At 73.2% G+C, this 113,516-nt stretch carries 99 protein-coding genes, 1 tRNA gene, 5 pseudogenes and 1 riboswitch (1 of these 106 running past the window's edge); of the genes and pseudogenes, 41 read left to right on the forward strand and 64 right to left on the reverse strand.

Going from position 1 to position 113,516, the window contains the following annotated elements; translation table 11 throughout:
* The 5 genes and pseudogenes from ABD385_RS27765 to pgfA all read right to left on the reverse strand — a co-directional run.
* A pseudogene (locus tag ABD385_RS27765) lies at window positions 1-760 on the reverse strand (condensation protein); the annotation flags it as partial.
* On the reverse strand, window positions 757-5,196 hold the full coding sequence (locus ABD385_RS27770) for an alpha-(1->3)-arabinofuranosyltransferase domain-containing protein (protein WP_344581147.1): 4,440 nt from the start codon (window positions 5,194-5,196) through the stop codon (window positions 757-759). The pseudogene ABD385_RS27765 and the gene ABD385_RS27770, both read right to left, overlap by 4 nt.
* Window positions 5,193-5,918, reverse strand: a complete 726-nt coding sequence (locus ABD385_RS27775) for a class I SAM-dependent methyltransferase (protein ID WP_344581149.1) — start codon at window positions 5,916-5,918, stop codon at window positions 5,193-5,195. Before ABD385_RS27775 ends, ABD385_RS27770 begins: the two co-directional genes overlap by 4 nt.
* Window positions 5,919-5,925: 7 nt before the next feature.
* The gene (locus ABD385_RS27780; RefSeq protein ID WP_344581151.1) at window positions 5,926-7,164 is read right to left on the reverse strand and encodes a glycosyltransferase family 4 protein; all 1,239 of its coding nucleotides are present in this window, start codon (window positions 7,162-7,164) and stop codon (window positions 5,926-5,928) included.
* Window positions 7,165-7,497: 333 nt separating this feature from the next.
* Window positions 7,498-8,550: a cell envelope lipid trafficking protein PgfA gene (gene pgfA, locus ABD385_RS27785; protein WP_344581153.1), complete on the reverse strand. Its 1,053-nt coding sequence runs from the start codon at window positions 8,548-8,550 to the stop codon at window positions 7,498-7,500.
* Between the two features lie 331 nt (window positions 8,551-8,881).
* Here pgfA and ABD385_RS27790 point away from each other — a divergent pair, with 331 nt between their 5' ends.
* Window positions 8,882-9,028: a hypothetical protein gene (locus ABD385_RS27790; protein ID WP_344581157.1), complete on the forward strand. Its 147-nt coding sequence runs from the start codon at window positions 8,882-8,884 to the stop codon at window positions 9,026-9,028.
* Window positions 9,029-9,039: 11 nt separating this feature from the next.
* The gene (locus ABD385_RS27795; RefSeq protein ID WP_344581158.1) at window positions 9,040-10,404 is read left to right on the forward strand and encodes a PucR-like N-terminal domain-containing protein; all 1,365 of its coding nucleotides are present in this window, start codon (window positions 9,040-9,042) and stop codon (window positions 10,402-10,404) included.
* Window positions 10,405-10,449: 45 nt separating this feature from the next.
* Here ABD385_RS27795 and ABD385_RS27800 read toward each other — a convergent pair whose 3' ends face one another.
* Window positions 10,450-11,424 (reverse strand): TetR/AcrR family transcriptional regulator, encoded by a 975-nt coding sequence (locus ABD385_RS27800; RefSeq protein ID WP_344581160.1) that lies wholly within the window; start codon window positions 11,422-11,424, stop codon window positions 10,450-10,452.
* A gap of 181 nt (window positions 11,425-11,605) precedes the next feature.
* Between ABD385_RS27800 and ABD385_RS27805 the strand changes: the two genes are divergently transcribed.
* On the forward strand, window positions 11,606-13,219 hold the full coding sequence (locus ABD385_RS27805) for an MFS transporter (RefSeq protein WP_344581162.1): 1,614 nt from the start codon (window positions 11,606-11,608) through the stop codon (window positions 13,217-13,219).
* Here the strand turns inward: ABD385_RS27805 and ABD385_RS27810 are convergent.
* Window positions 13,212-13,835, reverse strand: coding sequence for a mycothiol-dependent nitroreductase Rv2466c family protein (locus ABD385_RS27810; RefSeq protein ID WP_344581164.1), 624 nt, complete (start codon window positions 13,833-13,835; stop codon window positions 13,212-13,214). The two genes, ABD385_RS27805 and ABD385_RS27810, sit on opposite strands and share 8 nt — an antisense overlap.
* Before the next feature lie 96 nt (window positions 13,836-13,931).
* A complete protein-coding gene (locus ABD385_RS27815) occupies window positions 13,932-14,426 on the reverse strand; it encodes a MarR family winged helix-turn-helix transcriptional regulator (protein WP_344581166.1) in 495 nt (164 codons plus the stop codon).
* An 88-nt stretch (window positions 14,427-14,514) separates the two neighbouring features.
* Between ABD385_RS27815 and ABD385_RS27820 the strand changes: the two genes are divergently transcribed.
* The 6 genes and pseudogenes from ABD385_RS27820 to rbsK all read left to right on the forward strand — a co-directional run bounded on the left by ABD385_RS27820 (window position 14,515) and on the right by rbsK (window position 22,238).
* A complete protein-coding gene (locus ABD385_RS27820) occupies window positions 14,515-15,537 on the forward strand; it encodes an NADP-dependent oxidoreductase (RefSeq protein ID WP_344581168.1) in 1,023 nt (340 codons plus the stop codon).
* Window positions 15,538-15,811: 274 nt separating this feature from the next.
* Window positions 15,812-16,240 carry an organic hydroperoxide resistance protein gene (locus ABD385_RS27825; RefSeq protein WP_016574980.1) on the forward strand — a complete coding sequence of 143 codons (429 nt, stop codon included), beginning with the start codon at window positions 15,812-15,814 and terminating at the stop codon, window positions 16,238-16,240.
* A 287-nt stretch (window positions 16,241-16,527) separates the two neighbouring features.
* The gene (locus ABD385_RS27830; RefSeq protein ID WP_344581172.1) at window positions 16,528-17,529 is read left to right on the forward strand and encodes a LacI family DNA-binding transcriptional regulator; all 1,002 of its coding nucleotides are present in this window, start codon (window positions 16,528-16,530) and stop codon (window positions 17,527-17,529) included.
* Window positions 17,530-17,679: 150 nt separating this feature from the next.
* Window positions 17,680-19,311 (forward strand): sugar ABC transporter ATP-binding protein, encoded by a 1,632-nt coding sequence (locus tag ABD385_RS27835; protein ID WP_344581174.1) that lies wholly within the window; start codon window positions 17,680-17,682, stop codon window positions 19,309-19,311.
* Window positions 19,301-21,225, forward strand: a pseudogene (locus ABD385_RS27840) (ABC transporter permease/substrate-binding protein). The gene ABD385_RS27835 and the pseudogene ABD385_RS27840 overlap by 11 nt, the downstream one beginning before the upstream one ends.
* Before the next feature lie 92 nt (window positions 21,226-21,317).
* The gene (rbsK, locus tag ABD385_RS27845; protein WP_344581176.1) at window positions 21,318-22,238 is read left to right on the forward strand and encodes a ribokinase; all 921 of its coding nucleotides are present in this window, start codon (window positions 21,318-21,320) and stop codon (window positions 22,236-22,238) included.
* 87 nt (window positions 22,239-22,325) lie between these two features.
* Here the strand turns inward: rbsK and ABD385_RS27850 are convergent, their stop codons facing one another.
* Both ABD385_RS27850 and ABD385_RS27855 read right to left on the reverse strand, forming a co-directional pair.
* Entirely contained in the window at window positions 22,326-23,801 is a 1,476-nt protein-coding gene (locus ABD385_RS27850) for a nitrilase-related carbon-nitrogen hydrolase (protein WP_344581177.1), read from the reverse strand.
* A gap of 77 nt (window positions 23,802-23,878) precedes the next feature.
* On the reverse strand, window positions 23,879-24,523 hold the full coding sequence (locus ABD385_RS27855; protein ID WP_425585490.1) for a TetR family transcriptional regulator: 645 nt from the start codon (window positions 24,521-24,523) through the stop codon (window positions 23,879-23,881).
* Between the two features lie 146 nt (window positions 24,524-24,669).
* Here ABD385_RS27855 and ABD385_RS27860 point away from each other — a divergent pair, with 146 nt between their 5' ends.
* The gene (locus ABD385_RS27860) at window positions 24,670-27,228 is read left to right on the forward strand and encodes a beta-glucosidase family protein (protein WP_344581180.1); all 2,559 of its coding nucleotides are present in this window, start codon (window positions 24,670-24,672) and stop codon (window positions 27,226-27,228) included.
* Here the strand turns inward: ABD385_RS27860 and ABD385_RS27865 are convergent.
* A complete protein-coding gene (locus tag ABD385_RS27865) occupies window positions 27,215-27,916 on the reverse strand; it encodes a DUF4097 family beta strand repeat-containing protein (RefSeq protein ID WP_344581184.1) in 702 nt (233 codons plus the stop codon). The genes ABD385_RS27860 and ABD385_RS27865 overlap by 14 nt on opposite strands.
* 193 nt (window positions 27,917-28,109) lie before the next feature.
* The gene (locus tag ABD385_RS27870) at window positions 28,110-29,048 is read right to left on the reverse strand and encodes an SGNH/GDSL hydrolase family protein (RefSeq protein WP_344581188.1); all 939 of its coding nucleotides are present in this window, start codon (window positions 29,046-29,048) and stop codon (window positions 28,110-28,112) included.
* 325 nt (window positions 29,049-29,373) lie between these two features.
* Here ABD385_RS27870 and ABD385_RS27875 point away from each other — a divergent pair, with 325 nt between their 5' ends.
* Together ABD385_RS27875 and ABD385_RS27880 are read left to right on the forward strand one after the other, a co-directional pair.
* A complete protein-coding gene (locus ABD385_RS27875) occupies window positions 29,374-29,868 on the forward strand; it encodes a DUF3145 domain-containing protein (protein ID WP_016572339.1) in 495 nt (164 codons plus the stop codon).
* 101 nt (window positions 29,869-29,969) lie between these two features.
* Entirely contained in the window at window positions 29,970-30,860 is an 891-nt protein-coding gene (locus tag ABD385_RS27880; RefSeq protein WP_344581195.1) for an NAD(P)-dependent oxidoreductase, read from the forward strand.
* Window positions 30,861-30,949: 89 nt separating this feature from the next.
* Here ABD385_RS27880 and ABD385_RS27885 read toward each other — a convergent pair whose 3' ends face one another.
* The 5 genes from ABD385_RS27885 to ABD385_RS27905 all read right to left on the reverse strand — a co-directional run bounded on the left by ABD385_RS27885 (window position 30,950) and on the right by ABD385_RS27905 (window position 35,959).
* Window positions 30,950-32,236: a beta-ketoacyl-[acyl-carrier-protein] synthase family protein gene (locus ABD385_RS27885; RefSeq protein WP_344581197.1), complete on the reverse strand. Its 1,287-nt coding sequence runs from the start codon at window positions 32,234-32,236 to the stop codon at window positions 30,950-30,952.
* A gap of 76 nt (window positions 32,237-32,312) precedes the next feature.
* A complete protein-coding gene (locus ABD385_RS27890) occupies window positions 32,313-32,561 on the reverse strand; it encodes an acyl carrier protein (RefSeq protein ID WP_016572342.1) in 249 nt (82 codons plus the stop codon).
* Window positions 32,562-32,668: 107 nt separating this feature from the next.
* Window positions 32,669-33,715, reverse strand: a complete 1,047-nt coding sequence (locus ABD385_RS27895; protein ID WP_344581201.1) for a ketoacyl-ACP synthase III — start codon at window positions 33,713-33,715, stop codon at window positions 32,669-32,671.
* A 13-nt stretch (window positions 33,716-33,728) separates the two neighbouring features.
* Entirely contained in the window at window positions 33,729-34,685 is a 957-nt protein-coding gene (locus tag ABD385_RS27900) for an ACP S-malonyltransferase (protein WP_344581204.1), read from the reverse strand.
* 89 nt (window positions 34,686-34,774) lie between these two features.
* Window positions 34,775-35,959 carry a PucR family transcriptional regulator gene (locus tag ABD385_RS27905; protein WP_344581207.1) on the reverse strand — a complete coding sequence of 395 codons (1,185 nt, stop codon included), beginning with the start codon at window positions 35,957-35,959 and terminating at the stop codon, window positions 34,775-34,777.
* 58 nt (window positions 35,960-36,017) lie between these two features.
* On the opposite strand from ABD385_RS27905, the gene ABD385_RS27910 reads away from it, so the two are divergent.
* Complete coding sequence (locus tag ABD385_RS27910) at window positions 36,018-36,689, forward strand: pirin family protein (RefSeq protein WP_344581210.1); 672 nt, start codon at window positions 36,018-36,020, stop codon at window positions 36,687-36,689.
* A gap of 23 nt (window positions 36,690-36,712) precedes the next feature.
* Here ABD385_RS27910 and ABD385_RS27915 read toward each other — a convergent pair whose 3' ends face one another.
* The gene (locus ABD385_RS27915; RefSeq protein ID WP_344581213.1) at window positions 36,713-37,534 is read right to left on the reverse strand and encodes a serine hydrolase domain-containing protein; all 822 of its coding nucleotides are present in this window, start codon (window positions 37,532-37,534) and stop codon (window positions 36,713-36,715) included.
* A 188-nt stretch (window positions 37,535-37,722) separates the two neighbouring features.
* Here ABD385_RS27915 and ABD385_RS27920 point away from each other — a divergent pair, with 188 nt between their 5' ends.
* A complete protein-coding gene (locus ABD385_RS27920) occupies window positions 37,723-38,238 on the forward strand; it encodes a MerR family transcriptional regulator (protein ID WP_344581215.1) in 516 nt (171 codons plus the stop codon).
* Between the two features lie 7 nt (window positions 38,239-38,245).
* The gene (locus ABD385_RS27925; RefSeq protein WP_344581217.1) at window positions 38,246-39,268 is read left to right on the forward strand and encodes an aldo/keto reductase; all 1,023 of its coding nucleotides are present in this window, start codon (window positions 38,246-38,248) and stop codon (window positions 39,266-39,268) included.
* A 62-nt stretch (window positions 39,269-39,330) separates the two neighbouring features.
* On the opposite strand, the gene ABD385_RS27930 is transcribed toward ABD385_RS27925, so the two are convergent.
* From ABD385_RS27930 to ABD385_RS27960, 7 genes are all read right to left on the reverse strand, one after another.
* Window positions 39,331-40,617 (reverse strand): acyltransferase family protein, encoded by a 1,287-nt coding sequence (locus ABD385_RS27930; protein WP_344581220.1) that lies wholly within the window; start codon window positions 40,615-40,617, stop codon window positions 39,331-39,333.
* Between the two features lie 114 nt (window positions 40,618-40,731).
* The gene (locus ABD385_RS27935; protein WP_344581224.1) at window positions 40,732-41,898 is read right to left on the reverse strand and encodes an alpha/beta hydrolase; all 1,167 of its coding nucleotides are present in this window, start codon (window positions 41,896-41,898) and stop codon (window positions 40,732-40,734) included.
* A gap of 213 nt (window positions 41,899-42,111) precedes the next feature.
* Window positions 42,112-42,795 (reverse strand): response regulator, encoded by a 684-nt coding sequence (locus ABD385_RS27940; RefSeq protein ID WP_344581228.1) that lies wholly within the window; start codon window positions 42,793-42,795, stop codon window positions 42,112-42,114.
* Window positions 42,792-44,207 carry a sensor histidine kinase gene (locus tag ABD385_RS27945; RefSeq protein WP_344581231.1) on the reverse strand — a complete coding sequence of 472 codons (1,416 nt, stop codon included), beginning with the start codon at window positions 44,205-44,207 and terminating at the stop codon, window positions 42,792-42,794. The genes ABD385_RS27940 and ABD385_RS27945 overlap by 4 nt, the downstream gene beginning before the upstream one ends.
* Before the next feature lie 141 nt (window positions 44,208-44,348).
* Complete coding sequence (locus ABD385_RS27950) at window positions 44,349-45,227, reverse strand: DUF4429 domain-containing protein (RefSeq protein ID WP_344581234.1); 879 nt, start codon at window positions 45,225-45,227, stop codon at window positions 44,349-44,351.
* 195 nt (window positions 45,228-45,422) lie between these two features.
* Window positions 45,423-46,637: an alpha/beta hydrolase gene (locus ABD385_RS27955; protein WP_344581237.1), complete on the reverse strand. Its 1,215-nt coding sequence runs from the start codon at window positions 46,635-46,637 to the stop codon at window positions 45,423-45,425.
* A gap of 221 nt (window positions 46,638-46,858) precedes the next feature.
* A complete protein-coding gene (locus ABD385_RS27960) occupies window positions 46,859-47,521 on the reverse strand; it encodes a TetR family transcriptional regulator (protein WP_344581239.1) in 663 nt (220 codons plus the stop codon).
* Between the two features lie 115 nt (window positions 47,522-47,636).
* Here ABD385_RS27960 and ABD385_RS27965 point away from each other — a divergent pair, with 115 nt between their 5' ends.
* A complete protein-coding gene (locus ABD385_RS27965) occupies window positions 47,637-49,238 on the forward strand; it encodes an MFS transporter (RefSeq protein ID WP_344581242.1) in 1,602 nt (533 codons plus the stop codon).
* 563 nt (window positions 49,239-49,801) lie between these two features.
* A pseudogene (locus ABD385_RS27970) lies at window positions 49,802-50,226 on the forward strand (peptidase inhibitor family I36 protein).
* A gap of 98 nt (window positions 50,227-50,324) precedes the next feature.
* On the opposite strand, the gene aceE reads toward ABD385_RS27970, so the two are convergent.
* Window positions 50,325-53,072, reverse strand: a complete 2,748-nt coding sequence (gene aceE, locus ABD385_RS27975; RefSeq protein ID WP_344581245.1) for a pyruvate dehydrogenase (acetyl-transferring), homodimeric type — start codon at window positions 53,070-53,072, stop codon at window positions 50,325-50,327.
* 517 nt (window positions 53,073-53,589) lie between these two features.
* Here aceE and ABD385_RS27980 point away from each other — a divergent pair.
* The 6 genes from ABD385_RS27980 (at window position 53,590) to ABD385_RS28005 (ending at window position 58,264) form a co-directional block, all read left to right on the forward strand.
* A complete protein-coding gene (locus ABD385_RS27980) occupies window positions 53,590-54,012 on the forward strand; it encodes a DUF3052 domain-containing protein (RefSeq protein ID WP_039636896.1) in 423 nt (140 codons plus the stop codon).
* A 150-nt stretch (window positions 54,013-54,162) separates the two neighbouring features.
* The gene (locus ABD385_RS27985) at window positions 54,163-54,621 is read left to right on the forward strand and encodes a peroxiredoxin (protein ID WP_344581249.1); all 459 of its coding nucleotides are present in this window, start codon (window positions 54,163-54,165) and stop codon (window positions 54,619-54,621) included.
* 157 nt (window positions 54,622-54,778) lie between these two features.
* Window positions 54,779-55,354 (forward strand): TerD family protein, encoded by a 576-nt coding sequence (locus ABD385_RS27990; protein WP_016573708.1) that lies wholly within the window; start codon window positions 54,779-54,781, stop codon window positions 55,352-55,354.
* A gap of 117 nt (window positions 55,355-55,471) precedes the next feature.
* Complete coding sequence (locus ABD385_RS27995) at window positions 55,472-56,047, forward strand: TerD family protein (protein ID WP_344581253.1); 576 nt, start codon at window positions 55,472-55,474, stop codon at window positions 56,045-56,047.
* A 244-nt stretch (window positions 56,048-56,291) separates the two neighbouring features.
* Entirely contained in the window at window positions 56,292-57,431 is a 1,140-nt protein-coding gene (locus ABD385_RS28000; RefSeq protein ID WP_344581256.1) for a DUF475 domain-containing protein, read from the forward strand.
* Between the two features lie 98 nt (window positions 57,432-57,529).
* Window positions 57,530-58,264 (forward strand): TerD family protein, encoded by a 735-nt coding sequence (locus ABD385_RS28005; protein ID WP_344581257.1) that lies wholly within the window; start codon window positions 57,530-57,532, stop codon window positions 58,262-58,264.
* Between the two features lie 88 nt (window positions 58,265-58,352).
* Here the strand turns inward: ABD385_RS28005 and ABD385_RS28010 are convergent, their stop codons facing one another.
* Window positions 58,353-59,480 carry a TerD family protein gene (locus tag ABD385_RS28010; RefSeq protein WP_344581260.1) on the reverse strand — a complete coding sequence of 376 codons (1,128 nt, stop codon included), beginning with the start codon at window positions 59,478-59,480 and terminating at the stop codon, window positions 58,353-58,355.
* A 218-nt stretch (window positions 59,481-59,698) separates the two neighbouring features.
* Here ABD385_RS28010 and ABD385_RS28015 point away from each other — a divergent pair, with 218 nt between their 5' ends.
* The 4 genes from ABD385_RS28015 to ABD385_RS28030 all read left to right on the forward strand — a co-directional run bounded on the left by ABD385_RS28015 (window position 59,699) and on the right by ABD385_RS28030 (window position 64,990).
* The gene (locus ABD385_RS28015) at window positions 59,699-60,871 is read left to right on the forward strand and encodes an HpcH/HpaI aldolase/citrate lyase family protein (protein ID WP_344581263.1); all 1,173 of its coding nucleotides are present in this window, start codon (window positions 59,699-59,701) and stop codon (window positions 60,869-60,871) included.
* An 84-nt stretch (window positions 60,872-60,955) separates the two neighbouring features.
* A complete protein-coding gene (locus ABD385_RS28020; protein ID WP_344581267.1) occupies window positions 60,956-63,451 on the forward strand; it encodes a phosphoribosyltransferase in 2,496 nt (831 codons plus the stop codon).
* Entirely contained in the window at window positions 63,451-64,281 is an 831-nt protein-coding gene (locus tag ABD385_RS28025; protein ID WP_344581271.1) for an HAD family hydrolase, read from the forward strand. Before ABD385_RS28020 ends, ABD385_RS28025 begins: the two co-directional genes overlap by 1 nt.
* A gap of 49 nt (window positions 64,282-64,330) precedes the next feature.
* Window positions 64,331-64,990, forward strand: a complete 660-nt coding sequence (locus ABD385_RS28030) for an O-methyltransferase (RefSeq protein WP_344581273.1) — start codon at window positions 64,331-64,333, stop codon at window positions 64,988-64,990.
* Between the two features lie 29 nt (window positions 64,991-65,019).
* Here ABD385_RS28030 and ABD385_RS28035 read toward each other — a convergent pair whose 3' ends face one another.
* From ABD385_RS28035 to ABD385_RS28050, 4 genes are all read right to left on the reverse strand, one after another.
* Window positions 65,020-65,232, reverse strand: a complete 213-nt coding sequence (locus tag ABD385_RS28035) for an FmdB family zinc ribbon protein (protein WP_344581275.1) — start codon at window positions 65,230-65,232, stop codon at window positions 65,020-65,022.
* Window positions 65,233-65,283: 51 nt separating this feature from the next.
* Complete coding sequence (locus ABD385_RS28040; protein ID WP_344581277.1) at window positions 65,284-65,988, reverse strand: FadR/GntR family transcriptional regulator; 705 nt, start codon at window positions 65,986-65,988, stop codon at window positions 65,284-65,286.
* A 186-nt stretch (window positions 65,989-66,174) separates the two neighbouring features.
* Window positions 66,175-66,963, reverse strand: coding sequence for a DUF4383 domain-containing protein (locus tag ABD385_RS28045; protein WP_425585491.1), 789 nt, complete (start codon window positions 66,961-66,963; stop codon window positions 66,175-66,177).
* Window positions 66,964-67,151: 188 nt separating this feature from the next.
* The gene (locus tag ABD385_RS28050; protein ID WP_425585492.1) at window positions 67,152-68,561 is read right to left on the reverse strand and encodes a hypothetical protein; all 1,410 of its coding nucleotides are present in this window, start codon (window positions 68,559-68,561) and stop codon (window positions 67,152-67,154) included.
* A gap of 173 nt (window positions 68,562-68,734) precedes the next feature.
* On the opposite strand from ABD385_RS28050, the gene ABD385_RS28055 reads away from it, so the two are divergent.
* A tRNA-Val gene (locus tag ABD385_RS28055) sits at window positions 68,735-68,806 on the forward strand.
* Window positions 68,807-69,021: 215 nt separating this feature from the next.
* Here ABD385_RS28055 and ABD385_RS28060 read toward each other — a convergent pair.
* The 7 genes and pseudogenes from ABD385_RS28060 to ABD385_RS28085 all read right to left on the reverse strand — a co-directional run bounded on the left by ABD385_RS28060 (window position 69,022) and on the right by ABD385_RS28085 (window position 73,546).
* Window positions 69,022-69,396 carry a hypothetical protein gene (locus ABD385_RS28060; protein WP_344581278.1) on the reverse strand — a complete coding sequence of 125 codons (375 nt, stop codon included), beginning with the start codon at window positions 69,394-69,396 and terminating at the stop codon, window positions 69,022-69,024.
* Window positions 69,397-69,498: 102 nt separating this feature from the next.
* Window positions 69,499-70,482 (reverse strand): radical SAM/SPASM domain-containing protein, encoded by a 984-nt coding sequence (locus ABD385_RS28065; RefSeq protein WP_344581281.1) that lies wholly within the window; start codon window positions 70,480-70,482, stop codon window positions 69,499-69,501.
* Window positions 70,483-70,682: 200 nt separating this feature from the next.
* On the reverse strand, window positions 70,683-70,928 hold the full coding sequence (locus ABD385_RS28070) for an NUDIX hydrolase (RefSeq protein ID WP_344581285.1): 246 nt from the start codon (window positions 70,926-70,928) through the stop codon (window positions 70,683-70,685).
* A 43-nt stretch (window positions 70,929-70,971) separates the two neighbouring features.
* Window positions 70,972-71,181 (reverse strand): annotated as a pseudogene (locus ABD385_RS41380) (NUDIX hydrolase); the annotation flags it as partial.
* 310 nt (window positions 71,182-71,491) lie between these two features.
* Window positions 71,492-71,692 (reverse strand): hypothetical protein, encoded by a 201-nt coding sequence (locus ABD385_RS28075; protein ID WP_344581288.1) that lies wholly within the window; start codon window positions 71,690-71,692, stop codon window positions 71,492-71,494.
* 154 nt (window positions 71,693-71,846) lie between these two features.
* Entirely contained in the window at window positions 71,847-72,269 is a 423-nt protein-coding gene (locus ABD385_RS28080) for a DUF6415 family natural product biosynthesis protein (RefSeq protein ID WP_344581461.1), read from the reverse strand.
* Between the two features lie 104 nt (window positions 72,270-72,373).
* Entirely contained in the window at window positions 72,374-73,546 is a 1,173-nt protein-coding gene (locus tag ABD385_RS28085) for a helix-turn-helix domain-containing protein (RefSeq protein ID WP_344581290.1), read from the reverse strand.
* A gap of 116 nt (window positions 73,547-73,662) precedes the next feature.
* Here ABD385_RS28085 and ABD385_RS28090 point away from each other — a divergent pair, with 116 nt between their 5' ends.
* Window positions 73,663-74,211, forward strand: coding sequence for a flavoprotein (locus tag ABD385_RS28090; RefSeq protein ID WP_344581292.1), 549 nt, complete (start codon window positions 73,663-73,665; stop codon window positions 74,209-74,211).
* A gap of 338 nt (window positions 74,212-74,549) precedes the next feature.
* Complete coding sequence (locus ABD385_RS28095; RefSeq protein ID WP_344581295.1) at window positions 74,550-75,458, forward strand: YDG/SRA domain-containing protein; 909 nt, start codon at window positions 74,550-74,552, stop codon at window positions 75,456-75,458.
* Window positions 75,459-75,704: 246 nt separating this feature from the next.
* On the opposite strand, the pseudogene ABD385_RS28100 reads toward ABD385_RS28095, so the two are convergent.
* The 3 genes and pseudogenes from ABD385_RS28100 to ABD385_RS28110 all read right to left on the reverse strand — a co-directional run.
* Window positions 75,705-75,785 (reverse strand): annotated as a pseudogene (locus ABD385_RS28100) (integrase); the annotation flags it as partial.
* A gap of 231 nt (window positions 75,786-76,016) precedes the next feature.
* Window positions 76,017-76,148: a hypothetical protein gene (locus tag ABD385_RS28105; protein ID WP_344581297.1), complete on the reverse strand. Its 132-nt coding sequence runs from the start codon at window positions 76,146-76,148 to the stop codon at window positions 76,017-76,019.
* 923 nt (window positions 76,149-77,071) lie between these two features.
* Complete coding sequence (locus tag ABD385_RS28110) at window positions 77,072-77,635, reverse strand: hypothetical protein (protein WP_344581300.1); 564 nt, start codon at window positions 77,633-77,635, stop codon at window positions 77,072-77,074.
* 948 nt (window positions 77,636-78,583) lie between these two features.
* Between ABD385_RS28110 and ABD385_RS28115 the strand changes: the two genes are divergently transcribed.
* The 4 genes from ABD385_RS28115 (at window position 78,584) to ABD385_RS28130 (ending at window position 81,268) form a co-directional block, all read left to right on the forward strand.
* A complete protein-coding gene (locus ABD385_RS28115) occupies window positions 78,584-78,751 on the forward strand; it encodes a hypothetical protein (RefSeq protein WP_344581303.1) in 168 nt (55 codons plus the stop codon).
* 228 nt (window positions 78,752-78,979) lie between these two features.
* Window positions 78,980-79,582 (forward strand): GNAT family N-acetyltransferase, encoded by a 603-nt coding sequence (locus tag ABD385_RS28120; protein ID WP_344581306.1) that lies wholly within the window; start codon window positions 78,980-78,982, stop codon window positions 79,580-79,582.
* A 545-nt stretch (window positions 79,583-80,127) separates the two neighbouring features.
* Window positions 80,128-80,661, forward strand: coding sequence for a DoxX family protein (locus tag ABD385_RS28125; protein WP_344581307.1), 534 nt, complete (start codon window positions 80,128-80,130; stop codon window positions 80,659-80,661).
* 106 nt (window positions 80,662-80,767) lie between these two features.
* On the forward strand, window positions 80,768-81,268 hold the full coding sequence (locus tag ABD385_RS28130) for a VOC family protein (RefSeq protein WP_344581309.1): 501 nt from the start codon (window positions 80,768-80,770) through the stop codon (window positions 81,266-81,268).
* A gap of 112 nt (window positions 81,269-81,380) precedes the next feature.
* Here the strand turns inward: ABD385_RS28130 and nicT are convergent, their stop codons facing one another.
* The 5 genes from nicT to ABD385_RS28155 form a co-directional block, all read right to left on the reverse strand.
* Window positions 81,381-82,580 carry a Nickel transporter NicT gene (gene nicT, locus ABD385_RS28135; RefSeq protein WP_425585496.1) on the reverse strand — a complete coding sequence of 400 codons (1,200 nt, stop codon included), beginning with the start codon at window positions 82,578-82,580 and terminating at the stop codon, window positions 81,381-81,383.
* A gap of 31 nt (window positions 82,581-82,611) precedes the next feature.
* A riboswitch (cobalamin riboswitch) is annotated at window positions 82,612-82,825 on the reverse strand.
* A 69-nt stretch (window positions 82,826-82,894) separates the two neighbouring features.
* Window positions 82,895-83,743, reverse strand: a complete 849-nt coding sequence (locus ABD385_RS28140) for an alpha/beta fold hydrolase (RefSeq protein ID WP_344581315.1) — start codon at window positions 83,741-83,743, stop codon at window positions 82,895-82,897.
* Entirely contained in the window at window positions 83,740-84,522 is a 783-nt protein-coding gene (locus tag ABD385_RS28145) for a MarR family winged helix-turn-helix transcriptional regulator (RefSeq protein ID WP_344581316.1), read from the reverse strand. Before ABD385_RS28145 ends, ABD385_RS28140 begins: the two co-directional genes overlap by 4 nt.
* Before the next feature lie 130 nt (window positions 84,523-84,652).
* Window positions 84,653-85,309, reverse strand: coding sequence for a nucleoside/nucleotide kinase family protein (locus tag ABD385_RS28150; protein ID WP_344581319.1), 657 nt, complete (start codon window positions 85,307-85,309; stop codon window positions 84,653-84,655).
* A 311-nt stretch (window positions 85,310-85,620) separates the two neighbouring features.
* Window positions 85,621-86,787, reverse strand: a complete 1,167-nt coding sequence (locus tag ABD385_RS28155; protein WP_344581320.1) for a methyltransferase — start codon at window positions 86,785-86,787, stop codon at window positions 85,621-85,623.
* A gap of 255 nt (window positions 86,788-87,042) precedes the next feature.
* Here ABD385_RS28155 and ABD385_RS28160 point away from each other — a divergent pair, with 255 nt between their 5' ends.
* Window positions 87,043-87,960, forward strand: coding sequence for a universal stress protein (locus ABD385_RS28160; RefSeq protein WP_344581323.1), 918 nt, complete (start codon window positions 87,043-87,045; stop codon window positions 87,958-87,960).
* A gap of 47 nt (window positions 87,961-88,007) precedes the next feature.
* Here ABD385_RS28160 and ABD385_RS28165 read toward each other — a convergent pair whose 3' ends face one another.
* From ABD385_RS28165 to ABD385_RS28180, 4 genes are all read right to left on the reverse strand, one after another.
* On the reverse strand, window positions 88,008-88,646 hold the full coding sequence (locus ABD385_RS28165; protein WP_344581325.1) for a DedA family protein: 639 nt from the start codon (window positions 88,644-88,646) through the stop codon (window positions 88,008-88,010).
* 154 nt (window positions 88,647-88,800) lie between these two features.
* Complete coding sequence (locus ABD385_RS28170; RefSeq protein WP_344581329.1) at window positions 88,801-89,265, reverse strand: DoxX family protein; 465 nt, start codon at window positions 89,263-89,265, stop codon at window positions 88,801-88,803.
* Window positions 89,266-89,388: 123 nt separating this feature from the next.
* Complete coding sequence (locus ABD385_RS28175; protein ID WP_344581332.1) at window positions 89,389-91,308, reverse strand: FAD/NAD(P)-binding protein; 1,920 nt, start codon at window positions 91,306-91,308, stop codon at window positions 89,389-89,391.
* Window positions 91,309-91,571: 263 nt separating this feature from the next.
* Complete coding sequence (locus ABD385_RS28180; protein ID WP_344581334.1) at window positions 91,572-92,216, reverse strand: HNH endonuclease family protein; 645 nt, start codon at window positions 92,214-92,216, stop codon at window positions 91,572-91,574.
* Between the two features lie 149 nt (window positions 92,217-92,365).
* Between ABD385_RS28180 and ABD385_RS28185 the strand changes: the two genes are divergently transcribed.
* A complete protein-coding gene (locus ABD385_RS28185) occupies window positions 92,366-93,112 on the forward strand; it encodes an ABC transporter permease (protein ID WP_344581337.1) in 747 nt (248 codons plus the stop codon).
* Between the two features lie 84 nt (window positions 93,113-93,196).
* On the opposite strand, the gene ABD385_RS28190 is transcribed toward ABD385_RS28185, so the two are convergent.
* A complete protein-coding gene (locus tag ABD385_RS28190) occupies window positions 93,197-93,859 on the reverse strand; it encodes an HAD-IA family hydrolase (RefSeq protein WP_344581339.1) in 663 nt (220 codons plus the stop codon).
* 276 nt (window positions 93,860-94,135) lie between these two features.
* On the reverse strand, window positions 94,136-95,083 hold the full coding sequence (locus tag ABD385_RS28195; protein WP_344581343.1) for a peptidoglycan-binding domain-containing protein: 948 nt from the start codon (window positions 95,081-95,083) through the stop codon (window positions 94,136-94,138).
* A gap of 308 nt (window positions 95,084-95,391) precedes the next feature.
* Between ABD385_RS28195 and ABD385_RS28200 the strand changes: the two genes are divergently transcribed.
* The gene (locus ABD385_RS28200) at window positions 95,392-97,473 is read left to right on the forward strand and encodes an MFS transporter (RefSeq protein WP_344581345.1); all 2,082 of its coding nucleotides are present in this window, start codon (window positions 95,392-95,394) and stop codon (window positions 97,471-97,473) included.
* Between the two features lie 25 nt (window positions 97,474-97,498).
* On the opposite strand, the gene ABD385_RS28205 is transcribed toward ABD385_RS28200, so the two are convergent.
* The 3 genes from ABD385_RS28205 to ABD385_RS28215 form a co-directional block, all read right to left on the reverse strand.
* Window positions 97,499-98,041: a GNAT family N-acetyltransferase gene (locus ABD385_RS28205; RefSeq protein ID WP_344581348.1), complete on the reverse strand. Its 543-nt coding sequence runs from the start codon at window positions 98,039-98,041 to the stop codon at window positions 97,499-97,501.
* A gap of 98 nt (window positions 98,042-98,139) precedes the next feature.
* Window positions 98,140-98,460 carry an antibiotic biosynthesis monooxygenase family protein gene (locus ABD385_RS28210; RefSeq protein WP_344581350.1) on the reverse strand — a complete coding sequence of 107 codons (321 nt, stop codon included), beginning with the start codon at window positions 98,458-98,460 and terminating at the stop codon, window positions 98,140-98,142.
* A gap of 198 nt (window positions 98,461-98,658) precedes the next feature.
* The gene (locus tag ABD385_RS28215; protein ID WP_344581352.1) at window positions 98,659-98,985 is read right to left on the reverse strand and encodes an FKBP-type peptidyl-prolyl cis-trans isomerase; all 327 of its coding nucleotides are present in this window, start codon (window positions 98,983-98,985) and stop codon (window positions 98,659-98,661) included.
* A 235-nt stretch (window positions 98,986-99,220) separates the two neighbouring features.
* Between ABD385_RS28215 and ABD385_RS28220 the strand changes: the two genes are divergently transcribed.
* Window positions 99,221-99,457 (forward strand): hypothetical protein, encoded by a 237-nt coding sequence (locus ABD385_RS28220; RefSeq protein WP_344581355.1) that lies wholly within the window; start codon window positions 99,221-99,223, stop codon window positions 99,455-99,457.
* A 25-nt stretch (window positions 99,458-99,482) separates the two neighbouring features.
* On the opposite strand, the gene ABD385_RS28225 is transcribed toward ABD385_RS28220, so the two are convergent.
* The 4 genes from ABD385_RS28225 to ABD385_RS28240 all read right to left on the reverse strand — a co-directional run bounded on the left by ABD385_RS28225 (window position 99,483) and on the right by ABD385_RS28240 (window position 104,324).
* Complete coding sequence (locus tag ABD385_RS28225; RefSeq protein WP_344581359.1) at window positions 99,483-100,637, reverse strand: DUF2330 domain-containing protein; 1,155 nt, start codon at window positions 100,635-100,637, stop codon at window positions 99,483-99,485.
* Between the two features lie 185 nt (window positions 100,638-100,822).
* A complete protein-coding gene (gene proP / locus ABD385_RS28230; RefSeq protein WP_425585495.1) occupies window positions 100,823-102,304 on the reverse strand; it encodes a glycine betaine/L-proline transporter ProP in 1,482 nt (493 codons plus the stop codon).
* A gap of 465 nt (window positions 102,305-102,769) precedes the next feature.
* Window positions 102,770-103,792 carry a CU044_5270 family protein gene (locus ABD385_RS28235; protein ID WP_344581362.1) on the reverse strand — a complete coding sequence of 341 codons (1,023 nt, stop codon included), beginning with the start codon at window positions 103,790-103,792 and terminating at the stop codon, window positions 102,770-102,772.
* Window positions 103,785-104,324, reverse strand: coding sequence for an RNA polymerase sigma factor (locus ABD385_RS28240; RefSeq protein ID WP_344581364.1), 540 nt, complete (start codon window positions 104,322-104,324; stop codon window positions 103,785-103,787). Before ABD385_RS28240 ends, ABD385_RS28235 begins: the two co-directional genes overlap by 8 nt.
* Window positions 104,325-104,440: 116 nt before the next feature.
* Between ABD385_RS28240 and ctaD the strand changes: the two genes are divergently transcribed.
* On the forward strand, window positions 104,441-106,114 hold the full coding sequence (gene ctaD, locus ABD385_RS28245) for an aa3-type cytochrome oxidase subunit I (protein WP_344581366.1): 1,674 nt from the start codon (window positions 104,441-104,443) through the stop codon (window positions 106,112-106,114).
* Window positions 106,115-106,124: 10 nt separating this feature from the next.
* On the forward strand, window positions 106,125-106,499 hold the full coding sequence (locus tag ABD385_RS28250) for a hypothetical protein (RefSeq protein ID WP_344581367.1): 375 nt from the start codon (window positions 106,125-106,127) through the stop codon (window positions 106,497-106,499).
* Here the strand turns inward: ABD385_RS28250 and ABD385_RS28255 are convergent.
* The gene (locus tag ABD385_RS28255; protein WP_344581370.1) at window positions 106,471-107,703 is read right to left on the reverse strand and encodes a cytochrome P450; all 1,233 of its coding nucleotides are present in this window, start codon (window positions 107,701-107,703) and stop codon (window positions 106,471-106,473) included. The two genes, ABD385_RS28250 and ABD385_RS28255, sit on opposite strands and share 29 nt — an antisense overlap.
* 275 nt (window positions 107,704-107,978) lie before the next feature.
* Between ABD385_RS28255 and ABD385_RS28260 the strand changes: the two genes are divergently transcribed.
* Complete coding sequence (locus ABD385_RS28260; RefSeq protein ID WP_344581372.1) at window positions 107,979-109,148, forward strand: steroid 3-ketoacyl-CoA thiolase; 1,170 nt, start codon at window positions 107,979-107,981, stop codon at window positions 109,146-109,148.
* 72 nt (window positions 109,149-109,220) lie between these two features.
* Here the strand turns inward: ABD385_RS28260 and ABD385_RS28265 are convergent, their stop codons facing one another.
* The 4 genes in view from ABD385_RS28265 to ABD385_RS28280 are tightly spaced (each overlapping or abutting the next) and all read right to left on the reverse strand, a layout consistent with a single transcriptional unit that may run on beyond the window.
* Window positions 109,221-110,060 (reverse strand): ECF transporter S component, encoded by an 840-nt coding sequence (locus tag ABD385_RS28265; protein ID WP_344581375.1) that lies wholly within the window; start codon window positions 110,058-110,060, stop codon window positions 109,221-109,223.
* Entirely contained in the window at window positions 110,057-111,679 is a 1,623-nt protein-coding gene (locus ABD385_RS28270; protein WP_344581377.1) for an ABC transporter ATP-binding protein, read from the reverse strand. Before ABD385_RS28270 ends, ABD385_RS28265 begins: the two co-directional genes overlap by 4 nt.
* On the reverse strand, window positions 111,676-112,914 hold the full coding sequence (locus ABD385_RS28275) for a CbiQ family ECF transporter T component (protein ID WP_344581379.1): 1,239 nt from the start codon (window positions 112,912-112,914) through the stop codon (window positions 111,676-111,678). Before ABD385_RS28275 ends, ABD385_RS28270 begins: the two co-directional genes overlap by 4 nt.
* A protein-coding gene (locus ABD385_RS28280) for an SCO2322 family protein (protein ID WP_344581465.1) crosses the window boundary here: on the reverse strand, window positions 112,911-113,516 show its 3' portion. The gene runs 24 nt beyond the window's last position; 606 of the gene's 630 nt are visible here — the last part of the coding sequence; its start codon lies off the right edge, out of view; the stop codon is at window positions 112,911-112,913. The genes ABD385_RS28275 and ABD385_RS28280 overlap by 4 nt, the downstream gene beginning before the upstream one ends.

Here is a 113,516-nt window from a genome sequence, read left to right on the forward strand (position 1 = left end):
CCCTGGACCTCGAGCGCCGGGCGTCCGGTGTCGGACGGCAAGGGCGGCGTGGGGACGCGGTGGTGGCGGTGTGGTCGGGGGCCAGGCGGGCGGGGCGGGTGAGGAGCCCGGGGCGGTAGGGGGGCGGTGCGGCTAAGGGGGTTGATGGGTGGGGTGATGCGACTGCTGGGGGTGGAGGGACTGGTGGGAGTGGAGGGACTGATGGGGCTGGCGGGGTTGGCTGTGTGGCTCGTGGCGTTGGCGTTGTGGGGGCCGGGCCGGGCCGTGTTGCCTCGCGGTACAGGTCGGCGGTGGTGGCCAGGATGCGGAGGCCGGCGGGGGCGTCCAGGGCGGTGTGGTGGAGGGTGAGCAGGAGCACGGTGCCGGTGGGGGCGGCCGGTTGGTGGTCGTCGGTGGTGTGCGGGGGGTCGACGGCCTCCAGGCGGACGGGGGGTGCGGCGTCCAGGGGAGGGCAGTCGGTGAGCGCACGGGTCCGGGCCCGGGCGAGGGCGTCGGGGCCGGGCGGCGGGAAGGCGACCGGGTCCCCGTCCGGTGCGGGCGCGAGCTGCCAGCTGTAGTGGCGGTGCCACCAGCGGGTCGGTGACTGGCGCACGAGGACCCGCGGATGGCGGGCGAGGGCCTGGTGGAACGCGGTGCGCAGGCCCTCGTGGTCGAGTTGGCCGGGGAGGTGCACCTCTATGTGGACGGTCTCCGGGGTGTCGTCCTGGAGGCAGTGTCGGGAGATCTCGTCCACGAGGGGGAAGGGGAGCCGGGCGGTCATCGGGGGGTGTCCTCCCGACCGGTGGACGGAGCACCGGCATCATCCGTGGGCCGTGGTGGCGTGCTGGTGGCTGACGGCGCCGTAGTGCCCGGCGGCGCGGCGTCGGTTCCCGCTTCGGTCCCGGTTCCTGGTCCGGCGATGGTCCCGGTTCCTGGTCCGGCGACGGCCCCGGGTCCCGTTCCGGCGACGGCTCCGGCCCCTGGGGCGGTGGGCGCGGTGCCGGCCTCTTCGCCGGTGTCGGTGATCCCGGGGGCGGCCGTCGGCAGGGTGATGACGGCCGCGGCGAGGGCGAGGAGGGCCAGGGCCTGGGCGAGGGGGCTGAAGGCGCCCTGGCGCTCGGCGACCGGGTGGCCGGCGCCGAGGGCGGCCGTGATGCCGGCGGCGAGCATCGCCGCGCCGGCCAGTGGCGCCAGCACCCGTGGCCGGAGCCGCGCCAGCAGGGCCAGGGGCAGGACGACCAGTGCGTACGGGCCGGCCGCCAGGGCCAGTACCGCGGTCAGGGCGAGCGCGCCCACGACCCAGGACGGGGCGGGTGGTTGCTGCGGTGCGGGGGGTGGGGTGCGGGGGGTGCGGCGGAGCAGGGCGGCGGCGAGGAGCAGGACGAGGCCCAGGACGCCGCCGACGAGGCCCAGGTGGTAGGCGGTGGCCGGGCCGTAGGTGAGTTCGACGGTGCCGCCGGCGCCGGCGGGGACGAGGAACGCCTGTTGCCAGCCGTCGATGCGGAGCGGGGTGAGTTCCCGGCCGTCGAGGGTGGCGTGCCAGCCGTCGTTGGCGTTCTCGTGGAGTTGGAGGTAGGCGGCCGGGCCGGCGCCCAGGGCGACGGTGCGGTGGTCGCCGGTGAAGTCCTCGGCGGTGGCGGTCCGGGCCGGGGCGGGCGCGGAGCGCACGGGGGTGCCCGCCGACCGGCTGTCGCCCGGGGCGCGGGTGGCGGTGGTCGTCGTTCCTCGGCTGAGCGTGACGTCCGTGAGGGCCAACGGGCCCTGGTCACCGGCCTCCACGCGGTGTTGACCGGCGCGCATCGGCAGCTGCCCGTGGGTGACGGCGGGGCCGCAGGGGCGGACGGTGAGGGGGCGGCGGTCGGTGAGGTCGCGGACGGTGCCGCTGGCCTCGGTCGCGTAGAGGATGCCGTCGACGGCCAGTGCGGGCCCCTGGCCGCAGGGGAGGGAGAACCGTTCGCCGGGCGCCGGTCGGGGGGTGCGGTAGGCGTCGAGGGCGGGGACGTACACCTCGCTGAGGCCGACCGGGAGTTGGAGGGCTTGGCCCGCGACGGGGTTGCTGAGGGTGAGTTCCTTGACCTTGCTGATGGTGATGTCGAGGCGGTCGGTGGTGATCGGGTCGAAGCGGGCCAGGCCGTTGTCGTCGACGCCGGCGGTGGCCGCTCCGTAGGGGGAGTTGAGTTGGATCTGCTCGGGGCGGGTGGAGATGCCGCCGGCCGCGGCGAGCACGATCTGGTCGATCTTCTTCTTGCCGGGCCAGCGCAGGTGGATGGTGGGTTTGGCGCCGGCGATCCAGGCCGTCGTCAGGTCGCCGTCGACGAGGTTGCGGGGGCTGAGGGACTGGCCGAAGCCGAAGCTGGTGGAGTCGGCGGTGGCGGTGATGCGGTCCTTCTGCTCGGGGGCGACCTTGTCGAGGAGCCGGTCGAGGGCGGGTCCGGGGACGGCGAGCGCGGTGCCGGTGACGGCGTACGGGGCGGTGCGGGCGGTGGAGAACTGGCGGTGCAGGCCGACCTCGGCGGAGACCGGGGAGAGGCCCCCGGGGTCGCTGCCCCGGTGGAGGGAGATGACCTGGGAGGGGGCGTCGGAGTGCGTCGCGTCGGTGGGGAGTTGGAGCATCCGGGTCACCTGGACGCCGGGGATGGCGATGTCGGTGAAGCCGGCGCCGGAGAGGCCGGCACGTGGGGACTGCGAGCCGGTGAGGGTGAGTTGGAGCCAGGTCGCCTTGCCGGCCGGGGCCTTGACCTGTTGGCGGGAGCCGTCGGGGCGCAGCGTGCTGTCGGCGCTGCCGCGGTCGGTCTGGATGCGGACGGCCGTGGGGGCGGCGCGCAGCCCGTCGCCGGGCAGGGGGGTGACGAAGAGGTGGTCGGGGAGGGTGGTGGGCGTGGTGAAGGCGATGCGGATCCACTGGCCGACGGGGTTGCCGGCGCTGCCCTCCGCCCAGGCGGTGTCGGGGTTGCCGTCGAAGGCGTTGACGGGGTCGTACTGCGGTAGGTGGAAGAGCCAGTTGCCGCTGGAGGACGCGGTGACCGAGGCGGCGCCGCGCAGGACGGCGGTGGTCTGGTGGTCGGTGCCGGTGGTCGGCAGGATCTGCCGGGGTGGTCGGCCGGGGTCCTGGAGGCTGCCGGGGAGGTTTCGCTCGTCGGCGGTGTAGGTGTACGAGGTGTTGCTGTTGACCAGGCCGAAGCGGGTGTCGGCGCGGCGCAGCCCGTCGGCGGTGAGTTGCAGCGGCGGGGTGCCGACGCCGGGGTGGGGGTCGCCGGCGAGGACGGTGGCGCGGTCGCGCAGCGCGGGGTCGGCGGAGAGTTGCAGGAGGGCTTCGGGGCCGCCGCTGAGCCGGGCGGTGTCCGCGGCGGCGGGGGCGGTGACGGGGCCGGGTTCCGGGACGCCCTGCGGCCGGTAGACCTCGACGGCGCGTTGGCGCGGGTAGAGGCCCTGGACCTGGACGGGGGCTTCGGCGGGTATCCGGCCGCCGGTGGTGAGCGGTCCGAAGGCGGCGACCTTGCGGTAGCCGGACGCCTCCAGGGTGCGCCGCACGGTCTGCGGGGGGACGTAGCCGATCTGGTCGGGGTCGAGGTCGTTGCGGACGACGACGTCGTGGATGCCGGCCCGGTGCAGGTAGTCGCGCAGGCCGGGGACGTCGGCGCCGGTGAGCAGGGCCTGTTCGACGGCGTCCAGGGCGCGGCGCGAGCCGGGTGTCCCGAACGGCACGAAGTCGCGCTGCGCCCACGGGGACCGGGCGAGCACGTCGAGGGGGTCGTCGATGGGGGAGCCCCAGGTGAACAGGCCGTGGGCGGTGGCGGGGACGACCAGGGAGCGGCTGCCGTGGGTGTGGTCCCCCAGCCAGTCGGCGGTCTGCTGCCAGTAGGTGGGGAGTTGGCGGAAGGCGCCGGGCTGGAGGACGGTGCCGCCCAGGTAGGGCAGGGCGAGGGCGGGCAGGACGAGGAGCGCGGTGAGGGCGGCGGGGAGCCGGCGGGTGGGCAGGCGGGTGCCGCGGCGTCCGGTGCCCGCCCAGCGGGCGGTGCCCAGGAGGTGGCTGAGGCCGAGGGCGAGCGCCAGGCCGAGGCCGGGGGTGAACTTGTAGATGTTGCGGAACGGGCGCAGCCAGCCGTTCAGCCAGTCCTGCCAGGGGCCGTGCAGTGGTCCGCCGAGGGCGCCGCCGTAGCCGGCCAGGGTGATCAGTGCGACGGTCAGCACGGTCAGCAGCAGCCAGCGGCGTTCGGGCAGGTCGCGGCGGGCCAGGCCGGCCAGGCCGAGGGCGGCGGCGAGGGCCGAGCCGGCGACCGCGACGGCGTTGCCGGTCATGGTCCAGCCGGCGGGCAGCCAGGGTTCGCCGAAGTTGAGGTAGCCGACCCAGTTGCCGGCGCCGCGCAGCAGTTCGGTGGCGGACATGGTGCCGGTGGTGGTGTCGGCCTGTTCGATGAACGGCATGAAGTTCTCGCCGTGCAGGCCCAGGAGGAGCAGCGGCACCACCCACCAGGCGGTGGCCAGTACGACGCCCGGCAGCCACCGGGCGAGCAGGGCGCGGCGGCGCGGCCCGGCCCGGGAGAGCAGGTACAGCAGCGCGGGCAGCAGGGACGCCAGGGTGGAGGCGGCGTTGACGCCGCCCATGCAGGCCACCAGCAGCGCCGAGCGGGCCGCCGCCGTGCGGGCGCCGAGCCGGTGGTCGGTGAGCGGCAGCAGCACCCAGGGCAGCAGGGCGCCCGGCAGTGCGGCGGCGGACGTGGAGCCGATGACGATGGTGAACGCGGGCCACAGGGCGTAGCAGGCGGCGCCCAGGAGCCGGGTGGGCGGGGTGCCGGCGCACAACCGTTCGGCGAGCCGCAGCGCGCCCCAGAAGGCGGTGGTGACGATCAGCGACATCCACAGGCGTTCGGCGAGCCAGACCGGCAGGTGGACGAGGTGCGCGGCGCCGTAGTACGGGAGGGAGGGGAAGGCGTAGCCGACGTACTGGTCGGCGAGGCCGCCGAACCCGGCCCGGTCGTGCCACAGATGACCGAGGTCGGCGAGGAACCGCCACGGGTCGGTGGCCACGCCCAGCTTCGTCTCGAACGTCATCTTCCCCGGCGAGGGGGCCAGGAACGCGACCAGGACGGTGGCCCAGAACGCCAGCAGCCAGCGCCTGCGGCGGGGGGCGTCGGGCGGTGGGGCGGGGGCGGTGTCCCGGGGGCCGCCGGAGTCGGGCGCTCCGGGGGACGGGGACGTCTTCAGCGTCTGGGTCATGGCAACCGCCGGAGGATGAGGAGGAGGTTCCAGGTGGCGATCTCGCGGACGCCGGGGAGTCGGGGGATGGTCTCGGCGAGGAACGGGGCGTAGCGGGAGCGGGCGGTGACGATCGCGACGTCGTCCCGGGCGCGGACCTGCCGCAGGGTGCGCCCGACGTGCACGGCGAAGAGGTTCTCGCCGAGGGTGTGCTTGGCCGGGTGGCCGGTGCGCCGGTGGTAGCGGCGGCGGGCCCGTGCGGCGCCCGCGTAGTGCCAGGGCGCCGTCTCGTGGCCGCCCCAGGGGGAGAGCCAGTTGGTGAACGCCACGTAGACCAGGCCGCCGGGGCGGGTGACCCGCACCAGTTCGCTGAGGAACGTCTGCGGGTCGGCCACGTGCTCCAGGACGTTGGAGGAGAAGCAGACGTCGGCGGTGCCGTCGGCGAGCGGCAGCAGGTAGCCGTCGGCGCGCACCGCGCCGTCGGGGGCCCGGCCGCGGGCGGTGAGTTCGGCGCTGTCGGGTTCGAAGAGGTAGCCGTGGGCGCCGCGGCGGCGGAACTCCTCGGTGAAGTGGCCGCTGCCGCCGCCGACGTCGGCGACCACCGCGCCGTGCAGCGGGGCGTACCGTTCGACCTGGTCGGCGGCGTCCTCGGCGAGCAGCCGGTAGCAGTGGTCGGGGTCGGTCGGTTCGTTCAGGAAGGCCCGGAAGAGGGCGAGGGACCTGCGCAGCGAGGGGTCGCGCACGGGGCGGTCACCGCCCGGGGGGCGGCTGGAGGTACGCCTCCGTGGCCACCGCCCGGAAGCTGCGGACGGTCCGGCTCCATCTGAAGCGGGCGGCGCGGTCGGCGGCGGCGGCGCCCAGGGCGTGCCGCCGCCGGGCGCTCAGGCCCAGGGTGCACCAGTGTGCGGCGAAGGCGCTCTCGCCGCGGGCCAGCAGCCCGGTGGTGCCGTCCTGGACGGAGTCCCGCAGGCCGGGGATGTCGAAGCCGACGGTGGGGGTGCGGCGCGCGGCGGCCTCCATCGCCACCAGGCCCCAGCCCTCGACGAGCGAGGGGTGCAGCAACAGCCAGGCGGAGCACAGCAGTTGGTGTTTGCGCTGTTCGGAGATCCGGCCGGTGAAGGTGACGTCGGGGCCGGCCAGCGCGGTCAGCCGGGCGCGTTCCGGTCCGTCGCCGACGATCACCAGCCGGCCGCCGGTGACCGGCCGGACCCGCTCCCACAGTCGTAGCAGCAGGTCGATCCGCTTGTACTCGACGAGCCGGCCCATGGCCAGGAACAGCGGTTCGGGGGCTTCGGGGACGAGCGGGCCGGGCTCCTCCACGCCGTTGTGGACGAGCCGGATCCGGTCGGGTGCGACGCCGAGGTCCTCCAGGGCGGCGGCGGTCGAGTCGGAGACCGCGACCATCAGGTTGCCGCGGTGGGTGCCGGCCAGTGCCCAGTGCTCCAGGCGGCGGCCGAGCCGGGCGGCGGGGGCCGGGTAGCGCATCCGCCACAAGTCGGTGTGGACGTGGTTGACCAGGCACAGCGTCGGGCCGCGGTGCCACAGCGGCGCGAGGTAGGGCAGGCCGTTGCAGACTTCGACCAGCAGGTCGCAGCCGCCGGCCGTGCGCGTCAGCTGCCGGGGGACGCGCAGGAAGTGGCCGGCGTCTCCGCCGGCGGAGACGACGCGGTAGTCGCGCGTCGACGCCGGCCCGCCGCACAGCAGGGTCACCTGGTGGCCGTGGTCGGTGAGGCCGCCGGCGATCCGGTCCACCAGCAACTCGGAGCCGCCGGCGGCGGGGTTGCCCAGGTCGCGGCGGGCCAGGAACACGATCCGGTGGGGGAGCGGGGCGGTGCCCGCGGCCGGTTCCGGGGGAGCGGGCGGAACGGTCGGAGCGGCCGGAGCGGCGGCTGGCGGACGGAGCGCCGGCGGCGGGACGGGTGTTGCGGGTGGGGCGGGCGCGGGGAACGCGGTGGGCAGGGGTGGGGAAGGGGGGACGCGCTGCGGCATGAGCGATCCAACTCGTCTCAGGGTGCGGTACCTGTGGTGGGGGACGTACTGCGTGCTGAGTCGTGCGGGTCGTGCGGGGCGTGCTGAGTCGCGTGGGGCGTACGGGTCGTACGGGGCGAGCGGGAGGTGCCGGTCGTACGGGTCCTGCCGGTCGTACGGGGCGAGCGGGTGGTGCGGGGTCAGCGGGCCGTGTGGGGACGGCCCGGTGTGGGGCGTGTTCCGGTTGGGAGGCACAGTGTTCGCGGCCGGGCGGGGCCGCGGCTACTCACCGGGGTGACAAAAACCGCTCCGGTCCCGCCGGACTTCTCGTCACGCCGCTGAGAATCGGCCACGTCACCGGCCGATTCCCCGCCACCTCAAGCGGCCGCCCCGTCGCCCGTCCCGCCGGCCGCCCCGGGCCACCAGTAGACCGCCGGCCACCGCCAGCACCCCACCGGCCGCGCCGGCGGTCACCGGCAGGGTCCGCCCGACCAGGACCAGCCGCGCGCCGTCGGCCCGTGCCAGGTCGACCTGGGCCCGACGGGTGGCGGGGGTGAACGCGAGGCCCCGGGCCCGCAGCAGGACGACCGCGTCGCGCCGTGCGCCGGGGGCCCGCAGCGTCGTGACCGGCGAGATCGACGCGTCGACGATCCGGCCGGTGCGCTCCTCGACGACCAGACTGATCCCGGTGTTGGCGTACCACTGCTCCGCCTGGATCTGGCCCTGCCCGGGCCGGCCGACCAGCCGCCCGGGCACCTGCCGGGTGCCGGTCCGGGTCGCCGGCACGGTCCCGGCGAAGCGGTAGCCGGTGATCCCCGACAACTGCACGGTGCCGGCGAAGCGGAGCGGCACGGCCGCGCCGAGGGTGTCGTCCCACCAGCGGTAGGTCTTCTTCTGCACCGCGAAGGGGAACTTGAGGTACGCGTCCCCGTCGAAGCGGGTGGGGCGCTCCCCGCAGCAGTGCACCGGGGCGTTGCTGCGCCGGTCGGTGACCCAGCGGCCGGTGGTCCACTCGAACGCCCGGCGCGGGTCCGCCAGGGGCAGCGTGCGCGGGGTGTCGACCGTCGTGGACACGTCCCAGACGGCCCGCCCGCTGCGCTCGCTCGCCGCGACGTCGCCCAGCACGTGCCGGGTGACGGTGATCCGCTGGCGGTCCCGGGTGGCCAGCGCCCCGGTGTCGAAGTAGCTGCCGGTGCCGGTGAAGACCGTGGTGACGTCGACGTCGACGGGGGTGACCGCGGCCCGCGGCGTCACGTACCAGGCCAGCAGCGGGGCCAGCACCAGCAGGAACACGCCCGCACCCAGGAGGGCCAGGGCGAGCGGCGGGGCGGTGCGGGCGGTGGGAGCGGTGCGGGCGGCGGCCGTGGGGACCACCGGGGGACGGTCGGGAAGCCTGGATCGACGCATACGAGCACTCCTGGAAGCGGTGAGGGGAACACGCCCTGGTGCACGTGCGGCGCCGCGACGCGGCGTCATGGGCCGGGAACGTAAGGGAACCCTTGACAGCGCGTCAATGCCCTTCCACACTCGGCAGGCACCGTGACCAAAGCGGCGCCGCGCGGTGGGAACGCGGCACCGCCGCCGGTCTCCCGAGCCGCCCGACCGTCGCGGGCCGCCCAGCCGCAGGGCCGTTCGACCCGTGGCCGCGGGCCCGTCGACGCGCTCCTCGTGCCGCTCTTCTGGTACCGGCCCGCGCCGTCCTCCCGGTACCCGCTGCCGACGAAGGGATCGCCGCGCCATGCACCGCACGCTCGCCGCCGCGCTGACCGCGCTGGCCGCCGCCGCCCTGGCCGTCGGCGCCGCGCTGGCCCTCGTCGCCGTCCTGGAAACCACCCCCGAGCAGCCGAACGTGCCCCTGGTGACCTTCGGCCGGCCCGGCGCGTAGGGGCCGCCGCCGTGGTGACCGCGGTCCGTTCGGCGTGGCGGGAGGTGCCGTCCGCCCAGGTGTGCCGGTTCGCCGCCCTGGCGCTCCAGGAGGTCCCCGCGCTGGCGCAGGAGATCTTCCGGGAGATCCGCCGCGCGTACCCGCAACTGCCGCTGGTCCCCGACGAGTCGGGGGAGCCGCGGGCCCTGGTGGGCATCCGCCAGTCCCTGGAGCACTTCGTCGGCCACCTCACCGCCGGCCCGGAGCGCCCGCACGTCCACCCGCGGGTCTTTCAGGAGTTCGGCCGCGGCGAGGGCATCCAGGGCCGCAGCCTCGACGTCCTCCAGGCGATCTACCGGCTGGGGGTGCGCCTGGCCTGGCGCCGGCTGGCGGAGATCGGCCAGCAGGTCGCCATCCCGGCGCCCGCGATGTACGAACTGGCCGAGTCCGGCTTCGAGTACCTCGACGGACTGGTCGCCGAATCCGTCCGAGGCTACGCGGAGGCCGCCGCCCGCCAGGCCGGCGAACGTCTGCGGATGCAGCGCCGGCTGATGGACCAACTCTTCGCCACACCAGTCCCGATGGCCGACGAGGGGCGACCCCGCCACCGGGACGCCACCTTGCACGGCCCCCCGGAACCCGGCGGTCCGCCCCCGCCGGAGCGGACGGTGGCGCCGGACCGGGCGCCTGACCACGACGACGTGCCCGCCCGGGGCGCGGCGCCCGCCGCGGACCGCGGGGATCCGCGTCCGCTGCTCGCCGAACGCGCCCGCCTGATCGGCTGGCCGCTGCCCGAACGGGTCGCGGTGGCCGTGCTGTTGCGCCCGGACCGGGGGGCGGTGGCGCCGGCGGTGGCCGACGGGATCCTGCTGGACATGGAGTGCGAACGGCCCCGGCTGGTGGTGCCGGAGCCGGAGGCCCCGGGCCGCCGCGAACTGCTGGCCCGCGCAGCGGCCGGCTGGTCGGGCGCCATCGGCCCGGCCGTGCCGCTGCTGGACGCCGGCAAGTCGCTGCGGTGGGCGACCTCCGCGGTCGACCTGATGGAGCGCGGACTGCTGCCCGCGGGCGAGCTGTTGCAGTGCACCGAGCACACCGAGGCGCTGGTGTTGTTACCGCCGGGCGAGCTGATCGAGGACCTCACCCGCCGCCGGCTCGCCCCCCTGGACGACTGCGGCCGCACGCACGGCCGGCGGCTCGCCGAGACCCTCCTCGCCTGGCTGGAGACCCGCGGCGGCGCCCCCGAGATCGCCTCCCGGCTCGGCGTCCACCCGCAGACCGTCCGCTACCGCCTCCGTCAGATCCGCGAGTTGTGGGGCGACGACGTCGACGACCCGGACCGCCGCTTCGAACTCGAACTGGTCCTCCGCGCCCAACGCCTGCGCGGGAAACTCGGGTAGCCGCCCGCCGACGCGCCGCATCAGCGCTCACCCCTCACGCCCCGCTCACCCCACCCGCCCCTCCACTAGCAGCCCCATCCCGTCCAGCAGCCGCGCCAGCCCGAAGTCGAAGAGCGTGTCCAGGGTCACCGCGTCCCCCTCGGCGCCCTCGATCCCCGCGTACATGGGATACCTGCCGGACTCCAGGATGTGCTCGTACGCCGGTTCCATGGCGGCCATCCACTGGCCCCGGTCCATCCCGGTGTGCTGCTCGGCCTCCAGGTCGTCCTCGAAGCCGGCGGCGGTGGCGCGCACGTGGTTCAGCAGCGTCACCGCCATGTACAGCAACGTCACCGGGTCCATCCCGGTGACCTCCGCCATGGTCCACTCGATGACCGCCATCGCCCGCGGCATCGGCTGCGGCCGACTGATCGACAGGTACTGGGCGAGCCAGGGGTGGCGCCGGTAGAGCGCCCACTGCAGGCGCGCGCCCGCCTCCATCCGGGCCCGCCAGCCGACCGGCGCCGGCTCCGGCAGCCGGACCTCGGCGAACGCGGCGTCCGCCATCAGCAGCACCAGCGCGTCCTTGCTGGCGACATGGCGGTAGAGCGCCATCGAGGAGACCCCGAACTCGGCCGCCACCCGCCGCATCGACAGCGCCCGCAGCCCCTCCGCGTCGGCGATCACGATCCCGGCCCGGACGATCCGCGCGCGGCTCAGCCCGCCGTCGCCCTCCCCCGCCCGCCGCTCCGCCCGCGCGCCCTTGGGCGGCCCTCCCGCCCCGCGTGCCGGGGCGTCACCCGCGCCGGCCGGCCCGCCCGGTTCGGCGACCACCGTCCCCACGCCCGGCACGACCCGGACCACGCCCTCCTGGCGCAGCGCGGTCAGGGCCTTGGTGGCGGTCGCCATCGCCACGCCCCACTCCCGGGTGATCCGCCGGGTCGACGGCACCCGGTCGCCCGGGAGGAGCTCACCGGCGTCGACGCGCGCCCGGATCGCCTCGACGATCCGTCGGTAGGGCGGTGCTTCGGGCTCCTGCACGCAACGTCCTCCGTACTAGTGCACTCAAGGGGATCTCCCCGCGATCTGCGCGGTGTTGAGCGTAGCAGCGCCCCCGTCGGCGCCACCGTCGCGCGCCAGGTGCACTAGTGTGATGCACTCCCAATCCCCTTTTGCCGCAAGGTGTTTGTGCCGTAAACAGGGTCTGCTTACGCTGTCCGGCATGTCGTTTACTGCGTATACCCGCCGGGCGCCCGGCGCGCCGGCCCCGACCGCGGGCCGGCGCGAGTGGACCGCCCTGGCCGTCCTGCTGCTGCCCTGCCTGCTCGTCTCGATGGACGTCTCGGTGCTCTACTTCGCCGTGCCGTTCCTGACCGCCCAACTGGAGCCCAGCGCCGTCCAACAGCTCTGGATCCTCGACGTCTACGGCTTCGTCCTCGCCGGCCTGCTGATCACGATGGGCGCGCTCGGCGACCGCATCGGCCGCCGCCGACTGCTCCTCGGCGGCGCCGTCCTCTTCGGCCTCGCCTCCTGCCTGGCCGCCTACGCGACCAGCCCCGGCACGCTCATCGCGGCCCGGGCGCTGCTCGGCGTCGGCGGCGCCACCCTGATGCCGTCCACCCTCGCCCTGATCCGCAACCTCTTCCGCGACGACCGGCAGCGCGGCAAGGCGATCGCCATCTGGTCGGCGGCCACGGCCGGCGGGATCGCCGTCGGCCCGGTGCTGAGCGGGCTGCTGCTGGAACACTTCTGGTGGGGCTCGGTCTTCCTGGTCAACGCCCCCGCCATGGTGCTGCTGGTCTGCGGCCCGCTGCTGCTCCCCGAGTTCACGAACCCGGCCCTCGGCCGCTTCGACCTCCTGGGGTCCGCGCTCTCCCTGGCGGCGATGCTGCCCGCGGTCTACGGCATCAAGGAACTCGCCCGCAGCGGCCCGGCGCCGCTGCCCGTCGCCGCCCTCGTCGTCGGCCTGCTGGCGGGCGCCGCCTTCGTCGTGCGCCAGCGCACCGCCCGGCACCCCATGCTCGACCTGGAGCTCTTCCGGCACCGCGGGTTCAGCGGCTCGGTCCTGATGAACCTGCTCGCGATGTTCGCGGTCGTCGGCTGCGCGGTGTTCCTCACCCAGTACCTCCAGACCGTACGGGGGATGAGCCCGCTGCGGGCCGCCCTGTGGAACTTGGTGCCGACGCTGGCCATCGGCGGCGTCGCGCCACTGGCCGCCGCACTCGCCCGACGGCTGGACCGGGCGCACGTCATCGCCGCCGGCTTCGCCCTCGCCGCCGTCGGCTTCCTGGCGCTGGCCTGGTTGGAGCCGTCCTCGCCGCTGTGGTTCCCCCTGGTCGGCGCCGCGGTCTACGCCGCCGGCCTGGTGGTGGTGATGTCGCTCGGCAACGAACTGGCGCTCGGCGCCGCGCCCCCGGAGCGGGCGGGCTCCGCCTCGGCGGTACTGGAGTCGGGCACCGAACTCGGCGGCGCCCTGGGCATGGCCTTCCTCGGCACCATCGGGAGCGCCCTCTACCGCCACGACGTCCGGGGCGCGCTGCCCGCCGGCCTCCCGGCCCGGGCCGCCGACGCGGCACACGAAACCCTGGCCTGGGCCGTCGCGGTCGCCGGCCGGCTCCCCGGCCGGGCCGGCCACGCCCTGCTGACGGCCGCCCGGGATGCCTTCACGCACGGCATGCACGCCGCCGTCCTGTGCGCGGCGGGCGTGATGGTCGCCGCGGCGGTCCTGGCGCCGGTGCTGCTGCGCGGCGTGCGGACCGCGCCGGCCGGGGAAGGGGAGACGGGCGCGGCGACCACGGGGCCGCCGCGCCCGGCACCGTCGACCGAGGTCAGCTGAAGTCGAACTCCCCGGTGCGGGTCCGCTTCAGCTCGAAGAACCGGTCGTAGCCGGCGAGCAGCCGCGCCCCGTCGAAGATCCGGGCCGCGTCCTCGCCCCGGGGGATGGCCATCAGGACCGGCCCGAAGAAGGCCACCCCGTCGATGTGGAGCGTGGGCGTGCCGACGTCCTCGCCGACCGGGTCCATGCCCTCGTGGTGGCTCTTGCGCAGCGCGTCGTCGTAGGTGTCCTGCGCGGCGGCGCGGGCCAGTTCGGCGGGCAGCCCGACCTCGGCAAGCGCCTCCTCGATGACGGTCGCGGTGTCCTGGCGGCCGTCCTTGTGGATGCGGGTGCCGAGCGCCGTGTACAGGTCGCGCAGCACCTCCTCGCCGTGCTCCTGGGCGGCCGCGACGCACACCCGCACGGGTCCCCAGCCGGCGTCCAGCAGCTCGCGGTACTTCTCGGGGAGGTCCGCGCGGCCCTCGTTGAGCACGGACAGGCTCATCACCCTGAACCGCAGGTCGATGTCCCGGAGGCGCTCCACCTCCAGGATCCAGCGCGAGGAGATCCAGGCGAACGGGCAGATGGGGTCGAAGTAGAAGTCGACGGTGTGGCGGGCGGGGCTCTGGTGCGTCATGCGGTCCAGATTAGGCCGCCGGCGGCCCGGTCGGTGGGGACATTCGGGCGCGGTCTTCCTGGGCCACTTCCGCGGCCGGGTCACGCCCCGGCGCGGTCACGCCCCGCCGCGGCCGGGCCCCTCGGCCGGCCCGCCGGCCTCGGGGGAGTCGGAGGCGTCGGGGGCGTCGCCCAGCCCCAGCATCCGCTGGAGCAGCTGCTTGAGCAGGGTGCGCTCGGCGGCCGTCAACCGGCCCAGCGGCTCGCGGGCGAAGTCCAACGACGTGCGCAGGTGCTCGGCCGTCGCCTGGCCCTCGGTGGTCGGCACGGCGAGCTTGACCCGGCGGTCGGCCGGATCGGGGCGCCGCTCCACCAGGCCGCGGGACTCCAGGCGGTCCACGATGCCGGTCACGTTCGACGGCTCGCACTTCAGGCACTGGGCGAGCTTGCGCATCGGCATCGACTCCATCGCCAGCAGCCGCAGCAGTCGCGCCTGGGCGCCCGTGAGGGAGTGCTCGGCCGCGGCCCGCTCGTACTCCTCGTGGAAGCGGGCGACGACGGTGCCGATGAGATCGACCACCTCGACGGTCAGCGGGTCTGGGCGTGCAGTCATACACACCAGGATACCCAATTGCTTGACAAGCTGAAATATTCAGACGCATGATTGTTTCAGCATCTGAAGCATTTGGAGGATCACGCTCATGTCCGCACCGCTGCCGACCACCAGCCGCGAATGGCACCTCGTCGCCCGCCCCCAGGGCTGGCCCACCCCCGACGACTTCGCGCTCCGCGAGGCCACGCTGCCCGAGCTCGGTGACGGCCAGATCCTCGTCAAGAACCTCCACTTCTCCGTCGACCCGTACATGCGCGGCCGGATGAACGACGTGAAGTCCTACGTCCCGCCCTTCCAGCTGGACCAGCCGATGGACGGCGGCGCGGTCGGTGAGGTCCTGGCCTCGCGCGCCGAGGGCTTCGCCGTCGGCGACCACGTCCTGCACGGCCTCGGCTGGCGCGAGCACGCCGTGGTGGACGCCGCCCGCACCGCGCGGGTGGACGCCTCGCTCGCCCCGCTCACCGCCTACCTCGGCGTCCTCGGCATGCCGGGCCTGACCGCGTACGCGGGCCTGCTCGCCGTCGCCGACTTCAAGGAGGGCGACGCCGTCTTCGTCTCCGGCGCGGCCGGCGCGGTGGGCAGCGAGGTCGGCCAGATCGCCCGCCTCAAGGGCGCCTCCCGAGTCATCGGCTCCGCCGGCTCCGACGAGAAGGTCCGCCTGCTCACCGAGGAGTACGGCTTCGACGCCGCCTTCAACTACAAGGACGGCGACGTCACCGAGCAGCTCAAGGCCGCCGCCCCCGACGGCATCGACGTCTACTTCGACAACGTCGGCGGCGACCACCTCGAAGCCGCCATCAGCACGCTCAACGTCCATGGCCGGGTCGCCATTTGCGGCATGATCTCGATGTACAACGCCACCGAGCCCAGCCCCGCCCCGCGCAACATGCCGCTGGTGATCGGCAAGCGCCTCCGCCTGGAGGGCCTGCTGGTCAGCGACCACCAGGCGCTCCAGCCGCAGTTCGTCGAGGAGGTCTCCGCCTGGATCCGCTCCGGCGAGCTGAAGTACGGCGAGACCAAGGTCTCCGGCATCGAGAACGGCGTCGACGCGTTCCTGGGCCTGCTCCGCGGCGCCAACACCGGCAAGATGATCGTGAGCCTGGCCGACTGAGACCCGGTGGGCCGACGGGCCCGGGCGTCGCCCGGGCCCGGCCGGACGCTTCTGCCCCGCCGCCCCCGCCGCCTCGTCGCGGAGGTGGCCCGGGAGCGCGCGGCCCGGGTGGCGGTGCTCCTGGCGGCCGGCGCCCCTCGCCGCGGTGCACCGGCCGGCCCGGCCTCCGCACTGTGAGACTCGCCTCCCCTCCTGGTGCCGCGGCCCGTTAGGCTCATCGACAAGCCGTCGCGATGAGTGGGCGCGAGTCGCGGCGAACCACAGGAGGATCGGTATGTCCATCCAGACCGTCGACGTCGTCTACACCGCCGTCGCCACCGCCGAGAACGGCCGCGACGGCCGCGTCGCCAGCGACGACGGCAAGCTCGACGTCGTCGTCAACCCGCCCAAGGAGCAGGGTGGCAGCGGCGCCGGCACCAACCCGGAGCAGCTCTTCGCGGCCGGCTACAGCGCCTGCTTCCAGGGCGCGCTCAGCGTCGTCGGCCGCCGGGAGAACGCTGACGTCTCCGGCTCCCGGGTGACCGCCAAGGTCGGCATCGGCAAGACCCCCGAGGGCGCGTTCGGCCTCGCCGTCGAGATCGTCGCCTCGATCCCCAACGTCGACGCGGCCACCGCCAAGGACCTCGTGGAGAAGGCGCACCAGGTGTGCCCCTACTCCAGCGCCACCCGTGGCAACATCGAGGTCACGCTGACCGTCGCCTGAGGCACCTCGGGCCGCCGAGGGCGCCTGACCGGCCGCCTTCGACACCGGTGGCAACGAGGGCCGCACCCCGTCACGGGGTGCGGCCCTTCGCCGTTCCCGAGCCCGCTCCGAGGCCCCGCCGACCGCGCGGCGTGACGCAGGCCACAGGGGCGGAGTCTTGACGCACCCGCCGTGTAATCGATTTCGTAGCCCTCACGTGTGACGCGTAATCGATTACACGACACGCCCCGCACCCGGCGGGACGGCAGAGCGGCAGAGCGGCAGAGCGACAGGACGGCGACGGAGCCATGGCGAACATCAAGGACGTGGCGGAACGGGCGGGCGTCTCCGTCGCCACCGTCTCCCGGGTCCTCAACGGCAACAGCCCGGTCGCCGAAACCCGCGAGCGGGTGCTCGCCGCCGTCAAGGAACTGGGCTACCGCCCCAACAACGTCGCCCGCGCCCTGCGCACCGCCCGCACCGGCACGCTCGGCCTGGTGATCAGCGACCTCACCAACCCGTTCTTCACCGAACTGGCCGACGCCGTCGAGGACGCCGCCCGCGGCCTCGGCTACAGCCTCGTCATCGGCAACGCCGGCGAGCGCCCCGCCCAACAGGACGACTACATCCGCACCCTGCTCGACCGCCGGATCGACGGCCTGCTGGTCAGCTCCGCCGGCACCGGTTCGGCGATGCTCGGCGAGGTCGTCGCCTCCGGCACCCCGCTCGTCCTCCTGGACCGGACCGTCCCCGGCATCGACGCCCCCTGCGTCCGCGCCGACGGCCGGGCCGCGCTCACCGACCTCGCCGCCCACCTCGCCGCGCTCGGCCGCCGCCGCCCCGCGATCATCGTCGCCCCGGCCGGCACCCCCACCGGCGACGAGCGCCTGGAACGCTTCCGCACCGCCCTGGCCGACCACGGCATCGCCCTGCCCGACGAGCGCGTCGGCGCCGCCCCCGACCTCCAACCCAGCGGCGGCCGCCGGGTGATGCGCGACTTCCTGGACCTGCCCGAGCCGCCGGACGCGGTCCTGGCCACCGACAACCTCATGGCGCTCGGCGCGATGGACGAACTCCGCGCCCGCGGCCTGCGGGTCCCCGACGACGTGGCGCTGGTGGTCTACGACGACGTGCCGTGGTTCGCGCACACCGACCCGCCGTTGACCGCCATCGCCCAGCCCACCCGCGACCTCGGCCGGGCCGCCGTGCAGACCCTGCTCGCACGCATCGAGGGCCGCCCCGCCCCCTCCGTGCTGCTGCCCGCCCACCTGGTGCCGCGCCGCTCCTGCGGCGAACCGCCGACCCCCTGACCGCACCCGCCCCACCGGCACCGGAACGTGCCGGTCCGACCAGGAAACCCGCCCCGCCCCGTCGGGGCCCACCGCAGCACCACCGCCCGGGCACCGCGCCCGGACACCACCCGCCAACCGAGGAACCCACCGAGGAGAGAGGGGCAGCGCATGACCGGCGTCAACGACGACGAACCGGGCGGCCGCGAACTGCTGCGCGTCGAGGGGGTGACCAAGGCGTTCCCCGGCGTCCGCGCACTGGACGGCGTCGACCTGAGCCTGCGCGCCGGCGAGGTGCACGTCCTGCTCGGCGAGAACGGCGCCGGCAAGAGCACCCTGATCAAGATGCTCTCCGGCGCCCACCGCCCCGACAGTGGCCGCATCCTCGTCGCCGGGGAAGCGGAGTCCGACGGGCTCCGCGAGGTGCAGATCCGCTCCGCGCAGGACGCCGAGCGGCTCGGCATCGCCACCATCTACCAGGAGTTCAACCTCGTCCCCGGGCTGACCGTCGCCGAGAACGTCTTCCTGGGCCGCCAACCGCGCACCGCGCTCGGCCTGATCGACAAGAAGACGATGCGCGCCCGCGCCGCCGACCTGCTGCGCCGGGTGCGGCTCGACGTCTCCCCGAACACCCCGGTCGCCGAACTCGGCATCGCCCGGCTCCAGATGGTCGAGATCGCCAAGGCCCTCAGCCTCGACGCCCGCGTCCTGATCATGGACGAGCCGACCGCGGTGCTCACCTCCGAAGAGGTGGAGACGCTCTTCGGCATCGTCCGCGAACTGCGCGAGGCCGGCGTCGGCATCATCTTCATCACCCACCACCTCGACGAGATCGGTGCTCTCGGCGACCGGGTCACCGTCCTGCGCGACGGCCGCTCGATCGACGAGGTGCCCGCCGCCACCGGCGAGGAGGAACTGATCCGGCTGATGGTCGGCCGGGACATCGCCGAGCAGTACCCCCGCCGCCGCTCCGACGAGCCCGGCCCGCCCCTGCTGCGCGTGCGGGGCCTGACCCGGCACGGTGCCAGGAGGACCGGCCGCGCGCCGGCCCGGCCGGTCTTCGAGGGCATCGACTTCGAGGTCCGGGCCGGCGAAGTGGTGGGGCTGGCCGGACTGGTCGGCGCCGGCCGCACCGAGGTCGCCCGCGCGGTCTTCGGCGTGGACCGCTACGACGCCGGCACCGTCGAGGTGGCCGGTGCACGGCTGGTGCGCGGTGACGTCCGGGCCGCGATGCGGGCCGGATTGGGGCTGGTGCCCGAGGACCGCAAGGGCCAGGGGCTGGTCCTGGACGCCTCGCTCCAGGACAACCTGACGCTGGCCCGGCTCGACCGGGACACCCGCGGCGGACTGGTCGACCGGCGCGGCCAGCGGCGCGAAGCGGCCGCCGTCGCCGAGCAGTTGAAGGTCCGGATGAGCGGCCTGGGGCAGCCCGCCCGCACCCTCTCCGGCGGCAACCAGCAGAAGATCGTCATCGGCAAGTGGCTGCTGGCGAAGACCCGGCTGCTGATCCTGGACGAACCGACCCGCGGCATCGACGTCGGCGCCAAGGTCGAGATCTACCAGCTCGTTAACGAACTGACCGCGGCCGGCTGCGGGGTGCTGATGATCTCCAGCGACCTGCCCGAGGTGCTGGGCATGAGCGACCGGGTGCTGGTGATGGCCCAGGGTCGACTGACCGGCGAACTCGCCGCCGGCGACGCCACCCAGGACGCCGTGATGGAACTGGCGCTCCAGTCCCCGCACGGCGCCGGGGACGGCACGCACACCAACGAGAGCGCGATGGAGGGCTCCGATGTCCGCTGACGTGAAGACCGCAGCCGCCGCCCCGGAGGCGGCGGGCGGGGGACCGGCCCCGGACGGCTTCGGGCCGTGGTTCTCCCGGGCCGTGCTCCGCAACGGCCCGCTCGGTGGCCTGATCGCCCTGGTCGTGGTGATGGCGGTGCTGTCCCGGGACTTCCTCAACGGGCAGAACCTCCTCAACGTCGGCGTGCAGGCGTCGGTCACCGCGATCCTGGCCTTCGGCGTCACCTTCGTGATCGTCTCGGCCGGCATCGACCTGTCGGTCGGCTCGGTCGCCGCGCTCTCCGCCACCGTCGTCGCCTGGGCCGCCACCACCGAGGGACTGCCGGTCTGGCTCGCGGTGCTGCTCGGCCTCGCGGTCGGCGCGGCCGCCGGACTGCTCTCCGGCGCCCTGGTCGCCTACGGCCGACTGCCCGCCTTCATCGCCACCCTGGCGATGCTGTCGGTCGGCCGCGGCCTGGCCCTGGTCCTCTCCGGCGGCACGCCGATCCCCTTCCCCGACGCGGTCAACGCGCTCGGCGACACCCTCGGCGGCTGGCTGCCGGTGCCCGTCCTCGTCATGATCGTGATGGGGCTGATCGCCGCACTGGTCCTGGCCCGGACCTACTCCGGCCGTGCGATGTTCGCGATCGGCGGCAACGAGGAGGCGGCCCGCCTCTCCGGCATCGACGTCAAGCGCCGCAAGCTCGTGATCTACGCGCTGTCCGGGGTGTTCGCCGCCGTCGCCGGCATCGTGCTGGCGGCCCGGCTCACCTCCGCCCAGCCGCAGGCCGCGAGCGGCTACGAACTCGACGCCATCGCCGCCGTCGTGATCGGCGGGGCCAGCCTCTCCGGCGGCTCCGGCAAGGCGTCCGGCACCCTGATCGGCGCGCTGATCCTCGCCGTGCTGCGCAACGGCCTCAACCTGCTGAGCGTCTCGGCCTTCTGGCAGCAGGTCGCCACCGGTCTGGTGATCGCGCTCGCCGTCCTCCTGGACACCCTGCGGCGCAGGAGCGCGCGATGAAGCGGCGCACGGCACTGCTCGGCGCGGCCCTCGCGGTCGGCGCCCTCGCCCTGACCGGGTGCGACCGCGGCGGCAACACCGACCTCGGGCTGGCCCTGTCCACGATGAACAACCCGTTCTTCGTCGGCATCAAGAAGGGCGCGCAGGCCGAGGCGGACGCCCGCGGACTGCACATCAACATCACCGACGCGCAGAACGACCCGATGCAGCAGATCAACCAGATGGAGACCTTCACCAGCCAGCAGGTCAAGGCCGCCATCATCAACCCGGTGGACTCCGACGCCGCGGTCCCCGCCGTCGGCGTCGCCAACCGGGCCAAGGTGCCGGTGATCTCCATCGACCGCGGCGTCAACGGCGGGCAGGTGGGCTCGACCATCGCCTCCGACAACGTCGCCGGCGGCCGGCTCGCCGCCAAGACCCTCGCCGAGGCGCTCGGCGGGAAGGGCAAGGTGGCCTTCCTCGAAGGCCAGCCCGGCACCTCCGCCGCCCGTGAACGCGGCCAGGGCTTCGAGGAGGGCATCAAGCAGTACCCCGGCATCGAGGTCGTCGCCCGACAGCCCGCGGACTTCGACCGGACCAAGGGCATGGACGTGATGTCCAATATGCTCCAGGCACACCGCGACATCGGCGGGGTGTTCGCCGCCAACGACGAGATGGCGCTCGGCGCCTCCAAGGCACTGGGCGCCCGCGCCGGCAAGGACGTCAAGGTGGTGGCGTTCGACGGGACCCCGGACGGGGTCGGCGCCGTCCGCGCCGGCACCCTGACCGCCACCGTCGCCCAGCAGCCCGAACTCCTCGGCAAACAGGCCGTGGACTGGGCACTGAAGGCGGCCCGCGGCGAGCGGTTGCCCCGGACGGTCAAGGTGCCGGTCGTGCTGGTGACGGCGGCCAACGCCGCCCGCTTCGGCGGCTGACCCGGCCGCCGGGCGGCGGCACGCAGGAAGAAACGGAAGAACGGCGTATGGACACGAGAGAACGACGCCCGGACAGAGAAGAGGAACGGCGCATGTACGACGTCCTGGTGGTCGGCTCGGCCAACGCGGACCTGACCGTACGGGTGACCCGGCGCCCCGGAGCGGGCGAGACCGTGCTCGGCACGGACCTGGTGGAGTCGGCCGGCGGCAAGGGCGCCAACCAGGCGGCCGCGGCGGCCCGGATCGGCGGGCGCACCGCCCTGCTGGCCCGGGTTGGTGGCGACGCCTACGGGGAACTGCTGCTCGCCGCCCAGCGCGCCGCGGGCACCGACGTGGCCCCCGTCATCGTGGACGCGGACGCCCGCACCGGCACCGCGATGATCATCGTCAGCCCGGACGGCGACAACAGCATCGTGGTCTCGCCGGGCGCCAACGCCGCGCTCACCCCGGACGACGTGGCCGCCGCCAAGGACGTCATCGCGGCCTCCGCGGTGCTCTCCCTGCAGTTGGAGATCCCGATGGAGACCGTGCGGGCGGCCGCCGCGAGCGCCGAGGAGGCCGGCACCCGCGTCGTCCTCAACCCCTCGCCGGCCCCCGAGGACCTCGACCGCGCACTGCTGTCGGCGGCCGATCCGCTGGTCGTCAACGAGCACGAGGCCCGGCAACTCTCCGGACGCACCGACGGCACCCCCGCCGAATGGGCGGCCGCCCTGCGCGAGCGGGGCGCCCGCTCGGTCGTGGTGACCCTCGGCGGCGACGGCGCGCTGGTGCTGGACGACTCCGGGACGACCATGGTCCCCGGCGTCAGGGTCGAGGCCGTGGACACCACGGGCGCCGGCGACGCCTTCACCGGCGCGCTGGCCACCCGGCTGGCCGGCGGCGCCGCCCTGGCCGAAGCGGCCCGCTTCGCGGTGCGCGTCGGCGCGGCCGCCGTCACCAAGCCCGGCGCGCAGCCCTCCTACCCGACGGCCGAGGAACTGGCCCGACTGCCGGAACCGCCCGAGCAGCCGTAGCCGCCCGCGCGGGACGGGGCCGACAACAGCGGTGCGGCGTGGTGGTCGACCACCGTGCCGCGCCGCGGTGTCGGCCCCGTCCGGGCCTCACCGCTCGGCCCCCGCGCCGTGCGCGACAGCCGCTCCGCCGTCGTGGCCGACCTCGCTGGAGCCCGGGGCCGCCGGCTCGGCGCCCAGCTCCCGGGGCCCGTACGGCGCGTGCTCCGCGCCGGTCGCCAGCGCCCAGTAGCGGTCGCCGTAGGACCAGTGCCACCACTCGGTCGGGTAGTTGACCAGCCCCGCCCCGCGCAGCGCCGCGGACAGGATCCGGCGGTTGGTGCGGGCGGCGGGCGTCAGCTCTCCGGCGGCGGTGTAGCAGGCGCCGCCGCTCTCCTCGGGGGAGGCGTTGAGCGGTGTGCCCATGTCGACCTCGTCGCCGTCCACCGTGACCAGGGTGAGGTCCACGGCGCCGCCCGCGCTGTGCGGGGCGATCTGGGGCGGGGACACGTAGCGGCTGGCGGCGCGGTGGATCCGTGCTGCGTCCCAGTCGGGGTGGGCGGCCCGGAGCTCGTCCGCGTACTGCGCGAAGTACCGACGCTGGAGGGCCGGTGGCCGGTAGCCCTCCACGAACTGCAGTCGCAGCCCGGCCGGCAGCGCTTCCTGGGCGACCAGCAGCCGCCGCAGCACCCCCTCCCGCAGGTGGGCGAACGCCCCCTCCCCGCCCGTGCCGTCGGCTCCGGCCTTGAGCCCGTCCACCGCCAGTCCGGGCGCCGCGGACCGCACGTCCACCAGCGGCTCACCGCACTCCCGGACCGGCACCGCGGCCACCGCCGGGTCGGCCATCAGCGTGATCGCGTCCCGTACGTCGCTCAGCACCAGCTGTGCGCCCGCGCCGTCCGGCCCGACGGACGCCGCAGCCACCCGCTCACCGGACGGCAGCCAGTAACCGCTGAGCCCGGCTCCCGGACCGGGACTCCCGATGCCGATGCCGTTGGCGAGCACCACGTGCAGCCCGTGCGTGCGCGCCAACTCGGCGTACTGTGCGACCCGTTCGCCGTCACCGTGGAACGCGCTGGACAGGTACACCCGGCAGCCGTCCGCCGCGGCCCGCTCCGGCACTTCGGCGAAGGAGTTGTCGAAGCAGGTGGCGAGCGCGAAGCGGATCCCGCCCAGGGTGAACCGGCCGTGCGCGGTGCCTGGCGCGAACACCGCGCTCTCGCCCTCGGCCACGTGCCGCTTGTCGTAACGGGTGAGCAGGGTGCCGTCCGGCCCGTAGACGAAGCTGGCGATGGTGGGCTTCGCACCGTCCCCGGCGCCGCGACCGGGGGCGTTGACCACTGCCGCGACGCCGGCCGCACGGCACGCCGCGCGTACGGGGGCCAGTCGGGGATCGTCCGCAAGCACCGTCAGCGCCGCCGGATCGGCGGCTATCGGCCCGAGGTCGTAGTGGGTCAGGGCCAGTTCGGAGAAGACCACCAGCCCCGCGCCGCGCTCGCCGGCCTCGGTGACGAGCCCGGCCATCCGTGCGGCGTTGGCGGCGATGTCGCCCGGTACGGAGGGGAATTGTGCAGCAGCAACGATCATTCCTCCATGATGCCCGCCGCCCCTCCCACCCGCGGTGGCCTGTGGACAACCGCCGCCGCCCCGGGCTTCGCCCCGCGCTACGGCGCCGCGTCGCCGTCGCCGTCCGGCGTCGCCCCGTCGCCGAGCAGCCCCAGGAAGTCCCGGAACGCCGCCGGCATGTCGACCCGCTCCGGATCCAGCAGCCACTGGAGTTGGAGCCCGTCCATCACCGCGACCAGCAGCGGGGCCGCCCGCTCCGGGGTCAGGCCGCCGGGCAGTACCTCGCCGAACTCGGCCCGCAGCGCCCCGGTCAGCGCCTCGCGCACGCCCCGGAAGCGCGCCTCGAAGAAGGCGCGTGCCGGATGGTCCTCGGTGACGCTGTCGGCGGACAGCACGGTGTACGCCTGGACGATCCCGGGGCGGGTGGCGTTGTAGTCGACGAGCTGGGCGAGGGTGCCGGTGCGCCAGGAGCCGGACGCCGCGGCGGCCGCGTCCCAGCGGTCGCGCGCCTCCAACACGCCGACCAGCAGCAGTTCCTTCGTCGGGAAGTGGTGGAGCAGCCCCTGCTGCGTCAGTCCGGCGCGCTCGGCGACGGCGGCGAGTGACGTCCGGCGGTAGCCGCGCTCGGCGATCAGCTCCATGGCGGCTTCCAGGATCGCCGCCCGCCGCTCCGCGCGCTGCACCTCCCGCCCGCCGCCGGCCCGCCGGGAGCCGCGGCCCGCGTCCTGCCCTCGTGCACTCACCGGCCGAGCCTAACCCTCCCGCCCCGCACCCCCGCGCCGCCCACGACACGCAAATAACAGAAGAGCAACAACGCCTACCTCGCACCCGGTATGAGGGTGAGAATGCGGCCAGGGGGCCCGCACGTCCACGCAAGGGAGCGCCGCACATGACCGACCAGTCGCCCGCCCGCCACACCGAGCCCGGCCCCCGCACCTCCGCCGACCCCGCCGCCCGTCGCGCCGACGGCCCGCCCCACGACTACGCCGCCGTGGTGGAGCGGGCGCTCGGCGCACTCGACCTGGACACCAAGGCCCGGCTGCTCTCGGGCCAGGACATGTGGAGCCTGCCGGCCGTCCCCGCGATCGGGCTGCGGTCGCTGGTGATGTCGGACGGGCCGATCGGCGTCCGCGGTCGGCAGTGGAGTGCGGAGGACCCCTCGGTGGCGCTGCCCAGTCCCACCGCCCTGGCCGCCACCTGGGACCCGGAACTGGCCCGTCGGGCGGGTCGGTTGCTGGCGCAGGAAGCCCGCCGCAAGGGCGTGCACGTCCTGCTCGCGCCGACCGTCAACCTGCACCGCTCGCCACTGGGCGGCCGCCACTTCGAGTGCTATGCGGAGGACCCCCTCCTGACCGGCGCGATCGGGGCGGGCTACGTGCGGGGCGTACAGGACGGCGGCGTCGGCACCACGGTCAAGCACTTCGTCGGCAACGACGCCGAGACCGACCGCTTCACCGTCGACAACCGCATCGCCCCGCGCCCGCTGCACGAGCTCTATCTCGCCCCGTTCGAACACATCGTCACCCACGCCCGTCCCTGGGGCATCATGACCGCCTACAACCAGGTCAACGGCTCGACGATGACCGAACACCACCACCTCGTCTCCGAGGTGCTGCGCGGGGACTGGGGCTTCGACGGCTGCAACGTCTCCGATTGGACGGCGGCCCGGAACACCGTCCGTGCCCTGCGCGCCGGCCTGGACATCGCCATGCCCGGGCCCCGCACGGTCTTCGGTGCCCCGCTCGCGGCGGCCGTCCGCGCGGGCGAGGTCGCCGAGTCCGAGGTGGACGCCGCGGTCCGCCGGGTGTTGCTGCTCGCCGCCCGGACCGGCTGCCTGGACGGGGTGCCGCCCGCGGTGGCCCCGTCCGACGTCCCGCCCGTCATCGACGGCCGTGCCGTCGCCCGCGACCTGGCCCGCCGCGCCGTCGTCCTGCTGCGCAACGAACCCGTGGCGGCGCCCGGCGGCGGAGCCCGCCCGGTCCTGCCGCTCGACGCCGTCGCCCTGCGCCGGGTCGCCGTGATCGGTGCGGCCGCCCGCGACGCCCGGGTGCTCGGCGGTGGTTCGGCCACCGTCTTCCCCGAACAGGTCGTCTCCCCGCTCGCGGGCCTGCGCGCCGCGCTGCCCGACGACGTCGAGGTCGTCTTCGCGACCGGCGCCGACCCGCGCACCCGCGTCCCGCACGCTCGCGAGGGCTTCGCCCTGCACGCCCGCTACCTCACCGCCGAGGGCCGACTGCTCACCGAGACGCCGCAGTTCGACGGCAAGGTCCAGGTGCTCGGCAGCTTCCCCGACGGCGTCACCCGGCAGGAGCTGCACGCCGTCGAACTCACCGGCAGTTTCACCCCGCGGACCACCGGCACCCACACCCTGGCGGTGGCCGGCGCCGGACGGCTCCGGCTGACCCTGGACGACCGGGTCCTCTTCGACGGCGACGGAGCCGGGACGGCGGGCACCGACCCCTTCGAGGCGTTCATGCAGCCCGCCGAGCACCGGATCGCCGTGGAGCTGACCGCCGGTCACGAGGTGGCGCTCACGCTGCGTTTCGTGCCGCACGGCCTCGGGCTGGGCGAAGGGCTGGACGCCCTGAACTTCGTCCTCGGCCACGGCGAACCGCAGCTCGACGGTGACGCCGAGATCGTGGCGGCCGTCCGGGCGGCGACCGAGGCGGACGTCGCGCTCGTGGTCGTGGCGACCACCGAGGAGGTCGAGTCGGAAGGGTTCGACCGCACCGACCTCCGGCTGCCGGGCCGGCAGGACGAGTTGGTCGCCCGGGTCGCCGCCGCCAACCCCCGCACCGTCGTGGTGGTCAACTCCGGCTCCCCGGTCGAGCTGCCCTGGCGCGAGCAGGTCCCGGCGGTGCTGCTGAGCTGGTTCCCCGGTCAGGAGGCCGGGGCCGCGCTGGCGGACGTCCTGCTCGGCGACCACGAACCGGGCGGCCGGCTCCCCACCACCTGGCCGGCCCGTCTCGCCGACGCCCCGGTCTCCACCGTGACCCCCACCGACGGCACCCTTCCCTACGCGGAAGGGGTGTTCATCGGCTACCGCGCCTGGCAGCGCACCACCACCGCCCCCGCGTACCCCTTCGGCCACGGACTCGGCTACACCCGGTGGGAGTACGTGTCCCTGGACGCCACCCCCGACTCCGTGTGGGTGCGGCTGCGCAACACCGGCGACCGCCCCGGCCGCGAGGTCGTCCAGATCTACCTCGCACCGGCCGACGACACACCCGGCGCGCCCGAGCGTCCGACTCGCTGGCTGGCCGGCTTCGCCACCGTCGAGGCGGGGCCCGGCGAGAGCGTGGAGACCGAGATCCCGCTGCCGGGGCGCGCCTTCGAGATCTGGTCGGAACCGGACGACGGCTGGCGCCGGATCCCCGGCCGCTACACCGTCGCGGCAGCCCACAGCAGCGCCGACGTCCGGCTGACCGCGCACGTCACGGCTGGCTGAGCACCGAGACGTCGCCCCCGCTGGTCCGGGCGGATATTTTGTGCGCCGAGCCCTCGTCCGTGCCGACGGACACCTTGCGGCTGCCGCCGCTCGTCTTCGCGTCGACGGCGTAGGTGCCCTTCGGGACGCGGAGCGTGACGTCGCCGCCGCTGGTCCGCCCCGAGACGTCGTCGGGCACCGCGCCCAGCGTCATCTCCACGTCCCCGCCGCTGGTCTTCACCTTCGCCGTGCGGGCCGTGGAGTCCGTGACGGTGATGTTGCCGCCGCTGGTGTCCGCGGTGATCCCGCCGGAGGCGCCCCGGATCGTGACGTCCCCGCCGCTGGTGTGCAGGTCGACCGAGGCGGCGCGCGGCAGCAGCACGCGGTACGCCACCTCGCAGTGCTGGCCCATCGAGCAGTCCTCGGCGGTCAGCGTCAGTCGGCCGTCCTTGACGGAGTGCGTGGTCTTCGGCTTGGACCCGTCGTACGTCACCTTCTCCGTGACCTTGACGGTGCCGCCGGCGTCCACCGGCACGATCTCGATGTTGCCGCCGTAGGTCGTCGCCGACAGCGAGCTGACCGCGCCGTCGACCCCGTACGTCCGCTCGGCGGTGGTGCGCGGGCCGCCGCCGACCAGGGAGCAGCCGGTCGTCAGCACGGTCAGGGCCGCACAGGACAGGACGAGATGGGTGGCGCGGAGTCGGGCCATGGTGATTCCCCCGAGGCAGTGGTGACGGTGCGGTACCGAACGGCATCCGCTCGACCTTCATCGTCCCGCGCCCCCACCCCGTGCACGTCGCCGCACGGTATGACCTTCGCCGTCCCCGCACGGTATGACCCCCGCCCCGTCGCCCTTAGGGGTTTCCCCGAGACCGTGGGAGGGGGGGCCTACCGGAGCCGACTCATCCGGCGGAGGCCGCTTCACCCTTCGGGGGGTCTTCCTTGCGGGTGATGGTCCGGAAGGCCAGCTCCGCCAGCTCCTGCTGGCCCTGAAGTCCCGGATGGAACCAGTCCCAGGTGCTCAACTGCTGCCCGGTGAAGCGGTAGTCGAAGACCGACCGGTCGAACCGGCACAGCCGGTCCTCGGCGCAGACCGCCGCCAGCGCCTCGTTGTACGCCATCACCCGCTCCCGGACCAGCGTCCGCCGGTCCTGTGCCGGCTTCGTCACGTCGTCCGGGTCGCGCAGCATCGACCCGCAGATGCCCAGCTTCCACACCTGCTTGCCGAGCGGGTTCTTGCGCCCCTCGGACCACAGCCGCAACAGGTCCGGCACGGCCGCGACGTACACCTGGGCGCGCGGCAGGGCGCGCCGCAGGGTCTTCATGGACCGTTCGAACCCGGCGCGGAAGGCGGCGGGGGAGGTCATCGCCCGGACGTCGCTGCGGCAGGCGTCGTTGGCGCCGATCAGCACGGTGACCAACTCGGGCCGGCGGGCCGCCGCCGCGGTGATCTGCTGCGGCAGGTCGCTCATCAGGGCGCCGGTCCGGGCGTAGTTCCAGCTGTGTGCGGCCGGGTCCTTCGGCAGCAGCCGCCGGGCCAGGCTCTTGACCTTGGGGCTGGTGCCGGTGGACCAGGAGACCTCGGGGCAGTCGGAGAGCACCGTGCAGGCGTCGAAGCCGACGGTGATGGAGTCGCCGAGGGCGGCGAGGGAGGCGGGGTCGGTCCGCCAGGCGGGCGCCGGCTTCGCGCTCGGTTTGACCGCGGCGCGGCCGTGCGGGGCGGCGCCGTCGCCGCAGGCGGCGAGGGTGGTCAGCAGCGCGGAGACCGTCACCGAGGCGAGGACGGCCCGGGCCGACCGGCGGGGACGCCGGGGGCGGGCGGGCCGATCGGTCGTCGTCATCCCCTGTCCCCTCCGGCGTGCGAGTGATATCTCTTCGGGTACCGACGGTACGTCACCTGCGGTCCTGCACCGCGCGGTAGCTTTGCCCCGTGCCTGCCGGGTGGTGACCCGAAGTGGCATGTGCAGTCGGCACAGACAAATTACAACACGTCATTTCCTGTCCCTTTTGCGGCAATTTCCGCCTAATGGTGTTTACTGTAGGTCACCTCGCATGCTGGTGCCGAAGTGATCACTGGGGCAGAATGTCGGCAGCTGTCCCGGCCGCGACCGGAACGGGCACGAGGCCGCTGGGGAAGGCGAACCTCGATCCGCACGGGAGGTCCCGGTGACGACACGTGGAGTCCTGTACGTCCACTCCGCTCCACGAGCGCTGTGCCCGCACGTCGAATGGGCGGTGGCGGGCGTCCTCGGGGTGCGCGTCAACCTCGACTGGATCCGCCAGCCGGCGTCGCCCGGCACCTGGAGAGCCGAGTTCTCCTGGCAGGGCGAGGCCGGCACCGCCTCCAAGCTCGCCTCCGCGCTGCGCGGCTGGCACCTGCTGCGCTTCGAGGTGACCGCCGAGCCGTGCACCAGTGCGGAGGGCGAGCGCTACAGCTCCACCCCGGACCTCGGCATCTTCCACGCCGTCACCGGCATCCACGGCGACATCCTCATCCCCGAGGACCGGTTGCGGGCCGCCGTCGCCCGCTCCGCCCGCGGCGAGACCGAACTCGCCGCCGAGGTCGCCAAGCTGCTCGGCAAGCCCTGGGACGACGAACTGGAGCCCTTCCGCTACGCCGGTGAGGGCGCCCCGGTCCGCTGGCTCCACCAGGTCGTCTGAGGCGCCCGGCACGCGGCCGTACGGAGCCTCGTGCCGGTGGCGTTCCGCGACACACGGCGCACCGTTGACCTGGAGTGCACTCCAGGTCCTAGCGTGCGGCCATGGCCGACAACACCACTTCTGACACCCTCGCGGTCGCCGTCCTCGGCACCGGGATCATGGGCGCGGCGATGACCCGCAACCTCGCCCGCGCCGGGCTGGACGTCCGCGCCTGGAACCGCACCCGCGCCAAGGCCGAGCCGCTGGCCGCCGACGGGGTCCGGGTCACCGACACCCCGGGCGAGGCGGTGGACGGCGCCGACGTCGTCCTCACCATGCTGCTCGACGGCCCCGCCGCCCTCGACGCCGTGCGCCAGGCCGCCCCGCGACTGGCCCCCGGCACCCTCTGGCTCCAGATGAGCACCGTCGGGCCCGCCGCCCTCGAACCCCTGGTGCGCTTCGCCGCCGAACAGGACCTCCGCTTCGTGGACGCCCCCGTACTGGGCACCAAGGCGCCCGCGGAGAAGGGCCAGTTGATCGTCCTCGCCGCCGGCGCACCCGAGCTGCGCGAACGCGCCGACCGGGTCTTCGACATCGTCGGCGGCCGCACCCAGTGGGTCGGCGACGACGCCGCGGGCGCCGCCGCCAGCCGGCTCAAGCTGGTCGTCAACAGCTGGGTGCTCACCATCATCGGCGGTACCGGTGAAACCCTGGCGCTCGCCAAGGGACTGGGCGTCGACCCGCGGGAGTTCCTGGACGCGATCGCCGGCGGCTCGCTCGACATGCCCTACCTGCGGATGAAGTCGGACCTGTTGCTCTCCGGAGACCTCGCGCCGAGCTTCACGGTCTCCGCGGCCCGCAAGGACGCCCGGCTGATCGGCGAGGCCGGGCGGTCCTCCGGCGTCCGGATGGACCTGGCGGCCGCGACCGCGGAGCGCTTCCGCCGGGCCGAGGCCCAGGGACACGGCGACGAGGACGGCGTCGCCGCGTACTTCGCCAGCTTCGACGACTGACCGCCCGTCCCGACGCGCGCGGGCCCGCCCGGTCGTGGTGACCGGGCGGGCCCGCGTACTGCCTGCGTCGGGGCGGCCTGGTGGGGCCGTCAGGCCGTGCGGAAGGCGAGGACCACGTTGTGGCCGCCGAAGCCGAACGAGTCGTTCAGCGCCGCGATCCGGCCGTCGGCCGGCAGCGCCCGGGACTCGCCGCGGACGATGTCCGCGTCGACCTCGGGGTCGAGGTTCTCCAGGTTGATGGTCGGCGGGGCCGTCCGGTGGTACAGCGCCAGGATGGTGGCGACCGTCTCCACGCCGCCCGCGCCGCCCAGGAGGTGACCGGTCATCGACTTGGTGGCGGAGACCGCCATGTGGTCCACGTCGTCGCCGAAGACCTTGCGCAGCGCCTTCAGCTCCGCCAGGTCGCCCTGCGGGGTCGAGGTGGCGTGCGCGTTGACGTGCACGATCTCGGACACGGCGAGGTCGCTGTTGTCGAGCAGGTTCTGCAGCGCGTGCGCGATGCCGTTGCCGGACGGCTCCGGCTGCACGATGTCGTGGCTGTCGGCGGAGATGCCCTGGCCGACCGCCTCGGCGTAGACCCGGGCGCCGCGCCGGGCGGCGTGCTCGGCGGACTCCAGGACGATCACGCCGGCGCCCTCGCCGAGGACGAAGCCGTTGCGGCCGCTGTCGAACGGGCGGGAGGCGCCCTGCGGGTCGTCGTTGTTCTTCGACATCGCCATCATGTTGCCGAACGCGGCGATCGGCAGCGGGTGGATGGCCGCCTCCGTACCGCCCGCGACGACGATGTCGGCACGACCGGTGCGAATCATCTCGATGGCGTAGCCGATGGCCTCGGAGCCGGAGGCGCAGGCGCTCACCGGGGTGTGCACACCGGCGCGCGCGTTGACGTCCAGGCCGACGTTGGCCGACGGCCCGTTGGGCATCAGCATCGGCACCGTGTGCGGGGAGACCCGACGGACGCCCTTCTCGCGGAGGACGTCGTACTGGCCGAGCAGCGTGGTCACGCCACCGATGCCGGAGGCGATGACGGTGCCCAGCCGGTCGGGGTTGACCGAACCGGCCGGCCCGGCGGCCGCGTCCGACTCGCCGGCCTTGGCCGTGAAGCCGGCGTCCGCCCATGCCTCACGGGCCGCGATCAGCGCGAACTGCGCCGAGCGGTCCAGTCGGCGGGCCTGCGGGCGGGGCAGGATCTCGGTCGGATCCACCGCTGCCTGCGCGGCGATCTTGACCGGGAGGTCGGCCGCCCAGTCCTGCTCCAGGGGGCTGACGCCGGACCGGCCGGCGAGGAGACCCTCCCAGGTCGAAGCGCTGTCGCCACCCAGCGGTGTGGTTGCGCCGATACCGGTGACGACCACGGTGCGATTGGTCGCGTTCACGGGAATTCTTACTCCACGGGTAGAGGTGTCTGAATCGACGGCGCCACCGCGGGGTGGCGACATGCGCTGCGCCAGATCAGGACTGGTGCTTGAGGATGTAGTCGGTCGCGTCACCGACGGTCTTGAGGTTCTTGACGTCGTCGTCCGGGATCTTCACGTCGAAGCGCTCTTCGGCGGCGACGACGACCTCGACCATGGACAGCGAGTCGACGTCCAGGTCATCGGTGAAGGACTTGTCCACCTGGACGTCCTCGGTGGGGATGCCGGCGATCTCGTTGACGATCTCGGCGAGACCCTTGACGATCTCTTCCTGAGTGGCGGCCATGATGGCGCTCCTTCGATTAGCGGGAAACTGCTTGTTTTACGGTGAAGCGGTGAAGGTCCCGCAGCGGCCGGCCCCTCGTGCTCGGTGCCGGGCTGCGCAGATCTTGCCTAGGGGAGAGTAACGACCGTCGCGGCGTACACGAGACCCGCCCCGAAGCCGATGACCAGCGCGGTGTCCCCGCTCTTGGCCTGACCGGTCGCCAGCAGCCGCTCCATGGCGAGCGGAATCGAGGCGGCCGAGGTGTTGCCGGTGGTCTCCACATCACGGGCGACCGTGACGCTCTCCGGCAGCTTCAGAGTCTTCACCATCGAGTCGATGATCCGCATGTTGGCCTGGTGCGGAATGAAGACGTCCAGGTCGTCCGGGCTGACTCCGGCCGCGTCCAGCGCCTGCTGGGCGACCTTCGCCATCTCGAACACCGCCCACCGGAAGACCGCTTGGCCCTCCTGGGTGATGGCGGGGTAGCGGACCGCCTCGGGTGCGGGACGCTGCTCCGGACCGTCGCCACCGGGGGTCGGGGTGGTGCGGTACACGTCCCAGGAGAGGGTCTGCTTGATCGTCTCGGACTTGTCGCCCTCCGAGCCCCACACCGTCGGGCCGATCGCCGGCTCCTTGGCCGGGCCCACGATGACCGCACCGGCGCCGTCGCCGAACAGGAAGGCCGTCGCCCGGTCCTCCAGGTCCGTCAGGTCCGAGAGCCGCTCGACGCCGATCACCAGGACGTACTCGGCGGAGCCCTCGGTGATCATGCCCTTGGCCAGGGTCAGTCCGTAGCCGAAGCCGGCGCAGCCCGCGGAGATGTCGAACGCGGCCGGCTTGCCCGCACCGACGAGGTGCGCGATCTCGGTGGCGATGGCCGGGGTCTGCTTGAAGTGCGAGACGGTGGAGACGACCACCGCGCCGATCTGCTCGGGCGTGATGCCGGCGTCCGCGATGGCCTTGCCGGACGCCTCGACCGCCATGGTCGCGACGGTCTCGTCGGGGCCCGCCCAGTGGCGGGTGGAGATGCCCGAGCGCGAACGGATCCACTCGTCGGACGAGTCGATGTGCTTGAGGATCTCCTCGTTGGGCACGACGCGGGTCGGGCGGTAGCCGCCGACACCCATGATCCGTGCGTACGGGGCGCCCTTGGAAGGCTTGATCTTCGAGGTCATGCGCTGCGGACTCCTATTCGGCCGATGCTGCGGGCGCGGCGTCCGCTGCGTTGGTGATCAGCTCACGGGCCGCGTCCAGGTCGTCGGGCGTCTTCAGGGCGAGCGTCTTCACCCCGGGCAGGGCGCGCTTGGCCAGGCCCGTGAGGGTGCCGCCGGGAGCGGCCTCGATGAGCGCGGTGGCACCGAGCTGCTGGAAGGTCTCCATGCAGCGGTCCCAGCGGACCGGGTTGGCCACCTGGCCGACCAGTCGGCGCACCACTTCCTGGCCGGAAGTGACCGCCTGGCCGTCCTTGTTGGAGACGTAGCGGGTGCGCGGGTCGGCCGGCGACAACGCGGTGACGGCGGCTTCCAGGGCCGAGACGGCGGGTGCCATGTGGTGAGTATGGAACGCGCCGGCCACCTTCAGCGGCACGACCCGGCGGGTGCCCTCGGGCTTGTTCTCGACCAGGGTGGCGATCTGCTCGGCGGTGCCGGCGGCGACGATCTGTCCGGCGCCGTTCACGTTCGCCGGGGTCAGGCCGAGCTTCTCCAGGTGCGGCAGGACGACGTCCTCGTCGCCGCCCAGCAGCGCGGCCATGCCGGTCTCGGTGACCGCGGCGGCCTCGGCCATCGCCAGCCCGCGGCGGCGCACCAGCGTCATCGCCTCGGCGTCGGAGACGGTGCCGGCCAGGGCCGCGGCGGCGAGCTCACCGACGCTGTGGCCGGCCGTCGCACCGACCCGCGCGACGACCTCGGCGGTGCCCGGGAAGAGCTGGCGCGCCGAGATCAGGGCGGCGGCCACCAGCAGCGGCTGGGCCACCGCGGTGTCGCGGATCTCGTCGGCGTCGGCCTTGGTGCCGTAGTGGACGAGGTCCAGGTCGATGGCCGCGGACCATTCGCGAAGCTGGTCCTCGACCCCGGGGAGGTCGAGCCAGGGGATCAGGAAGCCGGGCGTCTGAGCGCCTTGGCCGGGAGCGACGAGTACGAGCACCCTCACACTCTCTCTTGTGGGAGGTCCCGCCCGCCCGTGGGGACAGGGACGAAGAACCATCGGGGGAATTGTTGGTGTTCGACAAAAGTCTAGGGTTGAGCCTCACTGTCGGCGAGACGCCCCAGGATCAGAGCGATACGCAGCGTAAATGCGGACCGCACGTCGGACGGTGACCAGCCGGTGACGTCAGTCACACGTCGCAGCCGATAGCGCACGGTGTTGGGGTGGACGAACAGCATCCGCGCCGCGCCCTCCAGGCTGCTCGCCTGCTCCAGATAGACGCTCAGTGTTTCCAGGAGCGCCGAACCGGCCTCCTCCAGCGGTCTGTAGATCTCCTCCACCAGCTGCTCGCGCGCGACCGGGTCCGAGGCCATCGCGCGCTCCGGCAGCAGATCGTCCGCGAGCACCGGCCGGGGGGCGTCCGGCCAGGCCGCGCAGGCCCGCAGCCCGGCGGCGGCGGCCTGCGCGGACCGGGTCGCGGCGAGCAGGTCGGCGACCACCGGACCGGCCACCACGGGCCCCGCCGCGAACGGCCCGATCAGCGCCTTGGCGGCCTTGAGCGGATTGTCCGAGCCGCCCGCGATCACCACCAGCCGGCTGCCCAGCACCCCGGTCAGCACCTGGAGCTTGGCGTGCCGGGCGGCCCGCCGGATCGCCTCGACGGTCAGCTCGCTGTCGCCGTCCGGGGCGGTGCCCAGCACCACGCACACGTGCTCCGGCGCGTTCCAGCCGAGGGCCGCGGCCCGGGAGACGGCGCCCTCGTCGGCCTCGCCGGAGAGCACCGCGTTGACCACCAGGGACTCCAGGCGGGCGTCCCACGCGCCGCGCGCCTCGGCGGCCTGGGCGTAGACCTGGGCGGTGGCGAAGGCGATCTCGCGGGCGTAGACCAGCAGCGCCTCGCGCAGCACCGACTCGTCGCCCGGTGCCGCGACCTCGTCGATCGCGGACTCCATGACCTCGATCGTGGTGCGGACCATCTCCACCGTCTGCCGCAGGGTGATCGCCCGGGTCAGCTCGCGCGGCGCCGTCCCGAACACGTCGGTGCTGATCGCCTGGGGCGTCTCCGGGTGGCGGAACCACTCGGTGAACGCGGCGATGCCGGCCTGTGCCACCAGGCCGATCCAGGAACGGTTCTCCGGGGGCATCGCGCGGTACCACGGCAACGTGGCGTCCATGCGGGAGATCGCTGCGGCCGCCAGCTTGCCGGAGGAGTTCTCCAGCCGCCGGAGGGTCGCGGAGTGCGGGTGCGCGTCGCGCGATGCGGGTTCAGACACGAGACCAAGCCTGCCCTATCGGGATGAGGGGGTGGAGCGGTGGGGCTACGGTGGCCCGATGATTCAGGTGCGCAGGGGCGCGAAGCGCTATCGGGGCGGTGACGAGGCCGCCGGCATCGCCTCGCGGCACGCGTTCTCCTTCGGCCCCCACTACGACCCGGACAACCTGCGCTTCGGCGCGCTGGTCGCCTGCAACGAGGAGCGCCTGGCACCCGGCGCCGGGTTCGACGAGCACCCGCACCGGGACACCGAGATCGTCACCTGGGTCGTCGAGGGCGAGCTGACCCACCGCGATGCGACGGGCCGTGCCACGACCGTACGCCCCGGCGACCTCCAGCGGCTCAGCTCCGCCGGCGGCGTCCGGCACGTGGAGCGCAACGACGGCCCGGCACCGCTGCGCTTCGTCCAGATGTGGCTGACGCCCCTCGCGCCCGGTGGCGAGCCGGAGTACGCGGTGGTGCGGGGCGTCGCCGAGGGCACGCCGCTGCCGGTGCCCCGGGCCGGCGCCACGCTGCGGGTGTGCCGCCTCGGGGCGGGCGGGCGCACCGCCGTCCCGGATGCCGCGCGGGTCTACGTCCACGTCGTACGGGGCGAGGTGCGGCTCGGCGCCGAGGATCTGGCGGCCGGGGACGCGGCGCGGATCAGCGAGGCGCAGGGCCTGGAACTGGTGGCGCCGGCGGGGGCGGAGTGCCTGGTGTGGGAGATGGGGCCGGAGCCGGTCTACGGGTGAGCTACTGGGACCGGGGGCCGGCCTCAGCCGTTGCCGGCCAGCTCGGCCAGGACCGCGTCGGTCAGGACCGGCCACGCCTGGACCGCCCACGGCCCGAAGGCCCGGTCGGTCAGCGCCACGCAGGCCGCCCCGGCCACCGGATCCACCCACAGGAACGTGCCGGACTGCCCGAAGTGCCCGAAGGTGCGCGGCGAGGAGGCGGCGCCCGTCCAGTGCGGGGCCTTCCCGTCGCGGATCTCGAAGCCCAGTCCCCAGTCGTTGGGCTTCTGGTGGCCGTAGCCCGGCAGCACCCCGGTCAGGCCCGGGAAGACCACCTGCGTCGCCGCCGCGAGGGTCTGTGGCGCCAGCAGCCGCGGTGCCTGGAGCTCGGCCGCGAAGCGGAGCAGGTCCGCGACGGTGGAGACGCCGTCCTTGGCCGGGGAGCCGGCGAGTTCGGTCGCGGCCATGCCCAGCGGGGCCAGCACCGCCTCGTGCAGGTACTGCGGGAACGGGATGTCGGTGGCCTTGGCGAGGTGGTCGCCGAGCGCCTCGAAGCCGGCGTTGGAGTAGATCCGGCGGGTGCCGGGGGCGGCCACCTGGCGCGCTTCGTCGAACGCCAGCCCCGAGGTGTGGGCGAGCAGGTGACGGACCGTGGAGCCCTCGGGGCCGGCCGGCTCGTCCAGCTCGACGGCGCCCTCCTCGACGGCCAGCAGCGCCGCGTAGGCGGCCAGCGGCTTGGTGACCGACGCCAGCGGGAAGCGGTGCTCCAACGGGCCGTACGATCCGACCACCGAGCCGTCGGCCCGTACGACGGCGGCCGCCGCGGTGGGCACCGGCCAGTTCTCGATCATCCCCAGGCTCTGCATGGGGCCGAGCCTACGGGGCGCCCGAACGCCTTCAAATTCCGGTCAAGACTGCCCGCCGCCGGTGCTTGCTTGGAGTGCACTCCAACTCTTTAGCGTTGAGGACGTCGAGAGGCGCCCGGCACGACATCCGGTGCGCCACGGCATCGGGGGCGGTGGCGCACCCGGGAACGACGAGGGGAAGACGCGGCATGACGGTGACGCAGAGCGAACCGGTGACCAGCGACACGGTGGTGGCGGGCCTGCCGGAAACGGTGTGCCCCAGGCCGCGGCCGGCGACGCTCCGGGGCTGCGGGACCACCCGCGCGGACTATCCGCGGCCGGCCGGTCGCGACCGGTACACCATCAGCGAGGTGGCCCAGCACACCGGACTCAGCGCCCACACCCTGCGCTGGTACGAGCGGATCGGCCTGATGCCGCACGTGGACCGGACGCACACCGGGCAGCGCCGCTTCACCAACCGCGACCTGGACTGGCTCGACCTGGTCGGCAAGCTCCGGCTGACCGGCATGCCGGTCGCGGACATGGTCCGGTACGCGGAGCTGGTGCGCGAGGGCGAGGGGACCTTCGCCGAGCGCGAGGAGCTGCTCACCCGGCACCGCGCGGACGTCCGACAGCGGATCGCGGAGCTGGAGAGCACCGCCGACGTCCTCGACTACAAGATCGGTATCTACGCCGACGCCCGACGGGCGTCCGAGAGGGTCTGAAGTTCTCATGGCGAACGACACGAAGATCGACACCGTCCGGCTGGGCGCCAACGGCCCGCAGGTGGGTGTCCAGGGCCTGGGCTGCATGGGCATGAGCTGGGCCTACGGCCCCACGGAGGACGCCGACGAGGCGCGAGCCACCCTGGAGCGCGCGCTGGAGCTGGGCGTCACGCTCTACGACACCGCCGACGTCTACGGCGACGGCGAGAACGAGCAGTTCATCGCCCCCTTCATCCGGGCGCACCGCGACGAGGTCGTCCTGGCCACCAAGTTCGCGCTGGCCAACGACCCGCAGGACCCCACCAAGCGCACCATCCGCAACGACCGGCCCTACGTCCGCCAGGCCGTCGAGGACAGCCTGCGGCGCCTGGGCGTCGAGCAGATCGACCTCTACTACATGCACCGCCGCGACCTGCGCGTCCCCCTGGAGGAGACGGTCGCCACCATGGCCGAGCTGGTCGCCGAGGGCAAGGTCAAGCACCTGGGCCTGAGCGAGGTGACCGCCGCCGAGCTGCGCGCCGCGCAGGCCGTGCACCCGATCGCCGCGGTCCAGTCCGAGTGGTCGCTGTTCAGCCGCGACATCGAGGCGGGCGTGGTGCCGGCCGCCGCCGAGCTCGGCGTGGCCCTCGTCCCCTACTCGCCGCTCGGCCGCGGCTTCCTCACCGGCGCGTTCGTCCACGCCGACCAGGAGCTGGCCGCCGACGACTTCCGCCGTCAGCAGCCCCGCTTCACCGGCGACAACGCGGCCGCCAACGCCGCGCTGCTGGAGCCGGTCCGCACGGTCGCCGACGCGCACGGCGCCACCCTCGGCCAGATCGCGCTGGCCTGGGTGCAGCAGCAGGCAGCCCGGTACGGGCTGACGGTCGTCCCGATCCCCGGCACCCGCAAGCGCAGCCGGGTCGAGGAGAACACCGGCGCGACCCGGATCGAGCTGACCGCCAAGCAGCTGGCCCTGTTGGAGCCGATCGCGGACAAGGTGGCGGGCGACCGCTACGCCGACATGCAGTTCACCTCGGCCGGGCGCGAGTAGCACCGGCCGGCCCGGGGCGCCGCGGCGGGCGCCGTCCGGTCCGCCGCGGCGCCCCGCGCCCGTCACGCGTAGCCCAGGGCGAACACCGCGAAGGCCGCCGCCAGCACCGCCGCGAGCGCCCGCCGGGCCCCGCCGACCCCCGTCCACGGCGCCTCGAAGCGACGGGTCACCGCGCCGATCAGGACGAGCAGGACGGCGAAGACCGGCAGCCACGCCAGCCGCACCGCGAGCCAGCCGAGCGTGTCCGGCACGGCGGTCAGGCCCGGTACGGCGCCCGCCAGCGCCGCCGGCACCGCCGCCGCGAACATTGCCGTCTGGTGCCAGCACAGGATCGTCATCGCCGACAGGTTGATCATGACCACCGGCGCCCACAGGGCGGGCCGGCGCAGCAGTCGCGCCAACGCGTCCCGCAGCAGCACCGCCGCGCCGGACTGGGCCGCGGCCAGCGCCAGCACCAGCAGCGACGGCGGGTGGGAGTTGACCCGGTCCTGACCGGGGACGCCCACCATGCTCGCCGGGTAGTGGAAGAACAGCAGCAGCGCGGCGAACAGCGCGGCGCCGCCCAGCAGCAGGACCCGGGCGGCGGGCCGGCCCAGCCGCCCCTCGGCCCAGCAGACGCCGAGCTGGTAGCCGAACAGCCAGCCGGGCAGCAGGTTCAACAGGCCCCACCAGGACGGCACCGCCGCGGCGAACGGCCCGTAGCGCAGGGCGTCCACCGCGGCGACCCACACCAGCAGCACCGCCGCGCTCCAGACGCCCGTCCGGCGGGCGGCCGCGACGCAGAGCGGCGTGAGCGCGGTGACCACGGCGTAGATCCCGACGAACCACAGCGGCTGGATGACCAGCGTGGCCCCCGTGCGCAGCGTCGCGGTGGACACCCCCAGGCCGTGCAGGAGCGGGACCAGCACGGCCCAGACGGCGGTCACGCCCAGCACCGGGCGGCCCAACCGGGCGAGCCGGCCGCCCAACCACCGGGCGGTGGAGCCTCCTTGGGCGGCGCTCCGCCGCAGGGACAGCACCGAGGCGTGCCCGCCGACCAGGAAGAAGACGCCGAGCATCTGGAGCAGCCAGCTCGCCGGGGCGAGGAAGCCGAGGGCGGTCAGCGGGCTGGCGTTGTGCAGCGTGCCGTCGGCGTCCCGGGTGAAGCCGCCGAGCAGCCAGTGCCCCGTGGGGACCGAGAGCAGGGCCAGTGCCCGCAGCCCGTCGATGGCCCGGTCGCGGTGGGCCGGGGTGCGGGCGTCGAGGGCGCGGACGGCTGCGCCGGCCCGGGCGCGGAGCGCGGGCAGGGCGGCGCGGGGGCGGCTGGTACCGGTGGGTCTCGTGACGGGAACGGGGCTCTCGGTGGTCATGGGGCGTCCTTGGTCGAAGGAGGTGCGGGGCGGGGCGGGGCGGCCCCGGGGCCTAGCGGGGCGGCACCTGCGGGGGGCGGTGACGTCGGTCGGCGCCGCGGCGGACGAAACGCCCTAGTGCACGTCGCCGTAGCGCCCCAGGGCGATCGCGGCGAAGTTGCGGAGCGAGTCGGTGCCGGGGGCGAGGTAGCCGGTGTGGCCCTGGGCCCGCTCGGCGGGGACCCGGCGGGCGCCGAACGCCGGATCGGTGGGGTCGGCACCGTGCCCGAGCCCCAGCAGTTCGACGTGCGGGACGTTGCCGATCCAGTCGGAGGCGTCCCGCGCCGCCCAGACCCGGGCCGTGGTGCGCAGTTGCCCGGCGTCGTCCCGGCGCATCCCGGGCGAACCGAAGACCACCAGGTCGGCGAGCCGGCCGCGGCCGGCGTGCGGGACGGCCAGGCCGCACACCACCGACCCGTAGCTGTGGCACAGCACGGCCGGGGCGGGGGCGCCGGTGGCGGCCAGGCCGCTCAGGAAGCGGCTCAGCCGGGGCGCGCCGGCCTCGGCGAGCCGGCCGGTCGCGGCGTCCGGGCCGAGGCCGACCGGGGTGGTGTACCCGACCCAGGCGATCACCGCGGTCCGCACCTGGGGCGCCTCGACGGCCATCTGCCGGCGCAGCGACGCGGCCATGCCGGTCGGGGTGCCGTACGGGTCGGTGGTGCGGTCGAAGGTGGTCAGGTCGATGTCCGAGCCCGGCACGATCACCGCGACGTGCTGCGCGGTCGCCAAGTCGCCGTGCACTTCGGCCACTTGGCCGCGCCCGCGCGGATCGAAGGCGAGGATCCGGCGGCCGGGCGCGAGCAGCGCGGCGTACCGGGCGGCCGTCCGCTCGGCCTGCTGGTGGTCCTGGCGGGTGCCGGCCGGGTCGGTGGCGCGGGCCAGCTCGCGGTCCCGTTCCGCGCGCAGCGCACGGGCGTTGGCCGCGTACCGCAGGGCGATCGGTGCCCCGTCGAGGTTGCCGACGGTGAGCGGGTGCCGGGCGACGAGGGCCCGTTGCCGGGCGTCGGACAGTCCGGCGAAGAACCGGGCGACCGCGGCGGGGGAGGCGCTCGCCGGGTCCGGCAGCCGGACCCCGAGCGCGTGGTCGGCGCGCCAGGCGGCGGCGCCGGGGGCCGGGCCGGTGACCGCGGTCTGTGCGGAGCCGGCCGCCCAGCCGCCGGTCCCCGCGACGACGGTCAGCGCGAGGACGGCGGCGGCGAGCGTCCGCTTGCTGCGCCGGGCGGCGCTCCGCAGCACGGTCATGGTGGTCTCTCCCTCATCCAGCGGTGTGGCGGAGGGAAAGATAGGAAGCCGGTGGGTGACGCGGCGTCACACCGCGGAGCCAACTCCCGGGTGATACCGGGGTAGGGGGTCCCGGCCGGCGGTCGTACCCGGGGAGGAGGAGTCGGGGGCTGTCCCGTCGGGGACGGTGGGGCTACCCCGAAGGACGGGTGGGGACAACCCGAAACGGCGGTATCAGAGCTCGCCGGGCGAGACCAGTCCCGACTCGTAGGCGAAGATCACGGCCTGGGCGCGGTCGCGCAGCCCCAACTTGGCCAGCACCCGGCCGATGTGGGTCTTGACGGTCTGCTCGGCGAGGATCAGCCGGTCGGCGATCTCCTGGTTGGACAGCCCGCGGGCGATCAGCTCCAGGACCTCCGTCTCGCGCGGGGTGAGGCCGTTGAGCCGCAGTGCGGCGCGGTCCGCGGGGCGGGCCGCCGGCCGCTGCCGGGCGAAGTCGGCGATCAGCCGGCGGGTCACCGACGGCGCGAGCAGCGCCTCGCCGGCCGCCACCACCCGGACCGCGGAGATCAGGTCGGCCGGCGGCGCGTCCTTGAGCAGGAAGCCGGAGGCGCCGGCGCGCAACGCCTCGTAGACGTAGTCGTCGACGTCGAAGGTGGTCAGCATCAGCACCTTCGGTCGGTGGACGACCCCGACCGGCGGATCGAGCAGCCGACGCGCCGCCTCCAGCCCGTCCATCTCCGGCATCCGGACGTCCATCAGCACCACGTCGGGGTGGAGCCGCCGGCTCAACTCCACGCCCTGCACGCCGTCCGCCGCGTCGCCCACCACGTCGATGTCGGCTTGCGCCGCGAGCAGCGCGGCGAATCCCGCCCGCACCATGGCCTGGTCGTCGACGATGATCACGCGGGTCGTCATGGGGCGTCGGAGTCCTTCGCTGGGTGGGGGCCGGAGGGCGGGAACGGTGCGGAGAGCGGGAGTTGGGCGGCGACCCGGAAGCCCCCGCCGGGCAGCGGCCCGGTGTCCAGCGTGCCATCCACCAGGCGCACCCGCTCCCGCATCCCCACCAGACCGTGCCCGGTGCCGCTGGTCTCCAGCGGCGCGGACAGTGGCGGGGCGGGGCGTTCGTTGACCACCAGCACCGTCAGTCGCGAGCCGCCGCCGGTCGTCGTCACCGACACCCGGGTCGGCGCGCCCGGGGCGTGCCGCACCACATTGGCCAGCGCCTCCTGGACGATGCGGTACGCCGACAGGTCCACCGCGGGTTCGGGCGTCACCGGCTCCCCGGGCAGCACCAACTCCACCGGCACGCCGGCCCGTACGGTCGCCTCGACGAGCTTCGGCAGCTGGCCGATCCCCGGCTGCGGGGCCCTCTCCGGGCCGTCCTGCCGCTCGGTCTCCTCACTGCGCAGCACCCCGAGGAGCCGGCGCATCTCGGCCAGCGACTCGCGGGCGCTCGCCGCGATCGCCCCGAACTCCTCCTGGGCCTCGCGAGGTATCCCGCTGATGCGGTACGGCGCACTGTCCGCCTGGACCGTGATCACCGACATGTGGTGGGCGACCACGTCGTGCAGTTCGCGGGCGATCCGGGTGCGCTCCTCCAACAAGGTGCGCCGCGCCCGCTCCGCCTCGCTGATGGTCTCCTGCTCCTGCAACTTCCGCTGGGCGTCGCCCCGTTCCCGCAGGGCGGCGCCCAGCAGCAGCACCACACCGGACAGCACGAACATCAACACCGAGGCGCTCTGGCTGCGCTCGGGCGCGACCGCGTCGAAGAGCATCCCGGTCACCCCGGTCGTGAGCCAGACCGCGATCAGGGTGCGCCGGCGCTCGCGCACCGACAGCGCCAGCATCAGCGCGAGATAGCCGACGATCACCGTGGGCGGCCACGGCCACGGGCGGCCCGCGACCCCGTCGACGCCGGTCAGCACCACCGCACAGACGACGTTCGCCGCGAACATCACCCACCACGCCTGCAGCGGCCGGGTCACCGCGAGCAGCAGCGGCACGCTCTGCGCGGTGGCCAGCGCACCGGCCAGACCACCGGCCACGCCGTAGTCGTTGCCGAGGACGTTGACCCCCGACGGCAGCAGGGACACCGCGAACCCGAACGCCACCACGTACGGCAGCCGGCGCGCCCACCGTCTGCGTGCGCTGTCGAACAGCGGGATGCCGGGGCTGGTCGGCGTGCCGAGCTCGGTGGTGAGCACCCGCAGTGCCGACCGCGCGGCCCGCAGCACGTGGCGGGCGGCGCGCAGCGCGGCGGCGCGGACCGGCCGGCGCCCGTCGTCGCCGGTCGGTTCGTCTTCGGGGGGAAGGGATCGTGTGGACATCGCGGGATCAATGTAAGCGGACCGCGCACGCCCCGGCGTCATACCGTGGTGCGGGCTTGTGCCCCGTACCACGGTATGACGCCGGGGCGCGCGGGCCGGAACGCCGTCGGGCGCCGGCCGGGGAGCCGCTGGCGCGCCGCGCTACAGCTCCGCCAGCAACTCCGCCTTCTTCGTGCTGAATTCGTCGTCCGTCAGCAGCCCCGCCCCGTGCAGTGCGCCGAGGTGCCGGATCCGGTCCGCGATGTCGGCGGGGTCCCGGCCGGCGCTCCCGGCCCGCCGCACCGGTGCCCGCTCCACCGCGTCCGGCGCCTGCTCCGCGCGGCGCACGGCCTGGAGGACGGCGGCCGCGAACGGCAGGGACTCGTGGACCGGGCCGTAGCCGAGCCCGAAGACCACCGAGGCCGGGTCCTGGTCGGCCTCGCCCGGCCGGGCCTCGGGGGCGGCGCGCTCCAACAGCCGCAGATGGCCGTTGAGGACCTCCGGCGAGCGCCACTCCACACCGGCCAGCGCGTCGATGGCGAAGGTCTGGTCGCCGCTCTTCCACTTGGCCGACGACGCGCCCGTCCAGAACCACCGGAAGGCCACCGCCTGGCCGTCGAACGTCGCCTTGCCGTCGTACGCCTTGAAGTGCAGCGGGGGTTCCGGCGCGGTCACCAGGTGCCGGTCCGCGGGCTCTTCGGCGGCGGGGTGCAGCGCGGTGCGCAGCTCGTCGGCGTAGTACGAGGCCAGCAGCTCGCGCTCGGCCGGCAGCACCAGCCGGTAGGGGTCGGCGTCCTCCTTCAACTGTCCGTCGGCCACCTCCATCAGGGGGTCGGCGCCCCGTCGTGGCACGGCGTGCAGCACCACCGTGCCGCGCCTGCCCGCGGAAACCGTGACGGATCTCAGCGCCTCGTACGGAATGCGTCGCTCGCCGAGCGCCTGGAACAGCTTCGGCCTGCGGATCCCCCGTTCGAAGCGGATGAGTACGGAGTCCGAGTCGAACTCCCAGACGGCGTGAAAACCGGCCAGCACATCACCCATGTGGCTCATCGTAAGCGGGTGGTTGCCCGCCCGTCCCCCTTCCGGACGCCAGCGCTGCGCGTGTCGCGGGACCCCCGTCGACCGGCGCTCTTCCTGCCCTGTTCACGTCACTTCGTGCGGGCGCGGTTCCCGCGGGTACGGCCCGTCCCCGGGCGCCGGGCCGTACCCGCGGCAACCGCCGGTGCGGACCGGCCGTCAGGCCAGGTCCGCGCTGCAGCGGGGGTCGGTGGCGGCGCAGTCCACCGACCCGAGGTCACCCACGCCGACCAGCGCGAAGTTGTGCAGGCTCTGGGTGCCGGCCGCGAAGTACCCGGCATGGCCGGCCGCGCCCTGCGCCGACAGCACCCGGGCCCCGAAGGACGGATCGACCGGGTCGGCGCCGTGGCCGAGCCCACCGACCTCCAGGTACGGCACGTCCTGGATCCAGTCGTCGGCGTCCCGCATCGCCCAGACCCGGGCGTGCGTGCCGAGCCCCGCCACGCTCCCGGCCCGCATGCCGGGGCTGCCGGCCACTGCGATGTCGGTGACGTTGTCGGGCAGGTTCCGGGCGGCGAGGCCGCACACCACGGACCCGTAGCTGTGGCAGAACAGGGAGACGGAGTCGGCGGACGGCAGCGCGTTGACCAGGGCGCGCAGCCGGATCGCGCCGGCCTGGGCGAGCTGCCCGGTGGCCGCCTCGACGCCCAGCCCGGACGGCGTGGTGTAGTCGGCCCACGCGATCACCGCGGTACGGGCGCCGGGACGGGCGGTCCGCTCGGCGGAGTACAGGGACTCGGCCATGCCCACGGGGGCGGCCGTCGCCTTGGCGGTGCGCTCGAAGGTGGACAGGTTGGTGTCGACGCCGGGCACCACGACGGAGACCCGGTCGGCGGTGCGCAGATCGCCGAAGACCTCCGCGGCCCGGCCGTCGCCCGCCGGGTCGAACGCCAGGATCTGGCGCTCGGGGCTCATCAGCGAGGCCAGGCGGTGCATCAGCCGGCTCGCCTCCTGGCGGCCGACCGGGGTGAGCCGGTGGTCGCCCATGCGTCGCTCCTCGACCTTGCGGGCGGCGTCGATCGCCATCCGGTTGGCGTCGTAGCGGAGGGTGACGGGGGCGCCACCCATGTTGCCGACGGCGAGGGGGTAGCGGGCCGCGAGCTGCCGTCCCTCGGCCGGGCTGAGGGAGGCGAAGAAGGCGCGCAGGGTGGCCGGGGCGGCGTCGGGGTGGGGCAGCGGCCGTCCGTGGAACGTGGCGTGCCGCCAGGCGGCGCGCGCGGTGGCCAGCGGGTTGGCGTCCTCCTTGGTGTCTCTGATGGCCGTCCACCCCGTCAGGGCGAGCATCACGAACACCACCAGCAGAGCGAGCGAACCTCGCCACACGGTGGACTGCAGGAAACCGGAGGAGGGGCCGAGGCCCGAGAAAGAAGTCACCGCGGGCCACCCTAGGAGACGCGACGGGCACCCGTGGACACCCGTGAGCCATCTCACGTTTCGGGCAGGGTATTTGTGAGGAATCGGACAGATCGCAAAGCAGTCCGAAACTCAGTCGTGCGGACCCCGACGCGTTCGGAAAAGCGCGGAAGGAACCGGTCACGGACCGGACGGGGAGCGTCACCCCTGGTCATGGGCGCGCGCGAAGGGCGGCGAACGCCTCAGCGGCTGCGGCCCGTCCGCCAGTCCGTCTCGATCGCCGGCCCCATGTGGTCCAGATAGGACCGCGTCAACTCCCGGATGCCCGCGACGCTGCAGTCGTGCCCCTCGCCCCACACCTTCCCGGCGACCCGCATCACCCCGCTGAACGCGGCGACCAGCACCCGCGGCCGCGGATCGGCGTCCACGTCCAACCCCTCGCGCCGGGCGATCAGCTGGGCGATCTGCTCCTCCAGCTCGGTGGAGCGCCGCAGGTGCGCCGCGATCAGCGCCGGCGTCGACTCGATCATGCGGAACGCCCGCATGTGCAGGTCCACCGGGATCACCGACGCGATGGCGTCGCCGATGTCGTCCCAGGCGGTCAGCACGGCGCCGCGCAGCGCGGACAGCGGCGGCTCGTCCGCCGGGCGGGCGTGCAACTCCTCGATGAAGCGGGCCTCGACCATGTCCTGGACGGCGAAGACGACGTCCTGCTTGTTGGCGAAGTACCGGAAGAAGGTGCGCTGGGAGACGTCCACGGCCTCGGCGATCTCGTCGATCGTCGTCGCCTCGTAGCCGCGCTCCGTGAACAGCTCCAGCGCGGCGCGGATCAGCGCGTCGCGGGTGCGTTGCTTCTTGCGTTCGCGCAGCCCGGTGGGGGGTGTCTGCGGCGTCGGGTCCGCCATCTCGCGCCGCCTTTCCGTGGAGTTCTCGCTGCTCACGATACCTGTGAGCTAAATGACAGTTACCGACTCATGAATTATTTTGTCAACTGTCAGTTGCTGACATTAGCCTCGAAACATGAGCTCTCAGACCCCGGTCGCCGACGTCGCACCGGAACTTCCCGTACCGGAGCCTCGCAAGGGGTTGCGGGGCCATCCCTGGCTGACCCTCTTCTCCGTCGCCATCGGCGTGATGATGGTGGCGCTCGACGGCACGATCGTCGCCATCGCCAACCCGGCCATCAAGGCGGACCTCAACGCCTCGCTCGCCGACGTGCAGTGGATCACCAACGGCTACATGCTCGCCCTGGCCGTCGCGTTGATCACGGCCGGCAAGCTCGGCGACCGCTTCGGGCACCGCCAGACGTTCCTCATCGGCATCGTCGGCTTCGCCGCCGCCTCCGCCGCCATCGGATTCTCCAGCGAGGTCACGCTGGTCATCGTCTTCCGCGTGCTCCAGGGCGTGTTCGGCGCGCTGTTGATGCCCGCCGCGCTGGGCCTGCTGCGCGCCACCTTCCCCGCCGAGAAGCTGAACATGGCCCTCGGCATCTGGGGCATGGTCATCGGCGCCTCGACCGCCGGTGGCCCGATAGTCGGCGGACTGCTGGTCGAGCACGTCAACTGGCAGTCCGTCTTCTTCATCAACGTGCCGGTCGGCGTGGTGGCCCTCGTCCTCGGCCTGGTGATCCTCAAGGACCACCGCGCGGAGAACGCTCCCCGCTCCTTCGACATCCCCGGCATCGTGCTGCTGTCCGGCGCGATGTTCTGCCTCATCTGGCCGCTGATCAAGGCCACGGAATGGGGCTGGGGCTCCATGACCACCTGGGGCTTCCTGATCGGCGCGGTCGTCCTCTTCGCGCTCTTCGCCGTCCTGGAGAGCAAGGTCCGCGAGCCGCTGATCCCGCTGCGGATGTTCCGTTCGGTGCCGCTGACCGCCGGCACGGTCCTGATGGTGCTGATGGCCTTCGCCTTCATGGGCGGCCTGTTCTTCGTGACGTTCTACCTCCAGAACGTGCACGGCATGAGCCCCGTGGACAGCGGACTGCACCTGCTCCCGCTGACCGGCATGATGATCGTCGGCTCGCCGCTCGCGGGCGCGCTGATCACCAAGTTCGGCCCGCGCATCCCGCTGGTCGGCGGCATGGTCATCACCGCCGTCGCGATGTACGGCATGTCCGGGCTGGACGCCGGCACCACCACCGGCCCGATGTCCGTCTGGTTCGCCCTGCTCGGCCTGGGCCTCGCGCCCGTCATGGTCGGCGCCACCGAGGTCATCGTGGGCAACGCCCCGCTGGAGCTCTCCGGTGTCGCCGGCGGTCTGCAGCAGGCCGCGATGCAGGTCGGCGGCAGCCTGGGCACCGCCGTGCTCGGCGCCGTGATGGCCTCCCGCGTCGACAGCGACCTCCCGGGCAAGTGGCAGCAGGCCGGCCTCCCGCCGCTGTCGCCCGAGAAGCAGTCCCTGGTCTCCGACGCCGTCTCGGCCGGCCTCGCCCCGGTGCCGAAGGGCACCCCGAAGCCGTTCGCCGAGAAGATCGTCGCGGTCGCCCACGACACCTTCGTCTCCGGCATGGGCCTCGCCTTCTCCGTCGCCTGCGGCGTGGCGGTCCTCGCCGCCGTCGTCGCGCTCTTCACCAAGCGCGGGGCGAACGCTTCGGCGGGCGCCGGCGTCGGCCACATCTGACCCCCGGCGCCGCGGAGTTCCGCGGCGTCACCCGGTCCGCCCAGCGGCGCGCGACCGGCCGAACCACCCCCTCGGCCGGTCGCGCGCCGTTGCGCGTTCCGGGCCGTCGACCGGACCCGCGACGATCCCGTCGCCGTCAACCCCCGCCCCGTCGCCGCCCCTCGCCGACAACCGCCGCCGCCCAGGCCGCAGTTGGCCCCCTGCCCGGAGCCACATCCCTCATCCGGATGACGCGAACCGGGAACCGACCCGCCCGGTCGCCGCCTCCTGGACGACGGGTCGGCCCGCGCCCCTTGCCGCGCCCGCGAGGAACGGTTTCCGCGCCCCGCCCCCACCCGCCACGGCACGTCAACTCCGCGCATCGGCCGACGCGTTCACGCTCTGCGGGGCGTCCACCTCCCTGATCCGGGTGGAGCACCCGTCCCGGGCTTGGCCCAGCCGCCCGCTTCGCCGCACGATCGAACCCGAAGCCGCGACGGGCACCGGCCCGCCGCGGACACCACCGCCGTGGCCCGCGCCGAGACCCGCGCGCCCCGCCACGGCCGACACGGGGAGCGATTCTCATGCGCAACCACACGTCCGGCACGTCCCGCACCGTCCGCCGCGCCGCGCTGGTCACCGGCCTCGCCGCGCTGGCCGCGGCCCTCGCCACGCCCTCGTCCACGGGTGCTCCCCTCGCCCACGCGGCCGGCGGTGGCCGCAGCACCGCCGCGTCCGGCGACTGCTCGGCCGGCCAGTTGTGCCTGTGGCCGAAGCCGGAGTTCGGCGGCCGGCCCACGAACTGTCCGGCACCGACATCGAGAGCTGCGTGACCCTCCCCGAGGGGACGACCGCCGCCTCGCTCGCCAACCGCACCGGCCGCCCGGTCACCACCTACCAGAGCGCCGTCTGCGCCGAGACCGGCGAGTTCGACACCTATCCGGGCGGCGGCAGCTGGGTGCCCCGTTCGCCGTACCAGGTGAGGGCGTTCAAGCTGTGGGAGCACTGAGCGGTCCGTCCCGGGCGGACGCACCGCGCCCCCCGACCGGCGGGCTTCGCCGGTCGGGGGGCGCGGGGGAGACGGTGCGGCGGATGGCCGCCAAGCGGTCAGGCGTCGCCGCCGGCCTCACCCGCGTCGGCGGCCGTCACGTCCAGCAGCTGGTAGCGGTCGATGGCCTGCTTGAGCAGCGAGCGGTCGACCTTGCCCTCCCTGGCCAGCTCGGTCAGCACGCCCAGCACGATCGACTGGGTGTCGATGTGGAAGAAGCGGCGGGCGGCACCGCGGGTGTCCGCGAAGCCGAAGCCGTCGGCGCCCAGCGACTGGTAGGTGCCGGGCACCCAGCGCGCGATCTGGTCCGGGACGGAACGCATCCAGTCCGACACCGCGACCTTCGGGCCCTCGGCGCCCTGGAGCTTCTGCGTCACGTAGGGGACGCGCTGCTCCTCCTCCGGGTGGAGCAGGTTGTGCTCCTCGACCGCCACGGCCTCGCGGCGCAGTTCGTTCCAGGAGGTCGCCGACCACACGTCGGCCTTGACGTTCCACTCGTCGGCGAGGACCTGCTGGGCCTCCACGGCCCACGGCACGGCGACGCCCGAGGCGAGGATCTGGGCCCGGTGCTCGCCCTTCTCGCCCGCCTTGATCCGGTGCAGACCCTTGAGGATGCCGTCGACGTCGACGTCCGCCGGCTCGGCCGGGTGCAGGATCGGCTCGTTGTAGACGGTCAGGTAGTAGAAGACGTCCTCGCCCGGCTTGCCGTCGGCGGTCTCGCCGTACATCCGGCGCAGACCGTCCCGGACGATGTGCGCGATCTCGTAGCCGAAGGCCGGGTCGTAGGCGACGCAGGCCGGGTTGGTCGAGGCCAGCAGCTGGGAGTGGCCGTCGGCGTGCTGCAGGCCCTCACCGGTCAGCGTGGTGCGGCCGGCGGTCGCGCCGAGCACGAAGCCGCGGGAGAGCTGGTCGGCCATCTGCCAGAACTGGTCGCCGGTCCGCTGGAAGCCGAACATCGAGTAGAAGACGTAGACCGGGATCAGCGGCTCGCCGTGGGTGGCGTAGGCGGAGCCCGCGGCGATCAACGACGCGGTGCAGCCGGCCTCGGTGATGCCGTCGTGCAGCATCTGACCGGTCGGCGACTCCTTGTAGGCCAGCAGCAGTTCGCGGTCCACCGACTCGTAGGCCTGGCCCAGCGGGTTGTAGATCTTGGCCGACGGGAAGAAGGCGTCCATGCCGAAGGTGCGGTACTCGTCCGGCGCGATCGGCACGAAGCGCTTGCCGATCTCCTTGTCCCGCATCAGGTCCTTCAGGATGCGGACGAACGCCATGGTGGTGGCGATCTTCTGCTGTCCGGAACCCTTCTTGGCGGTGGCGTACGCCTTGTCGCCGGGCAGCGCCAGCGGCTTGGCGCGCACGACCCGGGTCGGCACGTAGCCGCCCAGCCCGTGCCGCCGGTCGTGCATGTACTGGATCTCCTCGGACTTCGGGCCCGGGTGGTAGTACGGCGGCAGGCCGTCTTCCAGGTCCTTGTCCGGGATCGGCAGGTGCAGCCGGTCGCGGAAGCGCTTGAGGTCCTCGACCGTCAGCTTCTTCATCTGGTGCGTGGCGTTGCGGCCCTCGAAGTTCGGGCCGAGGGTCCAGCCCTTGACGGTCTGGGCCAGGATCACGGTCGGCTGGCCCTTGTGGGCCTTGGCCGCCGCGTACGCCGCGAAGATCTTCCGGTGGTCGTGACCGCCACGACCCAGGTGCAGGATCTGGTCGTCGGTCATGTTCTCGACCATCGCGCGCAGTCGGTGGTCGTCACCGAAGAAGTGCTCGCGGATGTACGCACCGGTCTCGGTGGCGTAGGTCTGGAACTGGCCGTCGGGGGTGGTGTTGAGCTTGTTGACCAGGATCCCGTCGCGGTCCTGGGCCAGCAGCGGGTCCCAGCTCCGGTCCCAGACCAGCTTGATCACGTTCCAGCCGGCGCCGCGGAACTGCGACTCCAGCTCCTGCATGATCTTGCCGTTGCCGCGGACCGGGCCGTCCAGGCGCTGGAGGTTGCAGTTGACGACGAAGGTCAGGTTGTCCAGGCCCTCGCGGGCGGCGATGGACAGCTGGCCGAGCGATTCCGGCTCGTCCATCTCGCCGTCGCCGAGGAACGCCCACACGTGCGACTTGGAGGTGTCGGCGATGCCGCGGGCCTCCATGTAGCGGTTCATCCGGGCCTGGAAGATCGCGCCGAGCGGGCCCAGGCCCATCGAGACGGTCGGGAACTCCCAGAAGTCCGGCATCAGCCGCGGGTGCGGGTAGCTGGAGAGGCCGTCGGGGGCCTTGGACTTCTCCTGGCGGAAGGCGTCCAGCTGGCCCTCGCTGAGCCGGTCCAGCAGGTAGGCGCGGGCGTAGATGCCGGGGGAGGCGTGGCCCTGGAAGAAGACCTGGTCGCCGCCGTCGCCCTCGTCCTTGCCGCGGAAGAAGTGGTTGAAGCCCACGTCGTACAGCGAGGCGGAGGAGGCGAAGGTGGCGATGTGGCCGCCGACGCCGATGCCCGGGCGCTGGGCGCGCGAGACCATCACGGCGGCGTTCCACCGGGTCGCGTTGAGGACCTTGCGCTCGATCTCCTCGTTGCCGGGGAAGAACGGCTCGTCCCTGGTCGCGATGGTGTTGACGTAGTCCGTGCTGCGCATCTCGGGCACGGCCACCCGCCGCTCGCGGGCGCGCTCGATCAGGCGGAGCATGAGGTAGCGGGCACGTTCCCGGCCTCGCTCGTCGACGGCCGCGTCGAGCGAGTCGAGCCATTCCCGGGTCTCTTCGGGATCGAAGTCCGGGACCTGGCTGGGAAGGCCGCCAATGATGATCGGGTTTCGATCGGATCCGGAAGCCACGCTGTTCCTTCGCGTTCGGTTCGTATCGTGCTCTGCCTGTTACTGCCGCTGCGCACGGGGACGAAAGCTGTCTGTGCCTTGTGTCGCGCCGTCTTCCATCGTGTACCGAGCCACTGGGGTACGTCACCTCTACCGATGGGTAACCACCCGCGGAGAGAGGGCGCGGAAAGGGCCGAGTCCTGGGGCCGGCCAAATCGCAACCATACGCCCATCTCGAACGGCCACGGCGGGCGGACGGGCGGCTCCGGCCGGGGGAGGCGCGCCGCTCCGATACCCTGCGCGGAGGCCATTCCTTCCCGCCTACCCCATATACCCGGCACAATGCTGTGGTGCGTATCACTTCATGGTGTCCTGGTGGGGGCCGGGCCACGGCGCCGGGCCCGTCGATCGTCACCGTTTCGGCGGTCTCGATCGCCGGGTACTTGCGCGATCCGCCCGGCACGTGTGGACTACGGCCAATGCTCCGCGCACGCGCGGAGTTCCCGAGTACTTTCCGAAACATGACAGGAGGCAATCCGTGAGCGCGACCGCGGACCACGCGGAGGAGCGGACCAACCCTGCGACCAAGCTGGGGTTCGAGCCCGGACAGGTGGTCCAGGAGATCGGCTACGACGACGACGTCGAGCAGGAGCTCCGCGAAGGCATTGAGGCCATCATCGGCCAGGAACTCGAGGACGAGGACTACGACGACGTCGCTGATGTCGTCGTCCTGTGGTTCCGAGACGACGACGGTGATCTCACGGACGCGCTGGTGGACGCCATCGGTCTGATCGACGAAGGCGGCCAGATCTGGCTGCTGACGCCCAAGACGGGGCGCGACGGCTACATCGAGCCGAGCGACATCAACGAGGCCGCACAGACCTCGGGTCTGTCGCAGACCCGGAGCATCAACGCCGGCAAGGACTGGACCGGCAGCCGGCTGATCTCGCCCAAGCGCTGATCGGCCGCATCACCTCACGTCCGCACCGAGCCCCTTCCGGAGCCTTCCGGAAGGGGCTCGGTGCAGTTCAGGCGCGGTGCGCCGGCGCTGCGGGCCGCCGCGTAGGGTGGTTGTGTCCAGGACAGAGTGAGGCGGGAAGGAAGCAGTCCCATGGCGATCGAGGTCGGCACCGTAGCCCCGGATTTCGCGCTGCGGAACCAGCACGGCGAGCTGGTGAGGCTCTCCGACTTCCGCGGTGCGAAGAACGTCGTCCTGCTCTTCTACCCGTTCGCCTTCACCGGCGTGTGCACCGGCGAGCTCTGCGCGCTCCGCGACGAGCTGCCGAAGTTCGTCAACGACGACGTGCAACTGCTGGCCGTCTCCAACGACTCGCCGTTCTCGCTGCGGGTCTTCTCCGACCAGGAGCGCCTGGGGTACCCGCTGCTGTCGGACTTCTGGCCGCACGGCGAGGTCTCCACCGCGTACGGCGTCTTCGACGACGAGAAGGGCTGCGCGGTCCGCGGCACCTTCGTCATCGACAAGGAGGGCGTGGTGCGCTGGACGATCGTCAACGGCCTGCCCGACGCCCGCGACCTGAACGACTACGTCAAGGCCCTCGAAGCGCTCTAGGCCCGGCGTGCCGGACGTTCGACGGGACATCCGTCAAGATCGATGTGCGTTATCTGCATTCGGCGGGAACCGGTCACTAGGATCAAATCGTTGATCCGATGCCATGCACGATGGGGGCGCACATCATGACGTACCCCTCGAATCTACGGGAGGACTCGTGGGAGTCAGCCTCAGCAAGGGCGGCAACGTCTCGCTGACGAAGGAAGCCCCCAATCTGACCGCCGTTCTCGTCGGTCTGGGCTGGGACGCGCGTACCACCACCGGTACGGACTTCGACCTGGACGCCAGCGCCCTGCTGACGAATGACCAGGGCAAGGTCGCCAACGACCAGAACTTCGTGTTCTTCAACAACCTCAAGAGCCCGTGCGGTTCGGTCGAGCACACCGGTGACAACACCACCGGTGAGGGCGAGGGCGACGACGAGGCCATCAAGGTGAACCTCGCCGGCGTTCCCGCCGACGTCCACAAGATCGTGTTCCCGGTGTCGATCTACGACGCCGAGACCCGCCAGCAGAGCTTCGGCCAGGTGCGCAACGCCTACATCCGGGTGGTCAACCAGGCCGACGGCAACGAGCTGGCGCGCTACGACCTGAGCGAGGACGCCTCGACCGAGACCGCCATGGTCTTCGGCGAGCTGTACCGCAACGGCGCGGAGTGGAAGTTCCGCGCCATCGGCCAGGGCTACGCCTCGGGCCTGCGCGGCATCGCGCAGGACTTCGGCGTCAACGTCTGAGCGCACGGCGCGACCGCGTCCGGCGCCGTACGTCCCCGTCCGGGGAGTGCGGCGCCGGGTGCGTTGTGCGGGGCGTGTGCCGCGCCCCGCACCGATACCGGGGAGGAAGCGAACACCATGGGCGTCACGCTCGCCAAGGGGGGCAACGTCTCCCTTTCCAAGGCGGCTCCGAACCTCGCGCAGATCACGGTCGGTCTCGGCTGGGACGCGCGGTCCACGACCGGAGCCGCATTCGACCTCGACGCCAGCGCGCTGCTGTGCGCGTCGGGCCGGGTGCTGGGGGACGAGTACTTCGTCTTCTACAACAACCTCAAGAGTCCCGAGGGCTCCGTCGAGCACACCGGCGACAACCTCACCGGTGAGGGGGACGGGGACGACGAGACGGTCCTGGTCGACCTCACCCAGGTCCCCGAGACGGTCGAGACGATCGTCTTCCCGGTCTCGATCCACGAGGCCGATCTGCGGGGCCAGAGCTTCGGGCAGGTCAGCAACGCCTTCATCCGGATCGTCAATCAGGCCGACGGCAGCGAACTCGCCCGCTACGACCTCAGCGAGGACGCCGCCGGCGAAACCGCGATGATCTTCGGGGAGGTCTACCGCCGCAACGGCGAGTGGAAGTTCCGGGCGGTGGGCCAGGGATACGCGTCCGGCCTGCGCGGCATCGCCCTGGACTTCGGGGTCAACGTCTCGTAGGCGGTCGAGTCCACCGCCCGGTCGACGGTGCGGGGAGAAGGGCCACCTGCCGGCGGTCGGCCGCGGCAAAGGGCCCTTCCGCCGCCCTCGAAGGCGTCGCGCGGGCCGGACCTGCGGCTCCGTGAACGGGCGGGGGCCGACCGCGCCGGCGGAGAAGTCGTCGCTCTACACTTCGGGGTCAACGTTTCGTAAAGCGCCGCGCACTGCGCGCGGGGGACCCACACAGCGAAGGATTGGGTAGGCAGTGCTCCTGAAAACCTTTGGCTGGTCGTTCGCCATCACGGTGCTCGGCCTCGGCCTGGCCGGCGTCCTCTGGGGGTGGCAGGGGCTCGCGATCGTGGGGATCCTGTCCATTCTGGAGATCTCGCTGTCCTTCGACAACGCGGTCATCAACGCGGGCATCCTGCGCAAGATGAACGCCTTCTGGCAGAAGATCTTCCTCACCGTCGGCATCCTCGTCGCGGTCTTCGGCATGCGGCTGGTCTTCCCGGTGGTCATCGTCGCGATCACCGCGAAGATGGGGCCGATCGAGGCGGTCCAGCTCGCCGTCAACAACAAGGCGCACTACGAGGAACTGGTCACCAGCGCCCACCCGGCCATCGCGGCCTTCGGCGGCGTCTTCCTGCTGATGATCTTCCTCGACTTCATCTTCGAGGACCGCGACTACACGTGGCTGTCCTGGATCGAGAAGCCGCTCGCCCGGATCGGCAAGCTCGACACCCTCTCCGTCATCGTCGCGCTGGTGGTCCTGCTGGTCACCGCCATGACGGTGGCGCCGCACGCGTCGCACGGCGGCGGGGACAAGACCACCACGGTCCTGCTCTCCGGCATCGCGGGCCTGATCACCTACCTCGTCGTCGGCGGCATCTCCGGCTACTTCGAGGGCCGGTTGGAGGACGAGGACGGGGAGGCCGCGGACGGCGCCGAGCCGGCCGCGGCACAGAAGAAGGGCGGCGGGACCGGCGCCGCGGTGGGCCTGGCCGGCAAGGCCGCGTTCTTCATGTTCCTCTACCTGGAGGTCATCGACGCCTCGTTCTCCTTCGACGGCGTCATCGGCGCGTTCGCCATCACCAACGACATCTTCGCGATGGCCCTGGGTCTGGGCATCGGCGCGATGTACATCCGCTCGCTGACCGTCTTCCTGGTCCGCAAGGGGACCCTGGACGACTACGTCTACCTGGAGCACGGCGCGCACTACGCCATCGGCGCGCTGGGCGTCATCCTGCTCGTCTCGATCCGGTACGAGATCAACGAGGTCATCACCGGCCTGATCGGCGTGATCCTGATCGCGCTGTCCTTCGGTTCGTCGGTGCTGCGCAACCGGCGCGAGGGCAAGCCGGGGGCCGAGTCCTCGGCGCAGTCGGAAGTGACGTCCGGAGTGTGACGGACCTCTGATTGAGGAACGCTTTTCTGCGGGGCGGCCACGGGACACACCCACCGGCCGCCCCGCACCGGTAGGAGCCACAACGAGGGGTGGGCACCGTGTCGTTCCTGGGGAACGTGTGGCGCGGCAACGCGCCGAAGTTCGACGGCGGCGGCGCGTCGTACGTCGTCGAGCTGACGAAGCGCAATCCGGTCGTCTCGCTGACGAAGCAGGGCGCGGCCAACGGCCATCTGCGGGTCAATCTGAGTTGGCAGATGCGGACCTCGGACTTCGGCGAGCGGGGGCAGCGCCCGGGCAGTCTGCTGCGCAACCCGAGCAGGCTCTTCCGGCCCGAGATCGTGCAGGCCCAGGGCCCGGCCGTGGTCAACGTGGACCTCGACCTGGCCTGCATGTACGAGCTCACGGACGGCAGCAAGGGCGTGGTGCAGCCGCTGGGCGACTTCCTCGGCGACCTCAACGCCGCGCCGTTCGTCAAGCTCAGCGGCGACGACCGGTTCGGTTCCGGCTCCGGCGAGACGCTGTACATCAACCTGGACCACCGCGACGAGATCAAGCGACTGCTGATCTTCGTCTACATCTACGACGGGACCCCGGCGTTCGACCGCACGCACGCGGTGGTGACGCTCTACCCGAGCACCGGGCCGCGGGTCGAGGTCAAGTTGGACGAGCGGGCGCCGCAGGCCCGGTCCTGCGCCATCTTCATGTTGGAGAACGGCAAGGACGGCCTGACCGTGCGCCGCGAGGTGAAGTACGTCTACGGCTTCCAGGCCGAACTGGACCGGCTGTACGGCTGGGGGCTCCAGTGGGGCCGCGGCTACAAGTCGAAGGTCTGAGGCGGACCGGAGGGCTTCGGGACCTGACGGTGCGGTCGGGGCGTCGGGACGCGCGTGCGGGCCCGGCGCCCCGGCCGTTTCCGGTGCGTCAGCGGCGCTGGAACTGCGGCCCCTGGGGCGGCAGGACGAACGCCGGGTCGGGCACGAACGGCTGCGGCTGCGGCGGCTGTGCCGGGTAGCCGTACGCCGGGACGGGCTGCTGCGGATAGCCGTAGCCGGGCGGCTGCTGCGGCGGGTACGGCGGCTGGTGCGGCGGCGGGCCCGGGTAGCCGTAACCGTAGGCGCCGGTCTGGGCCGGGGGCCGGGCCGGCGGGGGCGGGACGTTGGCCGGGTAGCCGTAGCCGCCGGTCGGGGCCGGCGGCAGCGGGGCGGCGGAGAACGGCTCCGGCATCCCGTCCGGCACGTGCTGGGTGACCGCCTCCGGATCCGACCGGGGGCCGCCGGCCGGCGGCGCGGTGGCCTCCTCGGGCCAGGCGCCGGGCGGCGGCGAGACCGGGCCGGACGGGGCGGGGCCCGGCGCGGTGGCGGGGCGTTCGACGGCCGCGGTGGGGTCCTCGCCCTGCGGGTGGGCGGTGGACGCCTCGGGGGAGGGCGCGTCGGCGCCCTGCGGAGGGGCGGCGCCCTCCTCCTGCGCCACACGGGCCCGGCGGGCTGTCCGACTGGTGGGCGGGTCGTTCTCGTCCACCGAGATGCCGAATTCCGTGGCCAGGCCGATCAGCCCGCTCTCGTAGCCCTGGCCCAGCGCCCGGAACTTCCAGCGCTCGCCGCGGCGGTACAGCTCCCCGCAGATCAGCGCGGTCTCCTCGCCCGTCTCGGGCACCACGTCGAAGACCGCCAGGGGATCGGTGCCGTCCGTCGTCGCGTCGTACAGCAGCACCCGCAGGTCGGTCACGCCGGCGAACGGGCCGCCGTCCGAGGAGGCGGCCAGCACCACCCGGGCCACCGAGGCGTCGAGCGGCGTCAGCTCCGCCTCGATGGTGTCGGTCAGGGACTCGGACAGCCGGGACTTGGGCAGGTGCCGGACCAGGCCGCTGGGGTGCCGCGGCTGGTTGTAGAAGACGAAGTCCTCGTCGGAGCGCACGCGCCCGTCCGCTCCCACCAGGAGGGCCGAGGCGTCGACGTCGGGGACGCCGGCGCCCGGCGTCCAGCGCAACACGGCCCTCACGGCCGTGGCGTCGAGGGGTACGTTCGACCCTTTCAGCATCGCGTGCGTCATGCCGCAATCCTGCCTTCCCTCTGGTGGCGGCCACAACGCGGGGGCCGGGCGCGGTGCTTCCCGGACACCCGGCGGTCACCCCGCGGTGGCGGGACGGTGGCGAGAATTTCGCGTCCGCGGGAACTTTCCGGACCCCCACGCACGTACGATTACCGGCTGGATCCAGACAGCGAGATGCGGCGGGGGCGCCCGGGTCCCGCTTCTAGACGGGGAGTTGCATGCGTCACTTTGGGCATCTTGCGCCCGACATCCGCAAGACGCTGTTCCACAGGGAGCCGGTGGAGTTCACCGCCGACTCCCCGGCCCGCACGCTCGCGGTCGCCCTCGGTGCCACGCTCTACAGCCCCGCCACCCGCCCCCACCTGGCCGCCGACGTCCGCAAGCAGGTCGCCCGCGGCGTCACGTCCATGGTGCTGTGCCTGGAGGACTCCATAGGCGACGGCGACGTGGCGGCCGGCGAGCAGAACCTCGTCCGGCAGTTCGCCCTGCTCGACGTGGCGGCCGACGGCGGCGAGGACCTCCCGCTGCTCTTCATCCGGGTCCGCGAACCACACCAGATACCGGACCTGGTGGGCCGGCTGGGCCCGGCCGTGCGCAGACTGTCCGGATTCGTACTTCCCAAGTTCACCGCGGAGCGCGGCGCGCCCTTCCTGGAGGCGCTGGCCGACGCCGAAACCGCCTGTGGGCGGCGGCTGTTCGCGATGCCGGTGCTGGAGTCCCCGCAACTGCTCCACCTGGAGAGCCGCGCCGCGACCCTGGCCGGCATCGCCGGCACCGTCGACGACCACCGCGACCGGGTCCTCGCCCTGCGGCTCGGCGTCACCGACTTCTGCTCCGCCTACGGGCTGCGCCGGGCCCCCGACATGACCGCCTACGACGTGCAGATCGTCGCCTCCGTCATCGCCGACGTGGTCAACGTCCTCGGCCGCGCGGACGGCACCGGCTTCACCGTCACCGGGCCGGTGTGGGAGTACTTCCGGCTGCACGAGCGGATGTTCAAGCCGCAACTGCGCCGCAGCCCGTTCCTGGGGCAGGCCGAGGAGCTGCGCACCACCCTGATCGAGCACGACATGGACGGCCTGCTGCGCGAGATCGAGCTGGACCGCGCCAACGGCCTGACCGGCAAGACCTGCATCCACCCCTCGCACGTCGCCCCGGTGCACGCCCTGTCCGTCGTCAGCCACGAGGAGTACTGCGACGCCACCGACATCCTGCGGCCGGAGCGCGGCGACGGCGGGGTGCTGCGCTCCTCGTACACCAACAAGATGAACGAGGTGAAGCCGCACCGGGCCTGGGCCGAGCGGACGCTGCTGCGCGCCGAGGCGTTCGGCGTGGCCCGCGAGGACATCGGCTTCGTGGAGCTGCTGACCGCGAGCGTGCCCGCCGCCTGACCGCGGCGGCCCCGACCGCACCGCGCAGCGCGCCCGGCCCCGGCGACCCCCGACCACCACCCGACCGACGGCAAGAGCAACGGCATGAACGACGGCATGAACGACGACACGGACGCGACGACGCAGGAGACACGGCACGTGGTGTGGACGGGAGAGTGGGTCGCCGAACGGCTCGGCGTCGCGCTGCACGGCGCGGACGAGCTGCCGGACCTGCTCGGGCTGGCGCTGCGGCGCAACCCCAAGCGGGCCCACCTGCTGGTCTCCCACGTGCTCGGCAAGCACGTGCCGCAGCGGCCGGACGTGGTGCACGGCGCCGGCGTCGGGCTGGGCCGGCGGGTCCGCGCCCTGCTCGGCGACGAGGACGCCGCCCGCGCCGTCGTCCTGGGCTACGCCGAGACCGCCACCGGGCTCGGCCACTCGGTCGCCGACGGGCTGGCGCTCGCGCCGTACCTGCACTCCACCCGCCGCCCGGTCCCGGGCGTGCCGCACGCCGCCGGCTTCGAGGAGGAGCACAGCCACGCCACCGCGCACCTGCTGCTCCCCGAGGACCGCGCCCTGCTCGCCGGCGACGGCCCCCTGGTCCTCGTCGACGACGAGTTCTCCACCGGGCGCACGGTCCTCAACACCCTCCGCGCGCTGCACGCCCACCACCCGCGGCGGCGCTACGTCGTCGTCGCCCTGGTGGACATGCGCTCCGCCGCGGACCGCGCGCGGCTGGCGCGGTGCGCCGCCGAACTCGGCGCCCGCGTCGACCTCGTCGCCCTGGCCAGCGGCGGCGTCCACCTGCCCGACGACGTCCTGGACCGCGGCCGGGAACTGGTCGCCGCCCACGAGGAACCGCCCGCGCCCCCCGGTGCCGGCCGGTCCGCGCCCGCGGTGCGCGTCGACCTCGGCTGGCCCGCCGGACTGCCCGACGGCGGCCGCCACGGCTTCACCCCGGCCCACCGCGCGCTCCTGGAGGACAGCCTCCCCGCCATGGCCGCCCGGATCGCGGCGCGGCTCGGCGACGCCCGCCGCGTCCTCGTCCTCGGCAACGAGGAGCTGATGTACGCCCCGCTGCGGCTGGCCGGCGCCCTGGACGCGCTGCTCGCCGAGCACGGCGCGACGGTCCGCTTCTCCACCACCACCCGCTCCCCGGTGCTCGCCGTGGACGACCCCGGCTACGCCATCCGCACCCGGCTCGCGTTCCCCGCCCACGACGCCCCGGCCGACGGCCCCGGGGAGCGCTACGCGTACAACGTCGCCCCCGGCAGCGACCCGGCGCGCCGCTTCGACGCCGTCGTCGCGGTCGTCGACTCGGCCGGCGACCGCCCCGAACTCCACGCCCCCGGCGGCCTGCTGGACCGGCTCGCCGGCCACACCGACCGGCTGCTGCTGGCCGTCGTCCCCGCCCACCGCCCGCGCGGCGCGTTGCCCGGCCCGCTGCGCGACTCGCTCCCAGGCCCGCTGCGCGGCCCGGCGTTCTCCTCCTACGCCCCCGACGAGGTGGGCTGGCTGCTCCAGGACCTGTCCGACGTCACGCTGGAGGCGCCGACCGAGGAGCGCGAGGAGGCGATCCAGCGCGGCGGCGCCCACTACGCGGAGTCGCTGCCGGTGGAGTACCAGCCCAGCGCCCAGTACCAGGAGCTGTTCCACGCCGCGCTGCGCACCTCCGCCGGCCGGATCGCCCGCGCCGTCGGGACGGTCACCGAGACCGTCCTCGCCGAGCGCGGCCCGCGCCCGGTCCTGGTCTCGCTGGCCCGGGCCGGCACCCCCGTCGGCGTCCTGATGCGCCGCTGGGCCGCGCACGCGCACGGCCTGGACCTGCCGCACTACGCCGTCTCCATCGTCCGCGGCCGGGGCATCGACACCACCGCCCTGCGCTGGCTCGCGGCCCACCACGACCCGGCGGACGTGGTCTTCGTGGACGGCTGGACGGGCAAGGGCGCCATCACCCGGGAACTCGCCGGGACGCTGGCCAACCTCCCCGACCTGCCCGGCTTCGACCCGCGGATCGCGGTCCTCGCCGACCCCGGCGGCTGCGTGACGACCTACGGCACCCGCGACGACTTCCTCATCCCGTCGGCCTGCCTCAACTCCACGGTCTCCGGGCTGATCTCGCGCACCGTGCTCCGCACCGACCTGGTCGGACCGGACGACTTCCACGGCGCCAAGTTCTACCGCGAACTCGCCGACGGCGACCTGTCGGTGACGTTCCTGGACACCGTCGCCGCCCGCTTCGACGCGGTCGCCGACGCGGTCGCGGCCGACGTCCGGGCGCTGACGACCACCGACCGCACCCCGACCTGGGAGGGTTGGGCGGCCGTCGAACGCATCAGTGAGGAGTACGGCATCCACGACGTCAACCTCGTCAAACCCGGCGTCGGCGAGACCACCCGGGTCCTGCTCCGCCGGGTCCCCTGGCGGATCCTCGCCCGGCGCGGCGCCGGCAGCGACCTCGACCACGTCCGCCTGCTCGCCGCGCAACGCGGCGTGCCCGTCGAAGAGGTCGACGAACTCCCCTACACCTGCGTCGGGTTGATCCACCCGCGCTTCACCCGCGGCGCCACCGGCGCGGACGGCAAGGCGGTGGGCTGCTGATGACCGTCCCCGCACCGCTGGTCGCCAGCGACCTCGACCGCACCCTGATCTACTCGGCCGCCGCGCTGTACCTCACCGGCGCGGACGCGGCGGCCCCCCGGCTGCTCTGCGTCGAGGTCTACGAGGGCCGGCCGCTCTCCTACCTGACCGAGACGGCCGCCGCGCTGCTCACCGAACTCGCCGGGCGCACCACGTTCGTGCCGGCCACCACCCGCACCCGCGAGCAGTACCAGCGCATCCACCTCCCGGGCCCGCCCCCGGAGTTCGCGGTCTGCGCCAACGGCGGGCACCTGCTCGTGCGGGGCGAGTCCGACCCGGACTGGCAGCGCACCGTCGCCGCCCGGCTGGCCGCCCAGTGCGCGCCGCTGGACGTGGTCCGCGCGCACCTGGTCCGCACCGCCGACCCGGCCTGGCTGCGCAGGGAACGCACCGCCGAGGACCTCTTCGCCTACCTCGTGGTGGAGCGGTCGCTGCTCCCGGAGAGCTGGGTGAAGGACCTGGCCGCGTGGGCCCAGCCGCGCGGCTGGACGATCTCCCTCCAGGGCCGCAAGGTCTACGCCGTCCCCAAGCCGCTCACCAAGAGCGCCGCGGTGGCCGAGGTGGCCCGCCGCACCGGCGCCCCCGGGTTCCTCGCGGCCGGCGACTCGCTGCTCGACACCGACCTGCTGCTGGCCGCGGACCGCGGCTGGCGACCGGGCCACGGCGAACTGGCCGACACCGGCTGGCGGGCCCCGCACGTCACGGCGCTCCGCGAGCGGGGGGTGGCCGCCGGCGAGCTGATCGCCCGCGCCTTCCTGGCCGGCGTCACGGACCCGGGGCGTACCTGGTGACGCCGCCCAGTCGCCGGCAATAGGCTGCCGGCGACTGGAAGGGGAGATCGTGACCGAGCCCAAGAGCCCCCCGCTCACCGCGGAGCTGTACGACTACGTGTTGGCGCACAATCCGCCGCTGGACCCCGTGCTTCAGGACCTGGCGGACGTCACCCGGGAGCGGTTCCCGGACGCGGCCGGGATGCTGTCGGCGCCGGAGCAGGCGTCGCTGCTGGCCTTCCTGGTGCGCCTGATCGGGGCCCGGCAGGTGGTCGAGGTGGGGACGTTCACCGGTTTCGCCACCCTCGCCATGGCCCGGGCGCTGCCCGCCGACGGCACGCTGACCGCCTGCGACGTCTCCGAGGAGTGGACCTCCTACGGCCGGGAGGCTTGGGCGAAGGCCGGCGTCGCGGACCGGATCCGGCTGCGGATCGCGCCCGCCCTGGAGACCCTCCGGGCGATGCCCACCGAACCGCACCTGGACCTGGTCTACCTCGACGCCGACAAGGGCGGCTACGTCGCCTACTGGGAGGAGCTGGTGCCGCGCCTGCGGCCCGGCGGCCTGCTCGTCGCGGACAACGTCCTCTTCCACGGCGAGGTCACCGACCCGGCGGCGACCGGACCGGCCCTGGCCATCCGGGAGTTCAACGACCACGTCCTGGAGGACACGCGCACCGACGCGGTGCTGCTCCCCGTCGCGGACGGCGTGACGCTGGCCCGCAAGCGCTAGCGGTACGGGCCCGCGGGCCGGCGCCGCGGTCAGCCGCAGCAGCCGCCCCCGCAGCAGCCGCCGCCCCCGCCGCCCGACGGGCCGGGGGCGGCCGCGGTCCCCCCGACGGCGACGGCGGAGAGCAGCTTCACGGTGTCCTGGTGGCCGTCCGGGCAGGCGGCCGGCGCGGACGACTCGGCCATCGGCCGGTCCAGCTCGAAGGTGGTCCCGCAGGGACGGCAGCGGTATTCGTAACGGGGCATGGCCACAGGTTAGCCGCCCGGCCCGGCCCACCGGACGGGACCGGCAGCGGCCTACGGGTGCTCGCGCGCCGACTTGTCGAGCAGCTCCAGCATCGCCATGTACGCCCCGTCCACGTCCCGGTCCCGCACGGCCTCGGCCACCGCCGCGTGCACGGCGTGCGGATGCTCGAAGGAGCCGCCGGAGGCGTACACGTCCCGGCCGCGCCGGATGATCACCGGCACGATCACCCGGTGCATCTGCGCGTAGAAGCGGTTGTTGGAGGCGAGCAGCATCGCGGTGTGGAAGGAGGCGTCGGCGCGGATGAGCAGCACCGGGTCGTCCTCGGTCGCGGACATCGCGCTCAGCGCGGCGCCGAGGGCCTCCAGGTCGTCGTCGGTGCGGCGCTCCGCGGCCAGCGCCGAGGCGGCCGGCTCGATGGACCGGCGGAGTTCGAGCACGTCGGCGAAGAAGTCGGACGAGGCGCCGGCCGCCAGCTTCCAGCGCAGCACGTCGGAGTCGAGGAGGTTCCACTCCTCCCGGGGGCGGACGTAGGTGCCGTGGTTCTGCCGGGTGGCGAGCAGCCCCTTGCCGGTCAGCACCTTGACCGCCTCGCGCAGCACGGTCTGGCTGACGTCCAGTTCCGCCATCAGCTCCGGCACGGTGAGGATGTCGCCCTCGCCGTAGTTCCCCTCGCAGATCCGTTGGGCGAGCGCCTCGACGACCGAGCCGTGCCGCCCGTGATCCGCGGGCGAAGCGGAATTCCCCAACTGCTCCATGGTCACTCCCCGGTGCCCCGTACGCCCTTGCTCCCCGCCCTCTTCCTCCTTCCTCCTACCCGCTCCGCGCTCCCCGCGTCGGCCGCCCGCCGGGGGCAACCGGCGGGGCGCACCGAGCGCGTGTCCGCCCCTCGGTGCGCCCCGGACCGCTCGGCCGGCCGCCGGTCCGTCGGCGACCGGCCCGCCTCACAACTCCTCGGAGCTGCCGGCCGGGGGCGCGCCGCCGGGTTTCCCGGCGCCCGCCGCGCCGACGTTCGCCGCCGGGCCCGCTTCGGAGTGCGCACCGGTGTGCCGGGGGTGCGGGCCGGTGAGGCTGGTGCCGGGACCGAGCGAGCCCTGCCCGCCGTGCCAGGCGCCCTGCATCCGCACCCGCGCCGACTGCCGCCCGGCCGTCATCCCGGACACCGGGTGCAGCTCCCCGCGCTCGAAGCGTTCGGCCTCCTCCGGGTGTCGGGCGCGCCAGTAGGGGTTGTCGTGCGACAGTCCGCCGCTGACCCGTCCGTACATCCCGAACACCAGCAGCAACAGCCCCACCACGAAGCTGAAGAGCACGTTCTGGATCTTGAAGGCGAGGAAGTTCGCGTCGGTCTGCAACAGCCCGAGGTTCACGAACCCGCTCAGCAGGAACAGCCCGCCGAGCACGATGTTGAGGGTGGAGGCGAAGTTCCCGCCGATCACCATGCCGGCGATGAGCAGCGCACCGACGACGATCGAGAGCACGCTGAGCGAACCGTTGGTGTTCAACCCGGCCGCGGTCGCGCCGCCGGTGTCGAAGAACCCGATGTTGTGGGTCAGCCCGAGGATGCCGAACGCGACGAGCACCAGCCCCATCACGCCCGCGCCGATGCGGTAGACCCGGCTCAGCCGGTGGTCGACGGGCAGGTGCTCGTTGATCTGGGCACGCCGCCGCTTGAACCGGCGGCGGGGGTTCGCGGGCTTGTGCAGCACGTGGCCAGGTGCACCGGTAGCAGCCATGTCCGGACTCCTTCGCGCAGATGAGCCGCCTGGGCCGTACTCACTCAGGACTCCAGCATCCGACACGCGGGCCTTTCATGCCATTGCGGGGACCGGCCGACCACCCGCGGTGACCGCGGGCCTCTCCGGGCGCGGCGCGGCCCCTACGACCCCGCCCGCCCCAGCCGCCCCGACGGCCGTCCGCTCCCTCAGCGACCGCCCGTCGTCCCGCCCCGCTCGTCCCGGATCTCCTGCACCACCCGGGCCGCCGTCTCCCGTACCGCCTCGGTCTCGGTCAGGAAGTGCCACCAGTCGGGATGCCGGCCCTCCAGCCCTTGGACCGCGCGGTCCAACCGGGCCACCGCCTCGTCCAGCGGCCCGGCGTGCCGGGGGTCGGGCGTGCTGCGCCCGGACATCGCCAGCCGCTGCGCGTCCCGGAGGGCGAAACGGGTCCGCTCGACCTCCTGCTGCCGGTCGGCCGCCACCGCGTCCAGCCGCCGCAGCCGGTCCCCGGCCGCCGACACCGCCTCGTCGGTGGTGTTGAGCAGCGCCCGCACCGTCGCCAACCGACTGGTGGCGTCCGCCCAGCGCTGTTCCGAACGGGCCTGCCCGGCCTCCTGGAGTGCGGCCCGGGCCCGTCCGACCGATTCCACCGCCTGCTCCGGCACCTTCTGGAGGTCCTGCCAGCAGGCCGCGCTGTACCGCCGCCGCAGCTCACTGAGGACCGGGGCGACCTGCTGGGCACGGGTGGTGATGGCCTCCGCGCGGGTGCGCAGCGACACCAGCCGCTTGTCGATCTCCGCGGCGGTCGCCGGCAGCCGCTCCGCCTCCGACCGGATCGCCCCGGCCTGCCGCTGCACCTCCTCCGCCCGTTGGATGGTGGCCGGAACGCCGTGCTGTCCGGCCCCCTGGTTCAGCTTGGTCAGCTCCGGCCCGAGCGCCGCCAGCCGGGCCGCGAGGTCGTCCGCCCGCAGGCCCTGCTCCCGCACCGCGTCCAGCGCGTTGCTCGCCGCCAGCAGCGCCTGCCGGGCCTGCTCCACGGCCGGGGCCACCCGCGCCAGCTGCGTCTCGGCGTTCTGCAACAACGGCGTGAGGCTCTGCGCGAACCAGTCCAGCTCCCCGCGGACCCGCTCCAGCTCCTCCCGGGCCCGGGTCAGATCGGCCCGGGCCCGCGCCAGCGCGGCACCGTCGACGTCGTCGCGGTCCAGGTCGTGGGAGTCGACCGCGGTGATGTACCCCTGGCTGACCTGGTCGATCCGCTGCCCGAAGCTCTCGTACTCCGCCGCGGCCTGCCGGGCCCGCTGGGAGTCGTCGACCGCGGTGATCGTCTCCACCGAGATCCGCAGGTCCCGGTGGGTGGAGTCGAGCTCGTAGAACGCCGCCGCCGCGGCGTCCTTGGCGGCCTGCGCATCGGCCCGCTGGTTCTCCCCGCGCCCGAACCAGCGCCGCGTCCCACCCCCGGCGAACGCCATCGGCGCCACCGCCACCAGCAGCGGCAACGGCAGCAGGACCAGCCCCACCACGTCCCGGGCCGCCCGGCGCACCTGGCTCCCGCGGATGCGACGGCGGATCCCCCGCCCGTACGGCCGCGGCTGCGGCTGCATGTGTGTCGCCGTCACATCCCTCTCCCGATCGGATCGCCCCAGGACCGGCTGTCATTCTCCCACCCACCCCAACGAACATCCCGACCGGTGAGTTCACGCGCACCCCACCACCCCGGGAACCGCTTCCACCCCCCGAACCAGGGTTTGCGGTCCCGACCCCACGGCAAGGTAGTCTGTCGGCTCGACCGGGGCGCATAGCTCAGCGGTAGAGCGCTGCTCTTACAAAGCAGATGTCGGCGGTTCAAATCCGTCTGTGCCCACCCAGGTAAACCGTGAGGTCAATGGCCCCCCACTCCACTGAGTGAGGGGCCATTTCCATGATCAGAATCCACAAAGAGTCCACATGCCCACGGGCGGATTCCCGGACAGGGCTCTCAAGGACACCGCGGTACCGCCAACGACGACACCCCCGTCATCGCCCCTCAAGGGCCAGGGACGGGGGCGTCGCGCACCGGGGAGTGCTCTCGGGTAGGTGTCAGCCCTGCTCGGCTTGCGGTGTGCCGCCGAGGGTCTCTGTGAGGCAGGCGCGGGCGGCGTCGACGAACACCTCCCGGGCCTTCTTGAACGCCACCCAGTCCTGCTCTTCCGTGCCGGCCCGGCCGAGGAGTCGGATCTGCTCGACGACGGCGTGGGCTTCCTTGTACGGCCCGACCGGCTCGACCACGATCCGGTTGAACGCGTCCCGGGTGGCCGCGTACGCCGCGTCCTGTGCCTGCCGTGCTGCGTCCGCGCTGGGGTACTGGCCGTCGGCCTTGCGCCAGCAGACCGCCGACTCGTCGTCGGCGGCGCTGAGGAACGCGGCGTACGCATCGCGGCGGGAGAGGTAGAGGTCGGTCGAGGTGGCGCTCATGGGCATCTCCGTAGGGCGGGGGCGAGAGCGATGTCACGCTACTCGCGCGTGTTGCCGTGCTCACCCCCGCGCCCGGAGGTTCCCTCCAAGGTGGGGCCGGAGTCAGCAGTCCGTACCGGCGATGCGCGGGTTGTCGTAGCGCACCGACCGGTGCGGGGACATGATCGGCGCGCGGTCGTCGGAGTCTTCCTCCGTCGGCCCGCAGGCGGCGTCGGGAGCGCAGGCGAGCTGCGGCGAGCACGAGTCGAACGACGGGCTACAGTCCGGCAGGCAACTCGGGTCGTTCGCGGTGGGGCGTTTGTCGGGGAAGACCCGGCCGAGTTCGGCGCGGGCGGCCTGTATCGCCGCGCCGTTGTAGATGGCGGCGAGGCTCTGCTCGTGGACGTTGCCGGCGGTCATCCAGCGGGCGAACACGCACGGCCAGACGCTTCCGTCCGGGCCGATGGCGAACTTGTTGCGCCCGCAGCGTCCGCACAGCTTGGTGATGTCCGGGCCCGCTCCGTTGGCGCCGCGTCCGAACGGCCTGATCTTGTCCGTGCGGACATCGCGGAGTCCGATGTCGAGCAGGTCGCGGCGGGCCTCGGTCGCACGCTGGCCCTGGAGCACGTTGATCACGCTGCCCCGCATCGGGATGCCGAGGGCCTTGGCCTTCTCGACGTTGGCGCGGGTGCGGGCGTGGGAGCCGCGGCTCTCGGTCACGTCGTCGTGGTCGTCGCCGTCGTCGGAGTAGTAGCTGAAGGCCAGCCGGACGCCCGGGAGCTGGAGCGCGGACCATACCTCGTCGGTGATGTGGGTGAGGTTGCTGAACACCTCGATCCGCATCCGGTGCTTGCGGGCGTGGGCGATGTAGGCGGGCAGGGACGGGTGGAGGGTGGGTTCCCCGCCGATGAACTGCACGTCGCGGACGTGCAGCGCGTCGAGTTCGTCGAGGACGCGGAACCAGTCGTCGTCCGTCATCGTGCCGTGCGTCCCCTCAGGGGAGGAATCGGCGTAGCACTGGCGGCACTTGAGGTTGCAGAATCCGGTGATCTCCAGCCAGGCGAATTGCGGGCCCAGCGGGGCGAGCGAGCGCGGCAGTAAGGGCATGGACTCTCCTTGTGGGAGTGCTGGTGACCCGCCCCGGCGACCGTCCTCTCCAATGGGCGCCGGGGCGGGGTGGGGCCGCCCGAACCTGCGGGCAGGTCCGGGCGGCCGGTGCTCCGCACGTCCCGCACATCACGGGGAGGGGCGTGCGGAGCGAGACCCGTTCGGCCAGGCTCGGCCGCTCAGCCGAACGGGAGCAGGGGTTAGGACGCCACCGGCCGGGCGGCGCCTTCCAGGTACACCGCGCCGCCGCCGATCTTGTGCACGTACAGAGCGGCCTGCACCCGGGCGGCGGTATGGGGCTGTGCTGCGTCCGCGAGCTGGTCCGGGGCGATGAACGCGTGCTCGCTGAACTCGACTTCCCTCAGCCGGACTTCCGCCTCGGGGGAGAGTTCGCCGCAGTCGAAGATCAGGTTGCTGCCCTCCGCCCGCCCGGCCGTGGCCGGCATGTAGTGCTCGACGAGCAGCAGGCCGGGGGGGGGCGTGCAGTCCGGTCTCCTCCAGCACCTTGCGGCGCAGCGCCGCGAGGGCGGATTCGCCGCCGACGGCGCACCCTCCGGGCAGGCACCACGGGAGTTCGTCGCGGTTGCGCTTGCGGAGCATCAGGGGGTGGCCGGCGGTGTTGCGGAAGAGGGCGAGGGCGCCGATCCTGCGGCCGTCCGGGTTGGTGAACTGGTCCCTTGTGACCGTCACTTGGTTCACCTACCGGTGCCGTGGTTGCGGGCGACGTTCGCGGCCTGCTCGGCGGCGAGGTCGTCCAACACCTCGCGGACCGCGGGCGGCAGGCCCTCGTCCCGGGCGGCGTTGGCCGTCTCGCCGAGGGCAGCGACGTCGTTGAAGAGCTGCTCATCGTCGGGGGTGGATTGGGGTATGGCTGTGTCCTCGTCGTGGGGTGCTGGAGAGAGGTGCGCCCGCCCGCTGCTGATGCTGCAACCTGGGGCCGGCGCTGCGCTCCCCGTCTGCCACCGCCGGCGAGCGCGCCCGGCGATCCGTGCGCCGGGAGTCTGTGAGATCAGGTGGAGGGGGCCTGCTCGTCGTTGAGGCAGTAGGGGCAGTTGACCCGGCGGAACCACTCCTCGACCCGGTCATCCGGGGCGCCGTCGCCGCACTTCGGCCGCTGCTGGCCGGCGACCCAGATGAGTTTGTGGACGGTCATCACGTCGTCGCCGATGGTCCCCGACATCACGCCGTACGGTTCGCTGCTCGTCGTCATCGCCGCGCCCACCACATGACCATCCCGAGCGTGGGCACCCGCTTTCGGTGAGCGCCCGCGTGCTTTCGGCGCCCGTCGCACCGGGCCCACCTCGGGTGGCCGAGGGGGCGGTGTGGGGCGGGCCACGGGTGACGCGCGCTGCACTGCCGGAATCTCACGCTCGTCTCCCCGCGGTAGGCGCCTCGGGAACCGCAGCGCTGGCCGGCGTGCGGCGGGGCCTGTATTCACCGCGGCTGGCGGTGTAGTAGGCCAGGAGCCATTGGCAGTCTCGGGCGCGCTGGGGCACCTCGGCGTACGCGGACAACATGCCCTTGCCCAAGGGGAAGGCCATGTGTTTCGAGATCCGGTCGAGGCGGTAGCGGTCCGGCGGGTGAGGGCTGGTGTTCCTGCGGGCCTCGGCGAGGAGCAGCGCGACGTGACCGCGCAGTACCTCGTCCGTGGCCGCGAGTTCCTCCCGGCTCGGCCGGATCGATCCGAAGTAGAGCGCCTTGCGGATCGTCTCGGCGATCGTGTCGGTGTCGATCGGTGGTGGCTCCAGGGGCCCAGCCCCAGCTACATGTCCGAGGTCGGCTTGCATCACCGTGCCCCATTCGGTAGGCCATCAGGTTCAGGGCCAACCGTGGCAGAGCACAGTACGCACAACGCTCACAGTTTTGTGAGCGTGGCAACCGCAGCGAGAGGCTACACGCCCACCCACGCCGCCATGCTCCCAAGCGTGTCCGGGGTCCGTCGGGCCATGTGCACCAGCCCCGTAATCGCCGATCGTGTTCCGGGGTGGTAGCGAGTCTGTTCCGGCGCCGCGCGACGAGCTTCCACCAGGTGCTTCAGTGCCGCATCGGCACGCCCCGTTTCCATCTCCGCTACGGCACGGTCCACCAGGAAGCGAGCGCGACGAGAAGTCAGCGTGGACGGGGGAAGCCGAATCTTCCGCGCCTGCCTTAGTGCCGTGTCGTAGTGACGCATCGCGAGGGAAGCGCCCATCTCATGCAGAGCGACATTCCGCAGGCCGAAAGACAGCCAATGCACCTCTCCGGCCTCACCGCCAATGCGCTTGGCGATATCGCGGGCCGCTGCAATGTGTGTGGTGACGGCGTGCTGGCCTTCGGCCCTGGCGGCGACCGCGGACAGGCCGAGGTGGAGTTGCCCTCGGACCGCCAGCGCCTCGCGCGTCGTCTGCCCGTCCAGCATCGTGTGCCCCGACTCGATCAACCGTCGGCCCAAGGTCGATTCGCCGATCTGCTTGTAGACCAGCGCCCGCTTGTACTGTCGGATCGCACCCAGGCAAGGATCAGAGGCACGCTCGGCCGCCCACCCCATACGGTCCAGAGCGACGGTGGCCAGGTCGTGATTGCCGCCGAGCTTCAGCGCGATGTCGGACGCGGTGCGGTAGCTCGACGCCAGCGCCCGCCAGGTCTGCGTTGTCGGCGCCGAGACGGCGAGAGCAGTGAGATCGCCGATGATGCCCGGCAGGGCGACAGCTGCCTTGCGAAGGTTCGTAGCACGTACCTGCTGGCACACGTCGTCTGCCGCTACGGCGAGCTGTTCAGCCGTCCGTGTGACGGCACCCACGGGCTCCAGGTCATAGAGGCTCAGCGCGGCTTGGATCGGTCGTACTAAGCCGACCAGGATGTCACTGCTCACTTCGCCTCCCAGCAGTACCGTGACGTCAATGCCTAGCGCGCCAGCCACAGCAACTAGGAACTCGTCGCTCGCTGACCGTGCCCCGCATTCCACCTGATTCAGCAGGCTGTACGAATACGGGATCCGCGAGGCCAAGCCACGCTGTGTGAGGTGAGCGAGTTTCCGCTCGCGTTGAATGCGGGCACCTGCGTGCTCGTCGCCGAAAGAAGGCATACTCGTCTCCGTTCCTTGCAGCCACTTGGAACATACCCACCACAAAGAGGGTGGGTGAACGCTCCGCCCCCGACTCCAACCGGACCGGGGGCGGTTGCCTGTGGTGGGATGAGCGCATGACGCGCCCTGTGATGTATCTGTTCGGGTCCGCTGCTCCACCTGTGCACGATGTCCCGGACGTAGTGCACCGCCTCCAGGAGCAGGGATACGACGTATGCGTCGGGCTGACGCCGACGGCCTACCGGTGGCTTGCTGACGACATACCTGCGATCGAGGACTCGACCGGGTATCCCGTGCGCTCCGAGTACAAGGCCCCGGGGGCCGGTGATGCTTGGCCGCAGGCCGATGCCATCTTGTTTGCCCCCGCCACCTTCAACTCGATCAACTCATGGGCACTCGGGATCACAAACCAGTTCGTAGTTGGTGTCGTTGCCGAGGGCATCGGCAAGCGGATCCCGATGGTGACGATGCCGTGCGTGAACGCGGCCTACGTGCAACACCCTCAATTCGCCCAGTCGATCGCGACACTGCGCGGGGCGGGAGTGAACGTGCTGTACGGGCCCGGAGGGTTCGAGCCCAACCAACCGGGAGAACGACGAGCCGAGGGCTACCCCTGGCACCTCGCATTCGCCGCAATTGAGGCGGTTGTCACTGGCCAGCCGTAAAGTTGGCCCATGGCGGCCACTCGTGTCCCCGACGCCACCGCCGAGGCCAACGCACGGATCCGCGCGTTCATGGCCGCCCGTGCGGGGCGTGCGCCAGCGTAAGGGCCCCCTTCACTCACCCCAAGTGCCAGGCCTCAGACTCTCTCCACACCACCAGCGAACGCAGTTGCGGCATACATCCCGTGCCCGATCTCACGGGGAACAGCGAGGAACGCTGAGGAAGGGGGCAGTGCCTAGCACTACCCCGTGTGGGTGTTGGCGCCGTGTGCTTCCCGTGCTGCACAGGTGGTCTCCCGGTCCGCTCCTTCGGTGTCGGCGCCTCGTGGCAGGCTGCATGCATGATTGGTGAACTGCCCAACGTTCAGGCTGGCATGGAGTTCAGCACCCGTCGTCTTGCCCATGAGGCAGGTGTGCACCGCCCCCTCCAGGCCGGCATCTGCGGGACCAAGAAGAAGGGCGCGGAGTCCATCGTCGTGTCCGGCGGCTACAAGGACGATGAAGACTTCGGTGACGTCATCGTCTACACCGGGCACGGCGGCCAGGACGGGCGCGGCAATCAGGTCAGCAACCAGACCTTGGACGACACTGGCAACGCGGCACTGGTGACCAGTTGCCTTGAAGGGCTGCCCGTGAGGGTTTTGCGCGGCGCCCACGACGGCTCGGCCTACGCGCCCAGCGACGGCTACCGGTACGACGGCCTGTACCGCGTGACGAGTTACGGTAGCAAGCAGGGGCTCGACGGCTTCTTGATCTGGCAGTTCCGGATGGAAGCGTACGAGGGCACGCCGACCCCGCAGGTGCAGCCGGAGGAAGTAATCCCTGCCCCGGGGATGCTCCCGGTGGACCACGAAGCCGACCAGCAGCCGGCCGGTAACGAGCAGCCCGGACGCGTGACCAGCACGGTACAGCGCATCGTCCGCAGCAATGCCGTGAAGCGCAAGGTCAAGGAATGGCATGACAACCGGTGTCAGGTCTGCGACCTCCGGATCGAGCTGCTTGGCGGCAGTTACAGCGAAGGCGCCCATATCCAGGCCCTCGGCAGCCCACACAACGGGCCGGACACGACCAGCAACGTGCTCTGCCTGTGCCCGAACTGCCACGTCATGTTCGACGCCGGTGCCATTGTCCTCAAGGACGACCTCACCGTAGTCCGTGCCGGCAAGGCGAAGGGCCCCCTGCGAACTCACTCGAAGCACACCATTGACCTGGACTGCGTGAAGGCACACCGTGAACGTTGGCGGGGCTGATAGGGCGCACAGCTGACATCTGTTGCTGACATCAACAGCGGCGGACGGCGGTAGACGCGAGCGGGCCAGCGCGGCCCCGAAGCGGTACGGCACACAGGCCCCGGCAGACGGCCGGGTGAACTTACAAAGCAGATGTCGGCGGTTCAAATCTGTCTGTGCCCACCAGCCGAAAGGCCCCTCGCCGATCATGGCGGGGGGCCTTTCGCCGTCCGGAACCGCCGTGAACGGTGGCGGTCGGTCGGACGTGGGCCGCCGCTTCAGCAGCCTGTCCAGGTGGCTCACGGCCTCAGGCTGCGTGTCCTGGACGACGTGGGTGTATGTGTTCATCGGCTCGGTCAGCACCCGCAGCCACACCTCACTCCTGCCCGGCTCGTTTCGTCGGGATCGACAAGGGGAGTACGCCATCGTCTGGCTCAAGGGCTTACGAGCGGCATGTGTGGGGGCGTGATGAGCTGGGGGACGTTGGTCGGCACGATAATTGGTGCGGTCCTGGGGATCGGATCGACGCTGACGGCGGATCGTGTCCGATGGCGACGAGAGCGCGCCTTGAACGGTGCCCTAGCGCGTCGAGAACTCTATGGTCAGTTTCTCGGCGCCCTGATTGCGACCCGCATGAAGCTGAGCGAGCTTCTGCGAGATGACGAGTGTGGCGCAGGTGAACGACGCCGGCAGGCTAGCAACCTGCTCCATGGCGGCGGAGCTTACGAACTGCGCTATCAGATCAGGATCACGGCGCCGTCCGATGTAGTCGACAAGGTCGAAGTTGCGTTTCAGACTCTCAGGTCTATGCGTGACTGTGTAGCCGAGGGACTAGAGACGGACTCGCCTGAGTACACGCACGCTAGGGAGCTTCACCGTGCAGCGGCCAGCGACCTCACTGCCGCTATGAGGCACGAGCTGGCCTCGCACTTAGGAGCTGACTGGCTCTAGCTCTCCTGGCCCACGACTCTTGGCTCTCGTCCTGACGTCCACGGTTGACATCAATAGTGGCGGATGCCGGCCGTTTCCGAGAGGTGTCCACAGTATGAGGGCCAGCGCATAGGGCCGACGCTCCGGAAGCCGGGCCGAAATTGTAATGCCGTGGTCAGTCGGCGCAGGACGGTCGGGCATCGCGATCCCGATTCCTCATTTTGTGACGATCTTGCCAGATCGCTGACTAACCTGACGGCATGGGCAAGCGAGGAAAGCACGGCCCCAAGAGCTCGGTGAGGTCCGTCTGAATGACAGAGCGGGGCGAAGTTTTTCATCGTTTTCCGACCTGCAAAGCTTTGAAGGAAAGGCATTGAGCGCGCCGCGAGTTTGGGCATGCGCACTTACCGTCCGGGCGAAGTATCGCAGGCCTATGCCGTGGTGAAAGGGCGTGCTGCGTGTTCCTACTGCTTCCGGGTCTATCAGCCCGGATAAGAAGTAAGAGTTGAGACTACGGATCGCTCGGGTCGGCTCTGCTCGGGATCTCGCGGTACAGCAGCGGAGCACAGCACCCATAGTTTGCAACGAGGGGTCCCTGTCCCAAGCAACAGAGCGTCCCTGAATGGTCCGGAGACGGCCTGAGAAGGGGCGCTCTGTTGTAGCCAGCGAGGGCAACCGATGGCGGACCCAACTGGTCGACGTGCCTAAGCAGGATGAGGGCCAGAGGGTGGAAGAAGCGGCTCGTGGCGGTGCCAGATGAGATAGCGGTCCTCGCGGCGTAGCTCTGCGGTGCCCCATTCGACGCGCATGACCCCTTGTTCCATCGAGCAGGCATAAGCGACGGTGATCAACCGGTACTCCGGTGGGAGAAGCGCGATGTCGGGGTGCACGTTCGGTTCGACGATGTCATCGAGGCCCAAGTCAAACGCCTGTTGCATCGGTTCAGGCCCGTGGCGCCTGATCAGTTCCGCGCGGAAGCCGACGGCCCGACGCAGTCGCGCCGAGGTCACAGGGACGTCCTTCTTTGCATACCTGATCGGATAGATGACGTTGTTACCGATGACCATGACCGTGCGGCCTTGTAGTCGTATGGCCGTTGCACCTTCGAACGGCTCCAGACCAGCCGCCAGCGCCTCGTACTGCACCGCATGCAACCCGTGACCGTAGGCTTCCAGAGTCTGAGTATTGACGCCTTCATGGCCGTGGCGGGCTCTGTCATGGGCCTGTAAGAGGCATGCTGGGATGGTTATGGCCAACTGTCCGGCCATGCTTCCAAAAGTCTCCTTCGCCCACGGAGTTACTGAGCCCACACCGCACCGCCCCCCCCTGAGGCGTCAAAACGCCGAGCAGCATCCACCCAAACCATGCGTTGGGTCCGCGAGTTGCACAAGGGGGCACGGGCGTACGGGCCGCGCACATTCCTCATCTCTGACATCCGTGAGTGACATCAACGGCCGCGGATCGCGGTAGCGCCAAGCGAACACCCACTGCGGACGGGCCGACGGGAGCAAGACCAGCCCGGGGCCTGGATCGGACTTACAAAGCAGATGTCGGCGGTTCAAATCCATCTGTGCCCACCAGTCGAAAGACCCCTCGCCGATCACGGCGGGGGGTCTTTCGCCGTTCGGAATCGACGTGAACGGCGGCGCTCGGTCGGACGTGGGCCGCCGCTTCAGCATCCGGTCCATGTAGCTCACTGCCTCGCGCTGCGTGTCCTGGACGACGTGGCGTATGTGTTCATCGGGATGGCGCGCTGGCTGTGCGCCAGGATCTCCATGGTGGTCCGGGGGCCGGCCGCGGTGAGCAGGGTGGTGGGGCTGTGCCGGGTATCGGCGGCCGAGTCGTTGTGGGGGGCGGGACCCGCGACCGACGCTGCCAACCAAGTGTGGGCTCCGGCAACGGCGTGCTGAACGCGTGCAACGACGAACTCACCGTGGACGTGTGGGAGGTCGCGCGGAGGCGGGCCATGGTGGCTGACCGAGACGGTCAGGTCCTGGGGTTCACGACTCTTGAGGGAGGGCCGCCCACAGGCGTGCTGGGCATGATGTTCGTCGAGCCCGAGGCCATCACGGCTGGTCATCACCATCCAGCGCTGAGTCAGTCGTGGGGCGAAGGAGAGGGGTGCGCCCGTCCGTCGCGGTGGGCAGGCTACGGGCGGGCGCTGAGCCGGCGCATTGTGGGTGCGGTTGTCGGCGGTCAGTCGTACCATTCGCCCCATGGCGACCACTTGCGTCCCCGACGCCACCGCCGAGGCCAACGCGCGGATCCGTGCGTTCATGGCCGCCCGTGCCGGGCGCGCGCTCCGGCCCGAGGAGCAGGCCGAGTACGAGCAACTGCTCACCGCCTGGGCCGACTCCCGCCACCCGCGGTCGACTCCGAGCTGAACGACGAAGGGCGAAGCCGACCTCCGAAGGAACGTCGGTACGGCCGTTGGCGTCGAGGGTGATTGCGGGCTCCCGTTCGGCGGTGCGGGGGAAGTTGGCGCCCGTGTACGGCAGTTCGGGGGTGGCCGGTGGTGTTCAGTGCGCCGTGGTCCGGGGTGGGAGTGGGAGTGCCGCGGCCTGCGAGTATGCGAGCGGATCGGTGAGAACGTCGGAGGGGGCAGGCATCACATGGCGCAGCAAGGGGCGGCCGTCGCGGTGGAGTGCATGGACGGATCGGCCGCCGTGCGGGCCGAGTTCGGGTTCAGGCTGATCTATGCCGAGGCGTTCGCCGCGCCTCCGTACGGCGAGACCGCGGACGACGTCGCCGCCGCCTTCCGTCGTTTCCCCGCCCAGGCCCGCAAGCCCGGATTCCGCGCTGCCTTGGCGCGTGGTGAGGACGGCGAGCCGGTCGGCATGGCGTACGGGCACCGGCTCGCCGCCGACACGGGCTGGTGGGACGAACTGACCGGGCCGGTGCCCGAGGACGTGCGGCGGGAGGACGGACACCGCACCTTCGGGCTGATGGAACTCGCCGTGCGCGGACCGTGGCGCGGGCAGGGCGTCGCGCGGCGTCTGCACGCGACGCTGCTCGACGGCGTGCAGGCCGAGCGGGTGCTGCTGAACGTCCACCCGGGCAGCGAAGCGGCGTCGGCTGCCTACCGGGCGTGGGGATACCGCAAGGTCGGCGAGGCGCGGCCGTGGGGCACGGGCGCCGACCTCCACGACGTGATGCTGCTCGACCTGGGCGGGCCCCGGGGCGGGTCGGCGAACCGCAGGGGTGGCGTGGGGTAGTGGGGGAGCCGGCCGTGATCGGTCTCGGTGTCGGCGGGCGTACCGGTGTTCTTTGAGGGTGGCGAGTCCCGTGGGTTTTGGGAACTGAAGCCTGTTCAGGGGGAGTTCGCGGGTTCGGAGGGTGGCGCGGCTTCGGTGGGGCGATCGCGCTCGACGGTGAGATCGGTGCGCGCGCGCCCGGTCTCACGGGTCTGCTGAAGGCCCGGGGCCGGCACCTCGTCCGCGTCCCCCCGGGCCGGGGCCGGCGGCGGTTTCGCCGGTTTCTCGCTGGTCCGCTGGCCGGTTGATCAGTGCGGCGGGGCGCTGTGGTGTGCAGCGGCCGCTTTCCTCGGCCTCCGATCCGTACCGATCGGGGGCCTTTGGTGTTTCTGGGGGGATGTGTAGGGTGGGAATGACTTGAACTTTCAAGTAAATTGTTGAGGAGTGCTCGACCAACGGCTCGATCGGCCGGTTCGTCGCGCGGTGCAGTGGATGCGTCGCGCGGTGCGGTCGCTCCGGCGCGCGATGCAGAGGAATGAGTTTTTGTCATGACAATCCCCCACAGCATGTCCGGTCCCGATCGGCTCGGCGGCGCGGTGCGGAACGCCCCCTCCCCGCACGGCTACGCCGTCGGCCTGCTCCTGCTGCGGCTGGTCCTCGGGCTGACCATGGCGGCCCACGGCACCCAGAAGCTGTTCGGCTGGTTCGGCGGTCCGGGGCTCGACGGGACCGGCAAGTTCTTCGAGGCGAGCGGCTACCCGTCGGGCAAGGTCATGGCGGTGTGCGCCGGGCTCACCGAGACGCTGGGCGGGCTCGGGCTGGTGATCGGCCTGCTGACGCCGCTCGCCGGCGCGGCGGTGGTCGGCACGATGATCAACGCGTTGGCGGTGAAGTGGGGCGGCGGCTTCTTCGCGCCCGAGGGCGTGGAGTACGAGCTGCTGCTCGCCACCGGCGCGGCCGCGCTGGCGCTGACCGGGCCCGGCCGCTACGCCGTCGACCGCTTCCTGCCGGGCCTGCGCGCACACCGGCTGGCCTACGGGGCGGGGGCGCTGGTGCTGAGCGTGGTGCTCGCGGCGATCACGCTGCTGATCCGGAAGTGACGCGGGGTGCTGCCGGGGCGCGGGCGCGGTCTGGGCCGCGGCGGCGGGCAACGGCGGGGGAACGGCGGGGGAGTGACGTGCGGCGTGACGGAAGAGTGGAGGCGTGATGGCGGTTCGGCGGCTCAACCATGCGGTGTTGTACATCCGTGAGGTGGCACGGTCGGTGGCGTTCTACACCGAGGTGCTGGGGTTCACGGTGGACGTGGAGATTCCGGGGCGGGCGGCCTTCCTGAGCGCGCCCGGTTCGGACAACGACCACGATCTGGGCCTGTTCGCGGTGGGGCCCGATGCGCCCGGCCCGGAGAGCGGCCGGATCGGGCTCTACCACCTGGCCTGGGAGGTCGGGACGCTCGGTGACCTCGCGGCGATCGCGGCGCGGCTGCGGGAGCGGGGCGCGCTGGTCGGCGCCAGCGATCACCTGGTCTCGAAGTCGCTCTACGCCCGGGACCCGGACGGCAACGAGTTCGAGGTGATGTGGCGGGTGCCCCGGGCGGACTGGCCGGGGGCGGACGAGGCGGACCGGCTGCGGCCCCTCGACCTGGCGGCGGCGCTTCAGCGCTGGGGCCCGGACCTGCTGACCGGCGCGGCGGCCGGCTCGGCCACCTGAGGCGCGGCCCGCACGGACACCGACCGCGTGGTGCGACCGTCCCCTACGGGCAGTGGGGACGGCCGCACCACGCGGTCGTGGTGTTCGGTGTTCTTCCGGTGCGGGGCCGGGACTAGGGGGCGTCGGACCCCTGCGTGCCGGGCGCCGGCAGGGCGTCCGCGGTGGCCGGTGCGTCCTGGGAGCGGGCGGTCCAGCGCTTCTCGACGCCGCCCAGTCGCCAGTACACCAGCGCCGCCGCCCACACCACGACGAACAGGCCGACGATGAGGAAGCCCACGTTGTTCAGGTCGAGCGAGGCGATGCCGCCCGTCAGCGGGTCGTCGAGGCCGAGCTTGTCGTGCAGGACGGTCACCAGCTCGATGGTGCCGATGAGGAACGCGACCGCGATCGACAGCCCGGTGATGGTGAGGTTGTAGTAGACCTTGCGCACCGGGTTGGCGAACGCCCACTGGTACGCGAAGTTCATGAAGGTGCCGTCGAGGGTGTCGAACAGGCTCATCCCGGCGGCGAACAGCAGCGGCAGGCAGAGGATCGCGTACCAGGGCAGGCCCGCCGCGGCGCCGCTGCCCGCCATCACCATCAGCGTCACCTCGGTCGCGGTGTCGAAGCCGAGCCCGAAGAGGAAGCCCAGCGGGTACATCTGGCCGGGGCGGCTGATGGACTTGGTGAGCCGGCCCAGGACGCGGTTCATGAACCCGCGGGAATCCAGCTGCGCTTCCAGCTCCTGCTCGTCGTACGTGCCCGTGCGCATCGCCCGGAACACCTTCAGGATGCCGAGCAGGGCGACCAGGTTGAGGGCGGCGATCAGGTAGAGGAAGGTACCGGACACGGTCGTGCCCAGGAGGCCGAGCGTCTGGTGCGCCCGGGAGCCGTCGTTCATCAGCGTGCCGGCGAGTTGGGCGCCGCCCGCCACCAGCGCGGCCATCGCGACCACCACGCTGGAGTGGCCGAGGGCGAACCAGAAGCCCACCGAGACGGGCCGTTTGCCGTCGGCCATCAGCTTGCGGGTGGTGTTGTCGATCGCCGCGATGTGGTCGGCGTCGAAGGCGTGCCGCATGCCCAGGGTGTAGGCGGTGATGCCGAGCCCGGCACCGAACACCTGGCTGCCGACGGTGTAGTGGCCCGGCACGACCAGGAGGAAGAGCACACCGAAGGCGACGACGTGCAGGGCGGCGATCACGGCCATCAGTCCCGCGGTGCGGACCGTGTCGCGACGTTGCCAGCGGAACGACCCGGGGGATCCGGGTATGCCGAGGACGGGGGAGTTGCGGGACGAAGGGAAGTCGTCCGGGGTATCAGTGGACAGGGCCATCCGGCCATCACGCTCCAGCACCTCGTGGATGATTTCGTGAGATGCCGTGGCCGGTCTCCTGGCTTACGGGTGCCCGCGTCCGCCCCGCCTTCCCGGCCGCAGGCTGCGGTCAGTGGCGCCGTGCGCGCACTGGGCGCGCACGCAGAGGGGCGGAAACTCCCCGATCACAGTGGCGAGGGCCGCGCCGGCTTCGGACACGAGGTCCAGCACCGGTCTTCCCGAACACCACGGCCCGGTCACTGTAGCGGGCACCCGTGAGAACCGGCCACGCGCGGTGGCCGGTGCGGGCCGTCACCGGGTGCCGGCGGCTCGGATCACAGGGCCAGGGCGGAGAGGAACGCGTGCAGTTCGTGGTCGAAGAGCGGGGTGTTCTCCAAGTTGACCATGTGACCTGCGGCCGGTACCCGTATCCGGCGGGCGCCGGGGACCGCCAGCGCTATGGCGTGGGCGTTCGCCGAGATGTCGGAGGAGTCGAGGTCGCCGTCGAGGACGGTGGTCGGCACCCGGATCTCGCCCAGGCGGTCGAAGGCGCCGACCTCCAGGGGCATGCCCGCGCCCGCGCCGTCGGCGTGCACCTCGACATTGGCGGACGCGGAGGCGCGCATCCGCTCCCGGAAGCCCGAGTGCACGCCGGACGGGGCGCGGTGCGGCCCGTCCACCCACATCCGCAGGAAGTGCTCCACGAACCGCTCGACGCCGTCCTGTTCGTCGAGCGCGGCGACCTGCTCCCGGATGTGCTCCAGCAGGAAGGGGTCGGTGAAGGCGCGACCGCTGATGCCGGGGGAGGCGAGGAAGAGGGCCGTGACCCGGTCGGGGTGGGCGAGCGCGGTGTCCAGCGCCACCCGGGCGCCGTGCGAGAGGCCGACGAGGACGGCGCGCGGTATGTCGAGCGCGTCCAGCAGGGCCACCAGGTCGTCGTGGTTGGCCCAGTCTCCGGTCACCGTGGAGGACAGGCCGTGGCCGCGGAAGTCGTAGCGGACCACCCGCAGCCCGGAGTTGACCAGCCAGGCGAACTGCTCGTCCCACATGCGCTGGTCGAGCATCCCGTCGTGCAGGAGCACCACCGCGGGCCCGGAGCCGGCCGTCTCGTAGAACAGCTCGCCGTCGTCGACCGGCACGGTGTCGTTGTCGATCTCGGACCAGGCCTGGAAGTCGTGCGTCATTCTGCGGGCCGTTCTGTGCGCGTCGGGCGGTCGGTCGGACGGGTGGGCGCCGCTGGTCCGTGGCCGGTTCGAGGCGGTATGGGGACGTGTGCGGTGACCGGTGCGGCGGTGTCCCGCTCATCGGGATCGCCGCTTTCCTCCGGTGGAACGCGCGAGCCGTCCGCCAAGTGCCGGAATTCCTCACCGATCCGGTCCAGCACCCGCAGCGCCGTGCGGACCTCCCCGGCCGACAGGTCGGCGAGCCCGCGGCGGAGTTCCCCCGCCTCGGCCTCCTGGACCCCGCGCATCATCGCCGTGCCCTCGTCGGTGAGCCGGATCAGCGACGAGCGGCGGTGCGCGGGGTTGGCGGTCGTCACGACCAGGCCCAGCTCCGCCGCGTGGTTCACCCAGCGCTGTACCGGCTGGCGGTCCAGGTCGAGGGAGCGCGCCAACTGCGGCACGGTGCGCGGGCCGTGGGTGCGCAGCGCGTCGAGGAGGGTGCGCTCGCCGGCGGTCAGACCGGTGCCGTCCAGCGTGCGCTCCGCCGCGCGCACGATCGTCCGCTGGAGCGGCCGCAGCCGCCGGATGACGTCGTACAGCAGCTCCTCGGCGATCCCCGCGTCCCCCTGCGCGACCCCGATTTCCTGAGCTGCTTCGGCGGCTTTGGAGACTTCGACTGCTTCGACTTCTTCGGATTCCTCGGCGGCGCCTGCTACGGCCGCCGGGGAATCCGCTGCGTCGTCCGCTGCGTCGTCCCGCCCGAGGTCCCGCCCCGCGTCCCGCCCCATGGTCCCCTCCATGTGCCGTTCCCCCACCCCGTGATGACATCCATGCTGTCATGATGGCATCCGTGATGTCATTTCGGAAGGGGTGTTGAGGGGCCGTCGCGGGCGGGTGAAGTGCCGTGCGGCGGGGCGGAGTCGGGCGGGGTCAGTCGTCCAGTGGGGGCGGCGCCTCGTCGGTGGTGAAGGAGACGACGAGGTCGGCGCGGGGGCGGGTGGCCGCCACCAGGCGGGCGTTGGCCTCGTCGGAGGTGCGGACGAAGTCCTCGGCGTCGACCCGCAGGCGGCCGTACCGCTCGTGCCGGTCGATCAGCCGGCTCACCCGCTCCTGGGCGTCCAGTTCGACGTACCACGCCTCGTCGAGCAGTTCGCGGATGCCCGCCCAGGGGTCGGAGTGCAGCAGGAGGTAGTTGCCCTCGGTGATGACGAGCGGGATGTGCGGCGCCACCGGGATGCTGCCGGCGACCGGCTCCTCGATGCGGCGGTCGAAGGCCGGCGCGTAGACGGGCGTGCCTGGTTCCGGGGAGCGCAGCCGGGCCAGCAGGGCCGCGTAGCCGGCCGGGTCGAAGGTGTCCGGCGCGCCCTTGCGGTCCGTGCGGTCCAGGCGGCGCAACTCCGCCTCGGCGAGGTGGAAGCCGTCCATCGGCACGAGCACGGCCTGGCCGGTCAGCTCCGCCGCCAGTCGGACGGCGAGGGTGGACTTTCCGGCGCCCGGCGGCCCGGCTATGCCGAGCAGCCGGCGTCGGCCGGGCGTCGCCGAAGCGGCGAGCCGGCGGGCCCGGGCCACGAGGTCGTCGAGGTTCATGATGGGTCCATCGTGCCTGATGGGCGGGGGTGCTCGCCGGGTGGTCGGGAAGGCCGGGCGGCCGGCGTCCGATTCCGCCCGGTGTGCGGCCGGCGGCATCTTCGGCGTGTCCCCCTTCGTCTCCCGGCCCGCCCCACGGAGTCGGCCGCACACCGACACCGAACGCGGTCGCGGCCGCGCGCCGGACGCCGCGGGGGAGGGATGCCGGGTGCGGGCCGCCGGGGAACAACGGCGGGCGGAAGTGGCGGAGTTCGGGCGGGGCCGGGCCCGGTTGCGCGGGAGGGGGCTGGGCCACTGTGGGCCCCGCCCCGTCAGTCCGCCGCGCCCAGCCGCCACAAGGAGGTGACCTCCGCGGCCCGGGCCACGTGGAGCGGGTCGGCGGCGTCCTGGGCGCGCGGGTGGCGGGGGGCGATGTCGAGCCGGTCCAGGACGGTCAGACCGCCCTCGGCGAACGCGTCGAGGAGTTCGGCGTGCGCCCGCAGGCCGAGGTGTTCGGCGAGGTCGGAGAGGATCAGCCAGCCCTCGCCGCCCGGGGTCAGGTGGTCGGCGAGCCCGCCCAGGAAGCCGTGCAGCATCCGGTTGCCGGGGTCGTAGACCGCGTGCTCCACGGGAGAGGTCGGCTTGGCGGGCACCCACGGGGGGTTGCACACGACCAGCGGGGCGCGACCGGCCGGGAAGAGGTCGGCCTCGACGACCTCCACCTGGTCCGCGACGCCCAGCCGGGCGGTGTTCTCCCGGGCGCAGGCCAGGGCGCGCGGGTCCTGGTCGGTGGCCACCACCCGCCGCACCCCGCGGCGCGCCAGCACCGAGGCCAGTACGCCGGTGCCGGTGCCGATGTCGAAGGCCAGTTCCCGGCCGGGCAGCGGGGCCTCGGCGACCAGGTCGACGTACTCGCCGCGGGCCGGCGAGAAGACGCCGTAGTGGGGGTGGATCCGGTCGCCGCCGAGGGCCGGGACCTCCACGCCCTTGCGGCGCCATTCGTTGGCGCCGATCACGCCGAGCAGTTCCCGCAGGGACACCAGGACGGCGGTGTCGGCGGCGGCGCCGGCGGGCAGTCCGGTCACCTCCTGCGGCGCCCCGAAGGCCCGGGCGCACGCCTCGCGGACGTCGGGGGCGCGGTGCAGCGGCACGGCCAGCTCCGCGTCCAGGGGGACCAGCAGCATGCCCAGGACGCGGGCGCGCTGGTTCTGGGCGGCGCGGTGCAGGTGGAACGCCTGGGTGACGTCGGCGGGCGGCGCCTTGCGCGGCCGGCGGTCGACCCGGCGGGCCAGCGCGGTCAGGAGCTGGCGGGCGTTGTGGAAGTCGCCGCGCCACAGCAGCGCGGTGCCCTCGCAGGCGAGCCGGTACGCCTCGTCGGCCCGGGTGCGGTCGTCCGCGAGGGCGATCCGGCGGGGTGGCCGGGCGCCGTTCTCGGAACGCCAACGGGCGGTACGGACGTGGTCGTCCTCGGTCCATTCGACGACCGGGGGGTGGTTCACCGCGGGTGCCTCGTGTCAGTGGTTCGGATCCGCGCCGGAGCGGGGGAGGGGCGGGGTGGGGACGTTCGACTCTACTCGGTGCCGGCGGCGGGACCTTCGTCCCTGTGCGCTCCGGCGGCGCCGGGGCAGGATGGGTCGTACGGCGGCGTAAGCGGACGCACTCGGGTGTACTCGTACGTACCGATGCTTAGCCAGGCGCACCGAGACATAACAAGACGTACGCGGTCCTCAACGGGTTCATGGGTGGAGGCATGTATGGGCACCTCGCCGGTCATCGTCGGTGTGGACGGATCCCCGGACAGCGAGCGGGCGTTGCGCTGGGCGGCCGAGGCGGCCCGGGTGCGGTCGGCGCCGCTGCGCATCGTGCACGTGTGGCCGTACGCCACCGCCGAGCGGGCCGCGGCCGGCGAACGGGGCGGCGACGCGGTACTGGCCGACCTGCGGGACCGGCCGTTCCTGGCCGCGCTGCCGGAGGTGGAGTTCCGGGCGCTCAGCGGGCTGGCCGACACCCTGCTGCCCGCGCTGGGCGCCGAGGGCCAGCTGCTCGTCCTGGGTTCGCGCGGGCGCGGCGGGTTCGCCAGCCTGCTGCTCGGCTCCAACGGCCTGGCCTGCGCCGCCCGGTCCGCCTGCCCGGTCGTGGTGGTGCCGCGGCCGGACCGCGCCGGCACCGAACGGGGGCCGGACGGCGAGGCGGTGCCGCCGGCCGTCCGCCAGGTGACCCTGGGCGTGGACGCCGCCTCCGACGAGCCCGCGGCGATCGGCTTCGCGTTCGCCGAGGCCGCCCGCCGGGGCGCCCGCCTGCGGGTCGTCTCCGGCTACACCTGGCCGATGTTGCTGCCGCCCGCCTTCGAGTACGCGGCGGTCTACGAGTCCACGCAGCCGGATTACGAGGACGCGCTCGCCCTCCAACTGGCGGACGCGCTCGCCCCGCACCGGGCGCGCCACCCCGGGGTGGAGGTGGCGGTGCAGTTGCGGGCCGAGGACGCGGCGGGGCAGCTGGTGGCCGCGTCGGTGGGGAGCGACCTGCTGGTGGTGGCCCGGCACCGGCGGCGGTTGCCGGTCGGCCCGCGGCTGGGGTCGGTGGCGCACGCGGTGCTGCTGCACGCGGTCTGTCCGGTCGCGGTGGTGCCCGAGACCGCGGACGACGACGGTGGAGCGGGGAGCGGCGGGTAGGTCGGCCCCCGGGCGCGGGGTGCGCTGACGCCCTCGCCGGCCGGCGGTCAGTGCGCGGCGGGCTGCCGCTCCGGGCGCCGCATGAGGTACACGGCGACCGAGCCCGCTATGAAGAGCGCCAGGACGGAGAGGGCGGTGCTCATCCAGGAGGCGCCGAGCCAGTGGCCGCCGAAGTAGCCCAGGCTGACGCTGTACGCGGCCCAGGCCAGGCCGGCCAGCGCCGACCAGGGGAGGAACTCGCGGATCGTCCGGTGCGCCACCCCGGCGCCCAGGCTGACCACGGAGCGTCCGGCGGGCGCGAAGCGGGCCAGCACCACGATGCCGCCGCCGCCCCGGGTGAGCGCCACGCCCAGTCGCTGCTGGGCGGCGGCCAAGCGGCGGGAGCGCCCGATGGCGCGGTCGAAGCGGTCGCCGCCGCGCCAGGCCAGCCGGTAGGCGACCAGGTCGCCGAGGACCGAGGCGGACGCCGCGCAGAGCACCAGGGAGGCCATTTCGGCCAGGTGGTTGCCGTGCGGGACGGAGGCGGCGACGTCGGCGGCGGGGCCGTAGCCGGCGGCCGTGGTGGCCGCGGTGACCACCAGGACCCCGCTCGGCAGGATCGGCACGAAGACGTCGAGGACGACCGAGAGGCCGATGATCACGTACACCCAGGGGGTGCCGCTCAGCGACCCCAGGCTCTCCACCAACGTCTTGCTCCCGGTCCGGACCCCGCCGCGACGTCGCTCGGCGCGGCAGGGGCGGCACTACAGCCATACAGCGTACGCCTGGCCGAAAAGTGCGCCCGGGCCGGGGCGGGAAAGCGGTCCCGCCCCGACCCGGGCCCGGTCGTCGGTGCGGACGTCAGACGCTGCTCGTGGCGCGCTCGGCGACCGGCGCCGGCTCCTGCGCCGAGCCGTTGAACAGGCGCCGGTCCAGCGCCCAGGAGCCGGGGCCGACGAAGACGATCAGCAGGAAGGCCCAGCAGAACATCACGGCCGCCTCGCCGCCGTTCTGGAGCGGCCACAGCGCGTGCGGCTGGTGCATCGTGAAGTAGGCGTAGGCCATCGAGCCGGAGCTGACGAACGCCGCCGCCCGGGTGCCCAGGCCCAGCAGCACCAGGAGGCCGCCGGCCAGCTGGATGACCGCGGCGTACCAGCCGGGCCAGCTGCCGGTCGGGAGGGCGTGGCCGGTGCCCATCGCGCCGCCGAGGACGCCGAAGAGCGACGCCGCGCCGTGGCAGGCGAAGAGCAGCCCGACGACGATCCGGAAGAGCGCCAGGGCGTGCGGCGTCGATTTCTCGGTGAAGGAGTGCAGGGGAGCGGACATGAGGTGACTCCTAGGACTTCGGGGACGAGCGCGGGCGCGGGGGACGTCGCGACCGCGGAGTCCTGTAGATTAGGCGCACCTAACTAATGCTTGCAAGTTCAACATTCCGCGTGAAAGCGGGAGCTATTGGTCCGAACCAATGAGATTTGAGGCGGTCTTTGCGGCACGCAGTGCCGCCCGCGCCACCGCGTCGGTGTCGGCCAGCGTGACCGAACCCACCCCCGGGCGCGCGCCCGCCGCCGTCACCCAGTGCACGCCCTCCGTCGGCACCCCGACCGCGAACCGCCGCGGATGCGGCCGGCCGTCCGCCCCGATGAGGTGGTACGGGCTCGGCGACACGTCCAGGCCGCCGGTCTCGTAGCCGTCCGCGGCGTGCGGCCGGCAGCCGCCGTCCGCCAACAGCCCGGCCAGCAGCGCGTCCCCGGTCCGCCGTAGGTCCGGCTCCGGCAGCCGGGCCTCTATCAGGGCCCCGGCAGTGATCCGCGAGCCGGGGACGGCCGGGGAGTCGGCCGTGAAACCGGGCGCCGTCCCGTCCGCGCCGGTCGCCCGGACCGCCATGCCGGGGCCGACCACCTGAAGCACCCCCGCCTCGACGAGGGCCGCCATCTCCGCTATCCGGCGGCGCGGCGGGCCGATCGACAGGAAGGCGTTCAGCGGGGTGTACCAGCGGTCCAGGTGGTCACGGCGGGAGGCGCCGGCCAGGCCGCCGTGGTCGACGATCAGCCGCAGCTCGTTGCGCAGGTCCCGCAGCACGTCCAGGGCCGCCTTCACCGGGCCGGTGACGTTGCCCTGCCGGGCGTGCGCGACGTCGGCCCGCAGGCGGTCCAGCAGCCAGGCGCGGAACGCGGCCCGGTCGGCGAACGGCCCCGCGGGGCACGGCCGGGTGATCCGGTCCCAGTCCCAGCGGTCGGCGGGCGCCAGGCCGAAGGCGTCGAGCACCGCGGCCTCCCCCGGGCTGCGGTGCGCGCTGCCCAGGAAGCGTTCCCGGAAGCGGTCCCGTTCGGCGTCGGGCAGACCGCCGCGACCGGCGCCGCGGCGCGCCAGCAGCGCCTCGTAGTAGACCGTCTCCACCTCCTTGGCCACCAGCGGCCAGACCTCCGTCAGGAAGTCGGGTGGGTCGCCGGCGTCCGCCCGCTTGCGGAACGCCGCGATCACGTCCGCGGTGAGCAGCAGCGGCAGGTGCCGGCCGTGCGCGCCCTTCGCGTTGTCGCCGCGCGCGTGGTACGGCACGCCGCGCCGGGAGCCGGCGTAGAGGCGGGGCTCGCGCCCCGACGGGCGGTAGCGCAGGGCGCCGTCGGGGCCGGTGGCGAACCGGCCGCCGCGGCCCGCGGTCAGCAGCGCCAGGTGGTCGAAGAAGTTCAGCCCGAGGCCGCGCAGCAGCACCGGGCGGCCCGCGGGCAGCGCCGCCAACTCGGCGGTGAGGTCGGCGGGGTTGGCGGGCGGCAGGTAGTGCAGGCCGTGGGCGGCGGCGTGGTCGGCCAGGCTCCGCTGGCCGGCGTCCGGGCGGGCCGGCAGGTGGCCCTGGGCCAGCACCACGGCGCCCAGCCCGGACAGTGTCCGACCGTCGTCGAGGGTGAGCGCCTGGGTGCCGTCGGCGGCCTCGGCCAGGCGCATCGCGCGGGCCCGGTGCGCGACGATCCGCACCCCGTCCGGGGCGGTGCGCACCGTGTGCCGGAAGACCCACTCCAGATAGCGGCCGTACAGCGCGCGCCCCGGGTAGTCGTCCGGTCCGACGTCGCAGCCCTGCCAGTCGTGCAGGCTCGGCCCGGTGCGGATCGGCCCCGCGCACTGAACGCTGGCGTCGGTGAAGAGGGTGACCTGTGAGGCCACGGTGTTCATGAGGAGGTCGGCGGGTTGGTCGGAGCGCCACACCTGGCCGGCGCCGGGCGGGGCCGGGTCGACGACGTGGACGGTCAGCCGGGTGCCCGGTGCCAGCTCGGCGGCCGAGGCGCAGATCCGCTCCAGGACACTCGTCCCGCGCGGACCCGCCCCGACGACGGCGAGGCGGGCGGTGGGACGGTCGGCGGGGTGGGCGGCGGCCACGAGCGGCTCTCCCTGGGGCGGCGGACGGCCGGCGCGCGGGACAGCGCTCCGGCCGTCAAGGGGCGGACGACGGCAAATGTGCGCCCCATCATCACCGTCCGGTGCGCCGCCACGGCACCCGGGTGGGCAAAAGATTCGGCCGGAATCCCAGGTGGGCGGGGCGCCGGTGGCGGCGAACCGCACCGCATCGGCGCTTCACCGGCAACGGAGGCATCGGGCCCACAACCAGCCCAAACCCCTACCCGGCGCCCCGCCCCGCCGGCTCAGCAGCCGTCCAGGATCTTCTTCAGTGCGGCCTTCTCCGCCTGGTCCGCGGTCAGCCCGTAGGTGTGCTTCACCCACACCCACATCCGGGCGTACTCGCAGTGGTACGACGCCTTCGGCGGCAGCCACTCGGCCGGGTCCTTGTCGCCCTTGGCCTGGTTGACGTTGTCGGTGACGGCGATCAGTTGGGAGTGCGTCAGGTCGTTGGCGAACTCCTGGCGGCGTGCGGTGGTCCACTGGGCGGCGCCGGACTTCCACGCCTCCGACAGCGGGACGACGTGGTCGATGTCCAGATCGGACGCCTTGGTCCAGGTCGCGCCGTCGTAGGCGGAGACCCAGGTGCCGCTCACCGCGGCGCAGCTGCCGTCCTGCTGGACGTTCTTGCCGTCGCGCTTGAGCACCACCTCGCGGGTGTTGCAGCTGTTGCCCTGGTCGATCCAGTGCGGGAACTTGTCGCGGCTGTAGCCGTCTTGGGGCCCCTCGGCCTGCTCCTTGATCTGCCCGAGGTAGGTCCGCGCGGTGGCGGCGCTCGGCGGAGCGGGCGGGGCGGCCTGGGCGGGCGGTCCGCTCAGGACGAGGGTGCAGGTCAGGGCGGCGGTCGTGGCCGCGATGAAGGACACGCGACGCGCGTAGCCCAGTGGCATCGGAACTCCCTTGGGATGGGGGGAAGTTGACGTGCGCTCGGGCCCATGCTGGGCGCGTGGGGTTGCCGGCGCATGGGCTCCGGGTGACAGCGTGGCGACATGTGCACGTCACTTCAAGGGCTCGGCGTTCCCCCGCCTACAGTGGGCGGGTGCTGCTGCCGGTCAATCCCACCCTCGGCGTCGTCCTCGCCGTCCTCCTGCTCGCCGCGGTGGCCGTCGCCGCGCTGGCCCGCCTCGGCCACGCCCGGGCGATCGCCCTCGCCGGCCTGCGCGCGGCGGTCCAACTCGCCGCCGTCTCCGCCCTCATCGGCTGGGTCGTGCGCGTCCTGCCCGCGTTGCTGTGCTTCCTGCTCCTGATGTTCGCGGTGGCGGTCCGCACGGCGGGCCGGCGGATCACCGCCAACCGCACCTGGTGGTGGGCCGCGGCGCCGATCGCCGCCGGCGTCGTCCCCGTCGTCGGGGTGCTGCTGCTCACCGGCCTGCTGCCGCCGCGCGGCCTCGCCGTGATCCCGGTCGTGGGCATCCTGATCGGCGGCGCGCTGACCGCGACCGTCCTCGCCGGGCGTCGGGCACTGGACCAACTGGAGCTGCGGCGCGGGGAGTTCGAGGCCGGACTGGCCCTCGGGCTACTGGACCGGGAGGCGCGGATGGAGGTGGCCCGCCCCGCCGCGTCGGACGCCCTGCTGCCGGGCCTCGACCAGACCCGGACGGTCGGGCTGGTCACCCTCCCCGGGGCGTTCGTCGGCATGCTGCTGGGCGGCGCCTCGCCCGTGCAGGCCGGCGCGGTCCAGCTCTTCGTCCTGGTCGCGCTCCTGGCCGTGCAGGCGGTCGCGTGCGCGGTGGTGCTGGAGCTGATCGCCCGCGGAACGATCCACCGCGCGCCGACGGGGCGCTGACGCCGTCGCCTCCCGGCCCGGGGTACGCCGACGGCCCGGCGGCGTACGGCCGTCAGGGCCTGACCGAGGGGCCGGTCGCGGGTCTCAGGCGCTGATGCGGACCGCGATCCCGCCGTCCACCAGCGCCTCGACGCGGATCTGGGTGAGGTCGCGGACGTGCGCGGTGGGGGCGAACCGGGCGGCCCGCTCGCCGACCCCGACGACCCGCATCCCGGCGGCCCGGCCGGCCTCGATGCCCGCCTCGGAGTCCTCGAAGACCAGGCAGTCCTCGGGCGCGAAGCCCAGCTCGGCGGCGCCCTTGAGGAAGCCCTCCGGGTCCGGCTTGCTGGCGCTCACGGACTCCGCGGTGATCCGCACCTGGGGCATGGGCAGCGCGGCCGCGCCCATGCGGGCCTCGGCCAGCGCGACGTCGGCGGAGGTCACCAGGGCGTGCGGCAGCCGGGCGAGGGCGGCCATGAAGGCGGGGGCGCCGGGCACCGGCACCACGCCCTCGACGTCGGCGGTCTCCTGCGCCAGCATCAGCCGGTTGTCGGCCAGGTTCTGCTCCATCGGGCGGTCCGGCAGCAGTGCCGCCATGGTGGCCCAGCCCTGGCGCCCGTGGACGACCTGGAGCACGTCCTCGGCCGGCAGTCCCTGCTCGGCCGCCCAGCGCTGCCAACAGCGCTCCACGACGGCCTCGGAGTTCACGATGGTCGAGTCCATGTCCAGCAGCAGGGCGCGGGTGATGAGCGTGGTGGTGGCCGGCATCGGCGGGCTCCTGGGCGCGGTGGGGCTGGCAGCTGCGCTGTCAGGGCGGGCGGGAGGACACAAGCGGTCCCGCCCGCCGGTCAGGGGGTGCGGGCGGAACCACTTTGTTTTTTCACGATACAAAAAGCTGAGGGCCACCGACAACCGCTCACGCCTGTGAACGACATGGCATACGTCACGGTCCGGGGGACATGTCGCCCTCCGAGGGCGCGCGCCGCACGGACCGCGGGCGCGGAACGGGGCGCGCCCACCGGGTCCGCCGGGCCGACCGCTCGGTCACGGCTGTGCGGTGCGCGCCTCCAAGGACGTACGGGTCGCGGACCCGTAGACGCCGTCCGGATCCCCGTGCACCCCGTAGGTCCGCTGGTAGCGCGCCACCGCGTCCCGCACCGCCGCGCCGTACTGGCCGTCGGCCGCCCCCGCGTAGAGCGCCACCTGCCGCAGCCGCCCCTGGAGCTCGACCACCTCCGGGCCGCTGGAGCCCTCGCGCAGCACGATCGGCCCGCTGGGCGGCGCGCTCGGAGCGACGCTGCCGGTCGGCACCGCGACGCTGCCGGACGCCCGCACCGGGGACGGCGGCGGGGCCGGCGGGCGGGGCGGGGCAACGGTCGCCCCGGGGCGCCGGGAGCGCGAGGTGGCGGGGGCCGGACGCTCGGGGGCCGGCGCGGAACGGGTGGGCCCGGCGGTGGTCGCGGTGGTCGCGAGGGCCGTGGTGGGGGCGATCGCACCGCCGTCCGGGGGCGCCGCCCGGTCGCGGTCGCCGCCCTGGAGCACCCCGGTGCCGAGCGCGATCGCCGTGGCGGCCACCGCGGCACCGGTGACGGCCAGCAGGGCCGGCCGGCCGCGGCGCCGCTCCGTGGGGGCGGGCGGCCCGGGGGCGCCCACCGGGGCGAGAGGCGCGGCCGGCGGCTCGGACGGGCCCGGCCCGGCCGCCCGGAACGTCCTGGACGCCGGGCCGGCGGGGCGGGACGCCCGGTGGACCGCGGCGTCCACGCCGGGGAGGTCCTCCAAGGCGTCCAACCGCCCCCAGTCACCGACGCCACCGGCTCCGGCGTCGCCCGCCGCCCCGTCCGGCCCGCCGCCGTCCCGGTCCGGCAACGAGACGTACGGCCGTAAGCGCAGCGGATCGAAGTCCTCCGCCTCGGCCGCCGCGCACAGGCAGGTCGGCCGGCCGTCGGCGCGTACCGGGGCGAAGCAGTGCGGGCAGGTGGCTGCTGCCGTCACGAAGGGTCCCCTCTCTGGAGGCGCGAACCGGCAGCCGATTATGCAGAGCGCCCGCCCCCGCCCGCAGGCGCTCCACGACATCCGCGCGACCTCTTCCGGCGCCGTCCGCCCGGCATCGCCCCTTCCGCCCGTCCCGTCCCCCGCTCCGGGCCCCGTCTGCCGGCCCGCGGTCCTCGCGCCGTCCCCGGGGCGGCCATCGGTCGACGGCCGCTCAGCGGGCCGTTTCGCGCGCAAACGCCCACGATGGAGTGAAGGAAAACGAAGGAAGTGCAGAAAGCGAAGGACGCCAGACGAGGGAGACGACGCTCATGGCGCAGGACACCGGTGCTCCTGCCGTTCCCGGCGAGGACCGCTCGCGACGCACGGTCCTGGTCGCGATCGGCGCGCTGCTGCTCGGTCTGCTCATCGCGGCACTCGACCAGACCATCGTCGCCACCGCGCTGCCCACCATCGTCAGCGACCTCGGCGGCCTGGACCACCTGTCCTGGGTGGTCACCGCCTACCTGCTGGCGTCCACCGCCGCGACGCCGCTGTGGGGCAAGCTCGGCGACCAGTACGGCCGCAAGAAGCTGTTCCAGGCCGCCATCGTGATCTTCCTGATCGGCTCGGTGCTCTGCGGCCTGGCCCGGAACATGGGGGAGCTGATCGGCTTCCGGGCCCTCCAGGGCCTGGGCGGCGGCGGCCTGATCGTGCTGTCGATGGCGATCGTCGGGGACATCGTGCCGCCGCGCGAACGCGGCAAGTACCAGGGGCTGTTCGGCGCCGTGTTCGGCGGCACCAGCGTCCTGGGACCGCTGCTCGGCGGGCTGTTCGTGGACCACCTCAGCTGGCGCTGGGTCTTCTACGTCAACGTCCCCATCGGCATCGTCGCGCTCGCCGTCATCGCCGCCGTGCTGCACATTCCGGCCCGCCGGACCCCGCACCGGATCGACTACCTGGGCACCGCCCTGATCGCCGCGGTCGCCGCCTGCCTCGTCCTGATGACCTCGCTCGGCGGCGTCAGCTACCCGTGGGGCTCCTGGCAGACCGCCCTGCTCGCCGGGCTCGGCGTGGTGCTGCTCGCCGCGTTCGTCGTCGTCGAACGCCGGGCCGCGGAACCGGTCATCCCGCTGCGCCTGTTCACCTCGCGCACCTTCACCCTCTGCGCGGTCATCGGCTTCGTGATCGGCTTCGCGATGTTCGGCTCGATGACGTACCTGCCGACGTTCCTCCAGGTCGTGCAGCGGGTCTCGCCGACCATGTCCGGCGTGCACATGCTGCCGATGGTGTTCGGCATGCTGCTGTCCTCGACCGCCTCCGGGCAGATCGTCTCCCGCACCGGCCACTACAAGGTCTTCCCCGTCGCCGGTACCGCGGTGGTCGCGCTCGGCCTGCTGCTCCTGCATCAGCTCGACCCGACCAGCGGCGTCGCGCTGATGAGCACCTACTTCTTCGTCTTCGGCTTCGGGCTGGGCCTGGTCATGCAGGTCCTCGTCCTCATCGTGCAGAACGCGGTGGCCTACGAGGACCTCGGGGTGGCCACTTCGGGCGCCACCTTCTTCCGCTCCATCGGTGCCTCGTTCGGCGTCTCGATCTTCGGCACGCTCTTCGCCAACCGGCTCGGCCCGCGGATCGCCGACGTCCTCGCCGGGCAGCGCCTGCCGGCCGGCGTCTCCCCGTCGGCGATCGCCCAGGACCCGCGGACGATCACCAAACTGCCGCCCGCACAGGCCGCCGGCGTCCTCGGCGCCTACTCCTCCTCCATCACCGACGTCTTCCTCTACGCCGTCCCCGTCGTCCTGGTCGCCTTCGTCCTGGCCTGGTTCCTCAAGGAGGAGCCGCTGCGCGGCAGCGTCATGGCCCCCGACACCAGCGAGGTCCTGTGTTCCAACCCCGTCGAGCGGTCCTCCCGCGAGGAGGTCGCCCGGGCACTGTCCAAACTGGGCAGCATGGCGGGCCGCAAGGACATCTACGAGAAGATCACCGCCCGCGCCGGCCTCGACCTGAAACCGGCCGCCAGCTGGTTGGTGCTGCGCATCCACCGCTGCGGCTCGGTGGAACCGGCGCTGCTGGCGGAGCGCACCCGGGTGCCGCTGGGCGTGATCACCGAGGGCGTCCGGCAGATCGAGGAACGCGGCCTGGCCCGGCGCGAGGGGCTGATGCTGCTGCTCACCGACGACGGCCGGGCCGCCGCCGGACGGCTCTCCGAGGCCCGTCAGGCGTCGCTGGCGGAGCTGCTCGGTGACTGGTGGACCACGGACCGGCCCACCGACCTCACCGACCTCGTCCGGGAGTTGACGACGGAGCTGTGCGGCTCGGACGACGAGGAGCCGCACGACGGCGACGCCCGCCGACCGCTGCCCCGCACCCCGGCCGCCACCCCGCCGCGCCCGCCGGACCTCACCAAGTGACCGGCCGCCACCACGCGGGCGGGCCTCACCCGTCGGCGCGCGCCCCCGCCCCCACCAGCCGCTTCTGGAAGAAGATCTCCGCGTAGCGGTCGTCGTGGTACGGGGCGATCTCGACGTAGCCGCGGCGCCGGTAGAGGGCGACGGCCTCCGTCAGGTCCAGCCGGGTGTCCAGCCGGATCCGCTCCGCGCCCAGCCGGACCGCGGTGCTCTCCGCGGCCGCCAGCAGCCGCCCCGCCACGCCCCGCCCCCGTCGGGCGGGCCGGACGAACACCTGCTTCAACTCCGCGGTCCGGGCGTCCAACAGCCGCACCCCGGCGCACCCGGCGGGCTCGTCCCCGTGCCGCGCCACCAGCAACACCCCGTGCGGCGGCAGCAGCGCGTCGCTCGGGTACTCCGCCACGCCCTCGTCGATCTCGCGCGGCGTCGAGCGGCGCCCCTCGTGCAACACGTAGTACCGGTCGGCGACATCGGTGTAGTACTCGCGCAACAGGGCCAGCGCCACCGGCGACGCGGGCGGTTCGGCGGTGACGGTCCAGGACGGGGCGGCGGCATCGCTCATGGCGGCCATGTCACGCCGCGGCGACGCCCGGCGCAACCGGTTTTGCCGGCCCGGGTGCGACCGCCCGCCGCACGGGCGGTGCGCCGCCGGGGCCGTTCGGCGCGGTGCTACGCGCCCTTCGGCGCGGCCTGCTGGACGACCTCGAACGACCAGACCGTGGACCCGCTGGCGGCCGGCTTCGGCCGGTCGCCGCCGCCCTGGTGAGCGGCCTTCATCGGCCCCTCCATCCACGCCTGGAACGACTCCTCGTCACGCCACCGCGTGTACACCAGGTAGTCGTCGGTGCCTTCGACCGGGCGGAGGAGTTCGAACCACTCGAAGCCGTCCGAGCTCTCCACCGCGTGCGCACGGGAGGCGAAGCGCTGCTCCAGCGTCTCGCGCTGCTCGGCCGGGACGGTCAGGACGTTGATCTTTACCACGCTGGGCACAAGGCACCTCTCACGAAACGGATGGTGACCGGCCGCACGACCTCGACCAGTTGCGTGCAGTCTCCTACATCGGCCGGTCAAGGCGCCGTGAGGATCGCGGCCGGTCGGCGCGGGTCGGCCGCGCGGAGGTGGCCGGCGGGGCCGCGACCGGGGAGCGGTGACGCCCCGGCCCGGCGAACCCCACCGGCCGCCGGTCGATCAATTGATCGCGAGCAGCTCCACGTCGAAGACGAGGGTGGCGTTCGGCGGAATGACGCCGGGGACGCCCCGCGGGCCGTAGCCGTAGTCCGCGGTGATGACGAGCTTCGCGTGCTCGCCCAGCGACATCTGCGGAACGCCCTCGTCCCAGCCCTTGATCAGCTGGCCGACGCCTATGTCACAGACGAACGGCTCGTTCCGGTCGCGGCTGGAGTCGAACTTCTGCCCGTTCTCCAGCGTGCCGGTGTAGTGCATGGTGATCGAGTCACCGGCCTTCGGAAAGTTCTTGCCGTCCCCGGCCGTGATGACTTCCCTGGTCACACCCATGTCAGATCCTTTCAACAGTGGTCAGTAAGAGCGGTCAGAAGACCCTACCGAAGCGTGTTCGCGGATCCGCACGGGCGCCGGCCGGGCGGTGGTCCGCCGGCGGGCGCCGCCGACGAGTCGGCTGATTTGTGACGCTTACCGGGCGGCCCGGCCGGACAGGTACCGCCCGCCCCTCGAACGAGGTCCGGGGCCCGCACAGGCACGCGACAGGCACGCGACAGGTGAGGAGCGGAACGTGGCCGAGGCACGCGCGGGGAACACGCAAGGCGCTGACGGGGCGGCGGACGCCGCACGGGCGCGGCTGGCGGCGGCGCGGGACTACGCGCGGCAGATGGCGGCGGAACTGGTGGCGGGGCGCGTCTGGCACGACGAGGACGGACGGGAGCTGGAGTTCCCGCCCCTCGGGGACCCGACCCGGGCGCACATCGTGTCGTACACGGTCATCGCGGACGTCCTCGACCGGGCCCTGTAGCCGCTTCGCCGCCCACGGCGGGTCGTCAGCCCGGCGGCAGCGGGGGCCGCACGGTGGGGACCGCCGGGCCGCGGCGACGGCGGCCGGCGGTCAGCGCGGCGGTGGCCGCCATCAGCACGAACAGGGCGGCGCCCGCCGTGGGGATCCAGAGGGGGATGCCGCCGACGGTCAGCAGGGTGTCGACGTGGCGCACCCGCCGGTACGGGGTGTCCGCGGCGGCGCGGCGGAATTCGTGGTCGCCGCTGATGCGCTGCGGCTGCGGGAAGTCCTGGTCGAGGGCGGTCAGGAAGACGGGGGCGGGGCCGGCGAAGTCCCGGACGACGTCCTGCGGTCGGATCCGGCCCGCGTAGACGACGCGGGGCGGTGCGCCGCCGATGGCGCCGCGCGGTGCCATCCGGTGCGGGGCCAGGAGGTACAGGCTCAGCGCCTGCGGGGTGGTGGCGAGGCGGGACAGCCGCATCGGGTAGACGAGGCGGTCGGCGGCGAAGGACACCACGAGCGGGTCCAGGGTGCCGGTGAGGCGGGTGCCGTGGTCGGCGGGGGCGAGCCGGACCGCCACGTACTCCCAGCGCTGCGCCACGTACGGGCGGAGCGCCTCGGTCAGCGCGGGGGGCAGCCGGAAGCCGTGGGCGGCGAGCCAACCGCGCAGCGCGTCGGGGTCGGTGGCGGTCAGGCGGGCGACGTCGAACGGGCCCAGCCGTTCGCGGCCGACGACGCCGACCGACGGGTCCGCGGGCGGCGGGGCGGCGGAGACCGAGCCGTCGAAGTCCGACGCGAACGGCCAGTCGGCTTCGTGCGGCCAGAAGTAGTGCCGGTGCTCGACGGCCGGGGCGGTGATCTCGTCGAGTTCGTCGGGGAGTTCGGGGTCGCCCAGCCGTACGGTGGCGCGGTGCGGGACCGGCAGGATCCAGGCGGCGTCCGGGGCGGTGCCGTCGACCGTGAGGCTCATGGCGATCCGTTCGGTGCCGCCGTCCCACCGCACCACCGACGTCTCGTGGTGCACCGCCACCGTGGTGTCCGGGCCGTGCACCATCGCCCCGCAGCCACAGGCGTACGCGGGCCGGGCGAGCCACCCCATCTGCACGGCCAGCAGCACCAGGACCAGGCACAGCGCCCGCCGGCGCCCCACCGCGCCCGCCGTCCCCGTCGTTCCCGTCGTCTTGTCCGTCGCCACGGCCATGGTGGTCCCCCGTTCCGCGCCCGTCGATCCGCACGATCGCCAGGGTCACAGACGGGTGGGGCGGTGTCACCGGTTCCCCTTTTCCGTCCGGTGTCACCCGGATGCGGTGGCGCCCCAGGGCGAACGGCCGGTCGCCGGACCCTCGGTGGGGTTCGGCGACCGGCCGTCGTGCGGTGCGGGCGGGCTCAGCGGGCCGCGGCCGCCGCGGTCAGCTCGCGGGCCTCGGCCTCGGTCTCCACCGCCGGCGGGGAGCCGGGCAGCGGCTTGCGTGCGGTCTCCGACATCAGCAGGACCGCGATGCCGCCGATCACGGCCGCCGCCATCATGTAGTAGGCCGGCACCATCTTGTTGCCGGTCGCGCCGATCAGGGCGGTGACCACCAGCGGCGTGGTGCCGCCGAAGAGCGACACCGAGATGTTGAAGCCGATGGACAGCGAGCCGTAGCGCACCTTGGTCGGGAAGAGCGCGGGCAGCGCGGAAGGCATCGCGGCGGTGAAGCAGACCAGCAGCAGGCCGAGGATGCCGGTGCCCACCGCGACGGCGACCAGCGAACCCTGACGGATCAGCAGCAGCGCCGGCACCGACAGCACCAGGAAGCCCACGCAGCCGGTGGCGATGATCGGGCGGCGGCCGAACCGGTCGGACAGCTTGCCCACGAACGGCTGGACGCACATCATCGCGACCATGACGACGAGGATGACCATCAGGCCGTGCGTCTCGTCGTACTTCAGCTCCGAGGTGAGGTAGCTCGGCAGGTACGACAGCAGCATGTAGTCGGTGACGTTGAAGACCAGGACCAGGCCGACGCAGAGCAGCATCGCGCGCCACTGGCCGAAGATCATCTCGCGCAGCCCGATCCGCTTCTCGACCTCGCGGCGCGCCTTCTCCTTGGCGTGCGCCTCCTTCTCCAACCGGGCGAAGGCCGGGGTCTCTTCGAGCCGCATCCGCAGGTAGAGGCCGATGATGCCCATCGGGCCGGCGATCAGGAACGGGATCCGCCAGCCCCACGAGTGGAGGTCCTCGGTGGACAGCAGCGCGGTCATCAGCGTGACCAGGCCGGCGCCGCCGACGTAGCCGGCGAGGGTGCCGAACTCCAGCCAGCTGCCGAGGAATCCGCGCTTCTTGTCGGGCGCGTACTCGGCGATGAAGGTGGAGGCGCCGCCGTACTCGCCGCCGGTGGAGAAGCCCTGGACCAGGCGGGCGAGGAGCAGCAGGATCGGTGCGCCGACGCCGATCATGGCGTAGGACGGGATCAGGCCGATGGCGAAGGTGCCCGCGGCCATCATGATCATGGTGATGGCGAGGACCTTCTGGCGGCCGATGCGGTCGCCGAGCGGGCCGAAGAACATGCCGCCGAGCGGGCGCACCAGGAAGGCCGCGGCGAAGGTGCCGAAGGTCGACAGCAGCTGCGCGGTCGGGTTCCCGGACGGGAAGAAGACGTGGCCGAGGGTGACCGCGATGTAGCTGTAGACGCCGAAGTCGAACCACTCCATCGCATTGCCGAGGGCGGCCGCCGACACCGCGCGCTTGACCATCGCGGGGTCGACGACGGTCACCTCGCCCGGTGTGTACTGCTGGGAGGCCATCTGCCGCGGCTCGGGGGCGGCGTCGGCGCTCTCGCCGACGTCCTTACGGGACCCGGGTGCGAGGGGGGACTGCGTCGGCACGTGTTCGCTCGCCTGCGCTCTCTGGGACGACTACAAGGGCATGCTTCCGCCATGGCGCGGAGGGGCAAAGGACGACCATACGGGCAGACCAGGTCATCACGGACGGTGTGCGGGTGGCTGCACAGTCGCTCGTCTACCCCTTCCTCGCTGGGCAAACGTGCACCCGCGAACTTTTTCGCCGGGGTGCCGTTTGTGATCCATCTCGCGGGGATCGGCCGCAACCGCAGGTGGATTGTGGTCCGCGTCACGCGCAGAGGTGGGTGAGGGAGGGGCTGCGTTCGCATACGGAAACGGCACGGGGGGATGCGGAGCGCAACGATCCGCCCGCGGGGCGGCCCCGTGGTGGACAGGGAAACGGCGCGGCGGTGCGTTCCGCACCACCGCGCCGAAGGATCGTCGCGTTACTCCAGGATCGGCCAGGGTCGGGCGCCCCGCCACTCGGGCCGCCGCCGCGGGGCGCCCGCCTCACGGCATCCACGCCTCGTACGACATCACCGCACCCGCGGTGATCCGGAAGTCGGGCAGGTCCTTGGTGAAGGTGATCTCCGTGCCCAGCAGTTGGCCGGTGCGCGGATCGAGGATCACCATCTGGCGGGTGGCGTCCATCGCGCCGTCGGGCCCGTCGTGCACGAACGCCTGCCCGCGCCGGCCCAGTCGGTCGGTGACCGCACCGGCCGGCCGCAGCCCCCCGGTGTCCGCCAGCAGTTCCACGATCGCCGCGGTCTCCCGCGGGCCCGGCGTCCACTCCTGACGGAACGACGAGAGCGCCATCAGGAGTTGCGGGACGCTCGCCGTGTCGTCGCCGTCCGCCGCCCCGTACAGGGAGGTGAGCAATGCGCGCAGCGCCGCGGGGTCGGTGGGCGGCTTCGTCCGGGCGGCGAGGCCCTCGTGCGGGGCGCCGGACCCCGGCGGATAGGTCGCGCGGTGCAGCACCTTGCCGTCGCTGACGGTCCGCCAGTGGCCGCCGGCGTCGTGGATGACCGGGCGGCCCGGGTGCTGCGGGTCGGTGGCGACGACCAGTTCGGAGCCGCTGCCGTCGGCGTTCCACCGGGTGATGCGCTCCTCGGGGACGGTCACCGGGGACGCGGTGTCCGGGCCGGTCCCCATGGACAGGTTCCAGCTCTGCAGGTGGCTGCCGCGCCGCGGCCCGTCCTGCGGGCCGGCCGCCCGGGCCCGTTCGGCGGCGATGCGGGCCAGCCCGGCCAGGGAGGGCTCGGCGGCGGCGGCGTGCGGGACGAGGGCGGCGGGGGCCGCGACGGCCGGGCTGCTGCCGGCGTCGGTGAGGGTGAAGGCGAGCACCGCGACCAGCGCCAGCACCGCCGCCTCGGCACGCAGCACCAGGCGGCGGCGGGCCCGTCGGGTGCGGCTCTGGTGCAGCAGGCGGTTCAGGCCGCGCTCGGCGGTGGCGTCCAACGGGCGCTCCCGCCAGCGGCCCTCGTCGGCCGGCACCGGGTTGGCCGCGCGCAGCAGCTCCAGTTCGTCATGCATGGCCGTCGCCTCCTGCTCGTGCGGACACCGTGGTCCGGGTGCGGTCGATCTCCGTGCGCAGGCGGCGCCGGGCCCGGTGCAGCCGCATGGCCGCCGCGCTCCGGCCGCAGCCGAGGGCCACCGCCAGTTCCTCGACGGTCAGTTCCTCCCAGGTGGTCAGCCGCAGCACCTCCCGGTCGCCGGCGGGCAGCCGGTCCAGCACCTCGTGCACCCAGGAGCCGGGCCGCTCGGCGTCCGGGCTCTGGACGGTCTGCCGGCCGTGCGCCGCCTCGTGGTTGCCGATCCGGTGCAGCAGTCGCCGGTAGCGCCCGATCCCGCGGACCGTATTGGCCAGGCAGTTCCGGGCCACCCCGTACAGCCAGGGCAGCGGCGGGTCGGGGAGTTCGGCCCGGCGCCGCCACGCTATGGAGAAGACGTCCGCCACCACCTCCTCGACCTCGTGTGCCGGGGCGTCCAGCCGCCGCGCCACGAAGCGGCTGACCGCCCAGTAGTGCGCGCGATAGGCCTCGGCGAAGGCGTCGTCCGTGCTCATGGAACCCCTGTGTCCGGCAACGACTGGATCTTCACACCCGACCGGGGTGACCCTTCACACCCCGGCGGCGGGCCGCCCGGAGTGACGCTCCACGGCGAGCCGGACACCAACGGGGCATGAAGCTCCCCGCACTGTCGTCACCGGCGGCCGGGTCCGCGGCGCGCCCGCACGGCGCGGCGCCATCCGCCGCGCCGCGGAACCCGGTGAAGTGGCTGACGACCACCGACCACAAGACCATCGGCACGCTCTATCTGGTGACCGCCTTCGCCTTCTTCTGCGTCGGCGGTCTGCTGGCACTGTTGATGCGCGCCGAACTGGCCCGCCCTGGGCACCAGTTGATGTCGAACGAGCAGTTCAACCAGGCGTTCACGATGCACGGCACGATCATGCTGCTGATGTTCGCGACACCGTTGTTCGCCGGGTTCGCGAACTGGATCATGCCGCTGCAGATCGGTGCGCCGGACGTGGCGTTCCCGCGGCTGAACATGTTCGCCTACTGGCTGTACCTCTTCGGCTCGCTGATCGCGGTCGGCGGGTTCCTCACCCCCCAAGGGGCGGCGGACTTCGGCTGGTTCGGGTACGTGCCGCTCTCCGACGCCGTCCACTCGCCGGGCGTCGGCGCCGACATGTGGATCATGGGTCTGGCCTTCTCCGGCTTCGGCACGATCCTCGGTTCGGTCAACTTCATCACCACCATCATCTGCATGCGCGCCCCGGGCATGACGATGTTCCGGATGCCGATCTTCACGTGGAACGTGCTGCTGACCGGTGTGCTGGTCCTGCTCGCCTTCCCGGTGCTGGCCGCCGCGCTGTTCGCCCTGGAGGCGGACCGTAAATTCGGTGCCCATGTCTTCGACGCGGCCAATGGCGGCGCCTTGCTCTGGCAACACCTCTTCTGGTTCTTCGGCCATCCGGAGGTGTACATCATTGCCCTACCGTTCTTCGGCATCATTTCCGAGGTCATTCCGGTCTTCTCCCGGAAGCCGATGTTCGGTTACGTCGGCCTGATTGCCGCGACGATTTCCATCGCCGGTCTTTCGGTGACGGTGTGGGCGCACCACATGTACGTGACCGGCGGTGTGCTGCTGCCGTTCTTCTCCTTCATGACATTCCTGATCGCGGTGCCGACCGGTGTGAAGTTCTTCAACTGGATCGGCACGATGTGGAAGGGCTCGCTGTCCTTCGAGACGCCGATGCTCTGGGCGATCGGCTTCCTGATCACCTTCGTCTTCGGTGGTCTGACCGGCGTCATCCTGGCGTCGCCGCCGATGGACTTCCACATCTCCGACTCGTATTTCGTGGTGGCCCACTTCCATTACGTGGTCTTCGGCACGGTCGTCTTCGCGATGTTCGCCGGCTTCCACTTCTGGTGGCCGAAGTTCACCGGCAAGATGCTCGACGAGCGGCTCGGGAAGATCACCTTCTGGACGCTGTTCATCGGTTTCCACGGCACGTTCCTGGTCCAGCACTGGCTGGGCGCCGAGGGAATGTTGCGCCGGATTCCCGATTACCTCGCGGCGGACGGCTTCACCACCTTGAACACCGTCTCGTCCCTCTTCTCGTTCCTGCTGGGCATGTCGATCCTGCCGTTCCTCTACAACGTCTGGAAGACCGCCAAGTACGGCGAGAAGATCGAGGTGGACGACCCGTGGGGCTGGGGCCGCTCGCTGGAGTGGGTGACGTCCTGCCCGCCGCCGCGGCACAACTTCCTCACCCTGCCGCGCATTCGCTCCGAATCCCCGGCGTTCGACCTGCACCACCCGGACGTCGCGGCCGCGATCGAGGCGTGAGGGGTGCGGCATGGGTGAGGAGATCGGCGCGGGGGAGGACCTCCGCATGGCGGCGGCGATCAACGAGATCGAGGGCTATCTGCTGTGGGAGGCGGAGCAACGGCGGGCCCGCGGCCGGGCGGAGGAGTTCTGCGCCCGACTGCCCTGGCTCACCGACTCCCAACGGGCGGACGTGGTCCGCCACTACTGCCGGGAGCAGCACGAGCAGTCCCGTTCCTACCTGGAGCGCGTCGCGGTCCGCAGCGCCGCACTGCGGACCGAGTACGAGGACGCCTACCGCGCGCTGCGGCGCCGCCTGGTGGCGGCGCTGCTCGGCGCCGGCGCCCTCGGGACGCTCGCCCTGACGGTGCTCTCCCTCAGCGGTAGTGCACCTGGAGTTCCTTGACCCCGTTGAGCCAGGCCGAGCGCAGCCGTCGCGGGTCGCCGGCCAGGGAGATCCCGGGCACGGCGTCCGCGAGGGCGTTGAAGATCAGGTTGATCTCCAGCACGGCCAGCGACTTGCCCAGGCAGAAGTGCGGGCCGCCGCCGCCGAAGCCCAGGTGCGGATTGGGGTCGCGGGTGATGTCGAAGACCTCGGGGCGGTCGAAGACCGAAGGGTCGTGGTTGGCGGAGGAGTAGAAGATCCCGACCCGCTGGCCCTTCTTGATGCGCGCGCCGCCCAGTTCGGTGTCCTGGGTGGCGGTGCGCTGGAAGGAGACCACCGGGGTCGCCCACCGCACGATCTCCTCGGCGGCACTCGCCGGCCGCTCGCGCTTGTAGAGCTCCCACTGGTCGGGGTGGGTGAGGAAGGCGTGCATGCCGTGGGTGATGGCGTTGCGGGTGGTCTCGTTGCCGGCCACCGCCAGCAGCAGCACGAAGAAGCCGAACTCGTCGGAGCCGAGGTTCCCGTCGTGCTCGGCCGCCACCAGCCGGCTGACGATGTCCTGGGCCGGGCACTCCTTGCGGGCCGCGGCGAGGTTCATCGCGTACGAGATCAGCTCCATGGCCGCGTTGGCGCCGACCTCTTCGGTGATGGCGAGTTCCGGGTCGTCGTAGGCGATCATCTTGTTCGACCAGTCGAAGATCCGGGCCCGGTCCTCCTGCGGGATGCCGATGAGTTCGGCGATCGCCTGGAGGGGGAGTTCGCAGGCGACGTCGGTGACGAAGTCGCCGGAGCCCTTGTGCCGGGCCTCCTCGACGATCTGCCCGGCCCGCCGGCGCAGCGCCCCCTCCAGGGCGCGGACGGCCCGCGGGGTGAAGCCGCGCTGCACGATCTGGCGGACCCGGGTGTGCTCCGGCGGGTCCATGTTCAGCATGATCAGCTTCTGGACCTCGATCTGGTCGCGGGAGATGCCCTGGTTGAACCGGATGATCGAGGTGTTCACGTTGGCCGAGAAGACCTCCGGCCTGGTGGAGACCTCCTTGACGTCCTGATGGCGGGTGACGACCCAGTAGCCGTCGTCGTCGAAGCCGGCGATGCCGTGCGGCTGGGCGTTCCACCACACGGGCGCGGTCTGCCGCAGCCGCGCGAACTCCGGCAGCGGGACCCGGGACTGGTAGACGTCGGGGTCGGTGAAGTCGAACCCTTCGGGCAGCGCGGGGCAGTGCATCGGCGACTCCTGGTCCAGCGGACGTCGGACGCTCTGACGGTACCGTCCGACAACGTCTCTGACGGTGCATCAGATGCAGGTCGCGGTGAAGGTAGTGACGAGTTCCGCAAGTGGCAAGGGCCACGGCAAGACCTCTTGTGCACAAGGCCGTTGCAGCCCCCTTGCGCCACGCCGGGCGGCTCACGAGACTGTTCGCAGAACTAGAACGCGTACTAGTTCTTCCCTCCGTGGGCGTCGGGACGCGCACGGACGCGAGGAGAGGACGAGTTGAAGTCATGGCCGCGGAACCCGTCATCGTCGAAGCCGTACGCACCCCGATCGGCAAGCGCGGAGGTGCGCTCGCCACCCTCCACCCCGCCTACCTGCTGGGCGAGACGTACCGCGAACTCCTCGCCCGCACGGGCATCCAGCCCGACTGCGTCGAGCAGATCGTCGGCGGCACCGTCACCCACGCCGGCGAACAGTCCATGAACCCCGCCCGCAACGCCTGGCTCACCATGGGCCTGCCCTACGAGACCGCCGCCACCACCGTGGACTGCCAGTGCGGCTCCTCCCAACAGGCCAACCACATGGTCGCCAACATGATCGCGGCCGGCGTCATCGACGTCGGCATCGGCTGCGGCGTCGAGGCGATGTCCCGCGTCCCCCTCGGCAGCGGCTCCAAGCACGGCCCCGGCAAGCCCTGGCCCGACGAGTGGAACGTCGACCTGCCCAACCAGTTCGAGGCCGCCGAACGGATCGCCCGCCACCGCGACCTGACCCGCGCGGACGTCGACGGGCTCGGCCTGCTCTCCCAAGAACGCGCGGCCACCGCCTGGGCCGAGGAACGCTTCAAGCGCGAGACCTTCGCCGTCCAGGTGCCCACCACCGAGGAGGAACAGGCCGCCGGCCAGGGGATGTGGCGGCTGGTCGACCGCGACGAGGGACTGCGCGACACCAGCACGGCGGCGCTCGCCGGCCTCAAGCCCGTCATGCCCTCCGCCGTGCACACCGCCGGCAACTCCTCGCAGATCTCCGACGGCGCCGCCGCCCTGCTGTGGGCCTCCAAGCGGATGGCCCGCGCGCTGCGCCTGAAGCCGCGGGCCCGCATCGTCGCCCAGGCCCTGGTCGGCTCCGACCCGCACTTCCACCTCGACGGGCCGATCGACGCCACCCGGGCCGTCCTCGGCAAGGCCGGCATGTCGCTGAAGGACATCGACCTGGTCGAGATCAACGAGGCGTTCGCCTCCGTCGTGCTGTCCTGGGCCCGGGTCTTCGGCCAGGACCTGGAAAAGGTCAACGTCAACGGCGGCGCCATCGCGCTCGGCCACCCCGTCGGCGCCACCGGCGCCCGCCTCCTGGCCACCGCCCTCCACGAACTCGAACGGCGCGACAAGGAGTTCGCCCTGATCACCATGTGCGCGGGCGGGGCGCTGGCCACCGCGACGATCATCCAACGGCTGTAGTGGCCGCCGGGTCCGGCCGAAGACGCCGGCCGGACCCCGGGGCCGCCGCGCCCGACGCCCGCCCGGGGCCGGTCAGGACCGGTCCGGCGGCCCGCCCGGCGTCTCGAACGCCACCGGCGTCTCGAACGCCGCCCGCCGCGTCGCGCGCCGCAGCGCCTTCAACACCGTGCCGCCCAGCGCGAAGGTGAGCACGACCGTGACCACCGCCCGCGGCAGGTCCCACCCCAGCGACGTGGCCAGGCAGTACGCGAGGTAGCGCGTCAGATTGGCGGAGAGCGGATCGCCCGGCACGAACGAGACGCCCGACGCCAACCCCCCGATGTAGGGCCACCCCTGGAGGTTCATCACCAGCCCGTAGCCGACCGCCGCCACCGCCCCGTACCCCGCGAGCAACAGCAGCTCACGGCGGCCGCGCAACCGGTCGGGCCCCGGCAGCAGCCCCGCCCCCATCGACACCCAGCCCATCGACAGCATCTGGAACGGCATCCACGGCCCGACGCCACCGGTCAGCAGCGCCGACGCGAACATCGCCACCGACCCCAGGACGAAACCGAAACCGGGCCCCAGCACCCGCCCGGACAGCACCATCAGGAAGAACATCGGCTCGATGCCCGCGGTGCCCGCACCCAGCGGCCGCAGCGCGGCGCCCGCCGCGGCCAGCACGCCGAGCATCGCGATCGCCTTGGCGTCCAGGCCGCGGTCCCCGATCGTCGCCACCACCACCGCCAGCAACAACGGCAACAGCGCGGCGAACAGCCACGGTGCGTCCTGGGAATGCGCCAACCCCGAACCGGAACCGGCCAACAGCGGCCACCCGAAGGCCACCACCCCGATCGCCGACACCAGGCACAGCGCGGCCACCGACCGCGGACCGAGCCGGACCGCACGCACCTGCCGCGCGGACGCCGTCACGCCACCGCCCCTTCCAACGAGCGCGCCACCTGCGCGACGGTCAGCCACGGCAGCGGCGCCAGCACCTTGGCGACCTGCGGGGCGAACGCGGGGGAGGAGACCACCACGTCCTCGGTCGGGCCGTCGGCGACGACCTCACCGTCCGCCAGGATCACCACCCGGTGCGCCAGCTCCGCGGCCAGTTCCACGTCGTGGGTGGCCAGCACGCACGCCTGCCCCTCGGCGGCCAGCCCGCGCACCACCTCGACCAACCGGGCCTTCGCCGCGTAGTCCAGCCCGCGGGTCGGCTCGTCCAGCAACAGCAGCGGCGGCCGCGCGGTCAACACCACGGCCAGGGCCAGCGCCAGCCGCTGCCCCTCGGACAGGTCCCGCGGATGCGCCGCGTCCCGCACCCCGGGCAGCAGGCGGGCCACCAGCTCCCGGCAGCTGCCCGCCGGCGCGGCCGCGTCCCGGTCCGCCGCGCCGCACTCCGCCGCCACGGTGTCCGCGGACAGCAGGTCACGCGGCTCCTGCGGCACCAGCCCGACCCGGCGCACCAGGTCCCGCGGCCGGGTCCGGTGCGGGACGGCACCACCGATCCGCACCGACCCCGCCGACGGCTCGTGCATGCCCACCAGCGTCCGCAGCAGCGTCGACTTGCCGGCGCCGTTGCGGCCCATCAGCGCGATCGTCTCGCCCGGCCGGACCGTCAGCCCGACCCCGTGCAGCACCGGCGTCCGGTCCCGGTGGACGCCCAGTCCGGCGACCGTCGCCACCGGCTGTGCGTCCGCCGCCGGCGCCGGCCCGGGCGGCGGCGGGGCCACCGCCGACAGCCGTTCCCGCAGCGGGGCCGCCTTGCGACGGGCGTCGCGCACCGACAGCGGCAACGGGGACCAGCCGGCCAGCCGGCCGAGTTCGACCACCGGCGGCCGGACCGGGGACGCCGCCATCACGCCGGCCGGCTCGCCCATCACCGGGGCCGCGCCGGGACCGGGCAGCAGGATCACCTGGTCCGCGTACTGCACCACCCGCTCCAGCCGGTGCTCGGCCATCAGCACCGTCGTCCCCAGGTCGTGGACCAGCCGTTGCAGCACCGCCAGCACCTCCTCCGCGGCCGCCGGGTCCAGCGCCGACGTGGGCTCGTCCAGCACCAGCACCTTCGGGTGCGCGGTCAGCACCGAGCCGATCGCCACCCGCTGCAGCTGGCCGCCGGACAACGTGCTGATCGCCCGGTCCCGCAGCTCGGCCAGGCCCAGGAGGTCCAGGGTCTCCTCGACCCGCCGGCGCATCACGTCCGGCGCCAGCCCCAACGACTCCATGCCGTAGGCCAACTCGTCCTCGACGGTGTCGGTGACGAAGTGCGCCATCGGGTCCTGGCCCACCGTGCCGACCACGTCGGCCAGCTCCCGCGGCGGATGGGTGCGGGTGTCCCGTCCGTCGACGGTCACCCGGCCGTGCAGGGTGCCGCCGGTGAAGTGCGGCACCAGCCCGCACACCGCGTTCAGCACGGTCGACTTGCCGACCCCGGACGGGCCGACGAGGAGGCACAACTCCCCCTCGGGCACGGTCAGATCGACCCCCTGGACGGCCGGCGCGGCGGCGTCCGCGTAGGTGACCGAGACCTGCTCGAAGCGGATCACTGGGTGGGCTCCTTCATGAACGGATCGGGATCGGGACGCCGGCCGGACGCGGCGGACGCGGCGGACGCGGCGGGCGTGACGGAGGAGGCGGACGGGGTGGTCCCCGTGGACCCGGCGGCCCCGGCGGAGCGGCCGGCCGGCGTACCGCCCCCGGCCCGCGCCGGCACCGGCGCCACGACCGCTGGCACCAGCCCCACCAGCACCGACAGCGCCGGCCACAGCGGCAGCACCGGCGCGGTCAACGGCACCGCCGGCGGATGCAGCGCGCCCGGCGCGTAGCCGTTCGCCGCGATCATCAACGCCGCCACGGCGACGCCCGCCCCCGACACCAGCCAGGCCCGCACCCCCCACGGCTCCGGCCGGTAGCGGGTCCGGACCGACCGGCGGCCCCCCAACCACAGCCCGGCCAGCGCCGCCGCCAGCCCGACCGCCAACAGCGGCAGCCCGTAACCGGCCCCGGTGTCCCCCAGCAGCCCGTACGACCCCGCGCACACCCCGAGCAGCCCGCCCAGCGTCAACACCGTCGTCAACCGGCGCACGGCCGTCGGCACCTGCGCCGTCCGGCCGTACCCCCGGGCGTCCATCGCCGCGGCCAGCGCCACCGACCGCTCCAGCGCGCCCTCCAGCACCGGCATCCCGACCTGGAGCAGCGCCTTCACCCCGCGGTCCGGACGGCCGCGCAACCGCCGTGCCGCCCGCAGCCGCTGCACGTCCGCCACCAGGTTCGGCGCGAAGGTCATCGCGACCACCACCGCCACCCCCGCCTCGTACAGCGCACCGGGCAGCGACTTGAGCAGGCGCGCCGGACTGGCCAGCGCGTTCGCCGCCCCGACGCAGATCAGCAAGGTGGCCAGCTTCAGCCCGTCGTACAGCGCGAAGACCATCCCCTCCGCGGTGACCCGGCCGCCGACCCGCACCCCCTTCGCCCAGTCGGGCAGCGGGAGTTCGGGCAGCGTCACCAAGGTGTGCGTCCCCGGGATCGGCGACCCCAACACGAACGCGAAGACCAACCGGATGCCCAGCACCACCAACCCGAGCTTGACGAAGGCCCCGTAGGACCGCGCCCACGGCGCCTCGGTGCGGCGCGCCGCCACCACGTAGCCGGCCACCCCCACCAGCAGCGCCAGCAGCAGCGGATTGGTGGTCCGCGACGCCGCGGTCGCCAGACCGAGCGCCCACACCCACCAGGCGCCGGCGTGCAGCGCGGTGCTGCGGGTGGCCCGCGGCGCGCTCATCCGCGTCGCCGGCGCGCCTGCCAGACGCCGGCCGCGCCCAGCACCACCACGGCACCGATCCCGCCGACCAGACCGGCCGACGGGCCGCCGTCCTCCTCCTCGCCCGCGGCGCTCGTGCGGGGCGTCGCCGACGGCTCCGCGCCGCCGCCGGACACCTGCTCCGCGCAGCCCGACCGCGGGTAGCCCGCGATCCCGCACAGCAGCGCGTTGGCGTCGTAGCGCAGCGGCTTGGCGACCGCGGCCAGCGCCTCGCCCGCCGCGGCGTCCGTCGGCACCTGCGCGCAGGCCGTCCGACCCGCCGGCGGACGCTCACCCGACGGCGCGTCCGCCGCGGTCCCGAAGTCGAGGACCACACCGACCCGCTTGGCGCCGGAACGGGCCGGGGTCCGGTCGCAGAGCGCGGCGAAGTCGGGGGCGGTCCGCGGGCCGGCCGCCTTGGCGGAGTCCGCGCTCACCGTGAAGCGGAACCCCACGACGGACCCGTCGGCCGGCCGCGCGGTACCGGGCCCCTCCGTGGCGTACGCCCACGAAGCGGCGGCGCCGGCCGCGGCCGGCTTCCCGTCCCAGAACGACCAGTACCGGTACTGCTGCGCCTGCGCGGG

Origin of the sequence: Streptomyces lunalinharesii, assembly GCF_039532155.1 — a bacterium.
Lineage (GTDB): Bacteria > Actinomycetota > Actinomycetes > Streptomycetales > Streptomycetaceae > Streptomyces > Streptomyces lunalinharesii.

Coding starts and splice junctions, on each gene's coding strand:
- ABD385_RS27770 (WP_344581147.1), bottom strand. CDS start 5,196: ATGACCCAGACGCTGAAGACGTCCCCGTCCCCCGGAGCGCCCGACTCC.
- ABD385_RS27780 (WP_344581151.1), bottom strand. CDS start 7,164: ATGCCGCAGCGCGTCCCCCCTTCCCCACCCCTGCCCACCGCGTTCCCC.
- pgfA (WP_344581153.1), bottom strand. CDS start 8,550: ATGCGTCGATCCAGGCTTCCCGACCGTCCCCCGGTGGTCCCCACGGCC.
- ABD385_RS27790 (WP_344581157.1), top strand. CDS start 8,882: ATGCACCGCACGCTCGCCGCCGCGCTGACCGCGCTGGCCGCCGCCGCC.
- ABD385_RS27805 (WP_344581162.1), top strand. CDS start 11,606: ATGTCGTTTACTGCGTATACCCGCCGGGCGCCCGGCGCGCCGGCCCCG.
- ABD385_RS27810 (WP_344581164.1), bottom strand. CDS start 13,835: ATGACGCACCAGAGCCCCGCCCGCCACACCGTCGACTTCTACTTCGAC.
- ABD385_RS27815 (WP_344581166.1), bottom strand. CDS start 14,426: ATGACTGCACGCCCAGACCCGCTGACCGTCGAGGTGGTCGATCTCATC.
- ABD385_RS27820 (WP_344581168.1), top strand. CDS start 14,515: ATGTCCGCACCGCTGCCGACCACCAGCCGCGAATGGCACCTCGTCGCC.
- ABD385_RS27825 (WP_016574980.1), top strand. CDS start 15,812: ATGTCCATCCAGACCGTCGACGTCGTCTACACCGCCGTCGCCACCGCC.
- ABD385_RS27830 (WP_344581172.1), top strand. CDS start 16,528: ATGGCGAACATCAAGGACGTGGCGGAACGGGCGGGCGTCTCCGTCGCC.
- ABD385_RS27835 (WP_344581174.1), top strand. CDS start 17,680: ATGACCGGCGTCAACGACGACGAACCGGGCGGCCGCGAACTGCTGCGC.
- rbsK (WP_344581176.1), top strand. CDS start 21,318: ATGTACGACGTCCTGGTGGTCGGCTCGGCCAACGCGGACCTGACCGTA.
- ABD385_RS27850 (WP_344581177.1), bottom strand. CDS start 23,801: ATGATCGTTGCTGCTGCACAATTCCCCTCCGTACCGGGCGACATCGCC.
- ABD385_RS27860 (WP_344581180.1), top strand. CDS start 24,670: ATGACCGACCAGTCGCCCGCCCGCCACACCGAGCCCGGCCCCCGCACC.
- ABD385_RS27865 (WP_344581184.1), bottom strand. CDS start 27,916: ATGGCCCGACTCCGCGCCACCCATCTCGTCCTGTCCTGTGCGGCCCTG.
- ABD385_RS27870 (WP_344581188.1), bottom strand. CDS start 29,048: ATGACGACGACCGATCGGCCCGCCCGCCCCCGGCGTCCCCGCCGGTCG.
- ABD385_RS27880 (WP_344581195.1), top strand. CDS start 29,970: ATGGCCGACAACACCACTTCTGACACCCTCGCGGTCGCCGTCCTCGGC.
- ABD385_RS27890 (WP_016572342.1), bottom strand. CDS start 32,561: ATGGCCGCCACTCAGGAAGAGATCGTCAAGGGTCTCGCCGAGATCGTC.
- ABD385_RS27895 (WP_344581201.1), bottom strand. CDS start 33,715: ATGACCTCGAAGATCAAGCCTTCCAAGGGCGCCCCGTACGCACGGATC.
- ABD385_RS27910 (WP_344581210.1), top strand. CDS start 36,018: ATGATTCAGGTGCGCAGGGGCGCGAAGCGCTATCGGGGCGGTGACGAG.
- ABD385_RS27915 (WP_344581213.1), bottom strand. CDS start 37,534: ATGCAGAGCCTGGGGATGATCGAGAACTGGCCGGTGCCCACCGCGGCG.
- ABD385_RS27920 (WP_344581215.1), top strand. CDS start 37,723: ATGACGGTGACGCAGAGCGAACCGGTGACCAGCGACACGGTGGTGGCG.
- ABD385_RS27925 (WP_344581217.1), top strand. CDS start 38,246: ATGGCGAACGACACGAAGATCGACACCGTCCGGCTGGGCGCCAACGGC.
- ABD385_RS27930 (WP_344581220.1), bottom strand. CDS start 40,617: ATGACCACCGAGAGCCCCGTTCCCGTCACGAGACCCACCGGTACCAGC.
- ABD385_RS27935 (WP_344581224.1), bottom strand. CDS start 41,898: ATGACCGTGCTGCGGAGCGCCGCCCGGCGCAGCAAGCGGACGCTCGCC.
- ABD385_RS27940 (WP_344581228.1), bottom strand. CDS start 42,795: ATGACGACCCGCGTGATCATCGTCGACGACCAGGCCATGGTGCGGGCG.
- ABD385_RS27945 (WP_344581231.1), bottom strand. CDS start 44,207: ATGTCCACACGATCCCTTCCCCCCGAAGACGAACCGACCGGCGACGAC.
- ABD385_RS27950 (WP_344581234.1), bottom strand. CDS start 45,227: ATGGGTGATGTGCTGGCCGGTTTTCACGCCGTCTGGGAGTTCGACTCG.
- ABD385_RS27960 (WP_344581239.1), bottom strand. CDS start 47,521: ATGGCGGACCCGACGCCGCAGACACCCCCCACCGGGCTGCGCGAACGC.
- ABD385_RS27965 (WP_344581242.1), top strand. CDS start 47,637: ATGAGCTCTCAGACCCCGGTCGCCGACGTCGCACCGGAACTTCCCGTA.
- ABD385_RS27985 (WP_344581249.1), top strand. CDS start 54,163: ATGGCGATCGAGGTCGGCACCGTAGCCCCGGATTTCGCGCTGCGGAAC.
- ABD385_RS27995 (WP_344581253.1), top strand. CDS start 55,472: ATGGGCGTCACGCTCGCCAAGGGGGGCAACGTCTCCCTTTCCAAGGCG.
- ABD385_RS28010 (WP_344581260.1), bottom strand. CDS start 59,480: ATGACGCACGCGATGCTGAAAGGGTCGAACGTACCCCTCGACGCCACG.
- ABD385_RS28015 (WP_344581263.1), top strand. CDS start 59,699: ATGCGTCACTTTGGGCATCTTGCGCCCGACATCCGCAAGACGCTGTTC.
- ABD385_RS28020 (WP_344581267.1), top strand. CDS start 60,956: ATGAACGACGGCATGAACGACGACACGGACGCGACGACGCAGGAGACA.
- ABD385_RS28025 (WP_344581271.1), top strand. CDS start 63,451: ATGACCGTCCCCGCACCGCTGGTCGCCAGCGACCTCGACCGCACCCTG.
- ABD385_RS28035 (WP_344581275.1), bottom strand. CDS start 65,232: ATGCCCCGTTACGAATACCGCTGCCGTCCCTGCGGGACCACCTTCGAG.
- ABD385_RS28040 (WP_344581277.1), bottom strand. CDS start 65,988: ATGGAGCAGTTGGGGAATTCCGCTTCGCCCGCGGATCACGGGCGGCAC.
- ABD385_RS28045 (WP_425585491.1), bottom strand. CDS start 66,963: ATGGCTGCTACCGGTGCACCTGGCCACGTGCTGCACAAGCCCGCGAAC.
- ABD385_RS28060 (WP_344581278.1), bottom strand. CDS start 69,396: ATGAGCGCCACCTCGACCGACCTCTACCTCTCCCGCCGCGATGCGTAC.
- ABD385_RS28065 (WP_344581281.1), bottom strand. CDS start 70,482: ATGCCCTTACTGCCGCGCTCGCTCGCCCCGCTGGGCCCGCAATTCGCC.
- ABD385_RS28070 (WP_344581285.1), bottom strand. CDS start 70,928: ATGCCGGCCACGGCCGGGCGGGCGGAGGGCAGCAACCTGATCTTCGAC.
- ABD385_RS28075 (WP_344581288.1), bottom strand. CDS start 71,692: ATGACGACGAGCAGCGAACCGTACGGCGTGATGTCGGGGACCATCGGC.
- ABD385_RS28080 (WP_344581461.1), bottom strand. CDS start 72,269: ATGCAAGCCGACCTCGGACATGTAGCTGGGGCTGGGCCCCTGGAGCCA.
- ABD385_RS28085 (WP_344581290.1), bottom strand. CDS start 73,546: ATGCCTTCTTTCGGCGACGAGCACGCAGGTGCCCGCATTCAACGCGAG.
- ABD385_RS28090 (WP_344581292.1), top strand. CDS start 73,663: ATGACGCGCCCTGTGATGTATCTGTTCGGGTCCGCTGCTCCACCTGTG.
- ABD385_RS28095 (WP_344581295.1), top strand. CDS start 74,550: ATGATTGGTGAACTGCCCAACGTTCAGGCTGGCATGGAGTTCAGCACC.
- ABD385_RS28105 (WP_344581297.1), bottom strand. CDS start 76,148: ATGGAGCAGGTTGCTAGCCTGCCGGCGTCGTTCACCTGCGCCACACTC.
- ABD385_RS28110 (WP_344581300.1), bottom strand. CDS start 77,635: ATGGCCGGACAGTTGGCCATAACCATCCCAGCATGCCTCTTACAGGCC.
- ABD385_RS28115 (WP_344581303.1), top strand. CDS start 78,584: ATGGCGACCACTTGCGTCCCCGACGCCACCGCCGAGGCCAACGCGCGG.
- ABD385_RS28120 (WP_344581306.1), top strand. CDS start 78,980: ATGGCGCAGCAAGGGGCGGCCGTCGCGGTGGAGTGCATGGACGGATCG.
- ABD385_RS28125 (WP_344581307.1), top strand. CDS start 80,128: ATGTCCGGTCCCGATCGGCTCGGCGGCGCGGTGCGGAACGCCCCCTCC.
- ABD385_RS28130 (WP_344581309.1), top strand. CDS start 80,768: ATGGCGGTTCGGCGGCTCAACCATGCGGTGTTGTACATCCGTGAGGTG.
- nicT (WP_425585496.1), bottom strand. CDS start 82,580: ATGGCCCTGTCCACTGATACCCCGGACGACTTCCCTTCGTCCCGCAAC.
- ABD385_RS28140 (WP_344581315.1), bottom strand. CDS start 83,743: ATGACGCACGACTTCCAGGCCTGGTCCGAGATCGACAACGACACCGTG.
- ABD385_RS28145 (WP_344581316.1), bottom strand. CDS start 84,522: ATGGAGGGGACCATGGGGCGGGACGCGGGGCGGGACCTCGGGCGGGAC.
- ABD385_RS28150 (WP_344581319.1), bottom strand. CDS start 85,309: ATGAACCTCGACGACCTCGTGGCCCGGGCCCGCCGGCTCGCCGCTTCG.
- ABD385_RS28160 (WP_344581323.1), top strand. CDS start 87,043: ATGGGCACCTCGCCGGTCATCGTCGGTGTGGACGGATCCCCGGACAGC.
- ABD385_RS28170 (WP_344581329.1), bottom strand. CDS start 89,265: ATGTCCGCTCCCCTGCACTCCTTCACCGAGAAATCGACGCCGCACGCC.
- ABD385_RS28180 (WP_344581334.1), bottom strand. CDS start 92,216: ATGCCACTGGGCTACGCGCGTCGCGTGTCCTTCATCGCGGCCACGACC.
- ABD385_RS28190 (WP_344581339.1), bottom strand. CDS start 93,859: ATGCCGGCCACCACCACGCTCATCACCCGCGCCCTGCTGCTGGACATG.
- ABD385_RS28200 (WP_344581345.1), top strand. CDS start 95,392: ATGGCGCAGGACACCGGTGCTCCTGCCGTTCCCGGCGAGGACCGCTCG.
- ABD385_RS28205 (WP_344581348.1), bottom strand. CDS start 98,041: ATGGCCGCCATGAGCGATGCCGCCGCCCCGTCCTGGACCGTCACCGCC.
- ABD385_RS28215 (WP_344581352.1), bottom strand. CDS start 98,985: ATGGGTGTGACCAGGGAAGTCATCACGGCCGGGGACGGCAAGAACTTT.
- ABD385_RS28225 (WP_344581359.1), bottom strand. CDS start 100,637: ATGGCCGTGGCGACGGACAAGACGACGGGAACGACGGGGACGGCGGGC.
- ABD385_RS28235 (WP_344581362.1), bottom strand. CDS start 103,792: ATGCATGACGAACTGGAGCTGCTGCGCGCGGCCAACCCGGTGCCGGCC.
- ABD385_RS28240 (WP_344581364.1), bottom strand. CDS start 104,324: ATGAGCACGGACGACGCCTTCGCCGAGGCCTATCGCGCGCACTACTGG.
- ctaD (WP_344581366.1), top strand. CDS start 104,441: ATGAAGCTCCCCGCACTGTCGTCACCGGCGGCCGGGTCCGCGGCGCGC.
- ABD385_RS28250 (WP_344581367.1), top strand. CDS start 106,125: ATGGGTGAGGAGATCGGCGCGGGGGAGGACCTCCGCATGGCGGCGGCG.
- ABD385_RS28255 (WP_344581370.1), bottom strand. CDS start 107,703: ATGCACTGCCCCGCGCTGCCCGAAGGGTTCGACTTCACCGACCCCGAC.
- ABD385_RS28260 (WP_344581372.1), top strand. CDS start 107,979: ATGGCCGCGGAACCCGTCATCGTCGAAGCCGTACGCACCCCGATCGGC.
- ABD385_RS28275 (WP_344581379.1), bottom strand. CDS start 112,914: ATGAGCGCGCCGCGGGCCACCCGCAGCACCGCGCTGCACGCCGGCGCC.